Genomic DNA, 115,343 nt, shown 5'->3' on the forward strand with positions numbered 1-115,343 from the left:
CGACTAGCTCATCAAGGCCCAGCATCCCCCGGAGTGAGGGTGGCGGAGGCCGGATATACGTTTGCAGTCGACACGGACGCCAGAGCTGCGGGATGCTTGCAACAGGGGAGGAGTCCATATACGGACCCTTCGAATGGCATGAAGGGTAAGCGAAACATGAGGAACGATATGGTCGACTGGCGCTGTTGGATGACCGTTGCAGCATTGGCAATTGCCGTACTCATCAGTCCGGCAGTTCTCGCACAGGCGACGGAAAACCTGGATGCGAGGCAACTTTCGATCAAGTGTGTCGTTGAGCACCCTAAAGAAGGCGACGCTATGCCGGTCGGGGTCACTAGGAGTTCGGCCAAAGAAGCCTCGGGAAAGCCCTGCGTAGGGGTTGCCACGATGCTCGCTGACGGCACAGTGGTGTTTCTCCTGGAGAACCAAGCCCCTGGGCACCCACTGCGTGAGATTGAATTGCACTACGCGCCCAGTTCCGTCGGCTACAAAGGAGCTTTGGACCAAATGGGAGGCCTCAAGCCTGGTGAAACCAAGGCAATTGATCCCATTCCGCCAAGCATAGGCGTTGCCTCCATGTCAGCAGACGGCACGTTGTCTCTCCAATTGCGGATGGTCTCAAGCGGGGGAGCAATCGGCGAAGGGCTCGAGGAGATTAAGCCCGGTGACCCAGGATACGAATCGACTGTGAAGCACATTGGGATAAAGCCCGGAGAGGTAAAGCGCATCCCGCCTTGGCCTGCCGGCCCCAAGAATTAGGTGTCATTCGGACGTCCGCTTCCGACCCGAAGATGACCTAACAGACTGCCTCAAATTTGCTGTAACACTTCGATAGGTATTGGGGGAATTGTGAAGCTGCGGCTATTCTTTCTGTTCGCGCTATTAGCGGGGATCAATGTGGCGTGTGCAGCGGAATCTGCAGACAAGAAGGGTTGTCGGAACGATCCGGATTTCCTTGCTGCATTCGGAGAGCCAACATTGACGGCTCGCGGCAAGGGGCCAGATTACTTCGCCATTAGACTTGTTTACCTGCCCACATTTCGACATCCCATTTTGGTCCGTTATGAAGAGGATGGCCGCAAGAGGGTCCGTCGCGCGGTCGTTCTGTCGGGGAAGGCGGGTTACGACCTGGGCGAGATCGCATTCCAACATACCGACGAGGCGTCCGGCACCGAAATCGCAGACATAAAGAAGGGATTGGAGCGAGCGAGGTATTGGGATCTCACATCGAGTGACGCGACCTTCGGCGCGGATGGAGACACATTGACGGTGGAAGTGATCCGTAACGGCCAATGCAAGGCAATATCTCGCTGGGAGCCGGAGCACAAGGCAACGGCGAGAGGGTTAGTGCCGCTTGTCGATCTCTACGTGGGTCTATTTGAGCGAGCTGCCATTTGGCGCGACGTTGCGCCGATGGCTTTTGGAAAGGACGATTACGTACCTCGGCGTTAAGACGAGAAGTCGGCTTTCGACCCGTAGCGGACAACTGAACGACCGAAATAGGGGAAGTCTTTTCATGCGCACTTTGTTTTGCCTTGCGTGCCTATTGATCGCCGGAGGCGCAGAAGCTTCACAGGAAGCCAGTCGGGTCCAAGTGAGTGTGATATCCACCGAGCAACCACTGCGGTACTCGGCCAATACGGATCCGACGTTTGTCGCCTCGCAGCTCCGCCTGGCCACTGCCTACGATCAGGCTATCGCCAGCTCCACCGAGCACCTTCTCGCCGATATTCGGCTACCAAAGGGTGAGCGCTGTGATGTCGTTTTGATACTTCTTCCAGGTGGCTACGTCGTGAGGGTCGAGCCAGGGCAGTGCCCCCTATCGCCGACCGAATTGAAGACTATCAGTGACGCACTGGCGAATAGAACGCTGCCATACGAAGGCTATGAATCTGTGTTCATGAGGCAGGCACACATTGCCTTATGCTCGCCTAGAGCGTCGTGTGGGGAATCGACGGTCAAGGCAGACTAGGTCCGCTTCCGACCCGGAGCGGACCTAAAGAAACCTGACACGAGGCATCAATGATCTTCGCGGAAAAGGACCATCCGGCTGAGTACTGGGACTTTCATGAGGAGCTGAAAGACTTTCTCTGTAGTCACTTTTCACGCGTCGAGTCGGGCATGCAGACTGATTCGTGGTTTTGGATTTTTGATGGCGGAGAGAAGGTGGCAATCGACACGTTCTCTTCGATGAAGCACCAGGTTAAATCAGCGCGCGCGGGCTCACATGTCGAGCACGTCATCGGCGTCCTTCGGCTCAAATGTCCGGTGCGGATTTATCCCAAGCCTGAGCTCGAAGGGCATGAGGAAGCCTAAGAGCTTGGAAGGTCCGCTTCCGACCCGGAGCAGACATTAGACACACCGAACTTCCTTGCCAAAATTGAGGGGGTAATTTGATGGGATGGGGGACGCTCTTCCAAGTCACGGACACCGCTCGAACACTGATTGCTCAGTGCGGAAGTAAAGGTGAGTGGTATGGGGCCTTGGATCAACTTCGCGTAGAGGTGGCGCCGAAGTGCGACGCGGAAGATTCGATTCGCTTTTGGGGTCTAGCGCTCGAAGGTCAACCATATCCCCTGTCAAAGTTGTTCCTGGGGGACATTCATGCAGATCTTGACGGAGCGAGCGACCCAAACGTTTCCTTTTTCGGTCAGGCTACGGTCCGGGATATCTCTCAGGCGCTGGACTCGAACGGGAGGGGGTTCTTCGAGGGTCTATTTACTGGGAAAGATCACCTCGACGCCGGACAGATATGGTTCTTTGAGCCATTGCGAGACTTCTTTAAGGACGCGTCCGCAAAAGGCTTGGCAGTGATCGCTCTATGGGAATGCTGATGTCTGCTTGCGACCCGTAGCGGACCTAAAAGTATTGCCTCAAATTTTCTGCAACTCTTCGATAGGGGATCGATGATGCGCATTCGACTTGCCAGCCTGTTGTGCGGCATGAGTGCCACGCTCTTCATGTCGATCGCGTTGGCCGATGAGCACGGTGCGCGGGCACTTCTGGAGAGAAGCTCCGCAGGCAATGGCTGGGACAAGGCAAGCGCGGCGCAGGTCGATATCGATTCTGATGGAAAGCCCGACTATGTGTTTCTTCGTCAGGACGCCACATCGGCCACTGTGGCTCTGATTCTGGGGGCGCAAGAGCACAGGGTCATCACTCGGACCTTTAGGATTGGCGGCCAATCGCAAAGTGACCTGTGTTCCGGACCAGTGTCGATCACGGTGGAGTCCCTCGACTACGACCCAATGGATGAGCCCGGCGCAATTGGCGGATTCAGACGATCTAAGGCTGGGGTATCTTTCGCGCTCGTTGATGGAGAGTGCGACGCCTTCCATTTCTACTGGGACGTGGCGAAAAAGGATCTTGCCTGGTGGCGACTTTGACGCGTGTGCACGGGACCACATCCACTTGGGACACGGTTCGGCCTCAGGTCCGCTCCCGACCCACAGCGGACCTTTCGACACGGTCTAAATTGGGCAACAGCGCAAGGTAACCAACCCAAGCACGTTATTCAGGTCGCAGCTTACTCTCACCAAGCCCTCATTATTTTGTGCAAATCCCTCATGTCTTCTGGGGAGCAAGAGTTCAACATCGAGCCTGCCCAGGTGGGTGCATCCACGTCAGAGGAGGCCATCATCATGAAGCGCTTGATTATCCCCGCGGTTATCGCCTTAGGCTTCGCCTTCATTGGACAGGCCAATGCAGCGATTGAAACCTACACCGTCGACTTGAATGGTTATGTGGTTGTGGCTTTCGTCGGAGCCACGCCAGCCGAAGTTGCCCAGGCGGAACACCTGGCGAAGAGCTGGGAAGCTCAGCGTCACCTGATGCTTAAGCCGCAATCGATGAAAGCAGTTGCGGTCCGCCAGTCGGCAACCGTTGCCCTGACGCAGGCTCAACTACGTAGTGCCATCGTCGGAGCCGCACTGGCAAAAGGACCATGAAAGCCCATTGCGGCAGGTGACCTTGATAAGCGCCACCGATTGGGCGCTACGGCAGGAAGGAAGCTCGCGAGCTGCCTCGCGAGCTTCGCTGTTGATTAGGTCTGCTAGCGACCCGAAGCTGACCTTGGAAGATCGGGCCGTGATCACGCCTGCTGACTCGTGGTGAGGCTGGCGCCGTCCTGGCTAATCGACCAGCACCTCGCGCCATTCCTTCACGGTCCAACGGCCGACCACGCCTTCGGTCACGAACGGATCGCCGCGAATGAATTCTTCGGCGGCTTCCCGGGTGGTGAAGATGCCTAGTGCGCCTTGGGTCGGGTCTGCAAATGGGCCGGCCATCAGCAGCACACCCTTCGCGTGGAACTCGCGAAGACGGGCGGCGTGGGCGGGACCTTGTTCCATGGCTTTGGGGAGGCCGCCCGGTGCAAGCTCGTAAGACATCACGTATTTCATGGTGCGTCACTCCGTAGGTGTCCCACGCGTGTGGGAGCAGGTGAGCCCGGCAGGTGATGACGGTTAGCAATCAAGCAAGAACGGCTGCAGCCTGAATCCTTGGCTTGGTGAAGTCTTGTTGCGCGCGAAGCAAGGACCTACGGGCAAGCTTTGACAGTTGTCGGAGGTTCCGTGTGGTCTGCTTCCCACCCATTATAGATACTCGGTTCCGCCTTCAATGACACTGGCTGTAGCCGGGGTTGGGGCATCAAGAGAGCATAGTGGGGCCTTCGACGTCATTCTCTCTCTGGAACGCATAGGTGCGCGTGATACAGGCGCGCCGCTAAGATGCGTGAAGCCTTTCCTTTCGGTCTTGGCATGCCCAAATCTCCCCATTCCGCTTCGCCCCAATCCGCCCCCGGCGCCGATGCATCGCCGCCGCGCAAGCGCGGGCGTCCGGCGCAGGACGCCAACGAAGGCTTGCGCAGGGAGCTTATCGAGCAGTCGGCCCGGCTGTTTCGCGAAAAGGGCTACGGCAATACCACGGTGCGCGATATCGCCGCGGCGGCGGGCGTGCATGCGGGCAGCTGGTTTTACCACTTCAAAACCAAGCAGGACATTCTGCAGGCGGTGATCGAGCATGGCCTGACGGTGGCGCTGGCCGATATCGAAGCCATCGACGTGGATGGCCTGCCTCCCCGCGAAGCGATGCGACAGCTGGTACGAGCGCACCTTTACACCCTGCTCGCACCGAACCAGGACTTCATTCCGGTGATGCTGTACGAATGGCGCTCGCTGGACGCCTCGGCGCAGGAACACATCATTGCGCTCAAGGATCGCTACGAGTCGATCTGGACGCGTGTCATCGAGCGCCTGCATGCATCGGGCGAATGGGTGCAACCGACGCCCGTAGACCGATTGCTGATGTTCGGCGCGCTCAACTGGACGGCCCAGTGGTATCAGGCCGGCGCCGGCATCAGCATCGACGCGCTCGCCGATCAGGCGGTGCGTTTCATCCTGCGCACGGCGCCGTAAGGACAATGCAGCAGCGCTACGCTGGCGCGTGCCGCCGCTCAGGCGGCCGCGATTTCCAGTAGCACGCCTCCGGGCGCCACTTGCGCCCCGACCTCGATGAACAAGCCCTTGACCGCGCCGGCAAATGGCGCCGCGATGCTGTGTTCCATCTTCATCGCCTCGACCACCAGCAAGGCCTGGCCAGCGCTGACGGTCTCGCCTTCAGTAACATGCAGCGCAACGACGCGGCCGTTCATCGGCGAGCTGATGCGGCCGTCGCCGCTTTGTGCACCCTGGCGAGCCGGCCTGGCATAGGTGGTATCGACGGCGCTGTGCTCCACGCCATCCAGCACGAACTGGCAACACGTCCCGGTGAAGGCGACGTCGAGCTGGCGGGTCATGTCGCCCATGGCCAAGGTCACGCGCCCCTCCGGCCCGGATTCGACCTCCACCTCGGCCGCGCCCTCGCTCCCTGTGAGCGCCCAGCGTCGCTCTGCCAGCGCGCGTAGCCGAAACTCGAAGGCCACGCCATCGAGCGTGAATCGGCACGACGTGGCGTGGGTGCGACTGCTGGCCCAACCCTGTAACTCCGCGGGATAGCGTTGCGCGGTGGTCTGGCGCCGATGCGTGAGCAGCACGGCTGCCGCCTGGCAGGCAGCCACACTCGGCGCCTGGCGCTGTCGTGTCGAAGTAGGAAAGTGCTGATCGATGAAAGCCGTCGACACGTCGCCCGCCAGGAAGGCAGGATGGGTCACGCACTGTTGCAGGAAGGCACGGTTGCTCGGCACGCCGAGCAGCAGGCAATCCCCCAGCGCGTTGGCCAGGCGGCGGCAGGCGTCAGCACGATCAGTGCCGTGCGCAACGATCTTGGCCAGCATCGAATCGTAATGCGGCGAGACGACAGCTCCATTGGCGAGCGCGTGGTCGGTGCGCACGTCGCGTGGGGCGCGCCAGCGCGTGATCGTGCCGCTCTGCGGCAGAAAATCCTGCTGCGGATCTTCGGCGCACAAGCGCACTTCGATGGCGTGGCCGCCGGTCGCGCGGCGCGCGTCGATCTCGTCCTGACTTAGCGGCAGGCTCTCGCCCAGCGCTACACGCAATTGCCATTCGACCAGATCGATGCCGAGCACGGCCTCGGTCACCGCGTGCTCGACCTGCAGGCGCGTGTTCATCTCCATGAAGTAGAAGCTGCCATCCGGCGCAAGCAGGAATTCCAGCGTACCGGCACCCACATAGCCAATAGCCCGTGCCGCAGCCACCGACACCGCCCCCATGCGCTCGCGCAGCTGGGCCGACACCGCAGGCGATGGCGATTCCTCGATGAGTTTCTGATGACGGCGCTGCACCGAACAGTCGCGCTCGCCCAGATGGACGACGTTGCCATGGGCATCGGCGAATATCTGGATCTCGATATGCCGCGATTCGATGATGGCTCGTTCGAGGATCAGCTCGCCGGAAGCAAAGGCGTTCTCGGCCTCCGAGCGTGCCGATTGCAGCGCGGCGGCAAACTGTTCCGGGTGGTCAACGCGGCGCATGCCACGCCCGCCGCCACCGGCTGCCGCCTTGATCATCACCGGGTAGCCGATGCGGGCGGCTTCCTGCGCCATGCGCTCGCCAGCTTGATCCTCTCCCTGGTAGCCCGGCACGCATGGCACGCCAGCGGCCTCCATCAAGTGCTTTGCGCCAGCCTTGTTGCCCATGGCGCGAATGGCAGCTGCAGGCGGACCGATGAAGACCAGGCCGGCGTCGATGCAGCTTTGTGCAAAGGCGGCGCTTTCGGCGAGAAAGCCGTAACCGGGATGTACCGCCTCCGCGCCGGATCGACGTGCGGCATCGAGGATGGCGGCGATATTGAGGTACGAGGCTTGTGGCTCGGACGCGCCGATCGGCAGCGCGATATCTGCCGCCTGACAGTGCGGCGCATCGCGATCTGCCTCGGCATAGACGGTAATGGTGCGCATGCCAAGACGCCGGGCGGTGCGCTGGATGCGCAGCGCAATCTCGCCGCGGTTGGCGATCAGCACCGAGCGGAACCCTGCATGCCGGTTGGCCATCAGGCTTTCCTGTCGGGCAAGGTGTTCATGTATTTGCAGATGATGCTGAGCATCACTTCATCCGCGCCGCCACCAATCGACGCCAGGCGTCCGTCACGGTAGAAGCGCGAGACCGGGTTTTCCCAGGTAAAACCCATGCCGCCCCAGAACTGCAGGCAGGCATCCGGCACGATACGCGCCAGGCGCCCCGCCTTGAGCTTGGCCATGGAGGCGAGTTCGGTCACGTCCTGGCCGCTGATGTAGAGCTCGCACGCCCGATAGGTCAGCGCCCGCAGCGCCTCCACCTCGGTCTTGAGTTCCGCCAGCTTGAAATGGATCCATTGGTTGTCGAGCAGGCTGGCGCCAAACAGCTTGCGTTCGCGGGCGTAGTCGATCGTGCTGTCGATGCACGCCATCAACATCTGCAGGTTGCTGGCAGCCGCCCACATGCGCTCTTCCTGGAATTGCAGCATCTGGTAAGTGAAGCCTCGACCCTCATCGCCAATGCGGTAGCGCTGCGGCACGCGCACGTCATCGAAGTAGATCAGGCCGGTGTCCGAGGCGTTCATGCCGATCTTGCGAATCTTCATCCCCACGGACACGCCCTTGGCGTCCATCGGCACGATGATCAGCGACTTGTTGCGGTGCGCGGCGTCATCGGAGGTATTCGCCAGCAGGCACATCCAGTCGGCCTGCAGGCTGTTGGTGATCCACATCTTGCTGCCGTTGATGACGTAGTCGTCGCCCTCCTTGCGCGCGTAGGTCTTGATGGCCGCCACATCCGAACCGGCGCCTTGCTCCGACACGCCGATGCATGCCACCGCCTCGCCGCTGATCGCGGGCGCCAGGAACTGGGCGCGTAGTTCGTCCGAGCCGAAGCGCGCCAACGCAGGGGTCGCCATGTCGGTCTGCACGCCAATCGCCATCGGCACGCCGGCGCAGTGGATGTGGCCGAGCGTTTCGGCCATCGCCATCGCATAGGAATAGTCCAGGCCCAGGCCGCCAAACTGGGTGGGCTTGGCGATGCCGAGGAAGCCCAGCGCGCCCATCTTCTTGAACAACTCCTTGGCGGGAAACATCTCTGCCGTCTCCCAGTCGTCGACATGCGGATTGATCTCGCTGTCGATGAAGCGCTTGAGGCTGCGTTGCAGCTCCTGGTGCTCGTGGGTGAACTGCATGCTGTCTCGCTCCGGTGGTCCTGGACGGGTTGATGGAAGACGGTGTTACGGTCGAGCGACGGCGAACTGAACGGGGTGCAGCTGGCGACGGCGTGCCTCTTCGCAAACGGCGAGCACGCAGGCCAGCACCTTGCGGGTGTCGCGGGGATCGATCACGCCGTCGTCCAACAGGCGTCCCGACAGGGTGAACGCATCCGCTTGCCGCTCGAAGGTATCGATGACCTTGGCGCGCATCGACTCGATGGCCGCGTGATCGACTGCCTGCGCCTTGCGCTGCATGCCGGCGGCCATCACCGTCGCCATGGTGTCGGCCGCCTGTTCGGCGCCCATCACGGCGGTCTTGGCGTTGGGCCAGCTGAAGCAGAAGTCCGGGAAGAAGCCGCGCCCGGACATGCCGTAGTTGCCAGCGCCAAACGAAGCGCCGCAATGCACGGTGATGCGCGGCACCGTCGCATTGGACATGGCCTGGATCATCTTCGCGCCGTGCTTGATCATGCCGCCCTGCTCGGAGGCCTTGCCGACGATGAAGCCGGTGGTGTTCTGCAGGTACAGCAGCGGCAGGTCGGACTGGCAGCAGGCCTGGATGAAATGCGTGGCCTTGTTGGCGCCGGCCGGGTCGAGTGGCCCGTTGTTGGTGATGATGCCCAGCCGCATGCCACAGATGGCCGCGTGTCCGGTGACGGTGGCCGGCCCGTAGTCCGGCTTGAACTCGAGGAAGTCCGAACCGTCGACGAGGCGCGCGATCACTTCGCGCATGTCCAGGGGCTTGCGGTGGTCGGGCAGTGCAATGCCGAGCAAGGACTCCGCGTCGAAACGCGGCGCCGGGTAGGGCCGATCGACAGGCGGGAGGTCGCGATTCCAGTCCAGTGCCGCGAGCAGCTCCCGCGTGATGCGCAGCGCATCCGCATCGTCCTCGGCGAGATATTCGGCCTGACCCGACAGGGTCGCGTGCATCTCGGCGCCACCGAGTTCTTCTTCCGTGGCCACTTCGCCGGTGGCCGCCTTGAGCAGGGGAGGGCCGGCCAGGAAGGCGCGCGCACGATCACGCACCATCACCACGTAGTCCGACAAGCCGGGCATGTACGCACCGCCTGCCGTACTGGAGCCATGCACCACGCTGATCACCGGTATGCCCGCCGCCGACAGCCGCGCAAGCCAGTAAAACGCGCTGCCGCCGTGAATGAAGGTCTCCACCCGGTACGCCAGCAGGTTGGCACCGGCTGACTCGACCAGGTGGATGAACGGCAGTTTTTGATCCAGTGCGATGCGCTGTGCGCGCTGGAATTTCTCGATGCCCATCGGCTGCACCGCGCCCGCATCGATGCCTGCATCGTCCACCACGATCATCGCGCGCACACCACTCACCCAGCCGATGCCCACGATCAGGCCGCCACCAGCGACGGAGCGTTCCGGATCGGCATGGTCCAGACAGAAGCCGGCCAGCGTGGACAGTTCAAGAAACGGTGCGCCGGCATCGAGCAGGCGGCCGAGCCGGTCGCCTGGCAGCAACTGGCCGCGCCGCTCGAATCGTTCGCGCGATGCCTCGGACTTTTCGCGCGTACGCGCCTCAAGGGCGCGCAATCGCGCGACGAGGTCGCTGAGTGCGGCGTGGTTTTGCCGGTAGGTTTCGCTCTGCGGAACAGCGCGTGATTCAAGCGTGGGCATTGGCGGCCTCCTCCATGCGCGGCATTGGCCACGGGCTGATCAGGTGGCGCGCAGCCCCGCCAAGGACAGGATGCCGCGCAAGGCCGCGGGATAACGGCAGCACATCCACCATGATGATCATTTCGCTACTCATGCGTGATCGGCCGGAATCCGCACCGGCATCGCCAGCAGTACCTGCGCCATGCCCTTGCCCAGCGCGTCATGGCGCAACGAGGCCATGCCACCGCCACCCAGCGCCTGCTCGCAGACGAAGTTGAGCGCGTGGATACCCGGCAGGTCGTAACGTGTGACGCGCCCCTTCACCACGTGGGCGAGGTAGGCGGCCACGGCCTCTTCAGTCAATTGTGCGCGAAGCAACGGGAGGTCCTCGGGACGGCGCGCCATCACGCCGATATTGACGGTGTCACCCTTGTCGCCACTGCGTGCGTAAGCGAGCTCGATGAGCGGAACTTCTCGGCCTGGGCCGGCGAGTGACGCAGGCGATGAGGGGGTAGCCGCTACGGATGGTGTTTCAAGCGGTGCGCCGCCGCTGGGCACGCGTACTTCAATACTCTCGCCACCCAACAGCGTCAGCTGCGGACGCACCCTCGCCTTGTCGAGCAGGAAGGCAAATTGCTTGATTGCGGGCGTCACGCTGGGGCGTCCGCCGGCGCCCGTCGTGCCGGGTGCCCATGAGGTGGCAGCAGGGGCGATTTCGCGCGCGAACAGTTCCAGCGCTTGCTTTTCTGGGTGGGTAACTGCCAACCACATGACCGATTCGAAACGCGGCACCTGTGGCTGGTGCGGCCCGAACAGATAGGCGGAACCCAGCGTATCGACATGCGTGTCGCTGTAATCCGCGAGGCCCAGCTGGCGAAAAAGTCCGCGCGTGCGCTCCAGGATGGCGTCGGCCGTGCGCCGAGCCTTGCGCTCCGCATCGAAGCCAATCACGGTGAGCTGCCCGGTCGCGCGGTAACCGTCGGCATAGGTGGCGCTCACCTTGTAAGTCGACGTCGGCGCGCGACCGCGGGCGCCACGCACGTCCACGCGATGCTCGCCGGTCTGCGTCAAGGTGACTTGCGTGAAATCGCAGATCACGTCGGGCAGCACATAGCGCGCAGGATCACCGATTTCGTAGAGCAGCTGCTCGCCCACCGTCGCCGGGGTCACAAGGCCACCGCTGCCCTCGGGTTTGGTGACGGTGAAGCTGCCGTCGGCGCGGCATTCCACGATGGGGTAGCCGCTGTGTGCCCAGTCGGGCACGGACTCCCAGTCGGTGTGCAGGCCGCCGACGCCCTGGCAACCACATTCGATGATGTGCCCAGCGAGGCTGCCGGCCGCCAGGCGTTCGTAGTCATCGGCGGCCCAGTCAAACGCATGCATCAGTGCGCCAAGCGTGACCGCGCTGTCGACACAGCGCCCGGTAATCACCACCTGCGCGTCTGCATCCAAGGCCGCCTTGATCGGCAACGCGCCGAGGTAGGCATTGGCGCTCAACACCTTGGGCGGCAGCGGGCTGTCACTCTGCCATTCGCGCACGCCCTCGTCGCGCAGCGCAGGCAGCAACGGCATTACGTCGTCGCCTTCCACCACGGCGATACGCACCTGCACACCCCATTCGTCGGCCAGCGCCTGCAGCGCCGCAGCGCAACCGCGCGGATTGACGCCGCCCGCATTGGCGATGATGCGGATGTTCTGCGCCAATGCATCCCTGAGTACCGCGCGCATCGCCACGCCAACGAAGTCCGTGGCGTAGCCCAAGGACGGGTCTTTCATGCGGGCCGTGGCCAGCAGCGACATGGTCAGCTCGGCCAGGTAATCGAACACCAGAAAGTCGATACGACCCGAGGCGACCAGTTGCATCGGCCCGGTGACGCTGTCACCCCAGAAGCCGCTGGCGCCGCCAATGGAGACGGTGTCCCTGCGCATCTCAGCGGCCCGTTCCGTTGCAGGGACGCCACGCCAGGGCCGTGAAATGATTATCCGTGCTCACGCGCTGCTTGCCTCGCCAGAGAGAGTCGTTGGGACAGCCTTCCGGGGATACTAAATCATTTGCTTGAATAAATAACCATCATCACACATGATCGCCAGGCCGCCACGCCGCCGCTTCGCAGTAGCGCTTTGAAGACGCGATGGAGCACCGCGTGCAGGCAGGGTCCGCCCCGCCATTCGAAGCGGACATAATCAATGACAGTCGGTCACGCTTTGATGGCTCAGGGGGAGTCAATGCTGATCACGCTTGCTTTGCAACGTTCTGGCCTGGAAGGCTCCGTTCCATCCGAGAGCGATGGGATGAGAGGGGGCGGCTTATGACCGGGCGTACCTGGAAGGGCGTGGTCATCGGCGTATTCGCGCTGCTCGTTCTCGGTGGCATCGCGCTGAGCCTCGCCCTGCCGGGGCGTGGCGAGCCGCGCCAGACCCCGGCTCCGGTGCAGGCGATGAATTTCCCCAAGGGCTTCCTGTGGGGCGTGGCGATCGCTGGGCAGCAGACGGAAAGCGTGCCGGCCAGCGACTGGACGGCATTCGAGGCCGAGGTGTTGCGCGACCATCGTTTTGCCGCTGGCGACAAACTCGGCGCGACCTCGCCCGGCAATCTCCGCGATTTCGGCCGATGGCCCGAGCAGGTGCGAACGCACAAGGCAGGATTCGATCTTCGCTACGACCAGGATATCGAGGCCGCAGCCGGTCTCGGTCTTAATGCGTTCCGCGTCTCGATCGAATGGGCCCGTTTGTTTCCGCGCGCCGGCATGACCCAGCCCGACCCCGAGGCGATTGCGTATTACCACCAGATCTTTGCGGCGATGAAAAGTCGTGGCATCGAGCCGGTGGTGACCCTGTTCCACTATGTGTCGCCGGCCTGGTTCTTCGAGGCGGACGCGAAGGGCAAGCGTGGCTGGGAGCGCGCCGATGCGATGACGCTCTGGCACGCCTATGTCGAGGCGGTAGCGCAGAATTTCATACCCGAGGTGCACATCTGGTGCACGCTCAATGAACCGATGGTCTATCTCTACGACGGTTATGTGCTCGGCTCCTACCCGCCGGGCGAGAAGCGCGGTGACTTCGCCGCCGCCCAGGACGTATACGCTGCACTGCTACAGGCGCATGTCGACGCTTATCGGGTCCTGCATCGTGTCGCCAGCTCGCGCGGCACTTCGGTGTCAGTCGGCTTGACCCAGAATCTCGAAGTCTTCGAACCCTATGACCGCTACTCGCCCCTGGACCGGGCGCTCGCCTGGGTCGTCGACAAGAGCTGGAACTGGGATTTCCTGGACGCGGTCGCCAGCGGCCGCATGCGCATCACCACGACCGGCATCGACCGCCCGATCGAGGGACTGGCTGGGACCGAAGACTATGTCGGGGTCAATTACTACAGCCGAAACTATGTGCGCGGCGACTGGCGACATCCGTTCGCCCCCGATGTCGGCAATGTCGCGCCTGACCTGCCTGACGAGGAACGCAACGATCTCGGTTGGCCGTCTTATCCGCACGGCTTCTACGCGATGCTGACCAAGGTTGGAAAGCGTTATGCGAAGCCGGTGATGATCCTCGAGAACGGCACGGCCGACGGCGCCGTCGACGACAAGGAAAGGCAACGCTATCTGGTCGCGCATATCCGCGAAGCCTGGCTCGCGCGTCGGGATGGCGTCGATATCCGCTCTTATGTCCACTGGTCGCTGATGGACAATTTCGAATGGAATGAGGCGTTCGACGCGAAATTCGGCTTGTTCGCGGTGGATTACGAGCACGACTTCCGCCGCACGCCACGTCCTTCGGCCGCGCTCTATGGCGAAATCGTCCATGCCAACGGACTGAGCGCAACGATGCTGAAACAGTATTCGGCGGATCCGGGGGCGGCCGCCGATGTGCTCGGCCGATGAAGGTTTTGGATGGACATGCTGACCTGGGGCCCACAACGTGCGGTTTGGATCGGTCATGAATTCTGCTCAGCGCGCGATGCTGCGCTTCCTGGTTGTTGTTTTTCTTGTCGTCGGCAGTGTCGGTGCCTCTGCCGATGATCTTGTCCGGATCGATCCGTCCCAGCGATCGCTTCCGTTCGAGGGGTGGGGAGTCTCGCTGGCCTGGTGGGCCAAGGTCGTAGGCGATTTTCCGGACGCCTATCGAGACGACTACATCGAAAAGATCTTCGACGCAGAGAAGGGGCTCGGCCTGACCGTTGTTCGTTACAACATCGGCGGTGGCGAAAATCCCGCTCTGCACATGCTGCCTTTCCGCGCCGACATGGAAGGGTTCGAGCCCGCACCCGGGCATTGGAACTGGAGCGCCGACGCAGGGCAGCGTTGGGTGTTACGCCAGGCGAAAGCCCATGGCGCCACGCTTTTCGAGGCGTTCGCCAATTCCCCTCCCTATTGGATGACGGTCAGTGGCAGCGTCAGTGGTGCCAAATGCAGTTGGCGCGTGGCGGGCTTGTGTGCCTGGGCCGTGATAGCGCCCGAAAAGCTGAACAATCTTGCGCGCACGCATGAGGATGACTTCGCCCAGTACCTCGCGACCGTCGTGGCGCACATCGAACGGCAGGACGGCATCGTGTTTCGAACCCTGGAACCGCTGAACGAACCCAGTTCGATCTGGTGGTGGTATGGCCACGACCAGGAGGGATGCCATGTTGATCGTGAGGCGCAGTCCCGCCTCGTGCAGGATACGAGTCGGGCCCTGGCGTCGCTGGGGCTCACGACCACGGTCAGCGCGTCCGATGAAAACGACATCGACGAAGCGCTTGCGACCTTCCGCAGCTTCGACCACGACGCACGCTCTTCGCTGAGCCAGGTCAACACCCACAGCTACAACGGCAGCAAGCGCCAGGTATTGGCCGATAGCGTCGCCGCGGCAGGCAAGCGGCTGTGGCAATCCGAATATGGCGATGGTGATCCAACCGGCATGACGCTGTCCGAGACGATCCTGGCCGACTTGCGGCAGATGCATCCCGCGGCGTGGATCTACTGGCAGGCCGCCGATGGCCCAGATTGGGGTCTGCTCACCAACACCATGGACGGCAAACCCTCGCCGCCGCAACGGGGCAGGAAATACTGGGTCATGGCGAACTACAGCCGGTTCATCCGGCCCGGCGCGAACTTTCTCAAGACCGACGACGAACAGAGCCTGGCTGCGCTGAATGCCAAGAACGGGAGCTTGATCGTGGTGACCACCAACGCGTCCAGCCACACCAGGCACGTTCGTTACGATCTTTCGCGCCTATCGCCTGGGGGAGCCAGCGTCACGGCGGTTCGCACCTCAGCCACGGAGAGCCTGGCTCCCGTCGCGGGTGTCGTCTTGTCGAATGGCATCCTGACGGCCAGCCTTCCCGAAGATTCGGTAACGACGTTCGTTGTCCAGGGAGTCGGGGTAGCGGATGGCCACACAAACGAATCAGCTCCGACCATTCGAAAATAACAAGGCGTCTGACTCCGATGCCCGCGGCCCTGTTCTCTGGGCGCATTCCATTGAATCCAGCAAGGCCTCGGCGACTTGCTTCGATTTCCGAAGGGCGGTCCAGCCCTGGGCATGGAGCCCGCCTTCAACCCGCAGCAGATACTGCCTAGGTCAAAGTGACGGCCAAAACAAAGGTGATGACCCATAGTGACAACTGGATCGCGAGCGTAGGCAGGACTCTTCGACCGCGGTGGCGCCAAGGAGCCGTGAGCCAGAACATGATCGGGATCTGACCAAACATGAGCAGCATGGCGATATGGTCTGCCGTGCCTTCATCGTGATGAGCCGGATGAAGCCCATGTCTCCAGAGATCGACGATGACCATTAGCAGCACAACGATCGACATGAGTATCGGCATCGCGCCGTCCCATTGTCGGATGGGAGCGTTATTCGGTGAGTCTGAATGAGATGAAGGTTCAGAGGGCATGGATGTATTCCCCGACCGGCATCAAGACCATGCAGTCGCCCTATGGCAGGGCGATGACCATGATCTGGAACATAACGGTTCTTTCGCTCTGAACACTAGACGTTCGCGTTCAGCCAGCCGTGTTGGCCTGTTGCCTTGATCGGTCGAAGTCGCGACCCAGCGCGGACCATGGAGAAGCCGGCCGCCATGGACGCCGCCGGCTCTCCGGACTGATCAGAACGAGTAGCTCAATGTCGCGCCCACGCCCCAGTCCGGGCTGCCGTCGGTGAAGCCCTTGGTGACGTAACCCTGGGCCTTCCACGCGCTGGCGAACTTGTAGGAGTAGTAACCCGTCAGTTCGTTGCGGGCAAAACTCGTGTTCGAGGCCTTTTCGCGATAGTCGAAGTACGCGCCGAAACTGCTATGGCTGTCGAGCTTGTAGCTGGCGCCGACATTCGCGCCAAACACATCGTTCAGGCGGATGTACTGCGAGCTGCCGAGCCACGTGTAGCTCACGCCGCCAAACACGGTCCACGCACCAAAGCCCTTATAGCTGTCCACGGCGATGGTGTAGTCGTTCTTGCCGGTGCCCAGGCCCTGGTCGGCGTCGGCGGTACCGAACTTGACCTTGCCCGTCAGGTCGATGCCGAAATTGGCCGCCTTGTTGCTGTAAGCCTCGTAAGTGGCAGCAGCAGTGATGTCGCCAAGGCCGGAAGCCGAGCCGGTGGATGTGGGCGTCGGTGTCGGCGTGGTCTGGCCATTCTTCTTGCCTTTGCCGCGGCCCTTGGGATTGGTATTGACCACCGGGCCGACGCCCGGAATCACGTTGTCGGCACCGCTGACGTGGATATACGGCACCGCGAGCTTGAACGACCAGTCGCCGACGTCATAACCGAGGGTGACCGGCACCTCGGTGATATCGGTCGTGGTGGAAGTGCCGTATTTGCCGGAGGTGTAATCGATGCCGGCGCCCACCTTGATGGTGGAACTGTCGTCTGCATGGGCCGTCTGCGCGAGCAGGCCGAGCACGCTTAGCGCACAAAGGGTGCTCGTATTCTTGATGTTCATGACGTTTCCTGGGGCGTAACAAAGCGGGAGGCCCTCATGGGCCTCCTCGGGTTTAAATCATCGGGTGGAAATCAGCGGCCGACGTGTTCGGGCTTGTCGGGTCGCTCGGGCTTATCGGGGCGATCGACCTTGTCCGGATGATCGGCCTTGTCGGGCCGATCGGTCTTGGCGACCTTGTCGCCCTTATCGTCCTTGTCGGCCTTATCGGCTTTCTCGTCCTTGCCCGCGTGGGCGAAATCGTCGCGATCAGGCAGCGGGCCGCGCGCCTTCGCTTCGTGTTCGATGGTGCCGAGCTTGAAGCCGAGCGTCTTGGAGATTTCACCCCAGCCCTGGCCTTGGCTGCGCAAGGCAAGCACACCGGGCATGGTTACCGGGCCGTGAGTGCCCGCGACGGTGCCGCCATTCAACGCCGCTTCTATTTGCGCGGCTGTCGGCTGGGTGATGCCGGCATTGGTCAGCTCAGCCTCTGCCAGGGTCAGTGCAATATTGACGTTGCCGTAGCCGAGCTTGCCGGTGTCGGGCGTGAAACTCGTTTGCAGGGCGGGGCTGGTGGCCGTGGCGGGTGTCACCAGCACAATCGTGCCGCCGGTGCGAAGCCCGGTCACCAGCGCTTGCGCATTGGCGCTGGAGCCGGCAAAGGTGTCGTACGAGCTTGCCAGTTTGCTGCTTTCCCGGGCGCTCGTACTGGCTGACGATGCGTCGTCGGCCAAGGCCATGGAGGAGCCCATGCCGAGGCCGATGGCGATGCTCAATACGGAGAATGCAAGCCGTTGTCTTTTCATGATGCGCCCTTGGTGAGTGGATGGACCGGTTCCTGCCGAGGTGCCCAAGGGGGTATCAGATGAACTCCGCATCTGCCTCTGACTGATGCAGGGATGCATTCACTCGAGGCCTCGGTGACGGATGCTCGCCGACTGCCGGTCGCAAGAAAAGAGTGAAATGACGCAAGTTCAGCTAAGCGCCATCGTGGCTTCAGGTGGCGGTTAGATAGGCGTCCATTGTGTGCTCGATCTCTCAAAAACGCGGGACTTTCCTGACGTTTGACTGACGTTGGAAGCGCGATCCTGAACACGAAACATGACTCGATTCCCAACCGCGAAGACGCTGCGCGTTCGATGAGGGCGCATTTTCGTGCGATGGTGGCTGCGCTCGGCAGGTTGGCGTGGCGGTAACGACACCGCGCCGACATGCGGTGCATGACGCGTTGCCCCTTTTCATCCACCGCCATGTACGGAGGCCTCATGAAGCGCCTGATCATCTTTGTCGTCACGGCCACGCTGTTCGCTGGAAGTGCACTGGCTGTTGCAGGCCCGCAGGACGAGCACGGACACGGCGATGACAAGCACTGGGATGACAAGCACGCGGACGATGGCGAGCATGGTCATAACCCCAAGGACGAGGGGCGGCACGACAACGGCAAGCACAAGGGTTGGGACAAGCAGGCTTATCGCCGCGGCGATCGCTTGCCCGACCGCTATTACTCCCGCGAGTACTACGTGACCGACTATCAGCGTTACCACTTGCGTCGCCCGGATCCCGGCTATCGCTGGGTGCGCAGCGATGATGGCCAGTTCTTTCTCACCGTCGCTACCAGCGGCATCATCGTCGACATCGCCTTGCATCCCTGAGCCGATGGACCGTGAGCCCCGTTGCGGGCTTCGGCCAGCTTGAGGGGGTGGCGGGGCGCCTCCCGCCGATCACCCAGATCAAGGCGGCGATCGCTACGCAACGGGAGCCAATGCAAATTACTATGGCCGCAACTCCCGTAGGGTGTGTACCGGTCCGAGGGGGCTCTCAAAGGCGAGGGGGGACAAGCGGTGGATGCATCTATCGACTTTCAGGCGATTCCGCGAGTCGCAGCCGGCCGCTCCCTTGGGGGACGGGAGACCCAGCAAGACGATCTGGTTTGTTTTCATGATGCGAGCGAGGACGTCCATCTGCTGGTGCTGGCGGACGGCATGGGCGGGGATGGTGCCGGCGAGCTGGCCTCGGAAGGTGTCGTGCACATCGCCCGCCGGCTGTGGGAATCGCGTCTTTGGCAGGAACAGCCGAGCTCGTTGTTTCTGGAATCGCTGTGCCAGCAGGCGCACGAAGAGCTGCGGCGCCGGCGCATGGGCCTGGCCGACGGTGAGCCACATTCCACCGTGGTGGCCATCCTGGTGCGGGGTGGCCAGGTTTCCTGGGTGCACGTGGGCGACAGCCGCCTTTACCGCTTTCGGCGTGGACGCCTCATCGGCCGGACCGAAGACCACAGCGTGGCGCAGCTCAAGCGCCAGCGGGGGGAGCTGACGGAGCGCGAGCTCGCCAATGATCCTGATCAGCACAAGCTGCTGCGCGGCCTGGGCGGGTCGGAAGCGCCGGTGGTCGAGCACGGTTGCGCGCTGCTGCGCGCCGACCAGACGTTCGTGATGTGCAGCGACGGCGTGTGGGAGCAACTGACGACGGAAGAGCTCGGTCGTCTATCATCGCGTCGTGATCAGCACGACGCTTTGCGGGAAGCGCTGGCGCTGGCGGTCGAACGCGGCGGCATGCATGGGGATAATGTCGCACTCATTTTTGCCCGTCTTGGCCCCGATGGTTGGATACGCCGGTGGTGCGATGGTTTCTGGTCGGTGGTCAGGCGCGCGGTAGCTACCAGGCGCCGGACAGGTGAACACGCCGCCACCTTGCGTAACGAGGTATGACTTTGGCTCTTTCGTTTGATTTCAGGCGCCGCTGGTCCGGGCGACTGGCACCGGCTGTCGTTTCGCTGCTGCTGTTGGGTATGGCAGGTTGTGCGCAGGTGAGCGCGATCAAGTCCAAGGTGAGCGACACCTTCGGCGGGTCCTCCTCGACACAGACTCCCGCTGCGAGCGCCGATGACGGCTCGCAGGACACCGGCAAGCTGCTCTCATTGAGCGCCATTACCAACACCTATCTGCTGCATGGCCGCTATGCCGAGGGCGAGCAGCACTTGCGCCGCTACCTGGCGAAGTACCCCGGCGATCGGGCTGCCCAGAGCTTGCTGCGCCAGCTCACCGCCGATCCCAGGACGGTGCTGGGTGCGCAGTCGCGTGGATACGTCGTGCAGCAGGGCGATTCGTACAGCACGCTGGCGGCGCGCAACCTGGGTGATTCGAACCAGTTTCTGATCCTGGCCCGCTACAACGGCTCGACCAATCCCTCCGCCTTGCACGTCGGCGATACGGTGCGTCTGCCGCTGGCTGGCACACGTAGTCCTTCGACCTCAGGCACATCGTCGACCAAGACGGCTGTTGCCAGCCGTGCTGCCACGGCCAGCCCGGCGACCGATACCGCCCCGGCAGCGGCTGCGGAAGCGGCCCCGCTTGGCGAGTCGGCGACTGCCAGGGCGCAGCATCTGCAAACTGAAAGCACCACCCTGATGAAGCAGGGGCAGCAGGACCAAGCCTTGGCCCGCCTGGACGAGGCACTGACGCTTGATCCCCACCTCAAGCCCGCAGGAAACCAGGCCCTGCGCGACCAACTGCTGGGCTCGTATCACGAGCGCGCCGTGGTGCTGTATCGCGACCAGAAACTGGACCAGGCGATTGCGCTGTGGGACCACATTCTGGCGATCGATCCAGGCTACGAGCGCGCGGTGATCTATCGAGCGCGCGCCGTCGATCTGCAGCACCGGCTCCAGCAACTTTGAAGCAGGGGCGTCCCTGACAGGGAGCTCGACGAAACTTGTTTATTCCCGTCATTCCCGCGTTCGCGGGAATGACGAGTCTTTCGAATTTCCCTAACGTGACTGGTCAGGCGGCGACATCACCCGCGTCGGCTGCATCGCTGAATCCGCCGCTGCGCGCTGCGCTGGCGGCTCTTCCGAAGGCTGGCGCGCCTGCAGCGCGCTATTCATCACGTTGAAGGCGGCAAACAGCCGTCCAAGTTCATCGCGACGGACCAGGCGGATCCGGTAGCCGTAGTCTCCGCCGGCCACGCGCAACAGCGCGTCGCCCAGCATGCCCAGCAGCGCCAACGGGCGCCGAAACAGCCAATAGGCAGCGCCTACCATGGCCGTCAGGGTGACGATGAGCACGGCGACGATGACCCAGAACGTCGTTCGCTGGGCGGCGATCAAGGGCGCCTTGCTAACGCCCAGGCGCAGCTCGCCCACGGTCTTGGCCTGATAACGAATCGGCACATCGAACAACAGCATTTCGTGGTCCTGGGTGCCGTCGATGACCTCGCCAACGTAACTCTCGACGCCGTCGGCCAGCGTCAGTCGATGCTTTTCATCAAGCCTCGCCAGCCCGTGGCCCACATCGCTTGGCAAGGTGCTCGCAATCACCTCACCCTGCCGATTGGCGATGGCCAGGTAATGGATCTGCTGGTTGCGCGAGATCCCTTGTACCAGCGCGCGCGTGGCCGGGTCGTCGCCTAGCAGCAGATTTTCGGCGGACTCGTTGGCCACCATGCGGCCCAGCGAACTGCCGAAATCCGTGGCCAGCCCGGTCACCGCCGTGTTCTGCTTGGCGTAGATCGCCGCCAGCCCCAGCAGCAGGACCAGGCAGAGGATCGCGCCAAGCGCACCGATCCAGCGCAGCCGCAACGAGATGATGCGGGTGGCCAGCGACGTGTCGTGCGATCGTTCGTATTCGCGACGGGCCAGGCGCAGATCGTCAATGACCTCGGCGCCGCTTTGGTAGCGCGCATCCGGCATAGGCGACAACAAGGTGCGCACGATGCTGACGAGGATCGATGGCGTGGTCGGATCGAGCGGCGCGATCGCAGGCTGCGGCTGGCGCTGACGTTCCCGGATCAGGCGCTTCAGGTCGGTCGTTTCCGGCCATGGCAGCTTGCCGGTGATCAGCCAGCACAGCACGACACCGAGCGAGAACAGGTCGCTGCGCGCATCGGCCTTGTCCCCGCGCAAGCGTTCAAGCGCCATGTAGGCGGGGGTGCCGCCGATCTCCTTGGCGTCGCCGCGTTCCGTGCCCTGCTGTGCCCGACGCTCAGCAATACCGAAGTCGCTGAGCTTGGCGTAGTGCCAATCGTCGGCGAGCATGATGTTCTCGGGCTTCACGTCGTGATGGAGGACGCCCTGGCCGTGCGCATAGTCCAGCGCTGCCGCCATCTGCGACGCCAACTCGATGGTGACCGCCAGGGAGGGCAGGCCCTCACGTGCCACCCGGCTGGCGAGGGTTTCGCCCGAAAGTCGCTCCATCGCGATGTATTTGCGACCGTCGGCCATGTCCCCGGTATCGAAGATCGTGACGATGTTCGGATGCACCAGGTGCCCGGAGGCGCGGGCCTCCAGCAGCAGCCGGTCGCTGGTGCCTGGATCGCCAGCCATCTTGCGATGCAGGCATTTGATCGCCACCGGTCGATCCATCTCGGGATCGTAGCCGGCGTACACCACGGCCATGGCACCCTCGCCAAGGATGCCGTCGATGCGATAGCGGCTGATGGCGGCGGGCGTAGGGCGCGCGCTCATGCTGCTGCCGTCACAGCCGCCACCAGGCCAGCGCTATGAGGCCAGCCAGCACGGCAAGGCCGAGGCCCAGCCAGGCCAGACTGACGTGTACCCGCTTGCCGGGTTCCTTGGTCAGGAAGACGAACTCGACCTGCCCGAACCGAAGGCGGTCGCCGTGCTTGATGATCGCTTCATGGACACGCTTGTTGTTGACGAAGGTGCCATTGGTGGAAAGCGTGTTCATGACCACATAGTGGCCTTGCTGATTCATGATCCACGCATGCGTCGAGGAAACGCTGACGTCGCCGATCACAATGTCGTTGCCGTTGCCGCGGCCAATGGTTTGCCGGCCCGGACGCAGCGAGAACCGGCGGCCCTCCCAGCCGGCAGTGACCCCTTCGATCACAGGCTCATGCACGCTGGCGCGGCCATCGTTCGCCGGGCCCGCCTCGACAGCGAGCTCACTCAGTTCCTCGGCCGAAAAAAGTCGCGTTCCCTGCGGACCCGAGGAGCGCCTCCCTGGCGCAGATGGCGGAGTGTTGCGAGGGGGTTCCATCGAACGCCTTTGACTCAATTCACGTGGACAATATAGCCAACTAGTCGGCCAAGATGGCCCAAACCTGTTCCCTGCAGCCTGGCCTAGGGCTGTCTTGCTTAAGGCTGACGAACCGGGGTCATGGACAGGTGACAGCAGCTTGATGGTACGGGTGAGCCAACATTAGACCGTGCCGCGCTCGTGGTGCAGCCGAAACCGAGCCACCTAGCCCGCCGATGTCCGCCCCATGTTGCCCCCTTCTACCACCTTCAGTTTACGGCATGGGCAGGGCGCGCCAGGGACGATAGGCGTGGCCCGGTTGCGTGGGGCCCGAGGCGGACACTTCTGCAAAACGGGATGGATCGACCCCGGCGGGGCATGCCAGGCAAGTCCCCTGCGTCCCGGCTGGTGGAAGGTGGCCGCACTCTGGTCGACCGTTGACCTTGCGACTAAGGTTATCGCTGGACTAGCGGGGAATACCTGCTGCCGACCGGGGTGTACATGATGGATTCGGTTTGCGTTACGAAGCATCCATGCCACCTGGTGGCCTTTCGCGGCCTGGCGCGTCTTCAAGTCATTCACCAATGCCGGGGGCAGCAATGATCGCTGGGTTGATTGACGCGCAGGGATGGACGAAGCGGTTCACTACGCTGGTCCTGATCGGAGTCCTTGCCGCCTTGATGCCGGCTACCGGCGCAAGCGCCACTCCTGTGCGCATCGACACCGGGCTGATCGAAGGCGTGCCGGAGCATGACGTCTTCGTCTACAAGGGCATTCCTTTTGCGCAAGCCCCGGTGGGCGAGCTTCGCTGGCGTGCACCGCAGCGGGCGCTCTCCTGGCAGGGCGTCCGCGAGGCGAATCAGTTCGCGCCGGTGTGCATGCAGGACGGCACCTATCCTCCTGACGCGCCCACCGAGCCAAGCAGTGAGGACTGCCTCTACCTGAATGTGTGGCGCCCCGCCGATGCTGGCCAGCAGAAGTTGCCCGTCATGGTGTGGATCTACGGTGGTGGCCTGGAGAACGGCAGTGCGTCCACGCCGCTCTACGCCGGCGACAAACTCGCGCAGAAGGGCGTGATCGTCGTGACCTTTAACTATCGGCTCGGCGTCTTCGGGTTTCTGGCGCATCCGGAACTCAGCCGGGAGGCCGCTTACCACGCGTCCGGCAACTATGGTTTGCTGGATCAGATCGCCGCGCTCGCGTGGGTCCATCGCAACATCGCTGCATTTGGCGGCGATCCTGATCGGGTGACGGTGTTTGGACAGTCATCCGGAGCCATTTCAATCAGCGCCCTGGTGACGTCACCTTTGACCAAGGGTCTGTTTCAACAAGCGATCGGCCAGAGTGGTGGACTATTCGAACCGATGGACATCGCGCCGGACTTCAAGCTGGCGGGTGCCGAGCAGGACGGCGCGTACTTTGCCTCCGAGGCTAAGGCTCATTCGATATCCGACCTGCGAAAGATGCCGGCCGCCGAATTGATGAAAGTATCGTTCGATCCACACCTCATCATCGATGGCTACGCCCTGCCGACATCGCCCTACGAGGCGTATCAGAAAGGGCAGCAGAATCCGGTTTCGATCCTGATTGGCTCAAACGCTGATGAAGGTCAGGCCTTCATCGCGGGCCATACCATTACCCGCGCCAACTTCAGGCAGGAACTCGGCCATAGTTTTCCCGATGTTCTCGTGCGCTTGATCGGCCCCGAGCCGGGTGCAAGCGATGCGCAGGCCAGGGCATCCGCCGCCGCCTTTGAGCGCGACATGCGTTTTCGCTGGGATATGTGGACCTGGGCGAAGTTGGGCGCGGATGCCCATGCAGGCAAGGTCTTCCTTTATCGGTTCTCGCGAACGCCACCGTACCAGCCAGGGGACAAGTACTTCGGCTGGGGTGCGAGCCACGGGATGGAAATGCCGTATGTCTTCGATCACCTGGAGCAGCAAGCCTTGCCGTGGACGGCGCAGGATCACCAGCTCGCCGCGACCATGACCTCGTACTGGACGAACTTTGCCAAGACGGGTGATCCGAACGGCCCGGGTTTGCCGGTGTGGTCGCCGTTCGACTCATCGAGTGCGTCCGTGATGCAACTTGGGGATCGCATTGCAGCGGCGCCGATGGACGATACTCAGTCACTACGCAAGATCGATCGCGTCTACGCGACGGCGCGCTTCGTGCTGGGGCATGTATATCTCCTGGGCGCGGCGATCATGGCGTTGGTGCTGGCTACCATCGTGGCGATCGTCATGCGCTTGCGGCGGAGGTGGCGCAGGGCTGCTGCCGACGCCTGACTCGTCGCGGTCAGCGGGACCCGACGCGCGGTGATTCTACCCGGGGTCAGCCGACTTTCTTAAATTGAATGCCGTGCCCTTCCCGTCGTGACGAGAAGCCGATCACCTTGCCATGGCTGTCGCGCTCGAACACGCGGCGCGCACGTGCCTGGCCGGGCGTAAAAAGCACATCGCGGACCTCGGCCAGCAGCGGCGTGGGTGCGGCGCCATTGGTGGCGCTCAAGAGCTGATCGCCCTGACGAGTGATCGTGACGGTGAAGTCCGGCGACGCCCGATAGCTGCCTACATACTCGTCCAGCTCATCCGGCCTAAGCGATTTGGCCGGCGGGTCATCGGATAGCGCGACGGTTTGACTCGAAATCACGCGCCACGCATCACCCTCGTCCAGCCATACTTCCGTGGAACGAAAGCGTGGCGTCATCGTCTGCTCGCCGACGTGCACGGTCGCGTTGTCGGTAAAGCTGGTTACGGCGACCTTGCCATGGATTTCGATGTTGAAATCTGTTTGCACCAGGCGATTCGTGACACCCTTCGGCCCCGCCGCCCCGGGCTTGGTGATGTCCTTCTTGGTGGCAAACTCCCCACCCTCGTTGATGAAGATCACGTGATCATCAAGGTATCGCGCCAGCGTCGCGGTGTCGCCGGAGGCCGAGGCGTCGGAAAACTCCTGTGACTGGCGCCTGATCCTGCTCGCGACATCTTCATTCGCGAACACGGGTCCGGCGACAAGCGTGGCAAACAGCATCATCGCGTAGGGCAGGGCGCGTTGCATGGCAATCTCCCGTGTCTGGCGCTCAATGTATATCGTCAGCAAGGCCTTTCATGTGCCGGTCGTCGTGCTCCCATGAGGCAGGGAGACGTCCGTGGGTCGATCAGGATCTAGAGTTCTGCTGCCGCTTCACGGCCCTGCTGCCGGATCAATGCTTCTTCACGCGCATCATTGATGGACTGACGGATGCTATCGAGGTCGACCTCGGATTCGTCGGGTTCGAACTCGCCGGTCAGCTCCGTATCGGGTCGCAGTTCGCCGGCCTGGAACAACGCCCACATCTCTTCGCCGTACCACGTATCCAGCAGCTCGGGTGCCCAGCGTCCAAGATGTGCGGTGAGGTTGTTGACGTCACGCAGCAGCATCGTGCGCGCCGCGTTGTTGCCACCGGCACTGACGACTTGCGGGAAATCGATCACCACCGGCCCGTCCGGGCCGACCAGCACGTTGTAAGCGGACAGATCGCCATGGATCAATCCGCAGCACAGCATCAGCACCGCCTGCCGTACCAGCACGCGATGGTAGTCACGCGCCTGCTCCGCGCTGAGTTCAATTTCACCCAGACGTGGCGCGGAGTAGCCATCGGCGTCGGTGACCAGCTCCATCACCAGTACACCGTGAAAATAGCCATACGGTTCGGGCACACGAACGCCAGCGTCGCGCAATTGGTAGAGCGCATCGACTTCAGTGTTCTTCCAGGCGACTTCCTGCTGCTTGCGCCCGTACTTGCTGGCCCTGCCGATCGCACGCGCCTCGCGACTGCCCCGTACCTTGCGACCTTCCTGATACTGCACGCGTTGCTGGAAGCTGCGCTGGGCCATGTCCTTGTAGACCTTCGCGCAGCGTATTTCGTCGCCACTGCGGACAACGTATACCGCCGCTTCCTTGCCGCTCTTGAGCGGGCGCAACACTTCATCAATGACGCCATCATCGATCAGCGCCTGCAAGCCTTCGGGGGTCTTCACGGTGTCTCTGGAGGGGGGTGGCGCAGCGAGGGCGGCCATGGACCGCAAATTTTCGCATTTTCGGGCTGGCGTGGCCATTAAAAGATGGACGCGTTCATTCAGAAACACGGTTCTGGCGCTTCCAGCCGAGCGCAAGAACTCTCGCAGTGAGTAGATCGAGCCTCGTTTTCTGCTTCTTCTGATCGATGCGGACCAGGGGAACCCTGGATGAAAGCACCTGTCTACTCAGGCTTGTCGCAACACGCGCTGACGGCATCCGCATGCTTGGCGTGAGTGATTGGCTTGAATTAGGGATGTCATGGAGCAGCTGGGGCAGGTTGGAGAGCGACAGGAGTGGGATAGTGCGCGCGGCCTGGCATTACTCGACCACGAAACCCGTGAGACCCTGGGTCGCAGGCGCTGGCGACAGCCGCCGCTGACGCGCCCGGCGCTGGCACTGGCGCTGACCCTGGTATGGGTGCTGCACGTGTTGTTCGTGCTGGCGCTGTGGTACGAGATGCAGCCCAAGCCGCTCCACGTGGCGTCGGTGAACATCGATAGGGACCAGGCGCTGAAAGTGCGTCTGATCCAACGCTCCAGCAAGCCGCGCGCCGCCCAGCCGACTGAACCACCCGCGCCGCCCGAAAAATGGGTGCCGTCGCGGCCGCTGTCGACCACCCGCGTGAATCCGGTCACGGGCGAGAAGCCCCGTCGTGACGCCATGGTCGCGCAAGATCATGAGGCAATTCCCGCGCCGCCGGCTTCCGTGGCTACGCCGTCCGCCACGAGTTTGTTTGCGCAAGATGGTTCGGTGCGGCTTCCCTCCACGACGGGCGCCAGCTCGGCCACCGCAAGCGCCAACGCCGAACCGCCCAAGGCCGCGGACGATCGCCAGATCATGCAGCACGACAGCAACCGGATGCACTACAAGGCCACCCGCTTCGAAAAATACTTCCCGCCACCGAACGAGACCGCTGGTGGTGCGCTGGGGCGCCATATAGGCGATGCGATCAAGGACATGGCCAAGAGCGTCTGCGATCCTGCCAAGAGCAGTACGGCATTCAACCCGCTATGCAGCGCGCCGCCTCCACCCGCATCGCCCATGGATCAGGACGAGCGCCTCAACCTGCCGCCGCCGTCCCTGGCCGACAATCCGAATCCGCCCAAGGGGCCGCCGCTATCGAGCTGCATCGACGAGTACAGGGAAGGCAAGCCGCTGTCCTCCGGCTGCCCGGTGGACACGCCTGATCTGGCCTTCAAGGCCGAGATGCGCGAATGCATCGATCTGTTTCGTACGGGCAAGCGCCTCAAGACATGGTGTCCTCTCGATACGCCCAAGCGCGCAGCAGCGGAGTCGTCGACGCCAGCAGATGGCACGAGCCCGGGAGCACCTTGACCACGGTCGAGCACCCAAGTCGTGTGGAAGCCGGCTGAGATCGAGCGGCACGCCGTTCGCGGCGGCCAACGGAGCAGCTACTCTTCGCGAAAACAGTCATGGAACTGCATCAGGGCATTGCCGCAGAGTTCCCTGATGGGTCTAAGGCCAGTTCGCTCCAGACGAAAGGATGGACCACATGATCATTTCGGCACCCACCGATTATCGCGAGGCGGCACGGCGCAGACTGCCTCGATACCTGTTCGACTATATCGATGGTGGTGCCAATGCCGAATACACGCTGCGCAGAAACGTTGACGACCTGACTCATATCGCGCTCCGCCAGCGCGTGCTCAAGAACGTTGCCGATCTGAGCCTGGAAACGGAACTGCTTGGTGAGAAGCTGGCGCTTCCTATTGCCCTGGGTCCGGTAGGCATTACCGGCATGTACGCTCGCCGGGGAGAAGTTCAGGCGGCTCGGGCGGCGGCGTCAGTCGGTATTCCCTATACCTTGTCCACCGTGTCGATCTGCTCGATGGAAGAGGTGCAAGGCCACTGCGATCGACCGATCTGGTTTCAGCTCTATGTGCTGAAGGATCGCGGCTTTCTGCGCAACGCGTTGGATCGCGCACAGGCAGCAGGCATCACCACGCTGGTATTCACCGTCGACCTGCCGGTACCAGGCTCGCGCTATCGCGACCGGCATTCGGGCATGTCCGGGCCGGCGGCGTCCTGGCGTCGCCTTGGCCAGGCGCTGTTCAAGCCAGCCTGGGCGTTTGACGTGGGGCTGCGCGGACGGCCGCACGATCTTGGAAATATCTCGGCCTATCGGGGGCGCAAGACCAGCCTCAACGACTATATCGGCTGGATTGCATCCAACTTCGATCCATCCATCGGCTGGAAGGATCTCGAATGGATCCGCGACGCCTGGAAGGGAAAGGTGGTCATCAAGGGCATCCTGGACCCGGAAGACGCGCGTGACGCCGTACGCTTCGGTGCCGATGGCGTGGTGGTGTCAAATCATGGCGGTCGGCAACTGGATGGCGTGCTTTCGACCGCGCATGCACTGCCAGGCATCGCCGATGCCGTGGGCAGTGACCTGACTGTCCTGGTCGACTCCGGTATCCGTTCGGGCCTGGATATCGTGCGCATGCTGTCGCTTGGTGCGCGCGGCGTACTGCTGGGGCGTGCCTACATCTACGCATTGGCTGCAGGTGGCGGAAAAGGTGTAAGGAATCTGCTGGATCTGATGGCCACCGAGATGCGCGTCGCCATGACCCTGTGCGGCGCACGTTCGATCGCGGAGCTCACCCGCGACAACCTGGTATCGGCAGCGAGCTACGCCGGCGATGACCCAAGGCGCTGCCCGCCATCGAATCATTGAGGCGGCAGCGACGCCCGCTTCCGACCCATGGCAAACAGTGCTTGCTAGACAGAGTCCTGGTGATGGCGCAAGCGCGATTCGTCACCAGGCCAGACAGTAGTCGCGTCGCCGACTCCGCCTTCATACTGCGGGGCACCCTTGGTATCGGTCCGGAGTCGTCATGCGTCGTCGCGAGTTTCTCACTGGAGCTGTAGCCGCCACGGCCGCCGCGTCCACCGCCCTCATGCTGGCCGGCCGGTCCGCGCAGGCCGCGCCCGCTGCGCCGACCGGGGTGGCCGGATTGACCCCCATGACCGGCGGCGCCAAGCCGATTTCGGTAGAGGAGCGCATGGCGCGGATCGCCAAGCTGCAACGGTTGATGGTCGAGCAGAAGATCGGCGCCTTGATCCTGGAGTCGGGCTCGAGCCTGGACTACTTCACCGGCGTCCAGTGGCATCGCTCGGAGCGTACGACGGCCGCCGTGATCCCGGCCCGGGGCGACATCGTGGTGGTGACTCCGGCTTTTGAAGAACCCTCGATCCGCGAGACCCTGGCGGTGAGCGGCGATGTGCGGCCCTGGAATGAGCATGAAAGCCCATTCGCCCGCCTGGTGGGCGCGCTTCGCGACCGCGGCGTGAGCTCCGGCCCAATCGCCTTCGAAGCCACCACGCGCCTGTTCATCGTCGACGGGGTGCGTGAGGCAAGCGCTGGCGCCTATAGCGTGGTTTCCGGCGACGCCCTGGTGAAAGCCGTTCGGCTGATCAAGTCGCCGGCGGAACTCGCCCTGATGCAAACCGCCAACGACGTCACCCTGGCGGCGCTGCGTTATGTTCATGGCAACGTCCGCCCCGGCATGCGCCCGGACGAGATCGCCACCATGATGAACACGGCCACCGTGGCCCTGGGCGGCTCGCCGGAGTTCGCCCTGGTGCTGATCAACGAGGCCAGCGCCTATCCGCACGGCTCGCACCAGCCGCAGACCCTGCACGAGGGGTCGGTCATCCTGATGGACGTGGGTTGCACCGTGCATGGCTATCAATCGGACATCTCGCGCAGCTGGGTGATGGGCCAGCCGACCGCGAAACAGCGCAAGGTCTGGGACACCGTCAAGCGGGGCCAGCAGCTCGCCTTGGCCACCGCCAAGCTGGGCACCCCGGTCGGCGCCATCGACGACGCCGTGCGCGCCTACTACGAAAAGGAAGGCTGGGGCCCCGGCTACCACTTGCCCGGTCTTCCCCACCGCACCGGCCACGGCATCGGTCTGGACGGCCACGAGCCGCCTTATCTTGTGCATGGCGACGCCACGCCGCTGGCAGCCGGCATGTGTTTTTCCGACGAGCCGGGGATCTATATTCCCGGCGAATTCGGCATCCGGCTGGAAGACTGCTGGCACATGACCGAGACCGGCCCGAAACTGTTCACCGCGCTCGCCAAGTCGATCGAGGACCCGATCTGATCGGGTCCACCAGCGCTTTCCGGCGGTCTTGAAGCGTCTGCCTCGGATCCGAGGCAGACAAAGCCACATGACTCCGGGACTGATCCCCGGCGCGTTGAATAGAGCGGCCTGTAGCTTGCGCGTTCTCGACGTTGGACATTCTGATGGATAAGGTCCACTCCCATCGAGAAGCGGAAGTTACGGACATACCCCGTCACTGCGGAATCAGCATGGACATTCGAACACTCGGTATCGATGACCTGGAACTCATCTGTCGGCATCGCGAAGCGATGTTTCAGGATGCGGGCAGGTCCGACGATGTCTTGTTGCCCATGACCGAGAACTTCCGCGAGTGGGTTAGGCCACGCTTGCTGGATGGTTCCTATTTTGGCTATGTGATCCTGGACGACGGAACCCCTGTTGCTGGCATCGGTTTGATGCTCATCGACTGGCCGCCACACCCGGAACACCCATGGCATGACAAGCGTGGATACGTCTTGAATGTCTTTGTGGAGCCCGACTACAGGAAACGTGGCTTGGCTCGTGAACTGATGAAGCTGGCAGAAGCGGAATTCGTCGCGCGCGGGGTTTGTTTTGCGGTTCTGCATGCGACGGAGAAGGGCCGGCCGCTCTATCAGGGCTTAGGTTGGAGCAGTACCACCGAAATGGCCAAGACGTTGCCACTATAGGGTTCGCTTCCCTTCCGAAGCGGACACAACGGATTCCGTGGTGATCAAGGGCAAAGGGAAGCTATGGAGCAGTCCAGGATTCACCGGGATGGGGACGTCGCAGTCAGGGCCGATTTGCGCGAACGGCGCATAAGCCACGAGGCGTACGCCGCGGTATTCGCGGACCAGTCCACAAGTCGGAAACCGTCTCGTCCCCGCCGCCTACGCATGGCGCTAACGGTTGCCGGGATGTTGTGCCTGTGTGCCATCACGGTGGCGCCGCGCGTCCACGCGGGCGCCGCAGATGCTTCGCCTTGGGTGCTGTCGCTTGGCAATGCGGGCTATGTGCTCGACGCACGCGGAAGCGCGATGGATGGCGAAGGCGCGCATGTCGAACTCGCCTCTTCCCCTGGTCGTACATCGCCTGCGGGCAGCTCGATTGCCGGCGTGGACGCCACGGCCTACCGCGGGCATACCATCAAACTCTCCGGGTTGATCAGCACGACGGATGCAGCTGGCGGCGCAGGCCTCTGGCTTCGCGCCGATGGCCCGCATGGCAGGCTCGCGTTTGCCAGCACACAGGCATCGCTGGTCACTGGCACGGCATCCGCGCAGGAGCGGGAGGTGGCGATAGCCGTACCGCCCAATGCTACGGCGATCGTGTTCGGCACGCTGCTGTTCGGCGATGGCCGCGCTTCGGTCGATCATCTATCGCTGATTCGTGATGCCGCGATTTCGCCGGAAGGCATCGTCGTTGCGCAGGCGGAGCTGGATGTTGCCATCGGCATCGTCAAGGAACATGCCTTGCGCTCCTCGTCCGTCGACTGGGACACCTTGGTGCCGAAGCTGCGCGCGCAGATTGCCAAGGATGACAGGTCGCCGGATGCGTACCCGTCGATCCGCGAACTGCTGGCCGCACTGCAAGACCATCACAGCCATCTGCTCCCCGCCGCGGAAGCCACGGCGACGCATTCGGCAGCGACGACCATCGTGTTGCCGACCGTCGCCCAGTGGCCGCAGGGCGTGGGTTACATCACGCTGCCGAGATTCAACAACACGGAATCGCACAACGTCGCGTCCTATGTGGAAAGCGCTTCGGCCGGCATCGCGAAAATCGCCGACAGATCGCACAGCGGGTGGATTATCGACCTGCGCAACAACGAGGGCGGCAACATGTGGGCGATGCTGGCGGCCTTGCGTCCCTTCCTCGGCACCGCGCCGCTCGGCTATTTCAAAGGCAATGCCTGGCTTTCCACCTCGTGGAAGACCCAGCTCGACGAATTGCTTCCGGGACAAGGCTTCCTGGACCTGAGTGTCGCGCCGCTGGCCGTGCTCACCGGCCCGCACACGGCAAGCGCAGGCGAAGCCGTGGTGATCGCGCTAAAGGGGCGTCCCCATACGCGCTTCTTTGGTCTGCCCACGGCCGGCGTGCCCACCGGAAACCAGTCGTTCAAGCTGCCCGATGGCGCGGAAATCGCACTGACGACGACGGTCGAGCTTGATCGCAACCACGCAGAGTACGACGGCCCCATCGCGCCCGACGTGTTGGTGGCGGCCAGCGCACCGCCCGGCGCGGATGCCGACGCGGCGCTGGACGCGGCGCAGCAGTGGCTGCGCGAGGGCTCAGATAGCCGAAACGAATAAAGACGGCTCAAGTCCATTCAACGTTTTCGCAAAGTGGACCTGCCGCTTGTTCGCGCGCCAGCACGGCGGCGCGGAGGTTGCCGTTGAGAGATCGTTGCGCAGGTGCGCTCCCGGCCCGCAGTGGACATGCCTCGACCAGGCACCTCCCGCCTTAGTCAGAACTTTGCCGGGTCGGCACGGTCCCATTCCCGTTGCTCGGTGCTTGAAGAGCGTCCTGCCTACACCGCTTGCGCCTGTCGGCACTTGAGCAGCCAGTGACCATCGACCAGGCATGGCGTTTTTCCGCGGGCACACCTGCCGTTTAATGGAAGCGAAACAGACGTTCATGGCAGCACGGGGCATGAAGCCTACTGCCCAAGGGAGCTCGCTGATGGGATTGCTGGGAGGGAAATCTGAAGGCCTTCCCTTGTCGGCTCGCCGGATCTCGGCCATGGTGGTGGCGATCGGCTGCCATCTCGTTCTGTTGATGGCACTGTTGCGACCGGCAGGCCCCAGTACGGATAGGCCACCGCAACTGAAGGATGATGAGCCTGCGCTCAAGGTGTCGCTCACCTCGCTGCCGCGGCCGAGCTCCATGCCGCCTGCGTCACCCGCGCTCCGTCCCGTTGTTCCTCCGGAGGCATCAGCGAAAGGCTGGGTACCACCATCAGCCCAACGCGAGGTGCGTGTTGCGGCACGGGCTCACGAAGCCGATGCCATCAGCGCGTCGCCCCCATATGTCGCCCCTGACTCGTCTGCCACCACCGATCGGTACACGAACCATCCATCCCCCATGGGAGATGGAGGATTTCGAGATCGGATGCTCGACGCTCAGCACTCCCAGGGCATTCGAGGGGTCCCCGGGTCCGGTAGAGCCGTCGCGCCCGGCTTCGAGTTGACCAACCCCATGGATCAGGGCATCGGTTCGGTGATGCGCAGCGCGCAGCGTCTTTTCGGCGTTACGAATCGCCATTGCATCGACGTCGATGTGTGGCAGCACCTTTCGCCGGACGAATTGAAGGATAGACACCTCACGGCGGCTGACGTAGAAAGGGAATCCGAGAAATACAACTGCAACCGCCCGCTTGGACTCAACTTCTAGGTCTGTTTTCGACCCGTTGCGGAACTTCTCTCGCATACTAAAGAGTGACGCGCCCTGCGGGTGCTGGTGGTCAAGTACAGGGAGGTGATCTTGAAGTCGTTTAAGTCATTTGGCACGTCATTCCTTGGTGCACTGGTCGGTGTCCTTTTGCCGATGCTCGTCCTTATGCTCTTTGGAATTCACTCCCTGCAACCCTTGGTTGCGATAGGCATTGCCGTAGGCATCGGGCTGGCTGGTGCAATCCGCCAACGAAAGGAGTTGCCCTCGAGTGTCTTTGCATTGCTCGTTGGTGTGCTCGCGGCACTCGGTTCCACCGTGGGACATTGGCTCTCGAATGGATAGAAGTATTCAGACCGGAAACTGACGCGGGCGAGGTGGCCTGTGCGCTCCCGGCCCGCGGCGGGCCTCCTGGATTGGGCGTCACTGGTGTCCGTGTTTTTTTTTTGCTTACTATCGCCCAGAGGGAACGGGGGAAACTGCATGCATCACTGGATGAAGGGATTGCTGTGGGCGCTGGCCTGTGTCGTGGGCAGCGTGTTCGTCCTGTTTGCCTGGGGACGCTTTCGACCACCGTCGTCTGAGCAGGCCGGAGCGCTGGCGCTGTTGCAGCAGGACCTTAAACCAGCACAGGGACGCAATGCGTTTCCCTGGCTGTGGTTTGTCGATATCGCGGTACCGGATGACCGCATGGATGAGGTCTACGCCGCGGATCGTGCACGTCTCCTCGCGGGCTTCGCCATCATGGCGCCAGGCAAAAGTGAGCTGCCCACAGCGCAGGCGCCATTCCCCCGTTTGGCTTCGTTGTCAGCGGCGGATCGGTCGCTGTTGTGCAAGGCGGACGAGGCCGATTGCCTCGGCAAGGTGCGCAGCCATCGCGACGAAGTGGCGGGCCTGCTGGAGCGCCACGCCGAGCGGCTCAGGCGTGACCGTGCGTTGAGCGATTCCGCTTACGCCTGGGACGATCTGCTGGAGCGGGGTCCACTGGCCATACCCGCCTACGCCGCGTCGTCGGGTCTTTGGCAGACGGCAATTGCGGCAGACTTCATCGATGGACGTCCGGCACAGGCGTTGGCATCCGCTTGCACGCAGGTCGCGACCATGCGTCGCCTGCATGCTCACAGCAACACGCTGATTGGCACCATGGTATTCGCAGCACGTTTGCGCGGCGCCGTGCATCTGTTCACGCAGTTGCTGGCGTCATCCACCGCTGGTGCGCCCATGCCGGCTTCCTGTGCCGCCGCGTTTGCACCGACCACGGTCGAGGATGTCGATCTCTGCCCGGCCATGCAGGGCGAATTTGCCTTCGTGGCCTCGCCCGTGTTGTTCGGTGAGCCACAGCACTGGTATGAGCATTGGAAGCTCTCGATACGGAATACCCGGCGCATGCTCGCGGTGAGCTATGGCGCTGTGTGCGAGGCCAGCCGTTCAGCGCCGATGCTGGCCGATGAACGCCTCAACCTGCAGCTGCAACCGCCGCCTTGGGACATATTTGATCTCGTCTCCAACAGCATCGGTACCATCTTGTCGCGCATGTCCGCGCCGGCTTTCGAAGCCTATCTGGTGCGCCAGCAGGACACGGCGGCCACCCTGCGCATCGGCGCGCTAATGCTTTGGTTGAACGAGCACCGCGACGGCAGCATGCCGTTGCCGCAACGGCTGGCTTTGCGTCCCGCCTGGATACATTTCGCCGACGATCGCCAACTGAGTGTGAATGCGGATGGCCACGAGCTTACGCTGCGAGCCCGCGGCAACGAGGGCAAGGCATGGATGACGGACTGGCCGTTGCCGGCGGGGTATTGAAGAGCGTGGTCGTGAGTTGCGAATTCCGGCCAAGTTGATCATCAAGATGCAGTGGAGTAGCCGGCATGACGACGCGGAATCGTGGCCGGCTTGACCTCGGAAACCCATTTTGCCGCTCCTGTCGATTTTCCCCATCCTCACTCGTCGGTAAGATGCCGCGGCAATCCTGCCTCGGTTATACAAATATAGGGACATAATGATGAGCAAACTGATCTTCGTTAACCTGCCGGTGACCGACCTAAAACGATCCAAAGCGTTCTACGAGGCCATTGGTGCGGCCAACAATCCCGCATTCACCGACCATACCGCGGCGTGCATGGTGTTCTCCGAAACGATTCACGCGATGCTGCTCACGCACGACAAGTGGCGCCAGTTCACCAGCAAGCGGATCGTCGATGCGCACGTAGACGCACAGGTACTGCTGTGTCTGTCAGCGGATAGTCGCGAAGACGTGTCCAGCCTGGTCGAAAAGGCGAGTGGCGCCGGTGGCAAGGCGGACCCCACGCCGGTGCAGGACTACGGCTTCATGTATGGCCGCAGCTTTGAGGACCCGGACGGTCATATCTGGGAAGTGATGTGGATGGATCCAAACGCCATCCCGCCGCATGGCTGAGTACGCCTGCAACAGGCAGGCATCTCGCGACTAGTCGCCTTGGCCGGAAATGCCCGCTTGCGCCCCTTGGCGATCATGGAATGCCATGACCCTTGCCCACGAGACATCCGCGGCAATGGGCCTGCTTCCTCGTCAAGCGATGTGGTTACATGCATAAGTTGGCCGTTTGCGCCAACTTATGTCTTACGGGAAAGCACGGTCCTGCCAGTTCGGGCCGCGCTTGGTGACAAACGTGCTTGGGCCAGTTTGGCGCAGGCCTCCAAGGGCAGGCCACTTGCACGTGCCCTCGACTCAGAGCCCTTGCGTGGTCATGCGATAGCAGGCGCGTCCGGCTTCCTTGGCCTGGTAGAGCGCTTCGTCCGCGTGCTGCAGCAGCGCGTCGCCGGAGGCGGCGTGGCGGCATAACGCCACGCCCAGGCTCAGGGTGACCTTGAGCTCCGTCGTGCCGATCGACACCGGCGCTTCCATCGCATCGGTGATCTTCTGGGCCAGTTGCCGGGCTGTGTCGGGCCCCTCGATGTCACGGCAAAGGATCACGAACTCGTCACCACCGAGGCGGGCAAGCAGATCGGTCTTGCGTATATTGGCCTTGAGCCGTGTCGCGACCTCGTTGAGGGCGATGTCGCCGGCGGCGTGACCGTAGGTGTCGTTGATCTGCTTGAAGTGATCGACGTCGATCATCATCAGCAGCAAAGGCTCGTGCGTGATCGCTGCACGCTCGACTGCGAGGGTGACTCGTTCCCGGAACGTCAGCCGGTTGGCGATGCCGGTGAGCGCGTCATGATGGGCGAGGAAGTCCAGTTTCTGCTCGGCCAGCTTGATGCGGGTGATTTCGGTGGTCAGCGTGTAGAAGCCGCTGGCCGTGCCGTCGGCGGTGATCGCGGGCACATAGGTAGCCTGAAAGTAGCGAGTCTGGCCGCCCAGCTGCACGTCGTACTCGAAGGTAGTGCCGGTGCCGCGCAAGGCCAGCTCGATATGTGGCTTGAGCAAGGCATAGACGACCGGTCCGCGCATCTGTTCGACGGTGCGCCCGATGTTCGACGACGCCTCGATGCCGACGATTTCGGCCGCATAGGCGTTGACAAAGGTGTAGCGCTGCTCGGTGTCGACATGGGCAATGACCGCGGGCACGTGGTCCGTGATCGTGCGCAGACGTTTCTCGCTGTCGGCCAGCGCCTCTTCGGCCAGCACGCGCTCGGTGACGTCGCGGGCGGAGTAGACGATCTCCGTCTCGCCGGGATGATCGGGACTTGGCGCGAGTCTGCCCATGGCTTCGAACCATTGGTATCCACCCCGGGAATTGCGAACCCGATAGCGCACAAAATCCGGCTTGCCGGTCGTCCGCAATCGCCAGAGTACAGCCTGCACCCTATCCCGATCGTCCGGATGGATCGCGTCGCCCCTTTGGGCCGCGAACTCCTCAGGCGTCCAGCCCAGTATCTCCTTCACCGAGGGCGAGACGTAGCGGCGCGTGCCATCGTCGGCGATGCGCACGATCAGGTCGCTCGCGTAGTCGGCCAGCAGGCGGTAAAGACTCTCGCTCTCGACGACTTTCCTGGCCAGGCGTTGCCGGTCGGCCAGCGCCAAGGTCACGGGCACAGCCACCAGGCAGATCACGCCCAGGAAGGCTTGCGCGACCAGTGCGCGCGCTGTGCCATTGGCACCGGGAATCAGCGCGAACGTGCCCAGGCCCATCGCCGTGGCCACAATGGTGACCAGGGTCACGATGGACACGCCCAGCACCAGGCCCGGGAAGCGGTAGCGGAAAACCAGGTACATCAGCGGTGCGAAGATGGGGAACCCCATGGGATAGCGTGTTTGGGCGAACACGCCGACGGTGACCGCGACAAGCAGCAGCACGTCGCACAGCATGCGGATCCGCCGCCCCGGCACGCCCAGCATGCGCCAGCGTTCGCGAAATGCCACCAAGGTAAGCATGCCGACGACCATCATGCCCAGCAGGTGGGCGCGGAACCATTCATCCGCGGTGCCGATGAAGGCGCCTCCGTTCGTCAGCGCTTGGGCGATGCCCGCCAGCAAGGTGGAAACGAGGCAGCCGGCCAGGGCCGCGCCGATCGCGATGCGACCGAGTCGCAGGTAACCGCTTGCCTGGCCGGTAATGGTCGGAAAGTGGCGGTGGATGATGGCCGTCACGATGAAAATCTCCACCAGGTTCACCGGCACCTGCAGCAGGTGCAGGTTGGCCAGGGTGCCCCAGGTGGCGTAGTGCCCGGCCACGAAGCCGGCGACGATGGCCGTGATCAATACGGTCCAGTGACGGCGCGGCACCGACAGCAAGGTGCCGGCGGCGATGCCGTTGGCGATCCACACGGAGGCCATCGCCCCCCCGTGTCGCGCCAGCAACAAGCCGGCCGCGCTCGAGGCGAGGATCACCAGGAACAACACGGCGGACCCGGCCAACAGGGCCCTTCGTTCGCCGACGGATTGGGATCGTGCATGCGTGACCATGGACCTTCCCGATGCCTTGCAGCTGGCGTGAAGTCGAGGGACCAGCGAAGCCCGTCACGCGTTCCATGCATGGGCGAGCCATCGCCACGATCAACCACTCAATCTTACGCGTCCATCCGCTTCTTCGCTTCCGGCGAGGTGCGAATGGAAGCCTGGAATTCGAACGGGGACGGGGCGCACTTTCGCCAAAAGCCAAAGGTCGAGTCCGAACCCGTCTTTGCCACGAGGCTGCCACTCAGTGCCTCTATTCTATTCTCAAGCGGGCGCTACGGCCGACCTTAAAGATATAGGGAGTCTCCTCGCAACGACTCCCCAAGCAGACGATCCGATTCTTCAGGATCGCGCAGAGCCGTCTAAAAGGTGAGTCGGCTTCCATCAGTAGAAGCCCTGACGCGTACGGCGGATGCATTGAACATGGCGCCCGAGGCGGCGGGTACGCCACGGTGCCTGCGGCCTGGGAATCCCGGGATTGCTGTGCAAAGGCATTACCGCCAAGCTTGAACGGTGCTCTTCCCATCCAGGGCAGAGCTTACTCAGGCCGGAGGCTTAAACATGCTGACCAACATGCGGGCGCGACATATCACCAACACCTTGCTCTTGGCCGTCGTCATCGGCATGAGCCTGCTGACTCCATCATTCGCAGCCGCGCCGGCCACCGACCAGGACAACGTCATAGCAGCCATGCGCACCATGTATGTCGCAGCGACCCATGACGACCTCGCCAAGTTCAACACGGTGGCGGCTCCGGATTTCTATGCCTTTGACAATGGCAGGAGGTTCACCGGTGATGCCCTGATGGAGCTCATAAAAGGCGCTCATGCTGCCGGCAAGGTCTACGTGTGGGAGGTGACGGAGCCCGAGGTCCATATCGATGGTGATACGGCATGGATTACCTACACCAATCGAGGCTCGGTCCAGGATCAATCGGGCACAAAGAATCTGAGCTGGCTGGAGTCCGCCGTGCTTCGAAAGGTGAGCGGCAGTTGGCGCATTCAGTTCTTCCACAGCACCCGTGTGCCATCGGCATGATGGATCGTGACCTGCCGCGCCGGCAGGTCGCCCACCTGCCTCGGCGCGCGAGCCGAACAAGCCGAACATCCGGCTTGGAAGATAGTCCGCTCGCAGGAGTCAGCGACGGCCCCCTTTCTTTGGCTTCGCCTGGTCCTTCTGCAATGCCCCAATCTGTGCCGCAGCCGCTGGCATCCCGAGGTCATTGGCGACGTAATGCTCCAGCATGCGCGTCGCGAGGTTGACGGTCACGAAGTCATCCGGCGTCTTGGTGTCCTTGCCATCGGTCGCAGGGTGATATTCGATACGCAATTGCTTGTCGTCGACAATGACCCGCAGATAGCCGTAATTCGTGTCGTCGTAACTCTCGAGGACGATCTTGTCGGCATTGCGCGCTGCGTTCTGGATGATTTGCGGGGCGCGAAGGCCTGAGATATTGAGCTTCTGGACGTTATGTCCGCCGTTACCGCAAACCACGTACGGGATCTGCGAACCATCCGGTCGCGTGCGCGTGAAGCGCTGATAGTTGTGTGCATGACCCGACAAGAACGCGTGTGGCCACACGCCCGTCTTGTTGCACAGATCGTCCAGCTGCTTCTGAAGTTCGATGCTCCAGCCGTGGCGAGACACCGTATAGGGCGGGTGGTGATCGAGGAACAGCAGCGCACCCTTGTACTTCTCCGCCTTGACTCGCTTGAGCGCTGCCTCGACAAAGGCGAGCTGGCTGTTGCCGACATTGGCATCGGCGATGACGCCCGGATCCTCCAGCGTATTGCTGTAGAGCGCGATGATGCGCACGAATGGCGCCTCGAAAGTAAAGAACACCCCGGGCTGTACTTGCGCCGTACGTGACAGACCGCCGGCTTCCGGGGTCACGGTAAACGCCTCGGCGCAGAAATTGCGCAGGAACGCTTCGAGCGACTTCGCATGCGCCAGCGGCGAGACCATGCCGTCATGATTCCCAGCCACGGCAAGTATCGGTGCCGGGTAGTCACGATACGGCTCATAGAACTGATCGTAGTAGTAGGTGACCTCACCAAAACTGTAGACAATGTCGCCGAGCAGGAAATTGAATTGTGGAACCTCTTCTCGCCGGGTCTCGTTGAAGTCGCTGACCATCTTGTCGGTGACGGCGTTTTGCTCCTTGGGTCCGCGCGTGCTTCCGCAATCTCCCGTCGAATGGAAGACAAGTTGCCCGGCCGTGACGATGTCTTGCACGATGGCGTCGTTGCCGCCGAGGACGTCCGTCATGGTAAGGCGCGGTTCGACGCCTCCGCGTGGCGTCGGAAACGGCAACGCATGCAGCTTGTGGGCGGCGTTGAGGGCGTCGATGGCTTTGTAAGCTGCCGCATCCGAGGCGTTTGAATGGCTGACCCGAAAGTAGGTGGGATCCGGCGTCGGTTGCGGTTGGGCAAAGACGGGGTAGCCGATATTCCTGTCGACCGAACGATGCGTCGAGGCCGCTTGATCAGCGACTACGGATGCATTGGCACGGGCCTGCGGACTCTTGCCGCCGCCCGACTTGCTCTTTTCGCGCTTCATGGGAGCCCCTTTGGCTGACTGTGACTGACGAAACGCCGTGCCGTCCGCGACCGTCATGAAAATGCGGCAGATGCTGCTCCCGAGCGGATAAATGCCAAGTGAAATGGCTGACCCCGTCACCCTGGCCGCACTCGCACACATGGCGAGGTAGGGAGCTGCCTTGACTTGGCTGATGTCGGCTCGGGAGCCGCAACGCGAGGCGCGCGCGCTCGAAGGCGCTCGCTCTAGCACAAGGCCGAAATGATTCGCTCATGAGGACGTCGTTACGCATGGAGTTGCAGAGGTGCCGCACACAACATCGTGCCCAACCCCTACAAATCCAACCTTTTGGCTTTGCTACCGTCGGCCCGTCGCCTACGCCGTCTCTCCCGGGGCTACGTAGGTGGCCATTGCAGTGATGCAGTGAAGTAGCGCGGATCGCATAGGCGGCAACCCATACGACCCGCTGACCATCAACAACTACATCGGAGTTGATCATGGCTACACCAGATCATACGGCACTCGCTCGCCCGCCGAATCCCCTTGGCGGCAAATCCACCCCATCGCTCGGTCGTCCGCGTCGTTCTCCGGACACGGCCGAGAAATCGTGGCGACAGGTTGCGTTCAAGCTTGTGGCCATCCAAGAGGCGATGAACGAGATTTCTTCGTTGGTCGTCGAAAGCGAAGTGGCTCGCAAGGCGCATGCCCGCGGAGATTCCATGCGGCCGGGCTGTTGGCCGCTTCGGCAGGCTTGCGTGGAGAGCCGAGTCGCCGCGATACGGCTTCTCGACCACTACGCCGAGCTGCTCCGACGTGAGCCATAAGTGGAACCCAGAGTCCGATGATCACCCCGCGGCGTACCGCGTTATGAGCACGGCACGCCGCACCTGGGCGAGGGTCCTCCGGCTTCCCACGCCCGTGAATGCTTCGACTGACATCGCATCGGCGCTGCGGACATCAGAGCTTGCTCAAGCTCTGTTTGACGAGTCGGAAGCGGCACTCACCTGATCTTTGCGCAGACTTTGAACGGTCGCCTAAGGCAAATATCTAGCGCTTCCAGCCCGGGGCGGCCCCAAGTACTCTCACGTGGGTCATCCTGGTTCTGCTGGATGTTTCGAATTATTGGGGACTGGACTAGTTTCGGCCTTCCGAGAGAAAAAAGGCGACTTGAGCCGACCAACAGGCCGTGGGCGTGCCGCGCCCGAACGGGTGCGATTCCCGTCAAATGACAAACCTGAGAACTGCGCCGGCAAATTTGAGTTAAATCTCGATGACCTTGTGAAACTTCAACGTATGATCCTGATGCATACGCGCCGAAGGTGGCGAAGGCGCGGCGAATCGGGCGCTTTGTAACTTGTTCGGGGACGTAAGGCATTGCATGGGACGCGCTCAGGTCGATCGAGCAAATGCACGCCCTTGGCGTGTCGCGGTTCGGTCATAGCCACGGGTCATCAGTATCGTACTGGAAGGTCAGCATGAGCAGCACTCAAGCTTGCATCCCTGTTGAGAGAGCGGCGCTTCACGTCCTCATGGTTGAGGACGACGAGCTGCTGAGAGATCACGTGCTGGTTCCCCAGCTGCAGCGGTTCGGCTTTGACATGGCAGCGGTTGGCAGTGCGGCGATGATGGATGCCTATATCCAGTTACGGCATCCGGACATCCTGGTCGTCGATGTCGGGTTGCCCGACGCCGATGGATTCGATCTGGTGCACCGGCTGCGCGCACGGATGGGCAACATCGGCATCGTCATGCTCACGGGCCGAAATGGCAACATCGATCGCGTGCGAGGTCTCAACGAAGGTGCGGATGCCTATCTGGCCAAACCAGTGGATGTCGATCTGTTGGCGGCGACGCTCTACAGCCTCGCGCGCCGCCTGCGCGCGCCCGCGCCTGTGACCCAGGGGCACTGGCGTCTCGATGCGGACGACTGGTGCCTGTTGTCTCCGACGGGAGGTGTCGTCGCGCTGACGAAAACCGAGGGGCGCCTGCTCTCCAGATTTTTCGAAAAGCGCAACCAGCTGATTCAACGCGACGAGCTGATCGCGACCTTGGCCCCCAATGTCTACGATTTCGATCCGCATCGCCTCGATTCGCTGATCCACCGGCTACGAAAGAAAGTCCATCGCGTGCTGGGTACGCCGCTCCCGCTGAACTCGGTTCATGGTGAAGGCTATGTGCTCGTCGTGATCTGACCGGCCATCAGCCGAAGCGCGGATCAGGCAATGACCGGCAACCGGATGCGAAACGACGTGCCGTTGCCGATCCTGCTTTGCACGCTGATGTATCCGCCCACGCTGCGTACGATGTTATAGGCTACCGTCAGTCCGACACCGGTACCGCGGTCTATCGGCTTGGTCGTGAAATAGGGCTCGAAGATTCGCGTCCGCACTTCTTCGGACATGCCGACGCCGTTGTCGCAAAGTGTCAGCTCCACGGTAGCGGGTCCGGCGCGCGTTACCATCATGCCAAAGGTGCCGCCGGAAGGCATGGCATCGCGGGCATTCGAGGCAATGTTCAAGATGGCGAGGGTGAACTGGCTGGCATCGAACTTGATGAGCACAGTCTCGTCGGGTACCTGGATGTCCAGGTGCACGGATGACGAAAACAACTGGTGGAGCATAAGGCGCATGTCCCTTACCGCTTCCACGAGATCGATCGTCTGTATGTCCGTCGCATCATTGCGACTGAAGTTGAGCAGCCTGCGGCTGATGTCATGTGCACGCTTGGCGGCGGTCTCCACGCCACGCAGCGAATTGGCCAAGGCCTGAGTGTCGGCGTTGGGCTGCGCCTCGGGTTCGTCCATGCGATAGCGCTCACGCGTGAAACCAAGGATAACGTTCAGCACGTTGTTGAAATCGTGTGCTACGCCTTGTGCCAAGCGGCCAATGGCGTCCATTTTCTGCGAATGCAGCAGTTGCTCTTGTGTTCGCTCGCGCTCGGCCATCTCCAGTTGGAGCAATTGGCGATGCATGTCCGACTCAGCCAGCGCGTCACGAAGCGCGCCGATGCTTCGATCGAGAATGATGGCTATCAAGGCATAACTGAAGGTGCGAAACAGCAACGCGTTGTACGCCGCGAACACGCTGCGCGTCTGCGCCGGCGCGTGGAGATAGTCGCTGGTCATGCCGGTGGCGAAGATCAGCAGGATCGATAGGTAGATGATCCAGAGTGCTCGCCGGCCGAGCATCAATCCACCGAGTGCGAGGGTGATGATGAGGATGGAGTCACCGGGAGACACCCTGTAGCCAAAAGTCGCGTAGGCGAGCAGGCCTGATACGAGTTGGGTCGCAAGAAATTGCTCGACTGCGCGGCGGAAGCGACCTCCCCGAATGAGATAGAAGCCGACCCATGAAGAAATGGTGATCGCGAGATCGGTGCCCAGATCGACGGCGATGGACAGTCCCTTGCCCGACACGGTGTTCGCGAAGAACGAATCCGTCATGTACGTCCATTCGGACGCGAGCAGGTAGAGCTTGATCAGCGGCGTACGCAGTCCCTGATAGGCAAGCAGCAGCTGCATGAAGACCGCATTGCGCCGGTCAACCGGATCACTGATGGGTAGGTAATTCAGCCAGCGATTCAGCCGTTGCCACATGAAAGGGTTCGATCCATGGACTAGCGCCACTGAGCGCCTGGAGGAAAAACGTCAGTCCATCGACAGCTAGTCCCTGCCTTGGCCATGTGCCCAGGAAAAGGGGGCCAAAGATGCCGCCCAATATAGCGGTGAGATTCGGTAAGTCCAGGCGAATTGTTGTGCGTGACGGCGAACGGTCCGTTCCTCTAGTTTCCTGACGTGTTCCGGCATGTCATTGCGATGTCATCGCAGTGTGGCGTAGGGGGAGGAACCACATCGCCAAAAGTGTGACCGCCGAGTCTTTTCGCAAGGCTCGGATGGGATCGCTTTTCCCAAAAGAGAGGGGAGGACTATGCACACGAAATTTCGTTACGAGGGCGTCGCGCTGTGGGCGGTCGCACTGGCATGCACCTTGGGAGGGCCAGTGGCCGCGCATGCAGCCGGCGCACAGATTGCGGCAAGCGCCGGGATCACGCCGGACACGCCGCGCATTACCAAGGTCATCGACAACTCGCACTTGAACACCGTCGCGGGAAGTCGTTCGCTCAAGACCGACATAGCGACCGACAAGGGCGTATTGCCGAATGGCACGTTGATTCACAACATGACCCTGATGCTGAAACGTAGCACCGACAAGCAGGCGCGCTTCGATGCGTATGTGAATCAACTCAACAATCCAAGTTCATCCGTGTATCACAAGTGGCTTAGTGCCAGCCAGATCGGAACCATGTTCGGACCGGCCGAAGCGGACATCAAGCAGGTCACCAACTGGCTGGCCTCGCAGGGTCTGAAGGTGGACCAGGTGATGCCGTCGGGCGTCATGATCCGCTTTTCGGGAACCGCAGGGACGGTCAGTCGCGCGTTCCACACGCAGCTCCACAATTACGCCCTGGACGGTCGGGAGCATTTCGCCAACGCCAGCGAGCAGCAAATTCCCGAGGCGCTCTCGGGTGTCGTGATCGGCGTGGCCTCGCTCGACAACTTCTTTGCGAAGCCGCTGCATCACGATGTGGGCTTGGTCCGAAAAGACAAAAAGACCGGCAAGTGGTCACAGGTCGCCAGCAGTCCTGAGTTCACCGTGCCGCCCGGCACACTCGACCCGAACACCGCGTATGACGTCGTGCCTGCGGACTTCAACACGATTTATAACGTGATGCCGTTGTGGGGTCAGTCGACGCCGATACGTGGTGCTGGCCAGACCGTGGCGGTGCTCGAGCGCACGGACGTGCTTCCGGCGGACATTGCCACGTTCCGCAAGGCCTTCCTGCCTACTAACGCCACGGGCGTCGTCAATTACGTCAATCCGGTCGCGTTCGCCGGTGATACGAGCTGCCCTGATCCGGGTACCAATGGCGATGAAGGCGAGGCCGCGCTCGACACCGAGTGGGCCGGTGCCGCAGCGCCCGATGCGACCATCGTGTTTGCGTCTTGCGATGACAGCAACAGCCCTGGCTTTGGTCCCTTCACCGCAGCGCTGAACATGCTCAACAACCCGGCCGGCCCGCAGCCTTCCGTGTTTAGCTTGAGCTACGGTGAATGCGAAATCCTGAGCCTCACCAATGTTGTTGACCAGGTCGGCCTGATCTGGGAACAGGCGGCTGCACAGGGCGTCACCGTTTTCGTTTCGTCGGGCGATGCAGGTTCGGCGGGGTGCGACCAGAACGAGAAGGCGGCGCTGTTCGGCATCAACGTCAACGCGATGGCCTCTACACCCTTCAATGTGGCGGTCGGCGGAACGGACTTCGACGATTACAAGAAATACAGCCAATATTGGACCTCGACGAACTTGCCGTATGGCCAGTCTGCCATTGGCTATATCCCCGAGCAGACATGGAACGATTCATGCGCCAGCAGCAAGCTCGATGCGGTGCTGAAGTTCGCCAATGGCGTGGTGGCCTGCAATAACGCCGCCGGACAGCGGTTCCTGACGACGGCCGGTGGCAGTGGTGGTCCAAGCGTGCTGTGGTCACAGCCGATCTGGCAGCAAGGCATCCATGGCGCGCCGGAAAGTTCCGGTCGCATGCTCCCCGACGTGTCACTGTTTGCCGCTAACGGCGTCTACGGGCACGCGCTGGTGTTCTGCATGTCCGATCGCGCGGCGGGCGGAATGCCCTGCGACTACAGCAACCCGAACAACGTGCTGTTCAACTCGGCCGGTGGTACCTCGTTTGCGGCACCAGCCATGGCCGGCATCCAGGCCTTGATCAACCAGGCCGCGGGCCAGAGTCATGGCAACGTCGCCCCGGCGCTGTATGACATCGCCACCAAGCAGTACGGCACCAAGGCTTCGCCCAACGTGGCCGGCCTCAGCGCGTGCAACTCGTCGAAGGGAGCGACGACAGGCGGTGACTGTGTATTCCACGACGTCACCCAAGGCGACATCGCCGAGCCGTGCGTTGCCGGATCGTCTTCCTGCTACACGGGTACAGGCGGCAAGGCGTACGGCGTCGTCAGCCATGGTGGCGATGTTTCACTCGCCCCAGCGTGGCTGACCAGTGCAGGCTACGACTATGCCACTGGCCTGGGCACCATCAATGCGGCCAACCTGGTGAAGGCCATGGTGTCCTACGACACGCCGCGTCAGCGGGGCTATGCCTCGCCCGCCGACTACCTGAGCCCGTATGATGGCGCTGCAGATGGCTACAGTGACATCGCCTTGGTTGATCCGGTCGCGGGTATCTTTACGGACATCGCCATGCAGGGAAGCGTGGCGCTGAAGGTTCAGTCGCAATCGGTTGCCAAGGGCTACACGATTGGCGCCATCGGTGCGTTCTATCACCATGTGGATGCCACGACGGAAACCCCTCCGTTCCTGCTCCCGGGGTTCAACCTGGCGAGCCTGGCCTGGACCGGCCCGGACAACACCCTCGCTGTGTGGCTTTCCGATGGCCGTGGCGGCAAGGGCAGTTACTACGCCCAGAACGTCAGCGCGTACTCCCCCGGTTGGTCCTTGATAGGCGCCGGTGATTTCGATGGCGTGGGCAGGGACGAATTGCTCTGGTGGAACCAAGGCACGGGTGAAGTGCAATGGTGGCAGCTCAACCTTGTGTTGACCTTCAAGCTGGGCGCCCGCCAGTACCACTTCAGTGTCGAGCCCGAGATGTCGCCGCTTGCCGCGGTGTCGGGTTACGTGCCGACCATCGCCGACGTCAATGGCGACGGTTACGCCGATATCGTGTGGACCAGCCCCACCACCAACAGCGTGTATGTGTGGATCAACAATCAGGCCGGCGACTTCGTGCGTCAGCGTGTTGCGGATCATCCAGCCGGCTTCGTGCTTTACGGCGCGGGCGATCTCAATGGCGACGGCAAGACGGACCTCATCTGGACCAACCCGGCCAAGCACGAAATGAGCTGGTGGCTCATGAACGGCTTCACCGTCGTCAGCCAGGAGACCCGCAGCGTGCCTTCGGGCTACACGATGTCCTCGATCGCCGACTACGACGGCGATGGCCTGGCGGACATTCTGTGGGTCGGTCCGGCCGGCAAGGTCTATCAGTGGAGGAGCACGGGCAACGGCTTCCAGTCGTTCCAGGTGACCGACCCCAATGGCGTGCCGCTGGCGCTGCCGGCGGGGGCTCAAGTGCAGGCCACTCGCCTGCAAGGTGCCGCGACGGGGGGCTACACACGGACGCAGTGAAGCGCGTGTCGATGGCTTAGCGAGCTGGTAGCGGAGACTCAAAAGGCCGGGCCATGGCGCCCGGCCTTTTGATATCTACTCTAGTGATCACTGAAATGCCGCCGGCCCCGTCCAAGCATCCACCGGATGTCGGCCGCTGGTGTTCCCAACGGTCTCTTTCGACCGCGCTTTCCATCGGTCAACGCAGCAAGGCGGCACCGTGCGTGCAGACCGCGTGTTGCGACCGCATTCGGAAAACGATGCTTCGCCGGAATCAAGAAAGCCGGAAGCGCCCCCACTTCAGGGCGAACCCGGCATGAGTGGCGTAGCAGGAACATGGGGCGGGGCGCCGAGCAAGGCGAGACACCGCGATATGCCATCCCTACGGCTTCATCAACGGGTCCGATTTACCGGTGGAAATCGCAAGCCGAAACGGACGTTTTCGCATCGTCGGCAGGAATCCTTTCGGGTACCCTCTTGGGCTAGCCGCGAAGGGCTGCGGCTTGGGTCCACAGGGGGATCTATGAGCTCCGAAGCGTTGTGGCAAGCGAAGCCGGCAAGCGATCGCTTCGGATTGCTGATACTCACAAGGTTTGTCGCCTTGATGCCAACCCATTTATGGGTAGTGCGTCCTGTGGCAAATGCCCCGGCGGCTCAGTACATAGCAAGCTATCCGGCGAAGCCTCGCCATTTCCCGCTTTTCGCGTTGCCGGTGGCTCTTGGCCGGCTGTTCGCGAGGACGCACCAGGCTGCCGACCCGGGGCGGTCCCTTCATCATGGGGCAACAAGGAGATGTCGATGGCCTATCTGGAGTTTTCGTGCTTTCTCGCCGGCCTGTTGGCGCTTGTGGTCGGGTATCGCCGACACAAGCGAAACCTGCTCTTGATCGGAGCCTTTGCCTGGCTTCTTGCTGGAGGACTCGGCGATTTCTCCCAAGGCCTTGCTGACGGCCTTGCTACCCCGCGGCCATCACTGAGCCACACAAAATAACCCAGGTTCGATGCCGGTCCGTGGCGGGCAACGCAGGTGGTGTACTGGAGCCAATAGCAACGTTCCGTTGTAGATATGAGTCTTTCAATACCAAGGAGATAGTTCATGAAGCATCGTTTTTCGCTGCTGCTCGTGTTGGCTACGCTGATTTCGCCGGCATGGAGCACCGATGCACCGCCCAGTGATGCCTCCATCCATCAACTGATGGATGTCATGCAGGCGCAGAAGCTAGTCGATGGGATGGCAGGCCAGTTGAACGGCATGATGTTGAAGTCTGCAGAACAGGCCAACGGGGGCGCCCCTCTGGATGCAGAAGAACAGAAGATCGTCGCGCGCGGCGTGGGAAAGATGTCGGATCTCGTAAGGCAGCAAATCGCCTGGTCCCAGCTGGAACCCATGATGATCGACATTTACAAAAAGTCTTTTTCGCAGAAAGAAGTGGATGACTTGCTCGTGTTCTATCGCTCGCCGTCGGGACAGGCGGTGATTCAGAAGATGCCGACGGTCATGCAACAGTCGATGGCGGCGAGCCAGGCAAAAATGCAGGCGATGCTGCCGCAGATACAGCAAATCAGCGCTGACATGGTGAAGGAGCTTCGTGCCTATCGTGATGCACATCCTTCACCGAGCAAACAGTGACTAGTGTCATAGGGGCGTGCACCCGGGGCGAATCTCAGGTGCCCATGCTGCCGTGGCATGTGCTGGAACGACCGGCTGAAGCCGCAACATGCAGTAGATGTTGCGATGCTTAAGGAGGACGAGACGTGACTCAAGGATTGAAACTTCTGTGGCTTTTCCTCGTCCTTTCTATTCTCGCTGGTTGCTCGAGGTCGTTTTCAGCAGGTCCGGCAGGAACCTCAGCAGACGGACAGCCCTACTTCGTCATTTACGACGGACCGGCCAGGACGTGCCAGCCGCCACGGTTTGACGGCGCAGCTTGGACTGGTGGGTATGGCACGGCAGTGCCCGTCGCTGCCGGGATGCATCGCTTCGAATGCGACGGCACTGTTATTACGCTGAACATGCCCAAGGGCATGATTTACCGAGTGGACTACCGCCAGCTGCAGTAGGTCTGCTGCGGACCCTGGGCAGACCTTATTGCGGCCCACAAAGAGGCCAAGGAGCAAGTGGATGCATCGCCGTAACGTATTGAAGGGAACTGCCCTGGGCTTGGCGGCTTTGGCGTCGCTGCCGCTGACCTCATTGGCAAAGACCAGTCCAGTCAAACCGAGCAAGATCGCTGCCTTGGAACATCAATTCGGCGGCACGCTCGGCGTGGCGGTTTATGACATGGAGACCGGGGGACGATCGGGTTATCGGGCGGATGATCGATTCCTGATGTGCAGCACGTTCAAGCCGCTGGCCGTCGCTGCGGTTCTCAGGCGAGTGGATGAGGGCAAGGAGGCGCTTGATCGTCGCGTCATATACGGGCGCGAGTCGCTGCTTGCACATGCCCCTGTCACCAGCCTGCATGCCACTGGAGAAGGGATGACCGTAGCTGAGCTGTGCCAGGCAGCCATCACGGTAAGTGACAATACGGCAGGAAACCTATTGCTCACGAGCCTTGGTGGTCCCAGTGGCCTCAACGCTTTCTTGCGGGACATAGGCGACATAGTCACTCGACTCGATCGAGTCGAGCCCGTATTGAACACGGTGAGTCCAGACGGCCCGCTTGATACGACATCGCCGAACGCCATGCTCCACGACGTCGAAAAGACGCTTTTCGGGGAGGTTTTAACAAGGCAGTCCCGCGAACTGCTTACCGACTGGCTCTGCAATACGACCAACGGCCTGAGCATGATCAGGGCAGGGCTTCCCAAGGCATGGCGGGGCGGAGACAAGCCGGGTCGGGGTGGTGATGGCTCAACGAACGATGTTGCCGTGGTCTGGCCGACGGGTCGAAGGCCGCTTCTCATCGCTGCCTACTACTTCAATCCTGCTATGGAGGTAAATGACCGAGACCAAGTCCTGGCGGACGTCGGTCGGGTTATCGGCCGCGATTTCGCGGCCTGACAATAGCTGGAAGCATGCGCCTCCGACCCGAAGCAGGCATCGTAAGGCGAGCCACTGGTGAGGCTGTGGCTATCGATCAACGCGCCCAAGGGAATCCGCCGAAAACCATGTTCGGCGGATCCACGAGCGTCAGCTTTTTAGCCGCAGCTGCCGCAACAGTCACCATGCGCATGCTTGTCTCGTGCCTTGGACGAGTCAACAAGGCTGATGTCGATGACAGTCAGATCGGGATGGGTCTGCCGATAGTTGAACGTCAGGTTGTCGCCGAAACGGTCGCGCAGTTGGGCAAGAAGCGGCAGTGGATTGTGGTCGTTGAAGAAGCGCATGGTTTCGCCAGGATGCAAGGCGTCAAGGGCGCCAAATATTGCCGCATGGCGAAAGCGGCGAGCCACGCCTCGGGCGTCAAAGCTATGAATGTTGGCTTCGAGGGGGGTGTCTATGGACATAGCGGTACGGTAAGGCCTGTTGACTACGGGAGTTTCAACGTACGCTACCGGCTTGCTCGATGTCCCTGACTTAAGTCAGCACAATCATCAGGCGGGCCGTTGGGATCGTGCAGATTGATGCGGATCCCGGTCAGCCTCGAGCGCGGCGCCGGTCCGAACCCGATAAGGACTTGGCGGCTGCTGATCCGCGGGTGTTGCTGGCACGTTTTCAGGCTTGCTTTCGAACCATGGCGAACGCTTGCGCGGCAGGTTCGATGTCCGTTTTTCAGGTAGTTGGATCAGGGGATTCCATGCAAATGTCCAAGGCTTTCTGGATGGGACCAGCCGCATTGGCGCTGTTGTTTTGTAGCCAAGCGGCGTCTGCCGATCCCGCTGCAAACGCCGCGGGACACTTGTTCATGCAGGTCTGCCGTGCCGACAACCTGGCCCATCCCGAACGTATCCGTGCGTGGGCGGCTGAGCATCATCTTCCAGAGGTTAGCAACCCCAAGGGCCGCGCCGTCTTCGTCGGCGACGGGCCGAATGGCATCGCGTGGCATATTCACGACGACAACACCGAACTGGTTTTGGCTATCCGCAGTAAGACAGGTGGTTGCGCCGTTTATGCGGAGCCACTCGATCCAGCGGCACTAGGCCAGATCTACAGCATGTTGATCGCGGGCTACGCCAAAGAGTTTTCCGTGACGACCCCGCTTCCGGACAAGGCACAGCCGGGTCCTTACGGTACGGCCACCGGCAAAGTGCGGCTGGTTGATGGTCCAGACAGCAAGTCTCAGCTACTGCTCACTCTGATCACCCATGAGAAACCGGGTGGGCCATATCAAGGAGCGCTTCAAATCACGCTTACACATCGGTCAAGCTGATGCGTCGTCCAACTATGGCCCACGTCGTCTCGATCAACGTCCGCTTCTGTCTGTCAGTGGAGCTTGGCGATGGCCTAGCAGCTGACCCCCAGCGAAAGATCCGATGCCGACCCGGATGGGGCACCTCATCGCCAGGTTTTTCCAATGGAATCCATCAAAAGTGAGACTTCGCGGAATGGAGTGGTGTCTGATGGCGCGTAGGTTGTTTGGGAAGGTCATCAAACTGGCCACGTTGGTCTTCTTTCCCGCAGCGATGTGTTCTTGTGCCACCGCATATGACGCGATGAAGTCTCCGGTCGATCATGACTACCCGGCGGCGAATCCGTCCGCCATTCAAACCCTTCTACTGACGGGCGAAGCCGATCCCGCCTTTCGGATAAGAATGGCGATGCGCTGGGTCGCAAGAAATCCCGACTGCTCTGTCAATATGAATTGGCTTGAAGGCGTGCGTGGCGCCTATTACGCGGACGTGCCGCTCGATCTGAGCTGGAAAGGTACCCACTATGCGACGCTTGTTCCTCTCGATGGACGTGCCCCAGGACGTTGCAATTGGTCGTTCAGGTCAATCGTGGTTTCCGGTGTAGACGACCGGGGTCGGATTTTGGAACTGGCGGAGTGGCGGCACCCCTCACCCGATGAGAAGAAGGCCTACTCGGCCCAGGAGGTCTGGGGTGACCTGGTCATGCTATCGACTGCGCCGCTGCAAAAGAAGGACGAATCCGGCGTGCGCAATCTGATCTGCGTACCGAGCCATGAAAACCCTTATCGTCCGGCTGTCCTGCACTGCGGAATGAGGGTTCTTGAGTCGGGATGGACCGTCGGTTCTACGCTTTGGATAGCACCTTCGACGACGCAGGCTCAGGTCAACTTTCGGTATTGATGGGAACGTAAGATTCCCATCCCGAGAGGATATCCGCCATATCCGGGAAACTGCCTTTTCCCGGCGCGTCGCCATGCGATCGCCGCCGCTACGCCAACATGCGCTTCTATGAGTGGACGCGACGCCACACGACTTCGCCATGGGCGCCTTCAGCCGCGCCACTCGATGGCTTGGCGACGATATAGGTCAGCTCGTCGCCATGGATGGTGTAATGCGAGTCGCCGATCCGGCCGTCCCAGTTGGGGAACGACGCGTGCACGATTTCGCTGCGCATGACATTGGCGTCGGCGCTCACGTGACCGTAGTGGGCATTGCTGTCCATCGAAGCGGCCCGATACTCCTCAGGCGTGCCCTTGGATTTGTCGTTGGCTGCAAATGGCATGCGCTTCGCGCGCACGATCTGCATCATGTAGTCGCCCTGCGCGTCGATAAGCCACATGCCCGTGGGGTTGGGGCCGTAGAGCTCCACGCGGTGGCCATCGGGATAGACGTTGTCGCAACGGACCAGCGTCCACGCGCCGACCAGTTCCTTGGGAACCATGCCGTGGCTGGCGCTTTCGCCAGGCTTCATGGCGTCCTGGGCGGCCAGGATCGGTGATGCGGCTGCGGCGACGAAGAGGCAGGAAACGAGCAGGCGTTTGGCGAATGACATGGCGACACCTTCGGTGGAGCGGTGGATCGGATACTCGCTCATGGGTTTGGTTTTGATAATGGGCCTCCATGTTTATTGACCTTCAAATGCTATTTGAAGATGATCCAGCTCAAGCCCTACGCGCCAGGACCGGGACTCATGAACCGCTTCAGCGACATGCAGCTTCTAGTCGACGTGGCCGACCTCGGCAGCCTCTCGGCGGCCGGGCGTCGAGCCGGGCTTTCACCTGCTGCGGCCAGCGCCTGCGTGCAACGCGTGGAGACGATGCTTGGGGCACGGCTGTTCGAGCGCACGACGCGTCAATTGCGCCTGACGGATGAGGGACGCATCTACATCGCCTCCTGCCGGGTCGCCATCGAAACCATGAAGGAGGCTGAGCGCGCGGTGCGCAGCGGCACCGACGCGGTCAGTGGGACGCTGCGGGTGTCGGCGCCGTCGGATCTTGGGCGCAACCTGCTGGTCCATATCCTCAACGGCTTCATGGAGCTTCACCCCGACGTGCGCGTTGTGCTGACGCTGTCGGATTCGCTCTCGCGCTTCGTGCCCGACGATGTCGACGTCGCCATCCGCGTTGGTCCTTTGGAGAACAGCGATCTCGTCGCGCGCCACCTTGCCGATAGCTGGCGTGTGGTGTGCGCATCGCCCGCATGCATCGAGATCCATGGCATGCCAGCACAACCCGAGGAACTCGCCGAGCTGCCCACCCTGGTATTGACCACCCATGCGGGACCCAGAAATGAGTGGCAACTCGGCGCGGATGTCGTACGCGTGCGGCGATATCACGAGTGCACTGACAGTGAGGTGATACGCACCTGGGCTGTATTGGGACGCGGATTTGCGTACCGGCAGCTTTGGGCAGTCACGGCGGATGTAAGCGCTGGCCGGCTGCAGCTCGTCCATGCGCCGGCCTGGTCCGCTCCCTCTCCCATCCACGCGATGTATCACCCCAGCGTGTTTCAGCCGCTACGCGTACGCCGCTTCGTCGATTTCCTTCAGGCAGAGTTTTCCCAGCGGCTTGCGATCAAGGGCCAGAACGGCTTCGCGTCGGCATTCAAGCGGGAGCCATGATCTGAGGGGTCCGCTGTCGACTCCGGCTTCAGTGGGTCGCCGCAACACTCTGCGGACGTTGCCAGCTCCAGAAATTCCGCGATGACCATCATCTGAGGTCGAACCCGATAGGCATGGCCCGACCATGGTCCGTGATGCTTGCCATGAGTGCGCGTCAGGAGAGTCCGCAACCTTTGAGATGTCGGCGCGCAGGGTAGCCAACCTCGGGCTCGGCATGCCGCCGGTCCTACGCGACTACTTTCTCGCGTTCGAGAGATTCAGGGCCCGACGGTCGCTAGCTTCTTCCATGCCCCGATCATCCGGTCGGGTGACCCTGGCCTTCCGTCCCGAAGATTGCTTCGCCCGGTTTCTGCACAGGGCTTGCGCTTGGCGACGACGGCAAGGGATCTTGTCGGCCCCATCGCCTCGATCAGCCAGATGCCATCGTTCAGTGGGATGCTGAATGGGGCGAAGCGCTGGAGGCGCAGCAGGGGACTCTGGCGGACATTTGGCCAGCCCAGAAGGCAGATTACGCTAGGATCGGGGGCAGCTTCGTGACAGTCAAAGCGTCTGCTTCCGACCCCTGGCGGACATGGCAACCCTGCCAAGAAAGTTCTTGCTATGGCTCGCCATGACGCGCACACCTCGAAGTAGCGAATGTAAGCATAGATCCTGACCAACGAATCCAGGTCGTAAACTGGAGCGGGCACCAAGTTCGACTGATGCGAAAAGGCAGCGACCGGACTTACTTCGGGCCGTGCGGTTTTCTATAAGAGGAGGCTTGCATCGATGTCCTATTCAATGAGTGACGCACATAAGCTTGGAAGAAAATCGTATGTTTCGCTCCGCCTCCGACTTTTCTTCGGTCTGGTGGCAGCGCTCGTATTGTGGTGCGGCTTCGTGTTGCTCCCGTTCGCGGTTCCGGGTTATGACTCGATCAGGCAGACCGTAAGCGAGATTGGACAGGTGGGGTCCCCAGCCAGGGTCCCTTTCACGGCCACGCTCTGCGTCGTTGCGATCTGCGTGTTGCTGTTTGCATGGGGTCTTCGGGACGCTTCGCGCAAGCTTGGACGATCGTCGGTGGCGGCTTATCTGACCGGATTCATGGCCATTTCGTCGGTTGGTGTCGGCGTATTTGCCTATCCGCATCCGCTGCATGGCGTGTTCGGACTATCGGAATTCGTCGGCTATCAGGCTCCTTGGGTTCTAGCGCTCACGTGGCGTCGCGAAAAGTCGATACGCGGACTCGTGCCGTTCTCGTGGACGATGGGCGCGCTCTTGTGGGTTTCGATCATTGCGAATCTGAGTGTGCTCGATTTGCACAGTTGGCTTTGGCAGTTTGAACGGCCTGTCTACGGCATCGTTCAACGCTCGCTATTTTTCACGTGGTGTCTTTGGCTTGCTGGCATCAGCCTGATGTTGGTGAAAAGCCGCATCATCTCGGAAGACACTGCACAGAACGCCTTGCCGGCAACGGACTAGCACGGGTGAGCGAAAGATCACCACCGAAAGTGGCTGATGGGCGACCCTGATAGGGGTCCTTCATAGAGGAGGATGGATCCGGGGCTGTCAGCTTTTCTCGTCGGAATGGCTTAGGTCCGCTGCAGCAAAATGCGCCAACTGGTCTGCGTGCGCTTTCACGAAGGACGGGCGGCCTATGGCGCGCGCGACATAGTCACGACAGGCGGGATGTGTCGCCAATCCGTCGAAGCGATCGACAAGGCGCAGCACGTCCGCCATCGCTATGTCGGCGACCGAGAAGGTTCCGGCCAGCCATTCGCGCCCTGCCAGGATGGGTTCCAGATGCGTCAGCCGGCCCTTGAGAAATTCATCCAGGCGCTTCCATTCCGGCGTTTCCCCGACGTAACCCGAGAACGCGAAGATGGCCCAGGGCAGGCCCGCCATTTCAACGGAATTGAGCGCCGCAAACAGCCATTCAACAGCCTTGCTGCGGCCGCGCGGATCGGCGGGCAGTAGCGTGTCACCACGATGGCCCAAATGAAGCAGGATCGCGCCGCTTTCGAAGATCGAGATGTCTCCATCGGTCAACCACGGCACCTGGCCGAAGGGCTGGTGCGCGAAGTGCTCTGCATTCCGGGGAGTAAATGGCACGCTTTCGACGCGATAAGGCAAGCCGGCTTCTTCCAGTGCCCAGCGCACACGCAGGTCACGCACATAGCCCCGCGGTGTCTCGGGAACCCAGTCAAAGGTGGTGAGGATCAGCTCAGCCATACGGGATCTCCACGCGTGCTCGCCCTTGCCTGACCCATGGATCGCGTACAGGCCGAGCGATGAGGCAGGCGCCATGGTGGGTGCAAGCGATACCGAAACATATTACGACGATTGCGCAAATACGGCGCTCGACCGATGGCAGTCATCTGGATCGTCTCCATGTGCGCAGCCATGCAGCAGCGATTCGCCTGCGGCCAGCTTGAAGGGACGCGCGACACGTCCAATCGGATGAACGCCGTCTAAATCACGCCCGCTAGCCGATCAACCATTGCGCAAGGTGGGGGGAATCACCTTTGGCAGTGCACATCTCCGCCGTCCGACCCACCGTTGGATGGCGCTTCGGCATGACCTTCACCCGGACCGCGCACTCAGGGGAATGGACAGGTCCTGGTGTCCCCGACTGAGACAGGAGACAACCATGAGCGTGAATCTTCGAAAGATGGCCCGCAGCTCCACGATCGGGCTCGCGTACCTATGCCTTTACTCCATCAATATGGCGCAAGCCGCGGATGCGCAGGATGCTTTCCTGCCGCCCAGCATCACGACGTCGACGATCCCGGCCAACGGCGACTTGAACCCATACGGCGTGGCCTTCGTGCCGCAGAACTTCCCACGCGGCGGATCCATCGCACCCGGTGACGTGCTGGTGTCGAATTTCAACAACATCAATAACCTGCAGGGCACGGGAACGACCATCATCAAATTCACGCCCACGGGTGACCTGGCGCCCGGTGTCGTCGCAGGCACGCCCGGTAACGCCACGACGTTCTTCCTGAGCCACTACCAGGGTCTGACCACGGCACTGGGTGTGCTGAGCCGCGGTTTTGTCGTCGTTGGCAACGTGCCTACCACCGACGGCACGATAGGCACGATTTCGCAGGGAGCGCTCCAGGTCATTGATGGCCATGGCCACCTGGTGACTACGCTGTCCGACAGCACGTACCTGGATAGCCCATGGGATCTGGCCATCAACGATCAAGGCAACCATGCGCAGATCTTTGTCTCCAACGTGCTCAGCGGGACGGTGTCGCGATTGGATGTCACGGTTGGCGGCTCGGGGCTCGTGGTCACCAAGAAGGTGCAGATCGCCATCGGCTATTCCCATCAACCCAATTCGTCGGCGCTGGTCTTGGGGCCAACGGGGCTCGCATACGACGAATCCTCGGACACGCTGTTCGTCGCCTCGACCGCAGACAATGCGATCTTCGCGGTACCCAACGCGGGCGCGCGCAAGACGGCTGTGACGCAAGGCCGCGTGGTTTTTGTGAATCCCCATTTACGCGGCCCCCTGGCGCTGACCTTTGCCCCGAACGGGCATCTGCTCACCGCCAATGGTGACGCGGTCAACGGCGATCCCTTGCATCCCAGTGAAATCGTGGAGTTCACGCGCGCCGGTCACTACGTCGGCGAAGTGAACGTCGACGCTTCACAAGGCGGCGCCTTCGGCGTGGCGACGGTACTGTCGCCTCAAAATGCACCATTCAACTATGCGGCAATCGACGATGTCCCCAACGACCTCGTCGTCACGCTCGTACCGACCGGGCAGTAGGAGTAAACATCCCGGTGCCGCCGTGCCAGCAAGTCAGGCACGGCGGCCCGCTGGTTCCATGCCTGTTGGAGTCAGCCCGGGACCGGACGGCATCGCGTCCGTCCCGGAGATGGCGCGTTCAAGACAGAAACGGGTCGATTTTCCCGGTTTCCTGAAGCGGCCGAGCGCGCGGGGAAATGAGATTAAGCATGCAGGACGGCCATTGCCGCTGTTGGGGAACAGACGTCCATGCTTCCAACCGGGCCGTATCCAGTCCACCAGCCCCGCATCCCGTCATCTGACGCCAGCCCAGCCGGGGGCGGATGTCGATTTGCGAGTCCCAGATTCGTCGTTCAGATGGAAGGCCTTTGATGGGCCAGGCGTGGCGTCAGGCCCCCTGGGGCGGGCGCGCCTCAAACACCTTGCACGCGAATCGCCCAAGGGAACCAGGAAATGAAGAGAAAAATCAAACGTTTCAGTTGCTTGGTCGCGATTTGCATGCTTGCCGCGGTGGTGGCCAGCGCCGTTGCGGCGGATCAACCACCGCGACCAGGTTACCCACGCATGGCATCGCTGACCGAATACCTGATGGCTGACCGTGCCGAGGAAATAGCCTTGGCGCGCAGCGCTGCGCCTGCGGCGATTTCCGATGCTGCCACCGTCCTGGTGCTCGAAGCGCATGGCTATGTAACCGCCGTCGAGGGCAAGAACGGCTTTGTGTGCGCCGTCGAGCGAGCCTGGATGTCGCCATTCGATGCGCCCCAGTTCTGGAATCCAAAATTACGTGGGCCCATCTGCTTCAATCCGGCGGCGGCGAGATCGATCCTGCCCATGACCTATAAAAGAACCGCCCTGGTGCTGGCCGGGCAATCCAGAGAGGCCATCAAAGCCGACATCGAGGCCGCGCTTGCCGCCAGGCAACTGCCGCCACTGGAGTCGGGAGCCATGTCTTACATGATGTCCAAGCAAGCGTTTCTGGACGACCGGGCGGGTCACTGGATTCCACACCTGATGTTTTATACGGCCACAAACGTGGACTGGGGTGCCGACCAGGCAGGGTCCCCGATCATGCTGAATCCACAGTTTCATGGCTCCCCTGAACCGGTAAACGTGTTCATGATTCCCGCCGGCAAATGGTCCGACGGCACGGTTGCGCCCAGCAGGTAGGCGTCGTGGTGCTGGAGGAGCCTCAGGCTGGCGAGCTGGAGTGCCCGCTTTTGATGATGGCTGCGCCAGCGCCTGATCCGGATGGCACCGAAATGTTGTTCAGCCAACAACGGAATCCACACTCGAGCCACACCGTGGCTGCGACAGACTTGGAGTAACCTGAACGGTGACAGGAGAGGTCATGGAGGTCGGACAAATGGCTGCAGAGCCTGCCTCTGCTGCGTGGATTGCGTTCGGTGCGGTCGAGATCGACACCCAGGGCCATCGCCTGTTCGTCAATGGCGAAGAGGTTGGGCTCGAGCGCAAGGCGTTCGCTGTCCTCGTCCTGTTGGCGCGCGAACCCGGCCGCGTCTTGAGTCGCGACGAGATTCTCGACGTGGTGTGGGGACATACCCACGTGACCCCTGGCGTACTCAGTCGCGTCATCGCGATGTTGCGCCACGCGCTCGGGGAGAGCGGTGAGGAAAGCCACTATCTGCATACCGTGCATGGCGTTGGCTTTCGCCTCGATGCCCAGGTGCGATCCGCCGCGTCGCGTGAGCAGTTGACGGCGGGCAGGGTATTGCCAGCCAGGAAAGCTGCCTTCGTACCGATCCTCGCCAGCGATGTTGCCGCGCCACCGGCCGCATCGACCGCGCCGCCAGCGAGTGCGGCAACGCCCGAGCGACCCGGCAAGACAGCTTGGTTCGGTGGACGACTCGCTGCCGTGGCCTCGGGCTTGCTGGTGGTGGCGGCCATCTTGCTGGGCTGGCACCAGTTCGCACGTCACCCTGCAGACACGGTGTCGGCGATCGATCTCAAATCGATCGCGGTGCTGCCGTTCGAGAATCTCAGCACAGACCGGAACAACGCGTATTTCGCCAGTGGCATGCAGGACATGATTCTGACCCAGCTGGTGGGTATTGGCGGACTCAAGGTGATCTCGCGCACCTCGACCGAGAAGTACCCGAGCCACCCGGAAGACATCAGAACCATCGCGCGGCAACTGGATGTGGCGACGCTGCTCGAGGGCACGGTACAAAGGGCCGGCGACCAGGTGCTGATCAATGTGCAGTTGATCGATGCGACCAGCGGCAACCATCTCTGGGCGAAAGCCTATACGCGCACGTTGGACAACGTCTTCAGTGTGGAAGGCGAGGTCGCGCAGAACGTGGCGGAGGCGCTGAAGGTGCAGCTGACGTCCGCGGAAACCGCGCGTATCGACCGCGTGCCGACCTCGAATGCGGAAGCCTACGATTTCTACCTGCAGGCCAGCGCGCATGCGAACCGCGCTTACGATGATCCCACGCTGACATCGTCCGAATTGCCGCAGGCAATCTCGCTGTATCAACAGGCACTGGCCAGGGATCCGAACTTCGCGCTGGCCGCGGCTGCGCTGGCGCGCGCGCACATGCAGATGTATTTCTTCGCGCCCGATCGCACGAACACGCGGCTGGCCGAGGCGAAGACTGCCGCCGATCGTGCGCTGGCGTTACAGCCGAATCTGGGTCAGGCGCATTACGCAATGGGACTGTATGACTACTGGGGCCATCGCGACTACGCCGGTGCCATCACCCAGTTGAAGCTGGCCCGGCAGGCCTTGCCCAACAGTGCCACGGTCGAACTCCTGATCGCCGCGATTGCCCGGCGCCAGGGGCGCTGGGACGAAGCGGTAACGCGCTTTCACACGGCCACCGTGCTTGATCCACATAGTGAATTCGCGTTCAACCAGCTCGGCGTGACCTATCAGAGCATGCGCCGCTACGCTGACGCCGACCAGGCCTATGCCGCCGCCCTCGCCGTGAGTCGAAATCCTTTTGCCGAACGTATGGCGCGGGCCTTCAACGAGGTGACGTGGAAGGGCAATCCTGGGCCGCTGCGCAGCGAACTGGCGACGCTGACGCCGGGCAGCGAAGCCTACGCCGGCAATGTCATGGCGATCTATTTCGAGCGCGAGCTGGCGCACGATTTTGCCGGGGCCGCCAAGGTGGCCGAGACGGACAAGGCAGACAACTGGGACGATCCGGACAATATCGTCTTGCCCCGAATCCTGTTTGTGGCTTGGGCCTCGCAGGCGGCGGGAGATACGGCCAAGGCGGCTGCAGCGTATACGGAGGTTGCCACGCGTGCTCGCGCCGGTCTCGTCGAGCGGCCGGACGATGCGGACCTGCATCTCACCCTGGGCTATGCCTATGCCGGACTCGGCCGAAAAACCGAGGCCGTCACCGAGGGCGAGCGCGCCGTCGCCTTGATGCCGGTCTCTGAGGACGCCCTCACCGGAGTCGATATGCTCGAGCACCAGGCGCAGCTCTATGTCCTGGTCGGCCAGCCGGACCAGGCCATTGCCCTGATCGAACGCGTACTGTCCCTGCCTGCTGGCGGCATCATGTCGAGCGCGTTGCTGCGGCTGGACCCGGTCTGGGATCCGTTGCGCGACGACCCTCGATTCAAGGCGCTGCTGCTGAAGTATCCCAGCGCCAGCTAGCGTGCCGTTCGCACCGCTTGCTCACGCAGGCTTCAAAAGGGGCCGGTGATCGTTGAGGCCGTTGCACCAAGGTCACGCCAACCAGCGTCGCGTGCGGGGCGGATGCAAGTTGAACCGGGTCTACGCCGCCCCCTGGTCGAAGTGTTCCAGGCACGAGCCTGAGCAAGGCCCCGTGCTTCTCATGATGTCTTTGCGCCATCGCATGAACTCAACAGGAGGTCAGCGTGTACCGAACGATATCGACAGCGTCGAAGCTCGCCATCTGCTTGCTGGTCGGGACGGCATCGTTGGTCGGCAGCATGCCGTCGACGATGGCAGCCGATGCTCCAACCGATCCAACCGCGGTATTCGCCGCGCCGCAACGTGACGGGTCCCGGGATTTCGATTTCCTGATCGGCGATTGGAAAGCCCATGTTCGCCGCCTGCCCGATCGTCTGAACAACTCCACCGCCTGGGACGAATACGACGGCATCTCCAATCACCACAAATTGCTCGATACCAACGCGAATTTCGAGCAGTTCGAAGTGACCAGCCCGGACAAGAAGCTGCACATCAAGGCGCAGACCTTGCGGATGTACAACCCGGACACGCATCAATGGAGCATCTATGGCCTGGACCTGGACAAGGGCGAGCTGGACGCTCCCGTGGTGGGTGAATTCCACGGCAATCGCGGCGAGTTCTACAACCACCAGGCCTGGAAAGGGCGCGTGATTCTCGTTCGCTGGATGTGGCTCAACATATCGCCAAAGGCGGCCCGCATGGAGCAATCGTTTTCTCCCGATGGTGGCAGGCATTGGGAAGTGAACTGGATCTGCGAGTTGTCACGGTAACTGGGAGTTATTCCCGCGTGGTCATCTACGCCTCGGGGACTGGCGTCAGGTCGAGGCGCAAGCAGGTTGCTTTCGGACTGCGGATCCGCTCCCGCGTTGTTTTCACCCACTGATCGCCGAGTTGCCCGCATCAGGCGCGACCGCGAAGCCGCGTCGTGCTGCGGTCGCGGGAGCAAGTCCCGCCGGGGTGCTTGGGACGCAGCACGAGGTATTGGGCTTACAATCGCCAGATGGAATATCAGCTTGTCATCAAGTTCTGGCGCAAGTCTCTGGCCGACGAAGCCTTTCTCGCGGTCATTGAGGGCAGGTTGAAGGAGGCATTGGGCGCTGCGGTCGAACTGGAGGGCTACGATGTCAGTCCGAAAGAGATCAACCTTTTCATGCTCGCGTCTGACCCACGACTCTCGTTTCGGCGCGCAAAAGACGTTCTGGAAGAACTGGGCGCGCTGAATGGCATGTCAGCCGCGTTCCGCGTGGCGGGCGGCACGAGTTTCACGTCGATCTGGCCGCTACGCGCGACGCGCAAGTTCCGGCTGCCGTAGTGCCAGTGAATACCTGGCCATGCGTCAGGTGAGGACCTTGGCCGGTCGACTATTAGCGGTTTGAGATGAGGATGCTGCCATGCCAGTGCGGAGCGATGTCCTTCCCGATCCATGGCCCCCTCTTGCCTACCCGGACTTCGCCAGCACCCAGTATTTGTTCCACATGGGCCTGCAAGCGGTCGGCAAGCTGAAGCTGAAGGCGCCGTTTCAGCCGCAATGGTCGGCCGTGCCGTTATGGATTAGCGCGCGCGGGTTGACGACCGGGCCGATCGATTACGCAGGCGGAGCGTATGAAGTCAGCGCTGACCTGATCTCTCACGAACTGACATGCGTGACCAGCTGGGGCGCCGCCAAGCGCTTCAAGTTGGCGTCGATGTCGGTGGCGGAGTTTGTGGAGCAGCTCTTCGACCTTCTGCAAAACGTGGGCATCGATGTCTCCATCAACTTGATGCCGCAAGAAGTCGCCAGCCCCACGCGCTTCGACCAGGACCAACAGCAGCGCGCCTATGAGCCGGCCATGGCTAACCGCTGGTGGCGAATCCTGCTGAGCACGCAACGGGTGATGCAGATGTTCAGGGGCGGCTTCCAGGGTAAGACGCAGCCGATCGGCCTCATGTGGGGAACGCTGGATATCCGCGATGTACTCTTTAACGGCAAGCCCGCCGCACCTGCTCCCAACGCCGACTACATCCGTCGCAATGCCATGAATGCAGAGCTCATCGAGATGGGGTGGTGGGCCGGCAGTGCCGCTTACCCCAGGCCGGCGTTCTATTCCTTCACCTATCCGCAGCCCGCGGGAATCGAAGACGCCGAAGTCAGCCCCGCGAGCGCGCACTGGGATGCAGCCATGGGCGAGTTCATCCTGGACTATGACGAGCTGCGCAAATCGAAAGACCCGGATGCTGATCTGCTGCAGTTTTTCCGCTCTGCCTTTCATGCCGGTGCCGAATGCGCGCGCTGGGATCCGCATCTCATGGGCAGCGGAAGGCCCGATTAGCTGATTTCCGGGCCCCATGCCGCCTGGCTGCATGGTCGGGGCAGCGGTCACCGCGGCCAATAACGGTTTTCGCCAGGCACGTCCCATGCTGCAAATAAGTGCCAAAATAAAGCGCTCTGCAGGCGTTGAACCATGTCCCTAGCGAGGGAACAGGCCATGCTGGAAGTTGCGGGAACCCAAGCAGTCACGGTGGTACGCAGGATGTTTGCATCCTGGTGGGTGCCGCTTTCAGTGGTGGCCCTGGTGGCTGGCCTGCCCAGTTTGGCTTCGGCACAGGAGCAAGCTCCTCCCTTCGAATCGTTCGCGGTGCCCGCGGGCAGCGGCCCGCACGACGTCGCCCCCGCCGCTGACGGCACCGTGTGGTACACGGCGCAGGCGCGCGGTGCGGTCGGGCGGCTGGACCCTCGTCGTGGCAAGGCCGACTGGGTTCCGCTTGGCAACGGCTCAGCGCCACACGGCGTGATCGTTGGTCCAGATCAGGCGGCCTGGATTACCGACGGCGGCCAGAACGCGATCGTGCGAGTCGACCCCAAGACGCTTGCCGTCACGCGCTTCCCGTTGCCACAGGAGCGCTCGAACGCCAATCTCAACACGGCGGTCTTCGACCGGCGGGGGCACCTGTGGTTTACCGGGCAAAACGGCATCTACGGCGAACTCGATCCGGCGAGCGGCCGGATGCGCGTTTTCGATGCACCGCGCGGACGCGGGCCGTATGGCATCTGCGTGACTCCCGATGGAAACCTCTATTACGCATCGCTGGCTGGCAGCTACATCGGCCACATCGACCTGGCGAGCGGGAAGGCGCAGGTCATCGAACCGCCGACACCGAACCAGGGAGCACGACGTATTTGGTCCGATTCGAAAGGGCGCGTCTGGGTCAGCGAGTGGACCGCAGGAAAGGTCGCCATGTTCAACCCGTCGTCGCATCAATGGCGTGAATGGCCACTGCCAGGACACGATCCGCACGCGTACGCGATCTTCGTCGATGACCACGACATCGTCTGGTTGAGCGAATGGAGCGCCAACGTGCTGGTGCGCTTCGACCCGGGAACCGAGCGCTTCGACGCATTCACGCTACCGCGCCCAAACTCAAACGTGCGCCAGATGATGGGGCGCCGCGGAGAGGTCTGGCTGTCCGCGTCGGGTACCGATCATGTGTTGCTGTATCGAACGCGTGCGTCCGATGCCGGCAGCAAGTAAAGGCGCTACGTGGTGCCGCTGTGCATCTCGTCGCTGAACCACGGGCTGACGCATGGCGGGGCTCATTGGCGCGGAGAGCAGGGGACAACGGTTGCCCCGCCCACTATTTGCCTTTGCCGATCCGCCAGCAGGCCTCGAGGAAGATCCGTCGTTCCTGCTCGCTGTCTATTTCGGGTGCTAGGCGCCGCGCAAGAGCATCCAGGTCGCCGCCACCCTGGGTGGCCCGACGTACCAGGTGTGCGGCCACCGGCCCGATGTGCTTCGCGAGCTCGACCTCGAGCAGGCGCAAGTGCGCCGCATCGACGCTGCCGGCCGGTTCGGCGTTATCGGCGGGCCTGGTGTCCCGCGCTGGCCGATGTGCGGCGGGGAGGTCGTGGGCCGCGTACCCGCGGAGGGTCGTATCGAGGTAATCGCACAGGCGTGTGATGTGCGGCTCGAGTGGTGGCGGGAACGCATCCATCCAGTGCTGCGTGCTGAGAAAGTACTCCAGGCTCTTTGATGGCAGCACGTCCTCGAGCCGAAACGGCAGGATCGGCAACTGCTTGTGCACGGCCCGTTCCACCTCGCGGCGTACCTGGCCTGAGTCGTTGCTGCTGGCGGAGAACACCAGCACCATGAGCCGTGCACTGGAAATCGCATCGATGATCTCGGCGGCCCAGTCGGCGGCCGGGGATACGTCGCGCGGCGCGATCCATACCTTGATGCCGCGCGCTTCCAGTTGCTGCACGAGCGCGAACGCAGCTTCGCGATCCGGTTGCGAGTAGCTGACGAACAGGTCGTGTGGCATGGCTCAGCCGCCCAGCATCTGCAGCGCCTTGTCCAGGCTCTTGCGCATGCGGTTGAAGGCGGCCGACAACGCCGCCACCTCGGGCCCACCGCCACGCGGGAAGTCCGCCGCTGCGGTATCGCCGAGGCTCACCTGGTCGGCTATCCGCGCGATCCGGCGTACCGGGCGAATGACCAGCACATAGATCGAGGCGTTGACGACCAGCAGGACGCTGACGAGCATCGCGGCGATGGCAGTCAGCACCTCGCGTCGCACGCGTGCGGCATTCGCCTCCGCACTGGCGAAGGGAACCGAGATGACTTGCGCGCCGACGACCTCGTTGGGCTGCCAGCCAAAGCCATGCTCGTTGCCATAGCGTGCGAGCATGGTTGCCGGTGCTGCAGACGGCAGACTGTGACATCCCAGGCAGCCGGCATCGACGCGGATCGGGCGCGCCAGATAAAGAGCTTTGCCCATCGGCGTGTCGCGCGTCCCGCTTACTTCCCTGGTCGTGGTGTCGTTGCGGAAGCGCTGCACGATATCCGCTTCCCAGTCCGTCGCGCGGTCGCGTGGATTGGTCGGGTTGAGCGTGGCTTCCTTGTAGGAGTAGTCGGGGTGTTCTTTGTGCAGGGTGAGGAAGTTCTGTGTCGCGGCATAGAACGGCACGCTCTGCGGGCGGAACGCAGTGGCCATCTTGTCGTCGAGTAAGGGGTCGATCTCGGTCTCGGTGTAGGAGCGGATCGCCGCAGCGCTGTCCAACATCAAGCCGGCCTGGGCGAGCACTTCACGCGTCGCGTTTTCCTGCAGCGTCGAAGTCACGATCAGGGAGATCGCCACCATGCCGAGCGCGAATGCGACTAGCAGTATCAGGTTGATCCGCAGCAGCACGCTCGACCCCCTTGTCGGATTGCCGGCCCACTGGCCCGGCACCGACGGTGTTCATGGCTGTTGGAACCTCGGTGGCGCCCTGCAAGCGCGCCACTCATGCCGCCGTGGGAAATCATGACACAAAGCGCCAGACGGGGGACCCGAGCGGTTTTCGCATGATTTCCCGTGCTCGACCGTAACGAGCCGAGTCCGATCCGCAAGGGCCGGGCTGACGACATGGGCGCTCGCCCTCGTCGGCGGCTAGCGGGAGGACTTGATGAAGTCGACGAACGCACGCAAGGGAGCAGGCAGCAGGCGTCGGCCGGAATAGTAAAGAAAGGGTCCCGTGAAGCGTGGCCACCACGGTTCAAGAATGGGCTCAAGAGCGCCGCTGTCGAAGTGGGGGCGCAGCCAATCCTCGAACAGATAGATGACGCCTGTACCGGCAATGGCCGCATCGATGGCAAGCTCGATGGCCGAACCCGCCTGCACGATCAGGCGGCCGGGGGGATCGAGCCGCACCAGCTCGCCGTCTCGCTCGAACTCCCACGTGGTCATTGCGCCGCTGCTGAAGCGACTGCGCAGGCAGGCGTGGTTCAGGAGTTCCTGCGGGTGTGCGGGCCGCCCGTGACGGGCGAGATAGGCCGGAGATGCGGCGGCCGCAAACCGCTGGCTGCGCGGTCCCAACGGCAAGGCGATCATGTCCTGTTCCAACCGTTCTTCGTAGCGTACGCCCGCATCGCAACCGGCCGCGATGATGTCGACGAAGCTGTCTTCGGCGATCACGTCCACCTGGATCTCGGGATACGCGGCAAGAAAGGGCGGAATGATGGCCGGTAGCACCAGGCGCGCCGCGTTGACGGGGACATTGAGCCGCAACGTACCGGTCGGCGTATCGCGAAAGCCGTTGACGACGTCGATCGCCGCTTCCACTTCGGACAGCGCCGGTCCAAGACGTTCAAGCAGACGCTGGCCCGCCTCGGTCGCGATCACGCTGCGGGTGGTCCGGTGCAACAGCCTGACCCCGAGCTGGGTTTCCAGCCGACGTACGGACTCACTGAGCCCTGAAGCGCTGTAACCGCTGGCGCGCGCGCCGTCACGAAAGCCCTTGGCGCGTGCCACGGCAACGAAGGCCTTAAGGTCGTTGAGGTCGATGTCCATTGTTCGCCATACCGCACGGCCTGCTCGGTTTATACCGGATTATCGAGGAAGTGACCAAGGCCTAGGATGCCGCCACCTCCCATCCCATCGCAGGTTTCAGGCATGAACATGCAGACTCAGAAAATTGCCCTCGTCACTGGCGGCAGCCGCGGGCTCGGCCGCAGCACCGTCCTTAGCCTCGCCAGGCGTGGCGTCCCATCGATCTTCACCTATCACTCGAATCGCACGGAAGCCGACAAGGTCAGCGCGCTCGCTCGTGATGCGGGCGCGAGCGCCATCGCCCTGCAACTCGATGCGGGCAATATCAGCGCACTCGACGGCTTCGTGGCAGGCGTGCGGGTGGCCTTGGCCGAGTTGGGCAGCGAGCACTTCGACTATCTCGTCAACAATGCGGGCACGTCGCATCACCAGGCCTTCGAGCACACCACCGAAGAAGAGTTGGACGCGCTCTACCATGTTCACTTCAAGGGCGTGTTCTTTCTCACGCAGAAGCTGCTTCCATTGATCAACGACGGCGGCCGCATCGTCAATATCTCTTCTGGCTTGACCCGCGTCACCATACCGGCAAGCGGTGCCTACGCTTCGATGAAGGGTGCGATTGAAGTGCTGACCCGCTACCTCGCCAAGGAGCTGGGCGAGCGCCGGATTGCAGTCAACACCGTGGCCCCGGGCGCCATCGCCACCGATTTCAGCGGCGGCATGGTGCGTGACAATCCCGAGATCAACAAGCGTGTCAGCGACATGACGGCACTCGGGCGTGTTGGCCTGCCCGATGACATCGGCCCGATGATCGCCTCGCTGTTGTCCGAGGACCATCGATGGGTCAATGCCCAGCGCATCGAAGTGTCGGGCGGCATGTCCATCTAGTTGCAGCCGTTGTCGTGTGCCTTCGAACAAACGCGAGGGCGCACCTGACAGCAGCTGGCAGTGATCCAGGGGGAGAGCAGGGTTGTCCTGGTAACTGCACATGCATGTCATCGGTAAGGCGATAGGGTACGAGGCCGTCTACGCCGATTGCCCTATAGCCCGGACGGGCACGCGGCCTTATATAGAGCCGGCACGTGGTCGCGGGCCGCGTCATTCGCACAAGGAGCGAACACATGTTGCTGAGGTCGATCCTGCTGTTATGCCTCGGATGTCTCGTGATCGCCTGTCCGGCTGAGGCGGCGCAGCCCACGGCGGCCGGACACATCACCGGCGTAGGCGGCGTGTTTTTCAAGGCGAAGGATCCGAAGGCGCTGGCCGCGTGGTATCGCGACGTGCTTGGGCTGCCGGTGGAAGCCTGGGGTGGTGCGGCACTACGCTACGACGCAGCCAAACATCCGCCGGTGCTGGCCTGGAATGCATTCCCCGCCTCGACGAACTACTTCGCGCCGTCGACCAGTGCGTTCATGATCAACTACGCGGTCGATGACATGGACGCCTTGCTCGCGCGCCTGCATGCCAAAGGCGTCACCATTGTGAAGCGCGACGACAGCGACCCGAACGGCCGCTTCGCATGGATTCTGGATCCGGAAGGCAACAAGATCGAGCTGTGGCAGCCGAAACCCTAGGCACGTCCCTATAAGCCAGAATCACCGCGATCACGGCGGCCGTGCCACCCGTGCAACCGATGCGCTCAACCATCGCGTGCAGCAGCGTCGCTGCTTTTCCTCGCGACTGACGAAGGCTAGTCGCATGGCAGTGGCCGGGCTGCATCGACCGGCCGAATGCGCCATCGAACGCGGACGTCAAAGCTCCCTTCACGGTAGCGCGAGGGTCTGCGCGAGAAAATCGCGGTGCCAGGCTGGTTTTTGCCGGCCTCGTGGCATGGGCCGCAGCGTGGCCGCTGCTGCATGTGGGGATCGATCATGCATACCTCCAAGCGACACCTGGCTGGTTTCACCGCCATCGTGGTCATGGTGGCCTCAGTGAGCGTGCTGGCGCTGCCGCTCTCATCGGACGACTGGGCATCGATGCCACGCTGGTCATACGCGGGGAAAACTGGTCCCTCGTATTGGTCGGCGATGGCGCCGAGCTTCGTCGCGTGTGGCCATGGCAAGGCCCAGTCCCCTATTGATCTCGAGTCACGTGATGCGAAATCCGGAAAGGCCGGAGAGTTCCATATCGACTATGAGAAGGGTGCGGTCGCCCTGGTAAACAATGGGCATACGGTCCAGGCCAATGTCAGCGATGCCAAGGACACCGTGGTCTTCGATGGCGATACGTATCGCTTGGCCCAGTTCCATTTTCATTCGCCGAGCGAGCACACCACGGACGGCACGCGTTTCCCGCTGGAAATCCACTTCGTCAACGAGGATGCAAAGAAGCGCGTCGTCGTGGTCGGCGTGGTGGTGAAGCTGGGCAAGCCAAACGATAGCCTCGCGCCGGTGCTCAAGAGTCTTCCTGCCTCGGACAAGGAGACATCGAAGGGCAGCACGCCGCCGATCGCGGTCGACGTGGGCTCCATCCTTCCCCGCGATCACCGGGCCTATGTCTACGCAGGGTCGCTGACCACGCCACCCTGTACGGAGGGTGTGCATTGGGTCGTGCTCAAGGAGCCCATTCAAATGTCGAACGACCAGATCGCGTCGTTCACGCGGATCTTCCCCGACAACCATCGACCCCTGCAAAAGGCCAATGGACGGGAGATCGACAACGAATCGGAATGAGCGTCGCGGATGGGCGGGTGAGCTAAAGCTGAGCCTGGCGCGTCGAGGCGTCAGTCCTTTTCGTTGGAAACCTTGACGAAGCCATCGCGCATACGTCGCAGCAGACTTCGAATCACGCCCAGCTCGTCCGGCGAAAGGTCGACAAAGACCTTCTCCAGCCTGTGTGCATTCAGCTCCATCGCGCTGGTGATGACTTGTTTGCCCTTGTCCGTCAGCGTCGCGAGCAACCGGCGCCGGTCTTTCTCATCGCCGATCGATTGCACGAAGCCGTCTTGTTCAAGCGAGAACATCAAGGCGGACACCGTGGCGCGCTTGACCTGCAAGGCCGCAATGATTTCCTGATGCGGAACCGGGCGACCGCCCGCACCCCATAGCACGGCCAGCGCCATGAACCGCGCCGGTGAACCCGCCGTGCCTTCCAGCCACGTGTTCAACACGTTGTTGATTTGCTGGCCCACCAGTTTGAGCGTGAAGACGGTTTCCAGGCGCTGGGCCGCGGCCAGCGGAAACCGGCGCAGATAAGCCTCGCGCAGATACGGGGTGGGAAAGTTCTGCTCGCTGGTCGAATCGTCGTCTGTCACAGCTTTCTCTCCCGCCAAAACTATTCGCAGCTGAATTGTATGTTACAAGACAATTTCTTGCGATAGGTCTAAATCATTAAAAAACAACAACATAAGGCGTTCGCTGCGCGCTGTAGCATGGTCTGTTGACTTGTATGTCGCCTAACAGTATTGTCTGCCGCCATACAAATATGGCGAGCAAGCCCCGGCACGAATGGTCGTGCCACCACGATGGCCTTTGATGCTTCGACCCGCGAAGGGAGCCCCGATGGCGATCCCCGAAACGCAGGTGAGGCAAACGGATAGCACTTCCTTTGACCAGATATCTGACTTGTCAGATGCCTGAGCCGCTAGGCGTTGCATTGACACCTACGTCGGCGCACCGGACCTCCATGAACGCACCCACATCCCCCGCTGTACCGGTCCCGGCCCCATTGACCGGTTTCCGGTTTGCCCTTGGCGCTTTCGCCGTCGCGCTCGCCACGTTCATGAACGTGCTTGATTCCTCGATAGCCAATGTCGCCATTCCGACGCTGTCGGGCGATCTGGGCGTCTCGGTTGACGAAGGTACATGGGTGATCACCATGTTCGCCGCCGCCAACGCGGTAGCCATCCCGCTGACCGGCTGGCTCACCCAGCGTATTGGCCAGGTCAAGCTATTCGTCGGGGCGATCCTGCTGTTCGTGATCTCGTCTGCGTTGTGCGGCATTGCGCCAAGCCTCCCGGTCTTACTGGCGGCCCGCGTGCTGCAGGGCTTGGCTGCGGGTCCACTGGTACCGTTGTCGCAAGCCTTGCTGCTCACCACGTTTCCAAAACATAAAAGTGGCAGCGCGCTGTCGTTGTGGGCCATGACGGCAACGGTCGGTCCCATCGCTGGCCCGGCGCTGGGCGGCTGGATTACCGATAGCTACAGCTGGTCGTGGATCTTCTATATCAACGTGCCGGTCGGCCTGTTCGCTGCCGCCGTGGTGTGGGCGATCTATCGCGACCGCGAGTCGCCTGCCCGTCGTTTGCCGATTGACACGGTGGGACTGATCTCCCTGATCGGCTGGGTGGCTGCACTGCAGATCATGCTCGACAAGGGCAAGGATCTGGACTGGTTCAACTCGCCAGTGATCTGCGCGCTAGGCGTGTTCGCCCTGATCACCTTTGCATTCTTCGTGATCTGGGAGCTGACCGCAGAGAAGCCGATCGTCGATCTTCGCCTGTTCGCCCAGCGCAACTTTCTCGGCGGCACCGTAGCCATCTCCGTCGCCTATGCCATCTTCTTCGCGAACCTGGTGATCCTGCCGCAATGGATCCAGGAGTATCTCGGCTATCGCTCGGTCGACGCAGGCTTGGTCACTGCTCCACTAGGTGTCTTCGCCGTGATGCTGGCGCCGATGATGGGCAGGATGATGGAGAAGATCGATGCGCGCATCCTGGCGACCATGGCCTTCGCCGGCTTTTCGGCCGTCTTCTTCTTGCGTTCGAATTACACCACCGAGGTGGATCAATTCACCTTGATCCTGCCCACCCTGTTGCAGGGTATTCCGACGGCTCTGTTCTTCGTGCCGTTGACGGCGATCATCCTGTCGGGATTGACCCCGGACAAGATCCCCTCCGCCGCAGGCTTATCGAACTTCGTGCGCATCTTTGCAGGCGCCGTGGGCACCTCGCTGCTGGCCACCAGCTGGAATGACCGCACGATCCTGCATCACGCACGACTGATCGAACAGGCCAATAGTTACAACGCGATCTTCAAGGATTCCCTCTCACAGGCGCAGTCGACGCTGCAGGTCGGTGCATCCAATGCACTTGCCTTCGTCGAGCACGGCCTGGGCGCGCAGGCGGCCATGCTTGGCTTGAACGACATCTTCTGGATGTCCGCGATCATCTTCGTCCTGATCATTCCGCTCATCTGGATCACCCATCCAAGTAAGGACGCTGCAGCCGGAGCGGCAGCAGCAGGCGGCCATTGATGCCACGCAAATAGAACGGTTGACCGGGCGAGCAATGACAGATTGCCTGGCTACGCACGCAACGGCCCCGAGGAACTCGACGTGGAACATTACACAAAGAAAACCTTTGCAGCGACACGCAGCATCGGCTTCATGTTGACGAAGGCGCGCAACATGCTGACCGCGGATATGGATGCGGCCGTCAAGCAGCTCGATATCACCAATCAGCAGATGGGCATCATCCATTGGCTCAGTCGTGGCATTGCCACCACGCCGTTCGGGATGTCGAAGCATCTCAGCATCGATACCGGACTGATGACGCGGATGCTGGACAAACTAGAGGCAAAGGGACTGCTCACGCGTTCCCGCAGCAACACGGATCGCCGTGTCGTCGATTTGAAGCTGACCAGCAAAGGCGAGGCGATTGCCGCCGCGATTCCAGATATCGCGCTGCCAGTCTTCAACCGGCGCCTGAGGAACTTCAGCACGGCCGAATTCGCGGAACTGCTGCGCCTGCTTGGCAAGTTCATTGATGACGAAACCCGGCGCGAGCGTTCCTAAGGGCGAAACGCCCGCGCACCCCTGCCGACCAATCCCCCACTTACTGAGACCAAGATCATGCGTGTTCAGCTCGTTGCAGCAGCGGTCGGAATGGCCCTGGCCCTGGCAGGCTGTGCCAGCACCGGCGGCCTGCATCCGGACGGCAGTCCCATCGACCCGGGCTCGCTCGCGGTTGAGCGCACGCTCGCGGACGTCAAGGTGTCACCTGCCGCCTGGCCTGAAGCGGACTGGTGGACCTCCCTTGGCGACGGCCAGCTCGATGCCCTGATTGCCGAGGCCTTGCATGACAACCCCAGTCTCGCGCAAGCCGACGCGCGCGCACGCCAGGCGCAGTCAGAGGCGTCGAGGGCCGACGCCGAGCGCAAGCCGGAGGTCGATCTAGCGGGAAGCGTCAGCGAGGTTCGCCTGCCAACCACGCTGCCACCCATAGGCAAGGGTCATAACATTACCGCCAAGAATGTCACCGCCAGCTTCAAATGGGATCTGGATCTTTGGGGTGGCGAACGCGCGGCATGGGAGGCTGCGCTCGGTGTACAGCGCTCGGTGGAAGTCGACGCACATGCCGCGCGTATCGAGCTGTCCACGAATGTCGCGCGCGCTTATGTGCAGCTCGGTTACGCCTACACGCAACAGGATGTCGCATCGGCGGAGCTCGCGCGGGCCACCGACGTACGCGAGCTGACGCAACGACGTGTTGCCGCCGGCCTCGATAGCCAGGTGCAGCTCAAGCAGAGCGATGCGGAAGTTGCCAGTGCACAAGGTAGAAAGGCGCAAGCGGATCGCGCGATCGATGCGGCGCGGTCCGCTCTGTCGGTGCTCCTGGGCAAGGGACCCGATCGCGGCCTGACGATCACCCGCCCCCAGCTGTTGCCACCCACGGCCGTGAGCGTGCCCTCCAATCTGCCGGTCGAACTGCTGGGACATCGCCCCGACCTCGTCGCCGCACGGTGGCGCGTGGAGGCAGCCGGCAAGGACATCGACGCCGCCAAGACCCAGTTTCTTCCCAACGTCAACATCAGCGCGATGGCTGGCCTGATCGCACTTGGGGGCGGCAATCTCTTTCAAGCGAAGTCCCGCTTCTACGATGCGGGACCGGCGATCAGCCTGCCCATCTTTGATGGTGGTCGCCGCCGTGCAGACCTGAACAGCAAGGATGCGCAATACGATCTGGCCGTGGCGCAGTACAACGAAACGCTCGTGCGCGCAGTCAACGAGGTGTGCGACGACAACAACGCACTCGCCTCGTTGCAGGTGCAAACCGACGCGCAGCAGCGTGCACTCGACGCGGCCAGCGATGCCTGGACGCTGGCCGAGCAGCGCTACAAGGCTGGCGTTGGCAGCTACCTGGAAGCCCTCGTCGTGCGCCAGCAACTACTGGTCGCCCAGGATCGCATGGCCACGCTGCATGCGGAGCAGACCGATTACTCCGTGCAAATCATTCGGGCGCTTGGTGGCGGCTTCCGCCCTGGCCAGCCCGCTCCCGACGTGTCGACTGTCGCCGCCGATGCGAACTCGTCTTCCCTCATTCATCATCGCTCCTGAGTCAGCCATCATGCCAACACAAATTTCTTCGGCTCCTAATGAAGCCGCCCAAGCCAGGAAGCCTGGCCGTCGCTTCATGCTTCGCATCCTGGGTACCGCTGTCGTGGTGGGTGCCATCGGTTTTGTTGCCTGGTTCGCGCTGGAGAGTCGTTGGTACGAAGCTACCGACGACGCCTATGTCAACGGCAATATCGTGCAAATCACGCCGCAGATAACCGGTACCGTCGTCAGTATTGGTGCCGATGACGGCGACTTCGTGAAGCAGGGCGACGTGTTGGTCACGCTCGACAAGGCCGATGCGGATGTCGCCTTGGAAAATGCCGCCGCCAATCTGGCCAACACGGTGCGCAAGGTGCGTGGCCTGTACAGCACGGTGTCGGGCGCGCAGGCCGATGTGGCGGTACGCCAGACGGCGGTACAAAAGGCAAAGGACGACTATGCACGTCGCGTCAGCCTGGCCAACTCGGGTGCGATCTCGGCGGAAGAGCTCTCGCACGCCAAGGATGCCCTGACCGTCGCCGAGAGCTCGCTGACGACGGCCGAACAGCAACTTCAGACCAATAAGGTGCTGGTGGACGATACCATCGTCACGTCGCATCCCGACGTCAAAGCCGCCGTCGCTCAATATCGCGCCGCTTATCTCACTGAAGTTCGCACGACCATGGTGGCGCCGGTAACGGGCTACGTCGCCAAGCGCAGCGTGCAGGTCGGCCAACGCGTTCAGCCTGGCGCAGCCTTGATGGCGGTCGTGCCGCTGCATGAGGTATGGATCGACGCCAACTTCAAGGAAACGCAGCTCACCCATATGCGCATCGGGCAGCCGGTGGAAGTGACTTCCGACATCTATGGTCACGCGGTCAAGTACGACGGCAAGGTGCTGGAGCTCGGCGTGGGGACGGGTGGCGCCTTCTCCCTGTTGCCGGCCCAGAACGCTACCGGCAACTGGATCAAGATCGTGCAGCGCATGCCGGTGCGCGTGGTGTTCACCAACCCTGGTCAGCTCGACCAGCATCCGCTGCGCGTCGGCATGTCCTTGAACACCAGGGTGGACTTGCACGACAAGAGTGGACCGATGCTTGCCCAGAAGGCACCCACGCGGCCGGCTTTCAGTACGGACATCTATGAGCAGCAGCTGGCACACGCTGACGAACAAGTGGCGCAGCTTATTCACAGGAACATGGCCAGCGATGCGAAATTGGTACGCGAGTGAGCGAACGAGGCTGGTGATGCGTCGACGACTTGACTGACGTATGCGTGAATTTCCACGTCAGTCAGGCCATGCGCCGCGGCAGGGTGAACTCCTCGCCGGCGGCGCCTCCAGCTTCGGCACTTACGCCAACCACCTCTGCGTGGAGCAAGCATGAACAAGTACGCGACGCATAGCGGTCGACGGCAAACGAGGCAAGTGATGGTTGCGCCGGACACATCAGCGCACGGGCGCGCGCAAATGGCGGCAGATACCATCTACAAGGTCGCGGAGGTCGCCCGATCGCTGAGGCGCGCGAGCCAGGTGATGGAAAAGTGGGTGCATCTTGCTACTGCGGCGAATGAACAACTGACGATGTCGCATTGGCTCGTGCTCGTTCGCCTTTCCATGGCGCCGACGTGCAAGCAGGCGGACCTGAAGTCCGACACGAAGATTGCTGCATCGCATTTGACGAGATTGATCGATGACCTGGCACGCCAGGGTCTGGCGCGCCGGCATCGCTCGTCAACGGATCGCCGGCAAGTCCACCTTACGCTTACCGAGGAGGGCAAGAGTGCCGCCCGTGAGCTGCTGGCCTCGTTGAACGAGTTCACTCAGTCTTCCCAACTCAACGCTATCGAGGATCTTGGTCCATCGCTCGAACAGTTTGTGTCGCTCGCGGCTGGTGAGGCATGGCTCGGTGATGAGGTGTAGCCCTGGGCGTGAAGCGCCCGGATACGCCGTCACCAGTGCGGGTCGTGCGTGCCCATCAGTATGGCGGGCCGCCCATTCCAGTCAGGGTCGTAGCGCATCCAGGCGGCTTCGGCGAGAGCCAGCAGAATCCGCCGCCGCTCGGCATAGGCCTGTCCGGGTATGCCCGATAGCGGCAAGGCACGGGCCAGCCGCTCGTACGGTGGCTCGCCCGGGTGGGGCATGCTCGGGGGATCGTTGTGCGACTGTCGGGACATGGGTCGCCGCGTTGCCCGCCAGGGGCTGGTATCAGCCCGAGGATCGCAGTCACCACATTATTACAGGTACCCGCACACCGGCCTTCCACGGCAAACGTGGCTCCGCCGGCATGCTGCGCGGAACCATGGGTCACCCAAATGCGGCATACCGCCTATTTGCTCTTCATCAGACTTCGATAAGATGCGGTAGCGCGGGCCCGTCGGAGACAGCCCCGCCGAAGGGGGATTTACCAGCTAGCCGTGCCGCTACCGCCGTGTGGCGGCCTGTTTGCGTGCGTGACCGGTGGCAAGCCGGGATTTGTCTCGTCAACTCAACAGGGGGAGTCGTTCGTGATGAAGAAGGTATCAGGGAAGTTCGTGACCGCGGTTTGCATGCTCGTTCTTGCTGGCTGTTCGGCGACGCCAACGAAGCCCGGAGACGCTGCACCGGGCATCGTCTACAACAAGCCAGAAACGACGGTCCAGAAGGCAGCCGTTGACGCCTTGGTGGCCAACGGCTTCGTGGTCAGCAAGTCCGATGCGGAGTATGTGGAAGGTGCCCGACCACACAAGGTTGGCCTGGTGGTCGGATCGGGTGGCGAGTCCGCGGGCGTCTGGCTGTCGTCGCTGGGGAGCGATAAAACGGCCGTCAAGGTCAGCACGGCCAAGTCGCTTGCAGGCATCGCTGGCCAGAAGAACTGGGACAAGGAAATCATTGCCGAGATGGATAAGAGCATCGGCTCGCATCAATAGTCACATCTAGCCAGGCGGTGCGGGGGAGATCATGAAAAGAATAGCGTGGGTGGTCTTCCTCGCATCGAGCCTTTGTGGCTGCATGGCGACGACGGGAAACTTTCGGCCGTTGAACGAGCGCAGTCCCGCACGGCCACCGGATTGTGACGTCGCGGTATTCAAGGATCAGCCACCAGCCAGGCCCTACACGGCAATCTCACAACTGAACGTTCATCTCGAGAAGACCTTCTTCGTGCCTTCTGACTTTTTATCGGCAAGAGGCGAGCTGAAAAAGCAGGCATGCCTATCGGGCGCCGACGCTGTCATCGACATCGAGGAGAAGCACTCCAGCTACCTGGAGACGCGCATCTACAACCTGTCCGCAACCGGAATTCGCTTCCTCGATAAAACCACTGCACCGTAGAGACATCGTCGACGAGGGCGCCAATCGGCGCTTCCGTTGCAGCGGAGAGCCCTGCGATTCTGCGAAAATGCGCATGCTCCTATCCAGCCAGGTCTGCGGGAGGCGCCGATGTCACGCTTGCAGAATCGCTCAAGGCCCATGGCCGCCCTTGGCTTGCGCGCGCACAAGGGCGGTGCCGTGGTCGTCGGCGTCGCCCTGGACAAGGGCGAGCCTCGCGTCGTCGTCGCCACCCTAATCGACACCTGTATCGACGGCGATCGGCTTTCCTGTGAACCCTACCGCGTCGCAGCCGAGATGGCACGCGGGCCTCAGGGCGGGGCCAGCGCCGAGGCGGCGGCGGTCGTCGCAGAGGGGCGCAGGCGCCAAGAGCAACTGGCCATGACCGGTCTGCACGCGATCATCGCTCAGCTGGAGGCCGCGGGGTGCAAGCCGGCCGTCGCTGCCTTGCTCGTCAATCGTGCAGGTTGGGTCAGCGACCTCCTCGAGTACAGTCTGGCCTGGTCGGAGCACGTTCCGGTGGCCGAAGGCCTTGCCGTGCGCGACGCGCTTCGCTTCGCATGCCATCAATGCGCTATCGAGATGGCGGAGTTGGACGAGAAATCGCTGCCTGATCTCGCCAGCCGGACGCTCGGCATGCCATCGACGGAAATCGCTAGCCGACTGAAGGCGATGGGCGCGCCCATGGGGAAGCCCTGGCGGCAGGAGCAGAAGCTTGCCTGCCTGTCAGCCTGGATCGCGGTTACAAGCCAGTGCTGATGCCAAGGCACGAGTCGATCCGTAGCGATGCGCAGATCGAGCGCTTTCGGGGCGGCTGGACCAGCACGGCCAATCGCCGGGAAAATCCAAATCAAGATGGCGATGGCTGAGAGAGATGCTCTTTTCGCCCGTCGCTGGTGGAACACAGGGATGCGCGGTCCTGCCATGCCTCTAATGCGAGCGTTTACTTGGTGGCCGTACGTCAATAATGGCGTTGACTGAAAAGCGGCCATTTAAAAGCGCTCCCCCAACCTTGGCGCCGCGTTTCCGTTGGGGCGGGCATATTCCTGCCTAAGTTGCCCATTCCCAATCCCGCCAGGACGGGCAGGGGCCGTCCAGTCAGAAAACAGACGCGGCCACCGCGCAACGCAAACGTTGCCGGATAGGAATATTCCGAAATAGTCGTTCCAAACCCTTTCGCGATTTGCCTCGCCTTTCGCTAGCCGCGAAGGTTAATGCGGCCTGTGGTCGCGCGAATCGCGGCGGGCCAGAAAGTAGATATATCAATAGGACTTCCGACCTATTTTCGTTGATGCGCCGCAGCGTGTCGCTGGTCGATTAATCCGTTACGTTTTGGAGGGTAATACTCGTTGTTATCAGGTTGCTTATGTAACGGTCCCTATGTCACCACATCGCATCGCACTGCTCTTCAATGCCAACAAGGTTTATGACCGACAGGTCATCGCCGGTATCGGGCAATACATCACGTGCACCCGCGTGAAGTGGGACCTGTTCATGGAAGAGGACTTCCGCAGCCGCACGGTCGGCATTCGCCAGTGGCGTGGGGACGGCATCATTGCCGATTTCGACGATCCGATGGTGGCCGAGGCAGCGTCTGCCCTGTCCATTCCCGTGGTGGCCGTAGGTGGCTCGTACGCCGACGAATCGCATTATCCGGCCGGCATTCCCTACGTCGCCACCGACAATCAGAAGCTGGTGCAACTGGCCTACGATCAACTGATCGAGCACGGCCTGCAGCGCTTCGCCTTCTTCGGCAAACCGCCTTCGCCGGACAACCGTTGGGCGCACGAACGGGAGATGTGGTTCCGTCGCCTCGCCGCTGCGGACGGCCTGGAAGGCTTTGTCTACCACGGCTCCCCGACCAGCGCCGGCGGCTGGGGCCGGGCCCAGGAAGAGGTCGCCGAATGGGTGGGATCGCTGCCCAAGCCGATCGGTATCATCGCCGCCACCGATGCCCGCGCGCGGCAGCTGCTACAGGCCTGCATCGTGGCCGACGTGCCGGTGCCGGAGCAGGTAGCCATCGTCGGCATCGACAATGATCCCATCGTGCAGATGCTCAGCTGCATCCGGCTCAGCTCGGTGATCCAGGGCGCGGAAGAAATGGGGCGCACCGCGGCGCAATTGCTGCACCAGATGCTGCATGGCGGCGACTACTCCGCCACCCGCGTGCTGGTGCCGCCGGCGGGCATCAATGTGCAGGCCAGCAGCCAGTACCAGTGCATTCGTAGCCCGCACGTGATGCGCGCGCGGCACTACATCCGTCAATACGCCTGCATGGGCATCAAGACCGAACAAGTGGCCTGCTATGCCGGTATTTCGCGCACCTCGCTGGAGGAACACTTCAAGCGGGAGCTGAAGAAGTCCGTGCACCAGGTCATCCTGGACCACAAGCTGGAAACCGCGCGGCACATGCTGGCCAATCCGTTGGTTTCACTGTCCGATGTGGCGGTGCGCAGCGGGTTTACCTCGTTGCAGTACATGTACGCGGTGTTCCGCCGCGAGTTCAACTGCACGCCGAAGCAGTATCTGGAACAGTTGCGGGCGTCGTGAAACACGTGCGCCTGGGCGAGCCAGTGGCTGGCCCGCCCCGCGTTCCAATCTCAAGTCATGGTGCCAGCGACAGCTCCGCTGTCAGCGGGGTGTTGTCCGAGGCATCGCCTACGTAGAGCTTGAAGCTGCCCGGGTCGATCTTCCACGCGTGCGTCGCCACGTCGTAATACGCGAACGAGCGTCGATCGAGCTTCAGCGTGACATGCTGGGTGCCGCCAGGTGCCAGCCGCACTTTCTGGAAAGCCTTCAGTTCGCGCGCCGGCCGCGCCACCCTGGCGGACGGGTCGCCCACGTACAACTGCGCGACATCGGCGGCCTCGAGCTGGCCGGTGTTGGTGAGGTCGAACGCCACGCTGACGTTGTCCTGCGCGTCCGGCTTGCCCACGCTGAGGTGGGAAAAGGCGAAGCTGCTATACGAGAGGCCATGGCCGAAGGCGAACAGCGGCTGTGTCTGCTCCGGATGACTGGTGTACCACCGGTAGCCGAGGAATACGCCTTCGCGATACGTCACGTCGAAGGGCTGGCCGAACGTGAAGGACGCGGGTTCGTACGTGGCGTGCGCGGGATTGTTCGCGACATCGTGCTCGAAGCTGATCGGCAGCTTGCCTTCCGGCGAATGCTGGCCGAACAGCACCTGGGCGATCGCGGTGCCGCCCTCCTGGCCTGGGTACCAGGTCTGCAGCAGGGCAGGGACGTGGTCCAGCCAGCGTTCGGTCGAATAGCCGCCGCCGGATGTCACCGTCACCACGGTTTTCGGATTGGCGGCCGCCACCGCGTCGATGAGCGCTTCCTGGCCCCACGGCAAATCGTAGCTGCGATCGAAGGCTTCACTCTCCGAAGTGGGATCGAAGCCAACGGCAACGATGGCTGCATCGGCCTGCTTCGCCATGCTTCTTGCGTCGGCTGAAATCAGCTCGTCGACGGCGACCACGCCGAATCCCATGCGGCTGTAATCGACGTCGGGCTTGTAGTCGAGGCGGATCGTCACGGGCTGGTTGGCGTGCAGTGCCAGCGTGGTATAGCGCGGTGCCTGACCTTCGCGATGCGGCTGCTCGATGGCCGGCTTGCCGTTGACGTAGAGCGTGTAGGTATCCTCGCTGGCCGCGGCGGTGAGGAACAGGTACTTGCCATCGTGCGTCGGCGTGAAGTGGCCGCTCCAGCGAATGCTCTGGCGCTGCTTGGCCGGGCTGGTCCACAGCTCCGACTTCCACTGGTCCACGTGTGCATCGATGCTGCTGACCGGCGTGCCGGCGAACGCGTTGTTGGCGAACACCTCCTTGCGCAGGCCGGCTTCGCCCTGCGGGCCGGTGAAGTGGCCCTGCTTGAACACGTCCATCGGCGCGGGCAAGCCGCGGGTGTACAGCACCGTGACCTTGTCGCCCAGCAGCTGCCGGATGCCATCGAGGATGCTTTGTGCATGGAACGTGTCCACGTGCGAGCTGCCGCCCGCGCTGGCAATGGCCGGCGCGGCATCGGGCCCGATCACCGCGACGGTCTTGACGGTGGCGGCGTCGAGCGGCAGCACATGGCGCTCGTTTTTCAGCAGCGTGAGGCTTTCCAGCGCTCCCTGCAGCGCGACCTTGGCGTTCTCGCTGCTGTCTGCCGGCAAAGTGGAGATGGTCTGGTCGCGATCAAGAAAGCCGAAGCGCACGGCCGTGCGCAGGATGCGGCGGATCTTGTCGTCGAGTTCGGCTTGCGCCAGCGTCCCGTCCTTGAGACCGGCCGTGATCAGGCCGGCATTCATGAATTCGGCATTGGGCATTTCCAGGTCCAGCCCGGCCTTGAACGCCTTCGTTCCATCGTGCACCGCGCCCCAGTCGGACATCAGCAGGCCATCGAAGCCCCATTGCCGCTTCAGGATATCGGTGAGCAGCGGCTGGCTTTCGGAGGTGTAGTCATGATTGAGCAGGTTGTAGCTGCTCATCACGGCGCCGACGTGGCCTTGCCGCACGGCCATCTCGAACGCCGGCAGGTAGATCTCGTGCAAGCTGCGTTCGTCGATCAGGCTGTCGACGTGGCGGCGGTCGTATTCGGAGTTGTTGGCCGCGTAGTGCTTGACGGTCGCGACCACGCCCTGGCTCTGGATGCCGTCGATGAGGCCGACGGCGGTGTTGCCGGACAGCCACGGATCCTCGCCAAAATATTCCATGTTGCGGCCGTTGAGCGGCGAGCGATACATGTTCACGCCGGGGCCAAGAATGAAGTGCACGCCGCGGGCTCGTGCATCGCGGCCCATGGCCTCACCCACGCGCTCAGCCAGCGCCGGGTCCCACGCTGCGGCCAGGCCGATGCCGGCGGCATAGGCGGTGGATGGACCAAACACGCGCACGCCATACGGACCATCAGACATCTTCAGCGGCGGCAGCCCGATGCCTGGCTGGGCGATGGTGTAGAAATTGTCCTTGCCGCCGAGCAGCTGCAGCTTCTGTTCGAGCGAGAGTTTCGCCAGCAGGTCATCCACCCGGTGTTCGATGGCAGCGTTGTCCGGTGCCGGAGTTACACCTGCGTAGGCGAGCGGCTGCACGAGCAGCGCAAGGCTCAACGACAACAGGGCGGGTTTCAGCCAGGACTTGCGCATGGAATGCCTTTCAATGAGGGGTGGAAGGTGGTGCTGTCTTGTTCGAACATGCTGAAGAGCGGCTGCCACGATTACGTGGTTAAGGCATTGCGGCTACCGATGCCTGGCCCCTCACTTACATTCCCGCTCCCACAGCGTCATCCCCATGGCCTCATCGTCAGCTCCATGGCCTCACACTCATCCGAATTGCCTCACCGTCATCCCCGCGAAAGCGGGGATCCAGTGCCTTTGGCTTTTCGTTCAAACAGGCGCAAGAGCGAAAGTCGCTGGATGACTCGCTGCGCTCGCCCCTTTGGGGCCGCCCTACGGGCGTTCTGCGCGCTGCGCGCTTGTCCCGCTTTCGCGGGGATGACGGTGAGGGAGCCGGGATGACCGTGAGGGAGCCAGGATGACGGTGAGGGAACGGGATGACGACTCTTGAAGGGGACCGCAGACAACTGACGCTTGCGGTCTCACGCTCTCACGGTCTCCCGCCTTCGACTGGATCGCCGTAAATGACACCGCGACCGCTGGTGCCGAAATAAACCCGGCCAAAGAATCGTGGATCGCCGGTGATCATGCTTATCTCGCCATAGCGGTGGGCGTCGTCGTCGATGCGTTGCCAGTGCTGTCCGCCATCGATGGAACGGAAGATGCCCTGCTCGCCATCGCGCTTGCCGGCCGCATACAGCGTGGCCTGCGTTTGACCGGGCGCCGGCTTGCCAAAACCTAGGACGTCCACGCTGCCCAGCTGGCGAGCGCTGTTCAGCCGCGCGCCGGCCTCATTGCCGAGCACCAGTCCCTCGTGGCTGGACACATACAGCTGGCCGGCGGCATCGGGCGAGGCTTGCAGGTGCAGATGCGTGGCCGCGCTGGCGAACGCGCCGAGGTCGCCCTGGATCGGCTGAAAGTGCGCGCCGCCATCGTGGCTGGCGAATAGTGCCTTGCGCTCGGCATCGACGGCGTAGAAGCGTTGCGGGTCGAGGCGATCAGCGACCACGCGCAGATGGCCCTCCAAGCCTTCAATCACCTGCCAGTGCTGGCCGAAGTCGTTGGTGACATAGCCGTGGCTCGCTTCGCGCGGGAACCACAGCACGTGTCCCGCGTCCGCCGCGATGGCGATGCTGCCGCCGCCGACACCTTCCATGTTGGCGGGTTCGCTGGCGAAGGTCTGCCAGTGGCTGCCGCCGTCGGTGGAATAGGCCGCGCGGACGGTCGGGGTAAACGGCTTGCGCAGCCAGCCGCTGCGTACGATCACATCGGGCTTGCCGCCCGCGAAGTCCACGTCGTCGGCATCCGTGTAGCGCGGCGGCGAGGCGAATTGCGGGGACGCCACGTCGAGATCGTCATGGCGGTACCCGTCCAGGTCATACATCACGCTGATCAGATGGGCGCCGGTGGAGGGGCTGATGATGGCCTTGGGGACGATCTCCTCCAGACCTTGGTCGAGGAACTGCCAGTGCACCGTGCCGCCATGGTCGAGCTGGCCCAGGTCGTTGGTTGCCCATACGCCGTAGCCGGTGACGAACCATGCGCGATCGGCATCATGCGGGTCGATGGCGATCGAGGCAATCCAGTGCGGCGTGTGTTCCGGCAGCCACACTGGATGCTCGGTATCGAACTGCGAGTGCGCGAACACTTCCTGCCAATGCTGGCCGCCGTCGGTGCTGCGGAACAGCAGGTCCTTGGGCGTGTAATGCGCGAAGGTGGAGGTCATCAGCACTTGCGGGTTGCTGGCATCCACTGCGATGCCGTCCCAGCCATAACCACTGGGGTGGCCGGCCTTGCGCGGCAGTGGCGTGATGTCGAGCCACTTGCCGTTCGCCGGGGTGAATTTCCACACCGCGCCGTCGTGCACGCTGTCCGGGCCGGGCTCGTCGCCGTAGGTGAGGTAATAGGCGCCATCGCCGGCGCGCAGCATGTGATGCGGGCGCAGGCCCGCGGGCTGACCTTCGACGGCGCTCCAGCTCTGGCCGCCGTCGTTGGAGTGATAAAGGCTGGTGTCCTGGGTGGAAACACCGGCGTACAGGCTGCGGCTGGGATGCCCGGGCGTGCCGCTGGTGGGATCAAACACGACGAACACGATGCCGACCGGCTGCGTGCGCGAGCCGTGGGCCGCGTTGGTGCTGGCGCTGGTGGCGACAGACGGGAAGCCGTCGACCTTCGTCCAATGCGCGCCATGGTCCGCGCTGCGCCACAGGCCGGCGGTGCGCGAACCGAGGAACAGAATGCGACCGTCGTTGGGATCGACCGCGAGGCGTTCGCCATTGTTGCGGCCTTGCTCGTTGCCGCCCATCGGGAACGGCAGGTCGCTGCGCTTGAAATGGGCGCCGCGATCGTTGGAAATCAGTACCGCGCCGTTGCCGGCGCCAGGGTGGGTATAAGTGCCGGTCAGCAGGTAGAGGCGCTTGGCGTCGCGCGGATCGACGGCGAGGCTGTCCACGCCGTAGAGATTGTTGTCGGCAGCGGCTAGCCAGTCCTGCAGTGGCGTCCACTGCGCACTTCCCTGGTCCCAGCGATAGGCGCCGCCGACATCGGTACGCGCGTAGAGCAGGCCATCGGCGGCGGGATGGTAAAGCAGGCCGCTGACGAAGCCGCCGCCGCCCATGCGTACGTTGGCGTAGCGGTATGAAACGGCATCGCCGCTTGCATGCGCAAGCATGCAAGCGGCGATGAGCAGAGAGGCAAGCATCCAGTGGCTTGCCTTTTTGGCCTTAACGAGCATTAGAACGTGCCGCGGAACACGAGCTCGTAACGACGGTCGTTCTGGAAGATCGCGCGGGTGTACAGGTTCGGATCCACCGTGCCATTGACATAGGTGGAGGGACCCATCAGCACGCGCGTGGTGGTGTTGGTGAGGTTGTTCATCTGCAAGCCGATCTGCAGATTCTTGTTGATCTTGTAGAACACCGAGGCGTCGAGCGTACCGGCCGAATCGTTCCACATCGGCAGGTAGGTGTCACCCGAATCCTCCGCCGTGATCAGGTAGCGGCTGCGCCACGACCAGGCCACGCGTGCCGACCACTTGCTGTACTCGTACATGCCGATCAGGTTGTAGCTGTTCTTGGACAGGCCGGCCATCGGCAGCGGCGGGTTGGTGACGACGAAATTCGCGCCGCACGAACCGTTGGCATGGTCGGGATCACACGAGGTGGTGCCGGAGATCTTGCTGCTGTTGAGGTAGGTGTAGTTGGCCTGGAAGCCCAGACCCTTCCACGCACCGGGCAGGAAGTCGAAGAACTGCGAGTAACCTGCCTCGGCGCCCCTCACGCGACCCGTACCAGCGTTCTGCGGACCGGTGACCGCGAACTCCTGGCCGCTGATGTTCTCGGTGGTGATCTCGTTGGTGATGTAGTTCTTGATTTCCTTGTAGAACACCGTCGTGTACAGCATGCCGGTGGGCGCGAAGTACCATTCCAGCGCGGAGTCGAACTGGTTGGCCTCCATCGGCTTCAGGTTCGGATTGCCGCCGGTGCTGGCAGTCCAGCCGGTGATGGTCGGTTCCTGGCCTGCCGGACCACCCCACGAAGCGCCGAGCTTCATGTACGAGTTGAGCTGGGTGATATCCGGGCGTGTCATGGCCTTCGACGCAGCCAGGCGCAGCTGCAGATCGTCGGTCAGCTTGAAGCGCAGGTTCAGGCTGGGCAGCAGGTTGTGGTAACTGCCCTTGCCGTCGATCGGCACGTAGGCGCCGCTGAACAGGGCCAGCTGTGCCGGCGTCAGGTTGGCGGTGCTGCCGCTGATATTGCTTGCCGCGGGATACTGGATGGAGCCATTGGAACGCACGTCGGTATTGACGAAGCGCAGGCCGATGTTGCCGTCGAAGGGAACGCCCAGCGCGGTGTCATTGCCAAAGTAAAGCGAGGCGTAGGCGGCCTGCGTCTTTTCGTTCAGATGATTGTCTTCCCCGGCCAGCCCTGGGATCTGTGCCTGCCAACCACCGGCAGCCTCGATCGCATATAGCTGCTGGATTGCCGCCCTGTAGTTGCTCACCAGGGAATTGCTGGGGAACCACAGCGTGTTCGGCAGGTTCGCGCCACGGTAGAAGTTGGACATCGTGAACTGTTCGGTCATCGAGGACGGGATCTGGTTGAACCAGTCCAGGCCCGTCGACGTGTAACCGGAGGTCTTCCAGATCTGACTGATCGGGCCCCAGTTGTAGCCGCTGCTGGTGTTGTTGCTTTCGGCATCGCGATCCGTGAAACGTACGCCGACACGGAAGAACTGCAGCCAGCTGCTGTCCTGGAAGTTGTATTCCAGGTCCGTGCGAATCGTGCGCTGCTCGGCGTAGTCCTTTTCAAGGTGGTCCATCGCCGCGCCCAGGTAATAGTTGTCCTTGTTCGCCAGGTAGCTGGGATCGGACAGGGTCAGGCTGGGCGTACCGACCACGCTCACGTTCGCCGGCGGCATGTAGAACTGGCCGAACACCGAGAAGTCCGTCATGTCGCTGGTGGACTTGACGAGCTGCACGTCGGCCGTCAGCAGCACGTGATCGTTGATGTTGTACTTCATCCCGTTCGACCAGTCCGTGGTGCGGGTGAACTGGGTCTGGATGCGGTTATCGGTGTAGTAGTTCACGTAACCGTTGGGAATACCGATCGACGACGCGCCGCGCCATGCGTCGGATGCCATGGTGCCGCTCTGGAAGATGCCCTGGCTGTTGTAGTTGAACTCGGTACCCGGTGCAGGCAGGACGTTGTTGTAGGCGCTCTCGTTCGTCTGCACATTGTGCTGGTCCCACTGCAGGTTGTAGTCCGAGCGGAAGAACTGCGACGTGAACTCGAGGTCGTTGGTCGGACGCCACTGCAAGGCGCCGTACAGGCCGATGCGGCGACGCTGCATCTGCATTTCCAGCCAGTTGATGTCACCGGGTACGTACACGGTGCTGGTGGGCGAGCCGGCGGCGATGTTCGGCGCGTAATACGACGTGTCCGTCGCATCGGGGCGCATGACATAGGGGTTGGTCTGGATGCCGTCGTTGCGCGACGCCAGTTCCGAGTAGGACACGTCGACAATCGCGCCGATTTCGCCGAGGTCCTCGGTCTTCCAGCGGTCGCTGTACAGGAACGAAGCCGACGGCTTGGTCAGCTTCGCCATGTCGCCTTCGTTGATACCGGTGGAGAAGCTGACCACCTGGCCCGGATTGTCGAACGGCATGCGCGTGCGCAGGTTCACCGTGCCGCCGATGCCGCCTTCGGTGATTTCAGCCGACGGATTCTTGTATACGTCCACGCCGGCCATCAGTTCGGCCGGCACGTCCTCAAAGCCAAGCGCGCGGCCGTTGTTGGCCGAGAAACTGTCGCGGCCGTTGAGCTGGCTGGCGACGTAGGGCAGGCCTCGAATCAGTACGCCGCTGCCTTCGGCCGACGGATGGTCCGGGTCATTGTCGGCAAGGAAGTGATCCACCGTCACGCCGCTGATGCGCTGCAGGGTTTCGGTTACGCTGCGGTCGGGCAGGGCGTTCATGTCCGTCGCGGTGACAGAGTCGACGATCTGGCTCGCGTTCTGCTTCAGCGACTGTGCCGTCTCAAGGCTGGCGCGTATGCCGGTGACCGTCACGCCGTCGAGGTTCTGGACATCCTTCTGCTCGCCGTCCTTCTTCTTCTTCGCATCGGCCTTCGCATCGGCTTTTGCATCCGGCTTGGCCGGCGCCTGCGTCGTGGTGCCGGTGGTCTGGCTGGCGTCCTGCGCCAAGGTGACGGTCGGCGCGTACATGAGCGCCAGGCCCAGGGCGACGGCGGCCGTCAGTCGACGGCTGGACAGCGACAGGGCGGAAGACAGATACAGGCCGTCCTGCAACACCGAAGTTTGCATCTTGCTCTTCATTAATGAATCACTCCCCCAACAGGTGACATGTCGCCGCCGGCAGGCGCCAGTCGGCTTATTTTTTTCATCACGACACAAGCCCGGTCCGCAAGATCTTGCAACGCGGTCCCCATTACCCGGTCTCAGGCGTTTGTGTAGTGAATAGGACGGAGTGCCTATAAACAATTACGAAATTGCTGGCCGTCTTTAATGATTCTTCGTTTGCAGTCGCCGCAATCAGGCGTTTGAACCGAGGGGTCGTTTATGCGATTGCTCCGCTTCGGCACGTTGCGGGGTCAAACTGGCGAGGCCCATCGTGGGCGTTGGCAGGCCCCATGGTGGCCGCCCCGCTCGAGCATTTTCGTGGGGCGCCCGTGTCTGGGTCGCCGCAGCACCGCCCGGGCCCACCTATGGCTCGCAACTGGCCGGCTTATGGACTGCTCTTTGGGATGCTCAGGCGAGCGCAAGCATAGTGACTTACGGCGGCTGAAGTTTTGGCCTACACGAAGGCGGGTCGAGCGCCAGCAACGCCTCGCGTCAGCGCCTTTGAATTACCCATGACGTCGATCGACGGTGAAAAGGTCATGCGCGCCTCGATCCGACCCGGACAAGATCGCCGATTCGTGCCGATATCGCGATCTCGTCGAAAGGCGCTGGCCACAGGTCGACCTTCATCAGCACGGGAGCGTGCGCAGCTGCCGCAAGGCGATCCCCAGCGCAATTCGGTAACTGGTCGATAGATCCCCGTTGATGATGATGGTCGCCAGGGGAGCACCGCGTTGGTACGGTCCAGGTCCCATGGCTGTGTCGCTGTCTTCGTGGACTTCGATATAAGGCGCCGTCAGCCCGTCGAGTGCGTCGTGCAGGCCCGCCTCAGGATGGTTCAGGGCTTCCCGCGCAATCTCACCGGGATCGAGCAGCATGAATTCCGGCGCTTGAGCGCGAGCCATGCGGAGGCCAGCAATGAACTCGCGCAGTCCGGTGCAGGCACAGACTTCGACGATACGACCCGCTTCGCGGGCCAGTTGCTGGAGGTTGCGCAGCAGCTCGCTATTGAAGGTGTGGCTGGCGAGGTGGGGGCCCCGCAGTATCATGATGGCCATGACGGTACGCTGGTGTCGGCGAATGTCCCATGCTGCGACCCACGAGCGTAAAGACACCATGCTGGCGCTGATGGATAGCGTAAATTTTCCGCATACTTTCAAGCGCGGACGTTGGCAACACGAGACGTATCCCGGTGCCGCGCCGCGCGTTACACGTATTAGCCGGCTAGTGGCAGCGTGATGTTGCTGGATTCTTTCGCGCGTCATCGCCTTCAAGCAGGCATGCCCGTGCGCGGATAAAGCACCCCCCCCAGCACCCGCATTCCACTCCACTTCAGCAGGCCGTGGATCAGTAGCGCCAGGCCGTCTTCTCGATGGAGGAACCAGCGGGATATGTCGAGGGCCGTTGCGGTTTTCGATGACGCCAAGGGTCTCCAGCGGACCGGAGATAACGCTGGCCGACGCAGCCCCAAGGGATGACGATCGGCACCAGCACTACGCCCATCAGGCAGGCGAATGAGATCTTCTGGAAGCGGCTTTTGGCGCCCGGCGATCGGGCGGAGCCATGCCGGCGCGCCACCATGGTCGGCATCGCCGGTTTTCTCGCCGCCACGATCAGCGTGACGGCGAGATGGGCTTCAAAGGGCTGATCAAACGTTGACCATGTGCATCATCGCTTCGTGGTAGCGCGTGCCGGCCGCAGCATCGAGTGGAAAGACGGCGTCGATCGCGCGCAATTCTGCTGCATTGAGCGTGACCTCGAGCGCAGCAAGGTTTTCATCCAGGCGGTCGCGGCGTTTGGTGCCGGGAATGCCGATCAGGTCCTTGTCCTGCGCCAGCACCCAGGCCAGCGCCAGCTGCGCGGGCGTGCAGCCCTTGTTCGCGGCGAGCGCCTTCACCTCGTCCACCAGTTGCAGGTTGCGCACAAAGTTTTCGCCCTGGAAACGCGGCGAGTGGCGGCGGTAGTCGTCCTCGGCGAAGTCGTTGGGGCTGGCAAAGGCGCCGGTGAGGAAGCCGCGGCCCAGCGGGGAATACGCGACCAGGCTCACGCCCAGGCGGCGGCAGGCGTCGAGCATGCCGTTTTGCTCCGGGTCGCGCGTCCATAGCGAGTACTCCACCTGCAGCGCGGCGATGGGGTGCACCTTGCTGGCGCGTTCCAGCGTCGCGCCCGAGGCTTCGGACAGGCCCAGGTAGCGCACCTTGCCTGCCTTTACCAGGTCAGCCATGGCGCCGACGGTTTCCTCGATCGGTACGCGCGTATCCACGCGGTGCTGGTAATACAGGTCGATATGATCCAGCCCCAGGCGCTTGAGGCTGGCGTCGCAAGAGGCACGCACGTAGTCGGGGCTGCCGTTGACGCCGCGCCTGGACGGATCATTGAGGTCGCGCACGATGCCGAACTTGGTGGCGATGAAGGCCTGGTCGCGACGGTCGCGAACGGCCTTGCCCACCAACACCTCGTTGGTGAAGGGGCCGTAGACGTCGGCGGTATCGAGCAGGTTGACGCCACGCTCCAGCGCATGATGGATGGTGGCGACGGATTCGGCGTCATCGCGCGCTCCGTAGAATTCGCTCATGCCCATGCAGCCGAGGCCGAGGGCGGATACGAGAGGACCATTCTTGCCTAATTGTCGTGTTTGCATGGCGGAGGCTCGCGTGGGGGGATGGTGAGCATCATTAGGCATGACGGCGTTTTGATAAATGATCAATAATCGCCATATCTGTTGCCAAAAATGCCAACAATCACCATGGACCGACTGCAAGCCATGCGGGTCTTCACGCGGATCGTGGAACTGGGCAGTTTCACTCGTGCCGCCGACGACTTGAGCCTGCCGCGCGCCACCCTGACCCATACGATCAAGCGGCTGGAGGAGCGCGTGGGCGCGCACCTGCTGCAGCGGACCACGCGCAGCGTGCGGCCCACCCGCGACGGCGAGTTCTACTACAACCACTGTGTGCGCCTGCTGGCTGACCTCGATGCGGTGGAGGCCGATTTTCGCGAAGCCGCCTCGGTGCCCAAGGGCAAGTTGCGCGTGGACCTGCCCTCGACGGCGGCAGGCACGATCCTGATCCCCGCCTTGCCGGACTTCTTTGCCCGCTATCCGCAGATCGAGCTGGAGATCAGCACCAGCGACCGCTTCATCGATCTGGTGCAGGAGGGCGTGGACTGCGTCCTGCGTTCCGGTGAACTGTCCGACTCGAGCCTGGTGGCGCGCCGCGTTGCCACGTTGTCCCAGGTCACCGTGGCCAGTGCTGATTATGTGCGTCGGCAAGGCATACCGCTGACCTTGGCGGAGCTGCAGGACGGCCACCTGGCCGTGAACTGGGCTTCGCCGACGACGCGTCGCGTGACGCCGCTCGAATTCATGGTCGGCAAGCGGATGCGCGAAGTGCCGCTTCCATCGATGGTCACCGTCAACGGTGCGCATGCCTATCTCAGCTGCTGCGAAGCCGGCTTGGGCATCGCCCAACTGCCGGCCTATCGCATCGTCGACCAGCTTTCGCGTGGCGCCTTGGTGGAACTGCTGCCAGCTACGCCACCGCCGCCGATGCCGATCAGTGTGGTCTTTGCATCGCAACGCCAATTGCCGTTGCGGTTGCGCGTCTTCATCGATTGGGTCGCCGAACAGCTGCGCGACATGCGCTGATTGGCGCGATCGTTCATTGTCCCAATTGCGAGTAGGCATCGCGCATCGGCGTCACTGACACCTTGACGATGCCGGTGAGCGGTGTATTCATCTCCAGGATCACGAAGATGGCACCCGACGCAGACAGCGCGCACAACAGGAAAAAGAACATCACGGTGCCGTTACGCGGGGCGAGCAAGCCGTAGGTGCCGAAGATTACGCACAACCACGACACCAACGCGATCAGCAAGGTCATCGGAATGGCGCCGCTTTTATGCATAAAGGCCAGCCAGCGTTCAGAGAACAACTCCTCGGAAATTCCCAGCGCGCGCTGCTGCAGCTGCCGCTGGTTCGCGCTGGTTGGCGCTAGTTCCGCCAGCCGGCGCTGAAAATCGTCGATGCGGTTCTGCATCTGTGGACTGTCCATCGTCTCTAGCGTCACCGAATTGCCGGAGGCCAGGATGTCGATCCAGATGCCGTAGCTGCGCTTGAGCTGCTCGCGCAGTGACTGCACCTCGGGCCCGTATTGCGCCAGCGCGCGATCCAGCCGAACGATGTCGACCGCGGTGCGCTTCAGATCGCCACTGACCGTGTCGAAGGAACTCTTGGCCGAGGAGATCAGCAGGCCCAGCACCAGCGCGACGATCGTGGCGATAAGGCCGGTGGCAAGTTTGATCGCGGTGGCCGACTCGTCATCGAGGTGGTGATTGGGCAGGCGGGTGCGCATATGCATGCCAAGCAGCGCACAACCGAACACGCTGATGAAAATGAGCAGGAAGATCAGCAGGTGCTGCGTCATGGACACCCTCCCCAGCGGACCCAGCCCAGGCCCGGTGGCTGCGCAAGGCCGGGATGGCGTCTCCGGCCTTGTGCAAACATTGCCACTGCGGCTGGGCCGCGTCGAGCATCCGTTCCTGGGAGGTCCCGCTGCCGCTTAGTCCTGGTACGCCGGGCGCTTGCTGATGCCGCCGGCCGTGCGCAGCGCATTGGCGTCCATCAGCTTGCCTTCCATCATCACCACATCGGTATGGCGCAGGTCGCCGATGTTCACCGCCGGGTTGCCGTCGACCAGTACAAGGTCGGCCGACTTGCCGACCCGGATGCTGCCAGTGCGCTGGTCCGCGCCCACCAGATGCGCAGTCGCCAGCGTAGCGCTGGCCAGTGCTTCTTCGTTGGTGAAGCCGGCCTGCACGTAGAGTTCAAGCTCGCGCACCAGTTCCAGTCCCGAACCATCGGTGCCGGCCACGATCGGCACGCCCGCCTTATGCATGGCGGCCACCAGGGCCTGCAACTTGGCAAAGCTGGCGCGATAGTCGGCGCGGGTCAGGTCCTTGGGTACCGCGAATCCGCCCTGGCGAAAGCCTCGCTCGACCGCTGGCGGCAAGGTGCCCACAAAGGGTGCGTACGCCGGCGAGAGATCGCCGTTCTCCGGTACATACAGGCTTTCGGCCACGACCAGGGTCGGGTCCGAGGTGATCTTGTGCTGCGCCATGCTGGCGATCAGCGACTTCATCGGCTCCTTGGTGAGGTCGACATCCTTCGCATAGCGGCCCGGGCCTTCGAAGCGCGCCATGCCGTTGGACACCTTCACCACCGAATCGGGCATCGCCTGCATCATCACGAAGTAGATGTGGGTGATTTCGTCATAGCCATCGGCGATGGCCTCGCTGGGCCGCATGCCGGCGGGAAGATGCCCATGCACATGCAGGCCGAGTCGATGCGCCTCCGCCGCCGTGGCGGAGACCCAGGCCGGATTGAAGGTGCCGTAGATTTTGATTGCATCGAAACCATCGGCCTTGGCCTTGCGCACGAGGGCCAGAGCTTCGTCCTGCGACGTCGCCACGCTGGCCACCTGGGCGGTATTCGGGCCCTTGCCGTCAATCAGCGAGGACGGATAGACCTTCGGGCCCAGCAGCTCGCCCTTCGCGCGCCGCGCCGCGCGCGCCATGGTGAGTTCGTTGATATTGCCGGGGTCACGTACGGAGGTAATGCCGAGCGACAGCAACATCGGGCCGGCAGCATCGTCAGGCACGTGCTGGTGCGAATCCCATAGGCCAGGGACCAGGGTCTTGCCCTTGCCGTCGATCACCTGCGCATCCTTCGGCACGCTGACCGACGCGGCCGCGCCGACCTGGGTGATCACACCCTTGTCCACCAGCACGGTCTGGCCATCCGCAAAGTGCGTGCCGTCGAGAAAGGCGCGCACGTTGGTGAAGGCCACCGGGCCCGTGGGCGTCTTCAACAGCTTGGGAACCAGCGCCTTCGAACTGAGCGCCAAGGCGTCCGATTGCGCCTTTTCCAGCACCGGCTGTGCGCTTTCGTAGCCGACCGGCATCCACGAGAGTCCGTCCACGAAGGCGAAGAACTTGCCCGACGCATCGGCCCATACCGGAATCGGCGTGTTGGCGATACCAGTGATCGCATAAGCCGTTACTTTCTTCTTGCTGGCGCCCTCCCCTACGGTGGCGGTAGTGAGTACTTCGGCATGGGCCTGGCCTCCGGGCAGCAGCGCCATCGACTTGCTGGGCGACGCGAGCAACTTTTCGAGCATGTCGGCAGTGAGGTCCATCGGTCCGCCAAAGCTCACGTATTCGGCGGCCGCCTTGTACGGTGCGGAGCCCGCATCCACCTGGCTCGTCCAGGTGGCGGTGCCGTCTTTCACCGCGAACGTCTCCGCGGCATCGCCTTGCGGGATGTGGCCGCGAATGGTCACGTGATTGAACATGCCATCGCCACCGGTGGTGGCCGCGCTATCCATTTCAAATACCTGGCCACGCAGCACCATGCTTTCGCGGCCCATGTGGGTGCCATCGGCGGCGGTCCAGCGGGCCGAGGTGCCGTGCTTGCCGGCCGTCGACATGATGGTGAAGTGCTGTGCGTTGGAAGGTGGAGTGGCCAGCTGCTCGGTGGGCGTAGGGGTGCCGGCGAGACAGGGCAGGGCGAAACTCAAGGCGAACACGACGAGCGGGGCGCGCATGGGAAAGCCTCCGATGGGTTCGCGCCGAGTATGGGTGAGTGACGATCCCGGTAGAAGTGAGATTTGGGGGTGCCTGATGGCATAGGTAGCGTTGACGTCGGGGCAACGCGGGTTGGCGGCACACTACGGCCGGTCAACACCTGGCGTCACATCGATGGGTCTGCCGAACGACATTCAGAGCGCCACCAGCGCGGCCGTGTTGATTGCCGGCGCCGGCCCTACCGGGCTGGCGGCGGCCCTGTTTCTCGCGCGGCGCGGGATTGCCGTGCGCATCGTCGACGCGGCGCCGCAGCCTTCGGTGAATTCCAAGGCATTGGCCGTCAACAGCCGCACGCTCGACATGCTGCAGGACACGGGTGTATCCGACCGCATCGTCACGCAAGGCTGGTCGGCGAGGGGCGCCACCCTGCACCAGGGGGACAAGGAGATCCTCTCGTTCGACCTGCCCTCGACGCTCGGGTCACCACGTGCCATGACGGTGTTGCCGCAGGCCCGTACCGAGGCGCTGCTGACCGAGGCCTTGCAGGCGCAAGGCGTGAATGTCGAGCGCGGCGTCAGCCTGAAAGCGCTGGCGCAGGACGAGCGGCAGGTGACATCGACGCTTGTACATATGGACGGCCACACGGAAGCCGTGAAAAGCCAGCTGCTGCTCGGCGCCGATGGCGCGCACAGTACGACGCGCCATGCGCTCGGGCTCGACTTCGCCGGTAGCGAGCTTCCCGAACCCTGGAAATTGTGGGATGTGCAGCTGGAGACGCCGCTCGACCCCTGGCACGCCCACATCATGTTCGAACCGGATGGCTTCATCTTCCTGCTGCGCTTGCAGGCCGGCCTGTGGCGTGTGATCGGCAATGGCGACGACCCGCTCGCGGCCTTGCGTCGTACCAGCACCTTGGGGCCGGTCGCCTGGAAGTCGGAATTTCGCATCGGTCACCGCGTGGCCGCGAAGGCGGCGCAAGGTCGTGTTGCACTCGGTGGCGACGCGGCGCATATCCATTCGCCGATCGGTGCGCGTGGCATGAACCTCGGCATCGAAGATGCGTACGTCTACGCCGATTGTGCCGCCGATGCGCTGGCGGGAGACATGGCGCGACTGCACGACTATGCCGTGCTTCGGCACGCCGTGCACAAGGATGTCGTACGACGCATTGGCGCGATCACCCGCCTGGTGCATGGGCGACCCACCTGGCTGCGCCGGGTCCGTGATGAAGTGGTGCCGCTGGCCGCCCACCTGACCCTGGCACGACAGCTGATGCTGCGCACCGTGGGTGGCCTTGACCATCCCCTGAAGACGCGTCCCTAGGCGACCCGTGCTGCGGTCGACCCGCTGCGGTGCACGGTCTGGTCGGCATCCTCCCTAAAGTCGGCCTGCCCGTGGCCGATAACGGAGAACGCGCGCAATCCGTACTCGGCATGTCGCCGGCGGCTCGGCCTGTGTGCGGACACGGCCCGCCGGCTGCCGAGGTGATGGACGAGGCGCCGGTGGATGACGGTCGGCTGCACGCAGTCCCATGGGATGTATATCTGTATGAACGCTCACAAGCATCAAGCAAAAGGCAATCGCGTGGACTGGAGCGACCCGCGCCTGGAAGCCCTGCTGCGCAAGACCGAAGCCTGGAAGCTCGACAATCGCGGCACTTATGCACCCAAGGACGTGCAGATCCACATGGGCTGGGGCGCCACCACGGCCCGCCCGGCCATCCTGGTGTGGGAGCGTGATCAGGTGATGATGATCGAGACGCGCTTTCCGATCGAGCTGGGCGAACACGTCCGTGTCGACGAAGCGCAGGGCGTGAGCATACGCAGCGTGTGGGGCATCGTGGCCGAGGGTCGCGAGGGCTTTCGTGCCGAGGATCGCGCCAACGGCGTGCACCTGCATTGGTTGCATTTGCGCTGAGCGCGGTTGCCCTCTCTCCGCAAGCAAAACCTCCAAGGAACCTCGAAAGACTCGTCATTCCCGCGAACGCGAGAATCCAGGGATTTTCGGTCCACTAGAGACAAAGGCACTGGACTCCCGCTTTCGCGGGAACGACGGGACAGTTCGCGGCTCCTCAATATCGCCTTAAAGGCGACCGCAGACCGGAAGCGATCCGCGCCACCCCGGCAGCACCCCGCGCATTCCACTGGCCGAAACACAGCACGCAGGCGCTACGATGTAGCCACCGCAGCCCTGGGAGAACCGCGTGCGCTACTGGCTATTCATGGCGGCCGCCATCATCACCGAGGTGATCGGTACGGTGGCGATGAAGTACGGCGCCCACCAGGGCTCGCGTGCCGCCGGGTTGGCGGTGATGTTCGTGATGCTGGTGCTCTCGTACACCTCGCTGGCGATGGCCATCAAGCGCATCCCGCTGGCGGTGGCGTATGGCATGTGGGAGAGCCTGGGCCTGGTGCTGATCACGCTATGCAGCGCATGGCTGTTCGGCGAAGACCTGAAGCCGGTGAAGCTGGTGGCCATTGCCCTGATCATTGGCGGCATCGTGTTGCTCGAGCGTGGCACCGAGGAGGCACCTGCCCCCGTACGCGCGGGGGACGATCATGCTGCCTGAGTTTGCGCCCATCCATCTGCTTTATCTCGCCATTGCCATCGTGCTGGAAATCGCCGCGAACGTCCTGATGAAGGTCTCGCATGGTTTCACCTACAAGCGCCCCGCCGTCGCGGCGATCGCCTGTGCACTGGCGGCGTTCACAGCGCTCAGTTTCGCGGTCAGAGGGATCCAGCTGTCGGTGGCTTACGGTGTGTGGGGTGGCGTGGGCCTGGTCGCCACGGCGGTATTGGGCATTACCGTATTCCACGAGCACCTGCGCCGTTCCGGCTGGTTGGGCCTGGGGCTCATCATGTTCGGTGTCTACCTGATGAAGTTCGCCTAGGCTTGCCTCGCCCCCGACCTATGGCAGGGGTCCGCGCGTCGTGGCGACGCTACGATGAAAGGTTACAGTAGGCGCCAGGTCTGGCGTCTGCATGCAGTGGATTATCCGGGGAGTTGGCATGGTTTTGACGACACGCAGCTCGCGCCTGATCGGCGCGTTGGTGATGAGTACGCTATCGGCAGGGGTGGCTGCGCAGGGCAAGACCTTGACGGCCGACGACTACGCCCGGGCCGAGCGCTTCGTGGGCTACAACACCACGCCGCTGGTCGACCACGCGGTGCATGGCGTGACCTGGCTGGACAACGATCACTTCTGGTACCGCGACCACGATGCCCGCGGCGATCGCTACCTGCGCTTTGACACCGCCACGGGCAAGACCGAGGCCGCGTTCGATCAGGCCCGTCTCGCCAAGGCGCTGGGCAAACTGCTCGACAAGCCGGTGGACGCAAACAAGCTCGGCCTCACCAACTTCGGCGTGATGGCCGATGGTCGACTCGACGTCAACTTGCGCGGCAAGCACTACCTGTGCGAGCTCCGCGCTACGACGGTCTGCACGGCGGGCAAGGACGACAACGCGGAAGGCGTCGGCAGCGAGCCCGGCGTGCTGTCTCCGGACAAGCGCAGCGAAGCCTTCGTACGCGACTGGAACCTGTGGGTGCGCGACGTGGCCACCGGCAAGGAAACGGAGCTCACCCTCGATGGCGTGGAGAACTTCGGCTATGCCACCGACAACGCCGGCTGGAAGCACAGCAACAAGGCCATCCTGGTGTGGTCGCCCGATTCGAAGCACATCGCCACCTTCCAGCAGGACCAGCGCAAGACCGGCGACATGGTGCTGGTCGGCACCAATGTCGGCCATCCCAAGGTGGAGAAGTGGAAGTACCCGCTGGTCGGCGACAAGGACGTGACCATGATCGAGCGCGTGATCGTCGGCGTGGACAGCCACAAGGTGCTGCGCCTGAAAATGCCGCCGGACCAGCATCGCTCCACCTTGTGCGATGACGTGAGCTGCGGTCGCGATGGTGGCTGGGACGATGTGCAATGGGCGCCCGATGCACGCACGCTGGCCTTCGTATCCTCGTCGCGCGATCACAAGCAGGCCTGGTTCCGCGTTGCCGACGCCGCGACCGGCGAGGTGCGCACGGTGTTCGACGAGAGCGTTCCCACCTATTACGAAAGCGGCGACGGCAAGGTCAACTGGCAGTACCTCCCGGGCAGCAACGAGGTCGTCTGGTTCAGCGAGCGCAACAACTGGGGCAACCTCTACCTGTACGACCTGGGCACCGGCAAGCTCAAGCACGCCATCACCACCGGCGAAGGCAATGTCACCGAAGTGCTCAGGCTCGATCCGAAGACGCGCACGCTGTGGTTCCGCGGCGTGGGTCGTCAGCAAGGCGTCGATCCGTATTACCAGCAGTTCTACAAGGTGAGCCTGGACGGTGGCGAACCGACTCTTCTGGCGCCGGAACCGGCCGACCACACAATCACCCTGTCGCCCGACGGCCGCCTGTTCGCCGATGCTTATTCCACCCCGACCACGCCATCGATCACCGTGCTGCGCAGCGCGGACGACGGCCACGTGGTGAATAGCATCGCCAAGGCCGATATCGCGCGCCTGAGTGCCACCGGCTGGCAGCCGCCGGAGCCGTTCACGGTAAGGGCACGTGATGGCAAGACCACACTGTACGGCCTGATGTTCAAGCCGACGCATTTCGATCCGAGCAAGAAGTATCCGATCGTTGATTACGTCTATCCGGGACCGCAGACCGGTTCGGTGGGCACACGCAGTTTCAACCCGGCCCGTGTCGATCATCAGGCGCTGGCCGAACTGGGCTTCATCGTCGTCGCCATCGACGGCATGGGCACGCCGGGCCGTTCCAAGGCCTTCCATGACGCGTATTTCGGCAATATCGGCGACAACACCTTGCCCGACCAGGTGGCCGCGCTGAAGGAGCTGGGCCGGCAGCACGCGTGGATCGATCTTGATCGCGTTGGCATCTGGGGCCACTCCGGCGGCGGCAACGCCACGGCGGACGCGATGTTCCGCTACCCGGACTTCTTCAAGGTTGGCATCGCCGAAAGCGGCAACCACGACAACCGCAACTACGAAGACGACTGGGCGGAGAAGTGGCAGGGCCTACTGGTCACCGACAAGGACGGCAAGAGCAACTACGACGACCAGGCCAACCAGAGCCACGCCGCCGACCTCAAGGGCCATCTGCTGCTGGCCCATGGCACCATGGACGACAACGTGCCGCCGTACGAAACCCTGCTGGTGGTCGATGCGCTGATCAAGGCCAACAAGGACTTCGACCTGCTGCTGATTCCCAATGCGCATCACGCCTACGGCGCCGCCGCGAACTACATGATGCGCAAGCGCTGGGACTACTTCGTGCGCAACCTTGCCGGCGATACGCCGCCAAGGGAATACACGATGAAGCCGCCGAAGGACTAGCGCGCTGGTCTTCCTCTCCCCGCTGGGGAGAGGACCGAGGTGAGGGGTGGGTGCTCGCGGTACCGTTTCAAAAGAAGCGGCTTTCGTCGAAGCGCTCCCGCAAGATTGGCCCCTCACCCCAACCCTCTCCCCAAAGGGGAGAGGGAGTTAGTGAACGCTTCACCCACCTCTGGTCGCCACCACCGGCGGCACCGCCGCCGCACGCAGCGCCGGCCCGAGCACGGCCAGCTGCCCCAGCAGCCACAGCGCGACCGCACCCGTCGGCAAGTAGAACCACGGCAGTCGCCGCAACGCGTAGTGCTCCATCAACACGAGGTTGAGCGCAAAGGCGAGCACCACCCCCAGCACAATGCCGCCGCTGACGATCAGGAAATTCTCCAGTTGGAAGTAATGCAGGATGTTCTCGCGCGTGGCGCCCACGGCGCGGCGGATGCCGATCGCCTGCCGTCGCTGCTGTACCCAGAAACTGGCCAGGCCGGCGATGCCCGCGGCGGTCACCAGCAACAGGCCACCGGCCGCGGCCAGCAACAGGCCGATCATGCTGCGATCACGCGAAAAGTAGTCCGCCCGCAGTTGCTCGAATGTCTGCCCATGGCGCAGTACACGGTTGCTGTTGAGGCGGGTGAGCGCCTCGGTCGCCTGCTTCAGTACACGTCCGCGTTCGGACGGTGCGCTACGCAGCACATAGATCACGTTGCCGCTGTCGGGCAGCAAGGGCAGCAGGGTGCTGTAGTCGTTGCCGGCGCTTTCGTCCAGGGTCGGACGCAGCAGGTGGTCGACGACGCCCACGATGCGCACCGGACCGTCGCCTGGATAGATCAGCCTGCCCAAAGGATCCTGGCCGGGGAACAGCCGGTCGGCCAGCGCCCGCGTGATGATGGTGGCGGCGACGTGGTTAATGCCCGACCAGTCGTGCGCGCTGTCGATAGGAAGGTATTCGTCGGGCAGGAAGTCGCGGCCGGCGACCAGACGCAGGCCGAGCGCCTGCCGTTCGCCTGGCGTGCCGTTGAACGCCGTCGCCGTGACGGCGGCATTGCCACCAGGCTCGGTGGCAATGCCATTGCTCCAGTTGTTGCTGTTGAACGGCAGCGCATCGACGGCGACGGCCGCGGTCACGCCGGTAATCTGCCGTAGCGCCGCGAGGTCGCTGGTGTGGCGAACCAGCGGGTCGTTGTGTTCGTCCACGCTGATGCTTTCCAGCATCACCAGTTCGTCTTCGGCCACGCCGCTGGGCTGGCGCATCTGGGTGGTGCGGTGGCCGATCATCGACGCGACGTTGCAGACGATGGCGCAGGTAAAGCCGACCTGGAGGATCAGCAGCAACACGGTGAGCTTGTGTCGGGTCAGGCTGGCGAGCATGGGGGAGCGACGCATGGTGGGCCTCACTGTGTCTTCAATTGCAGGGCGGGGGTGATGCGGCAGGCGCGCCAGGCCGGCAGCAGTCCGGCCAGCACGCTGGCGATCACCGCGAGCACGAAGGTGCCCATCAACATGCTCAGGTCCAGGTGCGCGAGCTGGGCGTAACCATCGGGTCGCTGGCGCACGCTCCATAGGCCGGCACAGGCCAGGACCAGGCCGAGCACGCCGCCGGCCAGGCCGATCACGGAGGCCTCCACCCCGAGTTGCAGGAAGATGTCGCGCCGGCGGGCGCCCAGCGCACGCCGCACACTGATCTCACTGGCGCGGCGCAGGAAGCGGGCAAGCAGCAGTCCCACCACGTTGAGCATGCACACGGCCAGGAAGCCCAGTGACAACGACAGCTGCAGGCGCAGGTCGTCGGGGATCACATGCTGGTAAGCGAGCCAGCCCATCAGGTCGTAAAGCCCGGGCTCTACCGGCCGCGGGAAGCGTCCATGCGCCTGCTGCTCGCGCCAGTAATCGGCGAGGAAGGCTCGGTAGTCCCGCGCCTTGGCCGGACTGTCGAGCTGGACCCAGAACTGCAGCCAGATGCAGTGATCGCTGGTGCGTCCGTCGCCGGCATTGCCCCAGCACGAGAAGCGGCCGCTGAAGTCCAGGCCCAGGTCCATCGCCGTTTGCAGGGGCACGAAGAATTCATCGCTGCGGCCGAATGCGCGACTGTCGAGCTGCGCATAGAACAGCGGCCGCGGATGCCAGTCGTCCACCACGCCAATCACGCGAAAGTCCGTGTTCTTCAAGCGCACCGTGCGCCCCACGGCCGATGCGCCGTCGAACAGCTTGCGACTGAGGCCGCTGTTGAGCACCACTACTCTCGCGCGTTGCTCATCGTCCTGCGCGCGCCAACCGCTGCCGGCGCTGAACGGCGCGCCAAACATACGGAAGAAATCGGAGGTGACGTAATGCCCTGTTTCATACACCGGCGACTCACCCGCGCGTGTCGATCGCACCGGTGCGGAGCCGCCCGTCATCGCGGCCTGACGGTCGGCCCTGGCCGCGCGCAACAGCGCCTGTGCGTCGGGCCAGGTGAGGTTGCCGTCCGGCGGAGATGCGTCGTTGCGTGTGGTGGCAAGCGGGCGCGCATCGATCGCCGGGACATACAGCGTCGCGCTGCGCCCGGGCAAGGGATCACCCGACATCGCATGGAAGACGGTGATCATGGTCATGCTGGCGCCAATGCCCAGGCCGATCACCAGGACCATCAGCGCGGTCTGCGCCTTGCTCAGGCGCAGGCTGCGCAACGCCATCGAAACGTAGTAGTGGAACATCGCGTTGCCTCCGTGGGGCGTGAGCTCCCGGGCGATGCGTCGCCGAGGGAGCGCGCGACGATGCCGTCAGGGAGCTTGAGGTGCAGCTTCCTATCCCGCTCTCCTTACGGGGAGCGACCAGGATGGATATGCGTGTCGGCGTTATGCGATAGCGGCCCCGGCTAGGGTGGCCGCTACCGGCTCGTGCTCAGCGCGAGGCTATCCTCGGCTTTCTTCAGTGCGCGCTTACCGGCTGCGCCGCACCCTTGGCAATGGCCTCGGTCATCAGGCTTTGCATGTCGCGGTCGGCCTTGGCGAACACCTCGCGCTGCTGTTTCTCCAACGCCTGCTGCTGGTGTTCGAGATCGGCTTGCTGGCGCTCGAGATCCGCCTGTTGTTGCGCGAAGGCTTGTTCCTCGCGCGGCTCCCGCTGCCTGTCGGCAAGCGCCTTGATCTGATTATCGAGTGCGCGCGTTTGCGCATCGAGCTGGCGCAGCGCCGTCGCGGGCACGGACGACTGCGCTTCCAGCGCGGCGCGTTGGGCTTCCAATACGCCACGTTGCGATTCGAGCTGGGCCTCGCGGGCGGCAAGTGCTCCCATGCGTGAGGCCATCGCGCCTTGCTGGCCCGCCAGGCGGCCCTGGGCACCGGCGAGGCGGCCTTGTTCCGTGGCCAGGCGACCCTGCATCCGGGCCATTTCCTTCATCGGTGCATAGACGTTCTGCGCGCGCCGGATATAGGTGTCGTCCCGAATCACATAAGCCTGCTGGTCACGACGTATCCACAACATGGATTCGTTCGCCTTGCGCTCGCGCTTGGCCGCTTCGATATCGCCACTCGTACCGTTGACCATGATGCTGTCGGCATCACGATCAAACAGGGCGAAGCCGTTCCTGGAGCCGTTGTCGATATCGATATCGACATGACTGGCGTGCAGGCCATTCGTATCCGCGGGCGGCGTCGGGGGCGTGGGTGGCGTCGGCGGTGTTCTTGGGATCGGCGGCGTCAGCGGCACGGGTGGCGTCGGCGGCACCGGCGGCACCCTGCTTGTATGCGCATGGAGGTGCGTCTCCATCACAGTGGCGCTCCCCGCCGTCGGGGCGGCACTCGCCGCCTTGGCAGGCTCGGCCTGGGTCACTTCGACGGCCTGTGGTGCGGGTTGGGCCGCGCTGGCGGCTGCTGCCGGTGCCGCGCTGCTGGCTTCGGAAGCCGCCCGGGTGACGCGATACGGCAGCACGCCCGCAGCAGCGACCAGGACGATCAGCAGCCAGCCGCGTGCGCTTGAGCTGGTGTCCTGGGCACTCTGCTGCAGCATGGTCAACCGCCTCTTCAAATTGTTGAAGGTGGGAGAGGCACCGGCGAGGCCGGCGTGCAGCGGATGAGCGACGCCGAGCCGCAACAACAGGCGGCCATAATCCTGCGGGGCGGCATCGTGCTGTTGCACCACCTGGGCATCGCACGCGGCTTCGCGATGCAGCGCGTACTCGCGCATGCCCCACGCCACCAGCGGGTGGAAGAAGAACAACCGATGCGCCATTGCCGGCACCCAGCCCATCCACAGATCGCCACGACGCAGGTGCGCCAGTTCATGCGCTAGCGCCAGCGCGGATTCCTCCGCGGAAAGGTTCTGATGCGCGGGCAGCAGCACGGTGGTGCGCCATAGTCCGGTGACCTGCGGCGATCCGATGACAGGCGACACGCGCAGCGAAGGGCATCGACGCAAGCCCATGGCCTTCGCTTGTCTTGCACACGCGGCCTGCAGGGCCGGATCGTTCATCGGCAGCGAGCTGCGCATCACGGCGCGGGCTTCCAGCCATTGGCGCCAGGCCAACAACGCCTGCACCAGCACGCCAGCCAGCCACAGCACGAACAGCGCGAGCTTCCAGTTCACCGGCGTCGATCCGGCCTCCGGCGCGGTCGCTACGACGGCCGTGTCAGCCGCCTGCGTCGAGGTGGCATCGGCGACTCGGCCGACGGTGGTGAAGTGATGTTCCAGGGGGGCGCTGGGCGCGACCACGACCGGCGCTTCCGCAACGGTGGCGGGAGCAGGGGACAGCAGGCGCAGTTGCAGCGGCGACGCCACGACCAGCCCAAGCAGCAATTGCACGCCAAGCAGCCACCACAACAGGCTACGCGTCGAAGCCGGCAGTCGCGGCATGTAGCGGCCAGCCAGCCAGATGCCACCGGCGAGCAGGGCTGCCTGCAGGGACGTCCAGGCGAGACGGTCGACGACGACGTCGGCGAATGAGGTGAGGGCGCTCATCTCAGGTCTCCTTGCGGCGCGACTGCAGCTGGCTCACCAGCGCTTCCAGCTCGGCGAGTTCCTTGTCGCTGACCTCGGCGCGCTCGGACATCCACGCGACGAACGGCGATACCGAGCCGCTGAGCGTCTTCTCCACGAACTGCCCCACGGCCGATCGCATCACTTCGCCCGGCCCGGTGGACGGGCTGTAGCGATACACGCCATCGACCTGCCGACGGCGCAGAAACGACTTGCTGCGCAGGCGATCCATCATGGTCAGCACGGTGGAGCGGGCCAGCCCGCGTGGTTCGCCAAAACCGGTGGCGACTTCGCCGACCGAGGCGTTGTTGTGATCGGCGATGTATTGCAGCAGCGCCAGTTCCTGGTCGCCGATGGATGGCTTGGCCACTTCGCGATTCCTTTTGACTACATCTGTAGTCAAGCTAATCACTGACTACAGGTGTAGTCAATAGGTCGATGGGCAGGCCAGGTATCGGTAACATCCTTGTTGCGTCGCACAAAAAACGGAGTAGAGTTCGCGCCGTCCTCATCCAGCGGCGCGCATTGGAGTGCGCTTATATGAAGGCCACAAGTACCTCAAGGCGGATCGAAAGTCGGCTCGTCATCCCAGGCGGCCACAGGTTGTCAGATCCGCTGATCCTACGCGCGGCGTCCCGCAGCTGACGGGCTAGCGCTCCCAATCATTCTCTGGCGGTGAACTCCACCAGCGTGTCACTCGCGCTGACGGGTGGCGCATGCCGGATGGACATCCAGATCGGCGCTCTTCGCCGAGTTCAACCCAAGGGGAAATCCATGAAGACCTTCGTCAATTGGCTGGCGCATCGGTGGTGGCCGTTCGTCGTCTGCCTGCTGGTCTATGTCGCGGTGATCGGCCCGGAACTGATTTCTGCCGCGCGCACGTCGGCCGTGCTCGTCGGTATCGGTCTGCTGGTGGTGTTGGTGGCGTGGGGCTATGTGGTCCTGCGCCAGGTTATCTCTCACAAGGAATGATCAAGTCATGAAACGCGTAGTCACCGTGTTGTTATCGCTTTCGATGTTCTTGCTGGCCGCCTGTTCCAAGGTGCCTGCAGGCAATGTCGGCGTGAAATTCCAGATGTATGGCGACGACAAGGGCTCGTTGCACGAACTGCCCCCGGGCCGCTACTGGGTGGGTTGGGGCTATGAGATGTACACCTTCCCCACCTTCACCCAGACGTATACGTTCACCCGCTCCACCTCCGAAGGGCGCCCGGTCGACGAGTCGATCAGCTTCCAGACCTCGCAGGGCCTGACCGTGAATGCCGACTTGGGCATCACCTATCACATCGATCCCTCCAAGGTGACGTTGATCTTCCAGAAGTACCGCAAGGGCATCGATGAAATCACCGACGTCTACCTGCGCAACATGATCCGCGACGCGCTGGTGAAGGACGCCTCCAGTCTCGACATCGAATCGGTCTACGGCAAGGGCAAGGCCAGCCTGATCGAAGCCGTGCAGAAGGACGTCGCCGACGAAGTGGGGCCGGTCGGCATCACCGTGGAGAAAATCTACTGGATCGGCGAACTGCGCCTGCCGGAGAACGTGGTCCAGTCGATCAACGCCAAGATCCAGGCCACGCAAATGGCCGAGCAACGCCAGAACGAGGTGGCCCAGGCCCAGGCCGAGGCGCAGAAGGTGGAAGCCGAAGCGCAGGGCAACGCGCAGGCCCAGCTCACCATCGCGGAGGCGGAGGCCAAGGCCATTTCGCTCAAAGGCGAGGCGCTGCGCCAGAACCCGAACGTGGTGCAGATGTCGGCCATCGAGAAATGGGATGGCCACCTGCCTACCTATAACGGCGGTGGCGCCTTGCCCTTCGTGAATCTGGGCGGCCAGGTGCCGCCCAAGTAAGCCAGCATGGGTCGGGCGGGCAGGGGCCTGGCCTCGCCCGCTCCTCATGCAAGGGGCGCGCTGCGCCTGCGGTGTGGTGCCGCGATCACAGGGCGATTTCGCCGCGCTTGATGCAGGTCATCCCACGGGCGCCGCCGATGCCCGCCAATGGGCCGGACTAACGCACAATGGAGAGTGCACCGTGACCTATATGGCTTGGCAGGACGATCTCAACACCGGCATCAAGGTGATCGATAATCAGCACTGGCGCATCGTGGAGATGATCAATCATCTGCATGACGCCATGGAGCACCGTGAACGACAGGAAGTCAGCGACATCCTCGACGAGCTGGTGGATTACACGCTGTCGCACTTCACCTTCGAAGAGTCGCTCATGGAGGACGCGGGCTACGAGTTTTGCCGGGCGCACAAGCGCGTGCACGAAGTCTTCGTCAAGCGCGTCTCCGAATACCGCCTGCGCTTTCGTGCCGGCGAGGATATTTCGAAGGAACTGCTGCACACGCTGTCCCATTGGCTGTTCAACCATATCCGCAACGATGACAAGGCCATCGTCGATTCGGTGCGGCGCCATATGCACGACGTGGGCGGCGAACCTCACCAAGGCGGCTGGCTAGCGAACGCGCTAAGGCGGTTCTTTGGCGGTACGCGCCACTGAGGCAGCCTGTCTGCCTCAGTGCCGCTTGGCATCAGAACGCCATGTCGAACGACACTTCGCCCTGTACACCGACCTGATAGGCAGAAACGCGACGTTCAAAGAAGTTGGTGACCTCCTGCACGTCCTGCAGGTCCATGAAGTCGAACGGGTTCCTTGCACCGTACTTCTTCGGCAAGTCGAGCTGGGTCAGGCGCTGGTCGGCGCAATACTCGAGGTACTGGCGCATCTCCTTCGCCGACAGGCCGGCCACGCCGCCGGACAGCACATCCTCGGCAAACTGCGTCTCGCAAGCGATCGCCTCCTCCAGCATCTCTTCGATCTGGCTGCGCATCGCATCGTCGAACAGCTCCGGCTCCTCCGATCGCACGGTGCGTACCACGTCGAAGGCGAAAGCCATATGGCAGCTTTCGTCGCGAAACACCCAGTTGGTACCGGAGGCCAGGCCGTGCAGCAGGCCGCGCGAGCGCAGGAAGTAAACGTAGGCAAACGCAGCGAAGAAGAACAGTCCTTCGATGCAGGCGGCGAAACAGATCAGATTGAGAAGGAACTGGCGGCGATGCTCGCGCGTTTCGAGTCGATGCAGGTTTTGCACCGAATCGATCCACTTGAAGCAGAACTCGCCTTTCTGGCGGATCGAAGGAATGGTCTCGATCGCATGGAACGCCTTGTTGCGCTCGGCCGGATCGGGAATATAGGTATCGAGCAGGGTAAGGTAGAACTGCACATGCAGCGCTTCTTCGTACAGCTGGCGCGAAAGATACATGCGCGCTTCCGGTGCATTGATGTGCTGGTACAGGTTGAGGACGAGGTTGTTCGCCACGATGGTGTCGCCGGTGGCGAAAAACGCCACCAGGCGATGGATCAGATGCCGATCCGCCTCGGACATCTTGGACTTCAGGTCGGTCACGTCGAGCGAGAAATCCACTTCCTCCACCGTCCAGGTGTTCTTGATCGCATTGCGATACATCTCGTAGAACTCGGGATAGCGCATGGGGCGCAGTGTGAGTTCGAAGCCGGGGTCGAGGATGTGGTGGTTGCGGTCGGACTGGACGGACATAGGTTTCTTCCTGTTGTGTCGCGCCCCTGAGTCCGGCGCTGTTGTTCTTTAGCTCGTCATTTCCGCGAAAGCGGGAATCCAGCGACTTCCCTCACGCCGCCACGTTGCGTCGGAGAAAGGCACTGGATCCCCGCTTTCGCGGGGATGACGGTCGAATTGGGTTGGTGGCAACGGCAAGCTCGGGCGGAGCCAAATCGGATCCGTTTCCGTGCTTGAACGCCAACCTTGCGTCTACCTTCTTGCCAGCGGCCGAAATGGCACCCTGTACACAGGTGTCACGTCCAACTTGCCCGCCCGCATCTGGCAGCACCGGCACGGTGTCGTGGAAGGTTTCACCCATCGTTATCACGTCCATCGGCTGGTCTCGTACGAATTGCACGAAACCATGGAGTCGGCCATCCGCCGCGAGAAAGCCATCAAGAAATGGATGCGCGCCTGGAAAACTGACCTCATCGAAACGTGCAATCCCCATTGGCGCGATCTCTACCCCGAAATCTGCTCTTGAACGTCCTCCCAGTGACCGTCCTCCCAGTGACCGTCCTTCCCATGAACGTCATCCCCGCGGAGGCGGGGATCCAGCTTTCTAAGCTTCTGGCAGGAGAGGCACTGGATCCCCGCCTTCGCGGGGATGATGGGTCATTGGCACGCCTCGCAGTACTCCGGATTCTCCAGCGAACAGAACACCGCAGCCGTCGCCTCCTCCTGCTCCACCACCGGCACCACCTTCGCCGCCGCAGCCGTCGCCACCGTGGTCTTGGCAATCTTGGTGGCCGGACGCGAGCGCAAGTAATACGTGGTCTTGATGCCGGCCTTCCAGGCGTACATATACATGGAGCTGAGCTGCCCGATGTTCGGGTTTTCCATGAACAAATTCAGCGACTGGCTCTGGTCGATATAGGCGCCACGCGCCGCACCCAGATCGATCAGCGCCTTCTGCGGCAGCTCCCACACCGTGCGATAGATGCTGCGCAGGCGTTCCGGGATCGCCGTGATGCCCTGGATCGAACCTTCGGCCAGCTTGATGGCGTCGCGTACTTCGCCGGTCCACAGGCCCAGCGTCTTCAGTTCCTCGACCAGGTAGCGGTTCACCACCAGGAAGTCACCGGACAGCGTTTCGCGCTTGAACAGGTTGCTCACCTGCGGCTCGATGCACTCGTAGCAACCGGCGATCGACGCGATCGTGGCGGTGGGCGCAATCGCGATCAGTAGCGAGTTGCGCAGGCCCTTGGCCTTGATCGCCTCGCGCAAGGCGTCCCAGCGAGCGCGGTCGTGCGGCTGCGCATTGCTCCAATAGTCGAATTGCAGTTCGCCATTGGCCGCGCGGCTTTCGGCAAAGCCAGGATGGGCGCCTTGCTGCGCAGCCAGTTCATTCGACTGCGACAGCGCATGGAAATAGATTTCTTCGGCGATGCGCGTGGACAAGGCCAGCGCCTCGGCGGAGTCGAACGGCAGGCGCAGCTTGAAGAACACGTCCTGCATGCCCATCACACCCAGGCCGACCGGACGCCACTTGCTGTTGGCGGTCATCGCGGTGGCGATGGGATAGAAGTTCAGATCGATCACGCGATCCAGCTGGCGCACGGCGGTGCGTACGGTGCTGGCAAGCTTGTCGAAATCGAACACCCCATCGACGACATGGCGCGCTAGGTTCACCGAACCCAGGTTGCACACGGCGGTTTCCTCTGCCGAGGTCACTTCCAGGATCTCGGTGCAGAGGTTGGACAGGTGGATGACATTCTCTGGGCGCGCCGTCTGGTTGCTGGTGGCGTTGCTGCGGTCCTTGAAGGTGATCCAGCCATTGCCGGTCTGCGCCAGCGTGCGCAGCATGCGTGCATACAGCTCGCGCGCCTTCACCTTCTTCGCGGCCAGGCCGTTGGCTTCGGCTTCGCGGTAGGCCTGTTCGAAGCGCTCGCCCCAGCTGTCGACAAAGTGCGGCACGATCTTGGGATCGAACAGCGACCAGTCGCCATCACTCTCCACCCGGCGCATGAATTCGTCGGGAATCCAGTTGGCGAGGTTGAGGTTGTGCGTGCGGCGCGCCTCGTCACCGGTGTTGTCGCGCAGCTCGAGGAATTCCTCGACGTCGGCATGCCACGGTTCCAGGTAGACGCAGGCCGCGCCCTTGCGCTTGCCGCCTTGATTGACCGCGGCCACCGAGGCATCCAGCGTCTTCAGCCACGGCGTCAGGCCGTTGGAATGGCCATTCGTGCCCTTGATCAGCGAGCCGCGCGAACGCACCCGCGAATACGCGAGGCCGATGCCGCCGGCGAACTTGCTGAGCTTGGCCACGTCGGCGTATTTGTCGTAGATCGACTCCAGCGAGTCGGCCGGCGAGTCGAGCAGGAAGCACGAGCTCAACTGCTCATGCGCGGTGCCGGCATTGAACAGGGTGGGCGAGCTGGCGATGTATTCCAGCGACGACAGCAGGCGATACAGCTCCAGGGTTTCACCGATCTCGTTGCCGCCCAGCGCGCAGGCGATGCGCATGAAGAAGTACTGCGGCGTTTCGATCACCTTGCGCAGCTGCGGGTGGCGCAACAGGTAGCGGTCGTACACCGTGCGCAGGCCGAAGTATTCGAAGCGACGCGAGGCGAGCGGATCGATCGCGTCGTTGAGCTTGCGCGCATTGGTGGAGACGAAATCGCGCAGGCGCGCATTGAGAATGCCAAGCTCGGCGCCGCGAGCGATGGACTGGGAGAAGCTCTGGATTTCCTGGCCGCTCACTTCCTTGTCGACATAGGCGCTGAGCAGGCGCGCGGCCAGCTGGCCGTATTCGGGTTCTTCGGCGGTGAGCGCGGCAGCGGTGCGGATCGACAGTTCGTCCAGCTCGCGCGTGGTGGCACCGTCGTAGAGGCCGCCGATGGTCTTCAGCGCCACGCGCAGCGGGTCGACGCCATGCAGGCCTTCGCCGCTGCGGGTCACCGCGCGCACGATCTTGTTGACGTCGACAATCTCCTGGCCGCCGTTGCGCTTGGTGACGCGCATCTGGCCAGGATTGTGTGGAGGAGTCAGGGCAAACGGCGCGTCGCCACCCGTTTGGGCAGGCGTGACGGGCTGTGAAGCCTCGGCCACGACGGCGTCAGCAGGGAAAACGGCGGCGTCCGCGCGGTCGTCAGTACGCTCGCGCGAGGTGGTATCGATAGGTTGCATGCGGCATCGCTCCAGGCCTGGTCATCAACCGCCTGCTCCCGCGCGCAGGGCTGAAACAGTGCGAATCCCACGGACGGTCGAGCGACAGGGCATGCCGCCCTGCGCATCGACGCGCCTCCCCGCGGAAGCCGTCACCACGCATCGCGGCGCTCAGGCCACGATGTGCCGGCAGGTCTTCGGACTCGTGGACATGGGTCTTGCGACCCGACCTACTTGCTCCCGCTTCCCAGCCGCTGAGGGCCAGTGCGATGGGAGCTTTCGTTTCCACTTACCGCTGCGGGGCAGTTCCGGATTCGCACCGGATTCCCTATTAAGCCAATCCGACC

General features: G+C 62.7%; 97 protein-coding genes and 1 riboswitch (1 of these 98 running past the window's edge). Of the genes, 60 read left to right on the plus strand and 37 right to left on the minus strand.

What is annotated here, in order from left to right:
• From OUZ49_RS15605 to OUZ49_RS15625, 5 genes are all read left to right on the plus strand, one after another.
• On the plus strand, positions 1-759 hold a 759-nt coding region (locus OUZ49_RS15605; RefSeq protein ID WP_266151444.1), incomplete at its 5' end, for a hypothetical protein.
• A 90-nt stretch (positions 760-849) separates the two neighbouring features.
• Complete coding sequence (locus OUZ49_RS15610; protein WP_266151446.1) at positions 850-1,452, plus strand: hypothetical protein; 603 nt, start codon at positions 850-852, stop codon at positions 1,450-1,452.
• Positions 1,453-2,022: 570 nt separating this feature from the next.
• Positions 2,023-2,316 carry a hypothetical protein gene (locus OUZ49_RS15615; RefSeq protein WP_266151448.1) on the plus strand — a complete coding sequence of 98 codons (294 nt, stop codon included), beginning with the start codon at positions 2,023-2,025 and terminating at the stop codon, positions 2,314-2,316.
• A gap of 593 nt (positions 2,317-2,909) precedes the next feature.
• Complete coding sequence (locus OUZ49_RS15620) at positions 2,910-3,386, plus strand: hypothetical protein (RefSeq protein ID WP_266151449.1); 477 nt, start codon at positions 2,910-2,912, stop codon at positions 3,384-3,386.
• A gap of 255 nt (positions 3,387-3,641) precedes the next feature.
• Positions 3,642-3,947, plus strand: coding sequence for a hypothetical protein (locus tag OUZ49_RS15625; RefSeq protein ID WP_266151450.1), 306 nt, complete (start codon positions 3,642-3,644; stop codon positions 3,945-3,947).
• 183 nt (positions 3,948-4,130) lie between these two features.
• Here OUZ49_RS15625 and OUZ49_RS15630 read toward each other — a convergent pair whose 3' ends face one another.
• Entirely contained in the window at positions 4,131-4,400 is a 270-nt protein-coding gene (locus OUZ49_RS15630) for a YciI family protein (protein ID WP_266151451.1), read from the minus strand.
• A gap of 357 nt (positions 4,401-4,757) precedes the next feature.
• Here OUZ49_RS15630 and OUZ49_RS15635 point away from each other — a divergent pair, with 357 nt between their 5' ends.
• Positions 4,758-5,414 (plus strand): TetR/AcrR family transcriptional regulator, encoded by a 657-nt coding sequence (locus OUZ49_RS15635; protein WP_266151453.1) that lies wholly within the window; start codon positions 4,758-4,760, stop codon positions 5,412-5,414.
• Between the two features lie 38 nt (positions 5,415-5,452).
• Here OUZ49_RS15635 and OUZ49_RS15640 read toward each other — a convergent pair whose 3' ends face one another.
• From OUZ49_RS15640 to OUZ49_RS15660, 5 genes are read right to left on the minus strand one after another with little or no spacing between them, the layout of a single operon-like run.
• Complete coding sequence (locus OUZ49_RS15640; protein WP_266151454.1) at positions 5,453-7,447, minus strand: ATP-binding protein; 1,995 nt, start codon at positions 7,445-7,447, stop codon at positions 5,453-5,455.
• Positions 7,447-8,604 carry an acyl-CoA dehydrogenase family protein gene (locus OUZ49_RS15645; RefSeq protein WP_266151455.1) on the minus strand — a complete coding sequence of 386 codons (1,158 nt, stop codon included), beginning with the start codon at positions 8,602-8,604 and terminating at the stop codon, positions 7,447-7,449. The genes OUZ49_RS15640 and OUZ49_RS15645 overlap by 1 nt, the downstream gene beginning before the upstream one ends.
• 45 nt (positions 8,605-8,649) lie before the next feature.
• Complete coding sequence (locus OUZ49_RS15650; RefSeq protein ID WP_266151456.1) at positions 8,650-10,269, minus strand: acyl-CoA carboxylase subunit beta; 1,620 nt, start codon at positions 10,267-10,269, stop codon at positions 8,650-8,652.
• Entirely contained in the window at positions 10,256-10,390 is a 135-nt protein-coding gene (locus OUZ49_RS15655; protein WP_266151457.1) for a hypothetical protein, read from the minus strand. Before OUZ49_RS15655 ends, OUZ49_RS15650 begins: the two co-directional genes overlap by 14 nt.
• Positions 10,391-10,398: 8 nt before the next feature.
• Complete coding sequence (locus OUZ49_RS15660; RefSeq protein WP_266151458.1) at positions 10,399-12,177, minus strand: acyclic terpene utilization AtuA family protein; 1,779 nt, start codon at positions 12,175-12,177, stop codon at positions 10,399-10,401.
• A 380-nt stretch (positions 12,178-12,557) separates the two neighbouring features.
• Between OUZ49_RS15660 and OUZ49_RS15665 the strand changes: the two genes are divergently transcribed.
• Both OUZ49_RS15665 and OUZ49_RS15670 read left to right on the plus strand, forming a co-directional pair.
• The gene (locus OUZ49_RS15665) at positions 12,558-14,126 is read left to right on the plus strand and encodes a glycoside hydrolase family 1 protein (RefSeq protein WP_266151459.1); all 1,569 of its coding nucleotides are present in this window, start codon (positions 12,558-12,560) and stop codon (positions 14,124-14,126) included.
• 55 nt (positions 14,127-14,181) lie between these two features.
• Positions 14,182-15,657, plus strand: a complete 1,476-nt coding sequence (locus OUZ49_RS15670) for a glycoside hydrolase family 30 protein (RefSeq protein WP_266151460.1) — start codon at positions 14,182-14,184, stop codon at positions 15,655-15,657.
• Between the two features lie 145 nt (positions 15,658-15,802).
• Here the strand turns inward: OUZ49_RS15670 and OUZ49_RS15675 are convergent, their stop codons facing one another.
• The 3 genes from OUZ49_RS15675 to OUZ49_RS15685 all read right to left on the minus strand — a co-directional run bounded on the left by OUZ49_RS15675 (position 15,803) and on the right by OUZ49_RS15685 (position 17,952).
• Positions 15,803-16,123 carry a hypothetical protein gene (locus tag OUZ49_RS15675; RefSeq protein ID WP_266151461.1) on the minus strand — a complete coding sequence of 107 codons (321 nt, stop codon included), beginning with the start codon at positions 16,121-16,123 and terminating at the stop codon, positions 15,803-15,805.
• 213 nt (positions 16,124-16,336) lie between these two features.
• The gene (locus OUZ49_RS15680; RefSeq protein WP_266151462.1) at positions 16,337-17,170 is read right to left on the minus strand and encodes a transporter; all 834 of its coding nucleotides are present in this window, start codon (positions 17,168-17,170) and stop codon (positions 16,337-16,339) included.
• A 71-nt stretch (positions 17,171-17,241) separates the two neighbouring features.
• Positions 17,242-17,952 (minus strand): hypothetical protein, encoded by a 711-nt coding sequence (locus tag OUZ49_RS15685; protein WP_266151463.1) that lies wholly within the window; start codon positions 17,950-17,952, stop codon positions 17,242-17,244.
• Positions 17,953-18,411: 459 nt separating this feature from the next.
• On the opposite strand from OUZ49_RS15685, the gene OUZ49_RS15690 reads away from it, so the two are divergent.
• The 3 genes from OUZ49_RS15690 (at position 18,412) to OUZ49_RS15700 (ending at position 20,822) form a co-directional block, all read left to right on the plus strand.
• Positions 18,412-18,798: an RcnB family protein gene (locus tag OUZ49_RS15690; RefSeq protein ID WP_266151464.1), complete on the plus strand. Its 387-nt coding sequence runs from the start codon at positions 18,412-18,414 to the stop codon at positions 18,796-18,798.
• Between the two features lie 189 nt (positions 18,799-18,987).
• Complete coding sequence (locus OUZ49_RS15695) at positions 18,988-19,854, plus strand: PP2C family protein-serine/threonine phosphatase (protein WP_266151465.1); 867 nt, start codon at positions 18,988-18,990, stop codon at positions 19,852-19,854.
• The gene (locus OUZ49_RS15700) at positions 19,851-20,822 is read left to right on the plus strand and encodes a LysM peptidoglycan-binding domain-containing protein (RefSeq protein WP_266151466.1); all 972 of its coding nucleotides are present in this window, start codon (positions 19,851-19,853) and stop codon (positions 20,820-20,822) included. Before OUZ49_RS15695 ends, OUZ49_RS15700 begins: the two co-directional genes overlap by 4 nt.
• A 90-nt stretch (positions 20,823-20,912) precedes the next feature.
• Here the strand turns inward: OUZ49_RS15700 and OUZ49_RS15705 are convergent, their stop codons facing one another.
• Positions 20,913-22,607, minus strand: a complete 1,695-nt coding sequence (locus OUZ49_RS15705; protein ID WP_266151468.1) for a protein kinase domain-containing protein — start codon at positions 22,605-22,607, stop codon at positions 20,913-20,915.
• Positions 22,608-22,617: 10 nt separating this feature from the next.
• Positions 22,618-23,004: an FHA domain-containing protein gene (locus tag OUZ49_RS15710; RefSeq protein ID WP_266151469.1), complete on the minus strand. Its 387-nt coding sequence runs from the start codon at positions 23,002-23,004 to the stop codon at positions 22,618-22,620.
• 632 nt (positions 23,005-23,636) lie between these two features.
• Between OUZ49_RS15710 and OUZ49_RS15715 the strand changes: the two genes are divergently transcribed.
• A complete protein-coding gene (locus OUZ49_RS15715) occupies positions 23,637-25,409 on the plus strand; it encodes a carboxylesterase/lipase family protein (RefSeq protein WP_266151470.1) in 1,773 nt (590 codons plus the stop codon).
• Positions 25,410-25,455: 46 nt separating this feature from the next.
• Here the strand turns inward: OUZ49_RS15715 and OUZ49_RS15720 are convergent, their stop codons facing one another.
• Both OUZ49_RS15720 and OUZ49_RS15725 read right to left on the minus strand, forming a co-directional pair.
• Positions 25,456-26,181, minus strand: coding sequence for a nuclear transport factor 2 family protein (locus OUZ49_RS15720; RefSeq protein WP_266151477.1), 726 nt, complete (start codon positions 26,179-26,181; stop codon positions 25,456-25,458).
• Between the two features lie 107 nt (positions 26,182-26,288).
• On the minus strand, positions 26,289-27,143 hold the full coding sequence (locus OUZ49_RS15725) for a PA4780 family RIO1-like protein kinase (RefSeq protein WP_266151478.1): 855 nt from the start codon (positions 27,141-27,143) through the stop codon (positions 26,289-26,291).
• Positions 27,144-27,441: 298 nt separating this feature from the next.
• On the opposite strand from OUZ49_RS15725, the gene OUZ49_RS15730 reads away from it, so the two are divergent.
• From OUZ49_RS15730 to OUZ49_RS15765, 8 genes are all read left to right on the plus strand, one after another.
• Entirely contained in the window at positions 27,442-28,518 is a 1,077-nt protein-coding gene (locus OUZ49_RS15730) for a hypothetical protein (protein WP_266151480.1), read from the plus strand.
• A gap of 178 nt (positions 28,519-28,696) precedes the next feature.
• Entirely contained in the window at positions 28,697-29,881 is a 1,185-nt protein-coding gene (lldD, locus tag OUZ49_RS15735; RefSeq protein ID WP_266151481.1) for an FMN-dependent L-lactate dehydrogenase LldD, read from the plus strand.
• Between the two features lie 160 nt (positions 29,882-30,041).
• Complete coding sequence (locus OUZ49_RS15740) at positions 30,042-31,316, plus strand: M24 family metallopeptidase (protein WP_266151483.1); 1,275 nt, start codon at positions 30,042-30,044, stop codon at positions 31,314-31,316.
• A 209-nt stretch (positions 31,317-31,525) separates the two neighbouring features.
• Positions 31,526-31,984 carry a GNAT family N-acetyltransferase gene (locus OUZ49_RS15745; protein ID WP_266151484.1) on the plus strand — a complete coding sequence of 153 codons (459 nt, stop codon included), beginning with the start codon at positions 31,526-31,528 and terminating at the stop codon, positions 31,982-31,984.
• Positions 31,985-32,191: 207 nt separating this feature from the next.
• Positions 32,192-33,607, plus strand: a complete 1,416-nt coding sequence (locus tag OUZ49_RS15750) for a S41 family peptidase (protein WP_266151485.1) — start codon at positions 32,192-32,194, stop codon at positions 33,605-33,607.
• A gap of 886 nt (positions 33,608-34,493) precedes the next feature.
• Positions 34,494-34,688, plus strand: a complete 195-nt coding sequence (locus tag OUZ49_RS15755; RefSeq protein ID WP_266151486.1) for a hypothetical protein — start codon at positions 34,494-34,496, stop codon at positions 34,686-34,688.
• A 480-nt stretch (positions 34,689-35,168) separates the two neighbouring features.
• On the plus strand, positions 35,169-36,488 hold the full coding sequence (locus tag OUZ49_RS15760; RefSeq protein ID WP_266151487.1) for a hypothetical protein: 1,320 nt from the start codon (positions 35,169-35,171) through the stop codon (positions 36,486-36,488).
• Between the two features lie 199 nt (positions 36,489-36,687).
• Positions 36,688-37,101, plus strand: a complete 414-nt coding sequence (locus OUZ49_RS15765) for a VOC family protein (RefSeq protein WP_266151488.1) — start codon at positions 36,688-36,690, stop codon at positions 37,099-37,101.
• 291 nt (positions 37,102-37,392) lie between these two features.
• Here the strand turns inward: OUZ49_RS15765 and OUZ49_RS15770 are convergent, their stop codons facing one another.
• The gene (locus OUZ49_RS15770) at positions 37,393-39,522 is read right to left on the minus strand and encodes a sensor domain-containing diguanylate cyclase (RefSeq protein ID WP_266151489.1); all 2,130 of its coding nucleotides are present in this window, start codon (positions 39,520-39,522) and stop codon (positions 37,393-37,395) included.
• Between the two features lie 600 nt (positions 39,523-40,122).
• Between OUZ49_RS15770 and OUZ49_RS15775 the strand changes: the two genes are divergently transcribed.
• The gene (locus tag OUZ49_RS15775) at positions 40,123-40,599 is read left to right on the plus strand and encodes a YybH family protein (protein ID WP_266151490.1); all 477 of its coding nucleotides are present in this window, start codon (positions 40,123-40,125) and stop codon (positions 40,597-40,599) included.
• A 99-nt stretch (positions 40,600-40,698) separates the two neighbouring features.
• Here OUZ49_RS15775 and OUZ49_RS15780 read toward each other — a convergent pair whose 3' ends face one another.
• Entirely contained in the window at positions 40,699-42,120 is a 1,422-nt protein-coding gene (locus OUZ49_RS15780; RefSeq protein WP_266151491.1) for a metallophosphoesterase family protein, read from the minus strand.
• Positions 42,121-43,574: 1,454 nt separating this feature from the next.
• Here OUZ49_RS15780 and OUZ49_RS15785 point away from each other — a divergent pair.
• Positions 43,575-44,291, plus strand: a complete 717-nt coding sequence (locus tag OUZ49_RS15785; protein ID WP_266151492.1) for a response regulator transcription factor — start codon at positions 43,575-43,577, stop codon at positions 44,289-44,291.
• Between the two features lie 23 nt (positions 44,292-44,314).
• Here OUZ49_RS15785 and OUZ49_RS15790 read toward each other — a convergent pair whose 3' ends face one another.
• Positions 44,315-45,694: a sensor histidine kinase gene (locus OUZ49_RS15790; RefSeq protein WP_266151493.1), complete on the minus strand. Its 1,380-nt coding sequence runs from the start codon at positions 45,692-45,694 to the stop codon at positions 44,315-44,317.
• Between the two features lie 331 nt (positions 45,695-46,025).
• Between OUZ49_RS15790 and OUZ49_RS15795 the strand changes: the two genes are divergently transcribed.
• The 4 genes from OUZ49_RS15795 (at position 46,026) to bla (ending at position 52,295) form a co-directional block, all read left to right on the plus strand.
• A complete protein-coding gene (locus OUZ49_RS15795) occupies positions 46,026-49,313 on the plus strand; it encodes a protease pro-enzyme activation domain-containing protein (protein WP_266151495.1) in 3,288 nt (1,095 codons plus the stop codon).
• A gap of 777 nt (positions 49,314-50,090) precedes the next feature.
• Positions 50,091-50,282: a hypothetical protein gene (locus OUZ49_RS15800; RefSeq protein ID WP_266151496.1), complete on the plus strand. Its 192-nt coding sequence runs from the start codon at positions 50,091-50,093 to the stop codon at positions 50,280-50,282.
• A 105-nt stretch (positions 50,283-50,387) separates the two neighbouring features.
• Complete coding sequence (locus tag OUZ49_RS15805) at positions 50,388-50,921, plus strand: DUF2059 domain-containing protein (RefSeq protein WP_266151497.1); 534 nt, start codon at positions 50,388-50,390, stop codon at positions 50,919-50,921.
• 492 nt (positions 50,922-51,413) lie between these two features.
• Entirely contained in the window at positions 51,414-52,295 is an 882-nt protein-coding gene (gene bla / locus OUZ49_RS15810) for a class A beta-lactamase (protein ID WP_266151498.1), read from the plus strand.
• A 137-nt stretch (positions 52,296-52,432) separates the two neighbouring features.
• Here the strand turns inward: bla and OUZ49_RS15815 are convergent, their stop codons facing one another.
• Entirely contained in the window at positions 52,433-52,741 is a 309-nt protein-coding gene (locus tag OUZ49_RS15815; protein ID WP_266151500.1) for a DUF2249 domain-containing protein, read from the minus strand.
• Between the two features lie 290 nt (positions 52,742-53,031).
• Here OUZ49_RS15815 and OUZ49_RS15820 point away from each other — a divergent pair, with 290 nt between their 5' ends.
• Both OUZ49_RS15820 and OUZ49_RS15825 read left to right on the plus strand, forming a co-directional pair.
• On the plus strand, positions 53,032-53,604 hold the full coding sequence (locus OUZ49_RS15820) for an NMCC_0638 family (lipo)protein (RefSeq protein WP_266151501.1): 573 nt from the start codon (positions 53,032-53,034) through the stop codon (positions 53,602-53,604).
• A gap of 190 nt (positions 53,605-53,794) precedes the next feature.
• A complete protein-coding gene (locus tag OUZ49_RS15825) occupies positions 53,795-54,484 on the plus strand; it encodes a hypothetical protein (protein WP_266151502.1) in 690 nt (229 codons plus the stop codon).
• Positions 54,485-54,590: 106 nt separating this feature from the next.
• Here OUZ49_RS15825 and OUZ49_RS15830 read toward each other — a convergent pair whose 3' ends face one another.
• Positions 54,591-55,178, minus strand: coding sequence for a lipocalin-like domain-containing protein (locus OUZ49_RS15830; protein ID WP_266151504.1), 588 nt, complete (start codon positions 55,176-55,178; stop codon positions 54,591-54,593).
• 96 nt (positions 55,179-55,274) lie between these two features.
• Here OUZ49_RS15830 and OUZ49_RS15835 point away from each other — a divergent pair, with 96 nt between their 5' ends.
• Positions 55,275-56,204, plus strand: a complete 930-nt coding sequence (locus OUZ49_RS15835) for a LysR family transcriptional regulator (protein ID WP_266151505.1) — start codon at positions 55,275-55,277, stop codon at positions 56,202-56,204.
• A gap of 768 nt (positions 56,205-56,972) precedes the next feature.
• Entirely contained in the window at positions 56,973-57,665 is a 693-nt protein-coding gene (locus tag OUZ49_RS15840; protein WP_266151506.1) for a DUF998 domain-containing protein, read from the plus strand.
• A gap of 87 nt (positions 57,666-57,752) precedes the next feature.
• Here OUZ49_RS15840 and OUZ49_RS15845 read toward each other — a convergent pair whose 3' ends face one another.
• The gene (locus tag OUZ49_RS15845) at positions 57,753-58,415 is read right to left on the minus strand and encodes a glutathione S-transferase family protein (RefSeq protein ID WP_266151507.1); all 663 of its coding nucleotides are present in this window, start codon (positions 58,413-58,415) and stop codon (positions 57,753-57,755) included.
• A 418-nt stretch (positions 58,416-58,833) separates the two neighbouring features.
• Here OUZ49_RS15845 and OUZ49_RS15850 point away from each other — a divergent pair, with 418 nt between their 5' ends.
• From OUZ49_RS15850 to OUZ49_RS15880, 7 genes are all read left to right on the plus strand, one after another.
• Positions 58,834-59,964: a YncE family protein gene (locus tag OUZ49_RS15850; RefSeq protein ID WP_266151508.1), complete on the plus strand. Its 1,131-nt coding sequence runs from the start codon at positions 58,834-58,836 to the stop codon at positions 59,962-59,964.
• A 594-nt stretch (positions 59,965-60,558) separates the two neighbouring features.
• Positions 60,559-61,110 carry a hypothetical protein gene (locus OUZ49_RS15855; protein ID WP_266151509.1) on the plus strand — a complete coding sequence of 184 codons (552 nt, stop codon included), beginning with the start codon at positions 60,559-60,561 and terminating at the stop codon, positions 61,108-61,110.
• Between the two features lie 181 nt (positions 61,111-61,291).
• Positions 61,292-63,574 carry a winged helix-turn-helix domain-containing protein gene (locus tag OUZ49_RS15860; RefSeq protein WP_266151510.1) on the plus strand — a complete coding sequence of 761 codons (2,283 nt, stop codon included), beginning with the start codon at positions 61,292-61,294 and terminating at the stop codon, positions 63,572-63,574.
• 224 nt (positions 63,575-63,798) lie between these two features.
• A complete protein-coding gene (locus OUZ49_RS15865) occupies positions 63,799-64,404 on the plus strand; it encodes a hypothetical protein (protein ID WP_266151511.1) in 606 nt (201 codons plus the stop codon).
• 230 nt (positions 64,405-64,634) lie between these two features.
• A complete protein-coding gene (locus OUZ49_RS15870) occupies positions 64,635-64,946 on the plus strand; it encodes a hypothetical protein (RefSeq protein WP_266151512.1) in 312 nt (103 codons plus the stop codon).
• A gap of 79 nt (positions 64,947-65,025) precedes the next feature.
• The gene (locus OUZ49_RS15875; protein WP_266151514.1) at positions 65,026-65,943 is read left to right on the plus strand and encodes a DUF5996 family protein; all 918 of its coding nucleotides are present in this window, start codon (positions 65,026-65,028) and stop codon (positions 65,941-65,943) included.
• Positions 65,944-66,099: 156 nt separating this feature from the next.
• Positions 66,100-67,143, plus strand: a complete 1,044-nt coding sequence (locus OUZ49_RS15880) for a Vgb family protein (protein WP_266151516.1) — start codon at positions 66,100-66,102, stop codon at positions 67,141-67,143.
• Between the two features lie 103 nt (positions 67,144-67,246).
• Here the strand turns inward: OUZ49_RS15880 and OUZ49_RS15885 are convergent, their stop codons facing one another.
• From OUZ49_RS15885 to OUZ49_RS15895, 3 genes are all read right to left on the minus strand, one after another.
• Positions 67,247-67,930, minus strand: coding sequence for a toll/interleukin-1 receptor domain-containing protein (locus tag OUZ49_RS15885; protein WP_266151517.1), 684 nt, complete (start codon positions 67,928-67,930; stop codon positions 67,247-67,249).
• A 3-nt stretch (positions 67,931-67,933) separates the two neighbouring features.
• A complete protein-coding gene (locus tag OUZ49_RS15890; RefSeq protein WP_266151518.1) occupies positions 67,934-68,797 on the minus strand; it encodes a c-type heme family protein in 864 nt (287 codons plus the stop codon).
• A 240-nt stretch (positions 68,798-69,037) separates the two neighbouring features.
• Complete coding sequence (locus OUZ49_RS15895) at positions 69,038-69,937, minus strand: LysR family transcriptional regulator (protein WP_266151519.1); 900 nt, start codon at positions 69,935-69,937, stop codon at positions 69,038-69,040.
• Positions 69,938-70,039: 102 nt separating this feature from the next.
• On the opposite strand from OUZ49_RS15895, the gene OUZ49_RS15900 reads away from it, so the two are divergent.
• From OUZ49_RS15900 to OUZ49_RS15910, 3 genes are all read left to right on the plus strand, one after another.
• Positions 70,040-70,804, plus strand: coding sequence for an SDR family NAD(P)-dependent oxidoreductase (locus tag OUZ49_RS15900; protein ID WP_266151521.1), 765 nt, complete (start codon positions 70,040-70,042; stop codon positions 70,802-70,804).
• 233 nt (positions 70,805-71,037) lie between these two features.
• Entirely contained in the window at positions 71,038-71,490 is a 453-nt protein-coding gene (locus OUZ49_RS15905; RefSeq protein ID WP_266151523.1) for a VOC family protein, read from the plus strand.
• 297 nt (positions 71,491-71,787) lie between these two features.
• Entirely contained in the window at positions 71,788-72,588 is an 801-nt protein-coding gene (locus OUZ49_RS15910) for a carbonic anhydrase (protein WP_266151524.1), read from the plus strand.
• Between the two features lie 50 nt (positions 72,589-72,638).
• Here OUZ49_RS15910 and OUZ49_RS15915 read toward each other — a convergent pair whose 3' ends face one another.
• Positions 72,639-73,169, minus strand: coding sequence for a MarR family winged helix-turn-helix transcriptional regulator (locus OUZ49_RS15915; RefSeq protein ID WP_266151525.1), 531 nt, complete (start codon positions 73,167-73,169; stop codon positions 72,639-72,641).
• A gap of 371 nt (positions 73,170-73,540) precedes the next feature.
• Here OUZ49_RS15915 and OUZ49_RS15920 point away from each other — a divergent pair, with 371 nt between their 5' ends.
• The 5 genes from OUZ49_RS15920 (at position 73,541) to OUZ49_RS15940 (ending at position 79,091) form a co-directional block, all read left to right on the plus strand.
• Positions 73,541-75,109 (plus strand): DHA2 family efflux MFS transporter permease subunit, encoded by a 1,569-nt coding sequence (locus OUZ49_RS15920; RefSeq protein ID WP_266151526.1) that lies wholly within the window; start codon positions 73,541-73,543, stop codon positions 75,107-75,109.
• 81 nt (positions 75,110-75,190) lie between these two features.
• Positions 75,191-75,649, plus strand: coding sequence for a MarR family winged helix-turn-helix transcriptional regulator (locus OUZ49_RS15925; RefSeq protein WP_266151528.1), 459 nt, complete (start codon positions 75,191-75,193; stop codon positions 75,647-75,649).
• A gap of 57 nt (positions 75,650-75,706) precedes the next feature.
• A complete protein-coding gene (locus OUZ49_RS15930) occupies positions 75,707-77,191 on the plus strand; it encodes an efflux transporter outer membrane subunit (RefSeq protein ID WP_266151530.1) in 1,485 nt (494 codons plus the stop codon).
• A gap of 10 nt (positions 77,192-77,201) precedes the next feature.
• The gene (locus tag OUZ49_RS15935) at positions 77,202-78,401 is read left to right on the plus strand and encodes an HlyD/EmrA/EmrK family protein (RefSeq protein WP_266151532.1); all 1,200 of its coding nucleotides are present in this window, start codon (positions 77,202-77,204) and stop codon (positions 78,399-78,401) included.
• 150 nt (positions 78,402-78,551) lie between these two features.
• A complete protein-coding gene (locus OUZ49_RS15940) occupies positions 78,552-79,091 on the plus strand; it encodes a MarR family winged helix-turn-helix transcriptional regulator (protein WP_266151534.1) in 540 nt (179 codons plus the stop codon).
• 29 nt (positions 79,092-79,120) lie between these two features.
• Here OUZ49_RS15940 and OUZ49_RS15945 read toward each other — a convergent pair whose 3' ends face one another.
• Positions 79,121-79,345, minus strand: coding sequence for a hypothetical protein (locus OUZ49_RS15945; RefSeq protein WP_266151535.1), 225 nt, complete (start codon positions 79,343-79,345; stop codon positions 79,121-79,123).
• A gap of 330 nt (positions 79,346-79,675) precedes the next feature.
• On the opposite strand from OUZ49_RS15945, the gene OUZ49_RS15950 reads away from it, so the two are divergent.
• The 4 genes from OUZ49_RS15950 (at position 79,676) to OUZ49_RS15965 (ending at position 83,027) form a co-directional block, all read left to right on the plus strand.
• Positions 79,676-80,077, plus strand: a complete 402-nt coding sequence (locus tag OUZ49_RS15950; RefSeq protein ID WP_266151536.1) for a hypothetical protein — start codon at positions 79,676-79,678, stop codon at positions 80,075-80,077.
• Between the two features lie 31 nt (positions 80,078-80,108).
• A complete protein-coding gene (locus OUZ49_RS15955; RefSeq protein WP_266151537.1) occupies positions 80,109-80,480 on the plus strand; it encodes a hypothetical protein in 372 nt (123 codons plus the stop codon).
• Positions 80,481-80,588: 108 nt separating this feature from the next.
• Entirely contained in the window at positions 80,589-81,236 is a 648-nt protein-coding gene (locus OUZ49_RS15960; protein WP_266151538.1) for a hypothetical protein, read from the plus strand.
• A 621-nt stretch (positions 81,237-81,857) separates the two neighbouring features.
• Positions 81,858-83,027 (plus strand): XylR family transcriptional regulator, encoded by a 1,170-nt coding sequence (locus OUZ49_RS15965; protein ID WP_266151540.1) that lies wholly within the window; start codon positions 81,858-81,860, stop codon positions 83,025-83,027.
• Positions 83,028-83,082: 55 nt separating this feature from the next.
• Here OUZ49_RS15965 and OUZ49_RS15970 read toward each other — a convergent pair whose 3' ends face one another.
• From OUZ49_RS15970 to OUZ49_RS15985, 4 genes are all read right to left on the minus strand, one after another.
• Positions 83,083-85,605, minus strand: coding sequence for a glycoside hydrolase family 3 C-terminal domain-containing protein (locus OUZ49_RS15970; RefSeq protein WP_266151541.1), 2,523 nt, complete (start codon positions 85,603-85,605; stop codon positions 83,083-83,085).
• Positions 85,606-86,065: 460 nt separating this feature from the next.
• Positions 86,066-88,276 (minus strand): beta propeller repeat protein, encoded by a 2,211-nt coding sequence (locus OUZ49_RS15975; RefSeq protein ID WP_266151543.1) that lies wholly within the window; start codon positions 88,274-88,276, stop codon positions 86,066-86,068.
• A 32-nt stretch (positions 88,277-88,308) separates the two neighbouring features.
• A complete protein-coding gene (locus tag OUZ49_RS15980; RefSeq protein ID WP_380005346.1) occupies positions 88,309-91,398 on the minus strand; it encodes a TonB-dependent receptor in 3,090 nt (1,029 codons plus the stop codon).
• A 665-nt stretch (positions 91,399-92,063) separates the two neighbouring features.
• Entirely contained in the window at positions 92,064-92,492 is a 429-nt protein-coding gene (locus OUZ49_RS15985; protein WP_266151546.1) for a hypothetical protein, read from the minus strand.
• Positions 92,493-92,908: 416 nt separating this feature from the next.
• On the opposite strand from OUZ49_RS15985, the gene OUZ49_RS15990 reads away from it, so the two are divergent.
• Positions 92,909-93,082, plus strand: a complete 174-nt coding sequence (locus tag OUZ49_RS15990) for a hypothetical protein (RefSeq protein ID WP_266151548.1) — start codon at positions 92,909-92,911, stop codon at positions 93,080-93,082.
• Here OUZ49_RS15990 and OUZ49_RS15995 read toward each other — a convergent pair whose 3' ends face one another.
• Entirely contained in the window at positions 93,083-94,075 is a 993-nt protein-coding gene (locus OUZ49_RS15995; RefSeq protein ID WP_266151550.1) for an aldo/keto reductase, read from the minus strand.
• 105 nt (positions 94,076-94,180) lie between these two features.
• On the opposite strand from OUZ49_RS15995, the gene OUZ49_RS16000 reads away from it, so the two are divergent.
• Positions 94,181-95,080 carry a LysR family transcriptional regulator gene (locus OUZ49_RS16000; protein WP_266151552.1) on the plus strand — a complete coding sequence of 300 codons (900 nt, stop codon included), beginning with the start codon at positions 94,181-94,183 and terminating at the stop codon, positions 95,078-95,080.
• Positions 95,081-95,093: 13 nt separating this feature from the next.
• On the opposite strand, the gene OUZ49_RS16005 is transcribed toward OUZ49_RS16000, so the two are convergent.
• Together OUZ49_RS16005 and OUZ49_RS16010 are read right to left on the minus strand one after the other, a co-directional pair.
• Positions 95,094-95,858: a bestrophin-like domain gene (locus OUZ49_RS16005; RefSeq protein WP_266151554.1), complete on the minus strand. Its 765-nt coding sequence runs from the start codon at positions 95,856-95,858 to the stop codon at positions 95,094-95,096.
• A 135-nt stretch (positions 95,859-95,993) separates the two neighbouring features.
• Positions 95,994-98,036, minus strand: a complete 2,043-nt coding sequence (locus OUZ49_RS16010) for an amidohydrolase family protein (RefSeq protein ID WP_266151556.1) — start codon at positions 98,034-98,036, stop codon at positions 95,994-95,996.
• A gap of 154 nt (positions 98,037-98,190) precedes the next feature.
• On the opposite strand from OUZ49_RS16010, the gene OUZ49_RS16015 reads away from it, so the two are divergent.
• From OUZ49_RS16015 to OUZ49_RS16035, 5 genes are all read left to right on the plus strand, one after another.
• Entirely contained in the window at positions 98,191-99,339 is a 1,149-nt protein-coding gene (locus OUZ49_RS16015) for an FAD-dependent oxidoreductase (RefSeq protein WP_266151558.1), read from the plus strand.
• A 225-nt stretch (positions 99,340-99,564) separates the two neighbouring features.
• Entirely contained in the window at positions 99,565-99,933 is a 369-nt protein-coding gene (locus OUZ49_RS16020; RefSeq protein ID WP_266151560.1) for a hypothetical protein, read from the plus strand.
• 286 nt (positions 99,934-100,219) lie between these two features.
• Entirely contained in the window at positions 100,220-100,585 is a 366-nt protein-coding gene (locus tag OUZ49_RS16025; RefSeq protein ID WP_266151562.1) for an SMR family transporter, read from the plus strand.
• Positions 100,575-100,907: a multidrug/spermidine efflux SMR transporter subunit MdtI gene (gene mdtI, locus OUZ49_RS16030; RefSeq protein WP_266151564.1), complete on the plus strand. Its 333-nt coding sequence runs from the start codon at positions 100,575-100,577 to the stop codon at positions 100,905-100,907. Before OUZ49_RS16025 ends, mdtI begins: the two co-directional genes overlap by 11 nt.
• A 118-nt stretch (positions 100,908-101,025) precedes the next feature.
• Positions 101,026-103,362 carry a S9 family peptidase gene (locus OUZ49_RS16035; protein ID WP_266151565.1) on the plus strand — a complete coding sequence of 779 codons (2,337 nt, stop codon included), beginning with the start codon at positions 101,026-101,028 and terminating at the stop codon, positions 103,360-103,362.
• A 159-nt stretch (positions 103,363-103,521) separates the two neighbouring features.
• On the opposite strand, the gene OUZ49_RS16040 is transcribed toward OUZ49_RS16035, so the two are convergent.
• From OUZ49_RS16040 to OUZ49_RS16055, 4 genes are all read right to left on the minus strand, one after another.
• A complete protein-coding gene (locus tag OUZ49_RS16040; protein ID WP_266151567.1) occupies positions 103,522-104,736 on the minus strand; it encodes an ABC transporter permease in 1,215 nt (404 codons plus the stop codon).
• A gap of 8 nt (positions 104,737-104,744) precedes the next feature.
• Entirely contained in the window at positions 104,745-106,046 is a 1,302-nt protein-coding gene (locus tag OUZ49_RS16045; RefSeq protein ID WP_266151569.1) for an ABC transporter permease, read from the minus strand.
• A gap of 214 nt (positions 106,047-106,260) precedes the next feature.
• Positions 106,261-108,288, minus strand: coding sequence for a M56 family metallopeptidase (locus OUZ49_RS16050; RefSeq protein ID WP_266151571.1), 2,028 nt, complete (start codon positions 108,286-108,288; stop codon positions 106,261-106,263).
• Between the two features lies 1 nt (position 108,289).
• Positions 108,290-108,676, minus strand: coding sequence for a BlaI/MecI/CopY family transcriptional regulator (locus OUZ49_RS16055; protein WP_266151572.1), 387 nt, complete (start codon positions 108,674-108,676; stop codon positions 108,290-108,292).
• Between the two features lie 404 nt (positions 108,677-109,080).
• Here OUZ49_RS16055 and OUZ49_RS16060 point away from each other — a divergent pair, with 404 nt between their 5' ends.
• The 3 genes from OUZ49_RS16060 (at position 109,081) to OUZ49_RS16070 (ending at position 110,810) form a co-directional block, all read left to right on the plus strand.
• A complete protein-coding gene (locus tag OUZ49_RS16060) occupies positions 109,081-109,278 on the plus strand; it encodes a hypothetical protein (protein WP_266151573.1) in 198 nt (65 codons plus the stop codon).
• A gap of 7 nt (positions 109,279-109,285) precedes the next feature.
• Positions 109,286-110,155 (plus strand): prohibitin family protein, encoded by an 870-nt coding sequence (locus OUZ49_RS16065; protein ID WP_266151574.1) that lies wholly within the window; start codon positions 109,286-109,288, stop codon positions 110,153-110,155.
• A 181-nt stretch (positions 110,156-110,336) separates the two neighbouring features.
• Positions 110,337-110,810, plus strand: coding sequence for a bacteriohemerythrin (locus OUZ49_RS16070; protein ID WP_266151575.1), 474 nt, complete (start codon positions 110,337-110,339; stop codon positions 110,808-110,810).
• A gap of 31 nt (positions 110,811-110,841) precedes the next feature.
• Here the strand turns inward: OUZ49_RS16070 and OUZ49_RS16075 are convergent, their stop codons facing one another.
• Positions 110,842-111,867 (minus strand): ribonucleotide-diphosphate reductase subunit beta, encoded by a 1,026-nt coding sequence (locus OUZ49_RS16075; protein WP_266151577.1) that lies wholly within the window; start codon positions 111,865-111,867, stop codon positions 110,842-110,844.
• Between the two features lie 208 nt (positions 111,868-112,075).
• On the opposite strand from OUZ49_RS16075, the gene OUZ49_RS16080 reads away from it, so the two are divergent.
• Positions 112,076-112,372 carry a GIY-YIG nuclease family protein gene (locus tag OUZ49_RS16080; protein WP_266151579.1) on the plus strand — a complete coding sequence of 99 codons (297 nt, stop codon included), beginning with the start codon at positions 112,076-112,078 and terminating at the stop codon, positions 112,370-112,372.
• A gap of 131 nt (positions 112,373-112,503) precedes the next feature.
• Here the strand turns inward: OUZ49_RS16080 and OUZ49_RS16085 are convergent, their stop codons facing one another.
• Entirely contained in the window at positions 112,504-115,017 is a 2,514-nt protein-coding gene (locus tag OUZ49_RS16085) for a ribonucleoside-diphosphate reductase subunit alpha (protein ID WP_266151580.1), read from the minus strand.
• Between the two features lie 150 nt (positions 115,018-115,167).
• A riboswitch (cobalamin riboswitch) is annotated at positions 115,168-115,343 on the minus strand; it runs 38 nt beyond the window's last position.

Origin of the sequence: Dyella halodurans (genome assembly GCF_026283925.1) — a bacterium.
Taxonomy (GTDB): domain Bacteria; phylum Pseudomonadota; class Gammaproteobacteria; order Xanthomonadales; family Rhodanobacteraceae; genus Dyella; species Dyella halodurans.

What these genes read in the sequence shown, in the direction of transcription:
- OUZ49_RS15615 (WP_266151448.1), top strand. Translation starts at nt 2,023, where the DNA reads ATGATCTTCGCGGAAAAGGACCATCCGGCTGAGTACTGGGACTTTCAT.
- OUZ49_RS15620 (WP_266151449.1), top strand. Translation starts at nt 2,910, where the DNA reads ATGCGCATTCGACTTGCCAGCCTGTTGTGCGGCATGAGTGCCACGCTC.
- OUZ49_RS15625 (WP_266151450.1), top strand. Translation starts at nt 3,642, where the DNA reads ATGAAGCGCTTGATTATCCCCGCGGTTATCGCCTTAGGCTTCGCCTTC.
- OUZ49_RS15630 (WP_266151451.1), bottom strand. Translation starts at nt 4,400, where the DNA reads ATGAAATACGTGATGTCTTACGAGCTTGCACCGGGCGGCCTCCCCAAA.
- OUZ49_RS15635 (WP_266151453.1), top strand. Translation starts at nt 4,758, where the DNA reads ATGCCCAAATCTCCCCATTCCGCTTCGCCCCAATCCGCCCCCGGCGCC.
- OUZ49_RS15640 (WP_266151454.1), bottom strand. Translation starts at nt 7,447, where the DNA reads ATGGCCAACCGGCATGCAGGGTTCCGCTCGGTGCTGATCGCCAACCGC.
- OUZ49_RS15645 (WP_266151455.1), bottom strand. Translation starts at nt 8,604, where the DNA reads ATGCAGTTCACCCACGAGCACCAGGAGCTGCAACGCAGCCTCAAGCGC.
- OUZ49_RS15650 (WP_266151456.1), bottom strand. Translation starts at nt 10,269, where the DNA reads ATGCCCACGCTTGAATCACGCGCTGTTCCGCAGAGCGAAACCTACCGG.
- OUZ49_RS15655 (WP_266151457.1), bottom strand. Translation starts at nt 10,390, where the DNA reads ATGATCATCATGGTGGATGTGCTGCCGTTATCCCGCGGCCTTGCGCGG.
- OUZ49_RS15660 (WP_266151458.1), bottom strand. Translation starts at nt 12,177, where the DNA reads ATGCGCAGGGACACCGTCTCCATTGGCGGCGCCAGCGGCTTCTGGGGT.
- OUZ49_RS15665 (WP_266151459.1), top strand. Translation starts at nt 12,558, where the DNA reads ATGACCGGGCGTACCTGGAAGGGCGTGGTCATCGGCGTATTCGCGCTG.
- OUZ49_RS15670 (WP_266151460.1), top strand. Translation starts at nt 14,182, where the DNA reads ATGAATTCTGCTCAGCGCGCGATGCTGCGCTTCCTGGTTGTTGTTTTT.
- OUZ49_RS15675 (WP_266151461.1), bottom strand. Translation starts at nt 16,123, where the DNA reads ATGCCCTCTGAACCTTCATCTCATTCAGACTCACCGAATAACGCTCCC.
- OUZ49_RS15680 (WP_266151462.1), bottom strand. Translation starts at nt 17,170, where the DNA reads ATGAACATCAAGAATACGAGCACCCTTTGTGCGCTAAGCGTGCTCGGC.
- OUZ49_RS15685 (WP_266151463.1), bottom strand. Translation starts at nt 17,952, where the DNA reads ATGAAAAGACAACGGCTTGCATTCTCCGTATTGAGCATCGCCATCGGC.
- OUZ49_RS15690 (WP_266151464.1), top strand. Translation starts at nt 18,412, where the DNA reads ATGAAGCGCCTGATCATCTTTGTCGTCACGGCCACGCTGTTCGCTGGA.
- OUZ49_RS15700 (WP_266151466.1), top strand. Translation starts at nt 19,851, where the DNA reads ATGACTTTGGCTCTTTCGTTTGATTTCAGGCGCCGCTGGTCCGGGCGA.
- OUZ49_RS15705 (WP_266151468.1), bottom strand. Translation starts at nt 22,607, where the DNA reads ATGAGCGCGCGCCCTACGCCCGCCGCCATCAGCCGCTATCGCATCGAC.
- OUZ49_RS15720 (WP_266151477.1), bottom strand. Translation starts at nt 26,181, where the DNA reads ATGCAACGCGCCCTGCCCTACGCGATGATGCTGTTTGCCACGCTTGTC.
- OUZ49_RS15730 (WP_266151480.1), top strand. Translation starts at nt 27,442, where the DNA reads ATGGAGCAGCTGGGGCAGGTTGGAGAGCGACAGGAGTGGGATAGTGCG.
- lldD (WP_266151481.1), top strand. Translation starts at nt 28,697, where the DNA reads ATGATCATTTCGGCACCCACCGATTATCGCGAGGCGGCACGGCGCAGA.
- OUZ49_RS15740 (WP_266151483.1), top strand. Translation starts at nt 30,042, where the DNA reads ATGCGTCGTCGCGAGTTTCTCACTGGAGCTGTAGCCGCCACGGCCGCC.
- OUZ49_RS15745 (WP_266151484.1), top strand. Translation starts at nt 31,526, where the DNA reads ATGGACATTCGAACACTCGGTATCGATGACCTGGAACTCATCTGTCGG.
- OUZ49_RS15750 (WP_266151485.1), top strand. Translation starts at nt 32,192, where the DNA reads ATGGCGCTAACGGTTGCCGGGATGTTGTGCCTGTGTGCCATCACGGTG.
- OUZ49_RS15755 (WP_266151486.1), top strand. Translation starts at nt 34,494, where the DNA reads ATGGATCAGGGCATCGGTTCGGTGATGCGCAGCGCGCAGCGTCTTTTC.
- OUZ49_RS15760 (WP_266151487.1), top strand. Translation starts at nt 35,169, where the DNA reads ATGCATCACTGGATGAAGGGATTGCTGTGGGCGCTGGCCTGTGTCGTG.
- OUZ49_RS15765 (WP_266151488.1), top strand. Translation starts at nt 36,688, where the DNA reads ATGAGCAAACTGATCTTCGTTAACCTGCCGGTGACCGACCTAAAACGA.
- OUZ49_RS15775 (WP_266151490.1), top strand. Translation starts at nt 40,123, where the DNA reads ATGCTGACCAACATGCGGGCGCGACATATCACCAACACCTTGCTCTTG.
- OUZ49_RS15780 (WP_266151491.1), bottom strand. Translation starts at nt 42,120, where the DNA reads ATGAAGCGCGAAAAGAGCAAGTCGGGCGGCGGCAAGAGTCCGCAGGCC.
- OUZ49_RS15785 (WP_266151492.1), top strand. Translation starts at nt 43,575, where the DNA reads ATGAGCAGCACTCAAGCTTGCATCCCTGTTGAGAGAGCGGCGCTTCAC.
- OUZ49_RS15790 (WP_266151493.1), bottom strand. Translation starts at nt 45,694, where the DNA reads ATGTGGCAACGGCTGAATCGCTGGCTGAATTACCTACCCATCAGTGAT.
- OUZ49_RS15795 (WP_266151495.1), top strand. Translation starts at nt 46,026, where the DNA reads ATGCACACGAAATTTCGTTACGAGGGCGTCGCGCTGTGGGCGGTCGCA.
- OUZ49_RS15800 (WP_266151496.1), top strand. Translation starts at nt 50,091, where the DNA reads ATGGCCTATCTGGAGTTTTCGTGCTTTCTCGCCGGCCTGTTGGCGCTT.
- OUZ49_RS15805 (WP_266151497.1), top strand. Translation starts at nt 50,388, where the DNA reads ATGAAGCATCGTTTTTCGCTGCTGCTCGTGTTGGCTACGCTGATTTCG.
- bla (WP_266151498.1), top strand. Translation starts at nt 51,414, where the DNA reads ATGCATCGCCGTAACGTATTGAAGGGAACTGCCCTGGGCTTGGCGGCT.
- OUZ49_RS15815 (WP_266151500.1), bottom strand. Translation starts at nt 52,741, where the DNA reads ATGTCCATAGACACCCCCCTCGAAGCCAACATTCATAGCTTTGACGCC.
- OUZ49_RS15820 (WP_266151501.1), top strand. Translation starts at nt 53,032, where the DNA reads ATGCAAATGTCCAAGGCTTTCTGGATGGGACCAGCCGCATTGGCGCTG.
- OUZ49_RS15825 (WP_266151502.1), top strand. Translation starts at nt 53,795, where the DNA reads ATGGCGCGTAGGTTGTTTGGGAAGGTCATCAAACTGGCCACGTTGGTC.
- OUZ49_RS15830 (WP_266151504.1), bottom strand. Translation starts at nt 55,178, where the DNA reads ATGAGCGAGTATCCGATCCACCGCTCCACCGAAGGTGTCGCCATGTCA.
- OUZ49_RS15835 (WP_266151505.1), top strand. Translation starts at nt 55,275, where the DNA reads ATGAACCGCTTCAGCGACATGCAGCTTCTAGTCGACGTGGCCGACCTC.
- OUZ49_RS15840 (WP_266151506.1), top strand. Translation starts at nt 56,973, where the DNA reads ATGTCCTATTCAATGAGTGACGCACATAAGCTTGGAAGAAAATCGTAT.
- OUZ49_RS15845 (WP_266151507.1), bottom strand. Translation starts at nt 58,415, where the DNA reads ATGGCTGAGCTGATCCTCACCACCTTTGACTGGGTTCCCGAGACACCG.
- OUZ49_RS15850 (WP_266151508.1), top strand. Translation starts at nt 58,834, where the DNA reads ATGAGCGTGAATCTTCGAAAGATGGCCCGCAGCTCCACGATCGGGCTC.
- OUZ49_RS15860 (WP_266151510.1), top strand. Translation starts at nt 61,292, where the DNA reads ATGGAGGTCGGACAAATGGCTGCAGAGCCTGCCTCTGCTGCGTGGATT.
- OUZ49_RS15870 (WP_266151512.1), top strand. Translation starts at nt 64,635, where the DNA reads ATGGAATATCAGCTTGTCATCAAGTTCTGGCGCAAGTCTCTGGCCGAC.
- OUZ49_RS15875 (WP_266151514.1), top strand. Translation starts at nt 65,026, where the DNA reads ATGCCAGTGCGGAGCGATGTCCTTCCCGATCCATGGCCCCCTCTTGCC.
- OUZ49_RS15880 (WP_266151516.1), top strand. Translation starts at nt 66,100, where the DNA reads ATGCTGGAAGTTGCGGGAACCCAAGCAGTCACGGTGGTACGCAGGATG.
- OUZ49_RS15885 (WP_266151517.1), bottom strand. Translation starts at nt 67,930, where the DNA reads ATGCCACACGACCTGTTCGTCAGCTACTCGCAACCGGATCGCGAAGCT.
- OUZ49_RS15895 (WP_266151519.1), bottom strand. Translation starts at nt 69,937, where the DNA reads ATGGACATCGACCTCAACGACCTTAAGGCCTTCGTTGCCGTGGCACGC.
- OUZ49_RS15900 (WP_266151521.1), top strand. Translation starts at nt 70,040, where the DNA reads ATGAACATGCAGACTCAGAAAATTGCCCTCGTCACTGGCGGCAGCCGC.
- OUZ49_RS15905 (WP_266151523.1), top strand. Translation starts at nt 71,038, where the DNA reads ATGTTGCTGAGGTCGATCCTGCTGTTATGCCTCGGATGTCTCGTGATC.
- OUZ49_RS15910 (WP_266151524.1), top strand. Translation starts at nt 71,788, where the DNA reads ATGCATACCTCCAAGCGACACCTGGCTGGTTTCACCGCCATCGTGGTC.
- OUZ49_RS15920 (WP_266151526.1), top strand. Translation starts at nt 73,541, where the DNA reads ATGAACGCACCCACATCCCCCGCTGTACCGGTCCCGGCCCCATTGACC.
- OUZ49_RS15930 (WP_266151530.1), top strand. Translation starts at nt 75,707, where the DNA reads ATGCGTGTTCAGCTCGTTGCAGCAGCGGTCGGAATGGCCCTGGCCCTG.
- OUZ49_RS15935 (WP_266151532.1), top strand. Translation starts at nt 77,202, where the DNA reads ATGCCAACACAAATTTCTTCGGCTCCTAATGAAGCCGCCCAAGCCAGG.
- OUZ49_RS15940 (WP_266151534.1), top strand. Translation starts at nt 78,552, where the DNA reads ATGAACAAGTACGCGACGCATAGCGGTCGACGGCAAACGAGGCAAGTG.
- OUZ49_RS15945 (WP_266151535.1), bottom strand. Translation starts at nt 79,345, where the DNA reads ATGTCCCGACAGTCGCACAACGATCCCCCGAGCATGCCCCACCCGGGC.
- OUZ49_RS15955 (WP_266151537.1), top strand. Translation starts at nt 80,109, where the DNA reads ATGAAAAGAATAGCGTGGGTGGTCTTCCTCGCATCGAGCCTTTGTGGC.
- OUZ49_RS15960 (WP_266151538.1), top strand. Translation starts at nt 80,589, where the DNA reads ATGTCACGCTTGCAGAATCGCTCAAGGCCCATGGCCGCCCTTGGCTTG.
- OUZ49_RS15965 (WP_266151540.1), top strand. Translation starts at nt 81,858, where the DNA reads ATGTCACCACATCGCATCGCACTGCTCTTCAATGCCAACAAGGTTTAT.
- OUZ49_RS15970 (WP_266151541.1), bottom strand. Translation starts at nt 85,605, where the DNA reads ATGCGCAAGTCCTGGCTGAAACCCGCCCTGTTGTCGTTGAGCCTTGCG.
- OUZ49_RS15975 (WP_266151543.1), bottom strand. Translation starts at nt 88,276, where the DNA reads ATGCTTGCCTCTCTGCTCATCGCCGCTTGCATGCTTGCGCATGCAAGC.
- OUZ49_RS15980 (WP_380005346.1), bottom strand. Translation starts at nt 91,398, where the DNA reads ATGCAAACTTCGGTGTTGCAGGACGGCCTGTATCTGTCTTCCGCCCTG.
- OUZ49_RS15985 (WP_266151546.1), bottom strand. Translation starts at nt 92,492, where the DNA reads ATGGCCATCATGATACTGCGGGGCCCCCACCTCGCCAGCCACACCTTC.
- OUZ49_RS15990 (WP_266151548.1), top strand. Translation starts at nt 92,909, where the DNA reads ATGACGATCGGCACCAGCACTACGCCCATCAGGCAGGCGAATGAGATC.
- OUZ49_RS15995 (WP_266151550.1), bottom strand. Translation starts at nt 94,075, where the DNA reads ATGCAAACACGACAATTAGGCAAGAATGGTCCTCTCGTATCCGCCCTC.
- OUZ49_RS16000 (WP_266151552.1), top strand. Translation starts at nt 94,181, where the DNA reads ATGGACCGACTGCAAGCCATGCGGGTCTTCACGCGGATCGTGGAACTG.
- OUZ49_RS16005 (WP_266151554.1), bottom strand. Translation starts at nt 95,858, where the DNA reads ATGACGCAGCACCTGCTGATCTTCCTGCTCATTTTCATCAGCGTGTTC.
- OUZ49_RS16010 (WP_266151556.1), bottom strand. Translation starts at nt 98,036, where the DNA reads ATGCGCGCCCCGCTCGTCGTGTTCGCCTTGAGTTTCGCCCTGCCCTGT.
- OUZ49_RS16015 (WP_266151558.1), top strand. Translation starts at nt 98,191, where the DNA reads ATGGGTCTGCCGAACGACATTCAGAGCGCCACCAGCGCGGCCGTGTTG.
- OUZ49_RS16020 (WP_266151560.1), top strand. Translation starts at nt 99,565, where the DNA reads ATGAACGCTCACAAGCATCAAGCAAAAGGCAATCGCGTGGACTGGAGC.
- mdtI (WP_266151564.1), top strand. Translation starts at nt 100,575, where the DNA reads ATGCTGCCTGAGTTTGCGCCCATCCATCTGCTTTATCTCGCCATTGCC.
- OUZ49_RS16035 (WP_266151565.1), top strand. Translation starts at nt 101,026, where the DNA reads ATGGTTTTGACGACACGCAGCTCGCGCCTGATCGGCGCGTTGGTGATG.
- OUZ49_RS16040 (WP_266151567.1), bottom strand. Translation starts at nt 104,736, where the DNA reads ATGCGTCGCTCCCCCATGCTCGCCAGCCTGACCCGACACAAGCTCACC.
- OUZ49_RS16045 (WP_266151569.1), bottom strand. Translation starts at nt 106,046, where the DNA reads ATGTTCCACTACTACGTTTCGATGGCGTTGCGCAGCCTGCGCCTGAGC.
- OUZ49_RS16050 (WP_266151571.1), bottom strand. Translation starts at nt 108,288, where the DNA reads ATGAGCGCCCTCACCTCATTCGCCGACGTCGTCGTCGACCGTCTCGCC.
- OUZ49_RS16060 (WP_266151573.1), top strand. Translation starts at nt 109,081, where the DNA reads ATGAAGACCTTCGTCAATTGGCTGGCGCATCGGTGGTGGCCGTTCGTC.
- OUZ49_RS16065 (WP_266151574.1), top strand. Translation starts at nt 109,286, where the DNA reads ATGAAACGCGTAGTCACCGTGTTGTTATCGCTTTCGATGTTCTTGCTG.
- OUZ49_RS16075 (WP_266151577.1), bottom strand. Translation starts at nt 111,867, where the DNA reads ATGTCCGTCCAGTCCGACCGCAACCACCACATCCTCGACCCCGGCTTC.
- OUZ49_RS16085 (WP_266151580.1), bottom strand. Translation starts at nt 115,017, where the DNA reads ATGCAACCTATCGATACCACCTCGCGCGAGCGTACTGACGACCGCGCG.